Genomic DNA, 113,226 nt, shown 5'->3' on the forward strand with positions numbered 1-113,226 from the left:
GCCGCGATCTGGTCGGCGCCGACGGCCTTCTCCGCCATGGTGATGGCGCGCTGCGCGGCCTGCTCGCCCGTCATGCCCTCCGGGTCACGGAACGGGTATGACGTGGGCACCCGGTAGATGTCGGACGCGAACGGCCCGAAGCCCTTCTTGTAGGGCATCGCCTTCGCGGTCAGCGCCATCGTGAGGTTGGTGCGGCCGTGATAGGCGTGGTCGACGGCGACGACCGCCTGCCGGCCGGTGGCGTAGCGCGCGATCTTGACGGCGTTCTCGACCGCCTCGGCGCCGGAGTTGAACAACGCCGACTTCTTGGCGTGGTCGCCCGGGGTCAGCTCGGCGAGCTTCTCGGCGACCGCGACATACTCCTCGTAGGGGCTGATCATGAAGCAGGTGTGGGTGAAGTCGGCCACCTGGTCGGTCACCTGGTCCACCACCCGCGGTGCGGAGTTGCCGACCGTCGTGACCGCGATGCCCGAGCCGAGGTCGATCAGCGTGTTGCCGTCGACGTCCTCGACCACGCCGCCGCCGGCGCGCGCGACATAGACCGGCAGGGTGGAGGAGACGCCGCCGGCGACCACCGACGAACGGCGCGCGGCGAGCTCCTGCGACTTCGGGCCCGGCAGTGCCGTCTTCAGCTCACGGCGCTGGGGGATCTCGGTGGACGTGACCGTCATGGCTGGCTCCTTCGAAACATGCGGTGGGGCGCCGCGCTGGGGCGCTCCGGCCAGTGTGCCACGCCACTGTTTCGATATCGAAGTCGTCTCGGGAAAGGGATGGGGGCTGGCGCGGAGGGGGCGTGCACAAGTCGCGACGGTCGCGGGGTGTGCACGGGTTCGGGCGGGTGGGCGTGCAGAAGTCGCGACGGTCGCGGGGTGTGCACGGGTTCGGGCCGGTGGGCGTGCAGAAGTCGCGACGGTCGCGGGGTGTGCACGGGTTTGCGCTCGTTGGCGTGCAGAAGTCGCAACTGTCGCGACCTGTGCGCGCGCCAGCCGCGCCAGCCGCCCCACCCCGACCTCACCCGCCGATGCGGGCGAGCACCTCGTCGTGCAGGAGGCCGTTGCTCGAGAGCGCGTTGCCGCTCCACGGGCCGTCGCGGCCGTCGAGGCCGGTGAAGCGGCCGCCCGCCTCGGTGACGATCGGCGCGAGCGCCGCCATGTCGTAGAGCTCGAGCTCCGGCTCCGGCGCGAAGTCGACCGCTCCCTCGGCGACCAGCATGTGCCCCCAGAAGTCGCCGTAACCGCGCACCCGCCAGCACTCGTCGAGCAGGTCGATCAGCCCGTCGCGCCGGCCGAGCTGCGCCCACGTCGACCAACCGGCGATCGATGCCGACGCATCCGACAGCTTCGAAACCCCTGAGACCGCAACGCGTTTCGCGCCCGACAGCGACCGGCCGGTCCAGGCGCCGGTGCCGATGCCGGCCCACCAGCGCCGCCCGAGTGCCGGCGCCGCGACGAGCCCGACGACCGGCACTCCGTCGTCGACCAGCGCGATCAGGGTGGCCCACACCGGCACTCCGCGCACGAAGTTCTTGGTGCCGTCGATCGGGTCGACCACCCACTGCCGCGGGCCGCCGCCCTGCAGCCCCTGCTCCTCGCCGAGCATCGCGTCCCGCGGCCGGCTGCGGTGCAGCTGGGAGCGGATCGTCTCCTCGACCGTGACGTCGGCGTCGGTGACCGGCGTGAGGTCGGGCTTGGCGCTGACCTGCAGGTCCTCGGCCCGGAAGCGGGCCATCGTGATCGGCTCCACGGCGTCCGCCAGCACGTGGGCGAGGCGCAGGTCGTCGTCATACGTCGGCATAACCCAAGAACCTACGGCCCCGGGCGCCTAAACGAGCGGCCAACCCTTCTTGGCGAGTCGGGCGCGCACCCGGTCCAGGTCGTCCTCGCTCGGCACGACGCCGGCGACCTGCTGGATCAGCGCCTGCGCGTCGTCCTCGGAGATCGGGGTCTTCTCCGCGCCGTCGACACCCGCGCCGTTGGCCTTCTCCTCGGCGATGAGTTCGCGGGCGACCTGCTTGACCTCGTCCTTGGTCAGCCGCCGCTGCAACAGCGCGAGGATCGGCGGGAAGTCGGTCGGCGGCACCCCGTCGGGATAACCGGCGCGCAGCCAGCCGAGGATGCGCTGGAAGAGCGAGGGCCAGCCGGCGCCGCTCGGGTCGTCCTTCTCCTCGTCCGGGATCGACAGCGGCCAGCCGACCGCCGCCAGCCGAGAGGCGATCTCATTGATCTCCTCATCGCTCGGCGGCGCGTCCTTGACCTGCTGCACCGCGGCCGCGACCTGCTCGCGGGCGATCTGGCCGTCGGGGTTGTCGGAGATGATCTGCGCGCAGACCGCCTGCACCTCTTCGGGGCTGAGCGAGCGCTGCAGCAGCGCGAGCAGCGGCGGGAAGTCCTTGGGCGGGATGCCCTCGGGGTAGCCCTTGCGCAGCCAGTCGACGACCGACGTCAGTGGGTTGACGCTCATCAGAACAGCGTGATGCCGAGGTAGTGGTCGATGCTCTTCTGCGTGATGTAGAGCACCCCGATGACGATGGCCGCGGCGACGACCGCGAAGACCGCGTAGGCGGCGTAGAGCATGGCCGGTTTACCCGCGGTGACGGTGCCGTCGGCGTGCTCGCCGCCGGAGCCGATGTCCCACAGCCGGATGCCGAGCGAGAAGAGCAACGGCAGTCCCGCTCCGAAGAGCAAGCCGGCGACGACGACCTTGCTGGTGCCGTCGGCGATGCTCGACCAGTCGATGTTCATGCTTCCCCTTCGTTCGTGCCGGAGTGTATGGCGGGGCGCCCGCTCAGGCGACCGGCGTCTTGGCGCCCGGCTTCTGCCCGCTCGCCGCCGGGACCACGCTGTTGGAGCTCTCGTCCCAGTCGGCGTTGACGTTGTCGGCGTTGACCTTCTGCTGCTGGGCGCGGTGGTAGATGTAACCGGCGAGCGCGACGAGCAGCAGGAAGATCACGACCGCCCCGGCGGCGCCGCCGACCAGGTGGCCGATGAAGTAGGTGACCGCGCCGCCGACGGCCGCGCAGGGCAGGGTGATCAGCCAGCCGGCCGCCATGCGCCCGGCGACCGACCAGCGCACCTTCGCGCCGGGCTTGCCGACGCCGCTGCCCATGATCGAGCCGGTGGCCACGTGGGTGGTCGACAGCGCCATACCGAGGTTGCTGGAGGTGAGGATGATCGCCGCCGACGAGGCCTCGGCCGCCATGCCCTGCGGCGCCTCGATCTCGACCAGTCCCTTGCCGAGGGTGCGGATCACGCGCCAGCCGCCGATGTAGGTGCCGAGTGCGATGGCGCCGGCGCAGATCACGATGATCCAGACCGGCAGGCCGTTCTGCTCGATCTCGGCGTCGCTGAGCGTGCCGTGCGCGATGAGCGCGAGGGCGATTACGCCCATCGTCTTCTGCGCGTCACCGGTGCCGTGCGCGAGCGAGACCAGCGACGCGGTCGCCACCTGTCCCCAGCGAAAACCGTGGTCCTTCTTCTTCTTTCGCACGTTCTTGGTGACCGCGTAGACCAGGAACGTGCCGACCGCGGCGACGCCGCCGGCGATGATCGGGGAGAGCAGCGCGGGGATGATCACCTTGACGACAAGCCCGTCCCAGTTGATCCCGCTGGACCCGATCGCGGCGAGTCCGGCGCCGATCAGGCCGCCGAAGAGCGCGTGGGAGGAACTGCTCGGCAGGCCGAACAGCCAGGTGAGCAGGTTCCACAGGATGCCGCCGATCAGCCCGGCGAAGATGATGAACATCGCCTTCTCGGCGTCCAGTCCCGCGACGAGGCCGCCGGACTTGTTCTGGATCTTCAGCACCGACGTCGTGACGGTGACCGCGACCTCGACAGAGAGGAAGCCGCCGATCAGGTTGAGCACTGCCGAGAGCGCGACCGCGACCTTGGGCTTCAGCGCCCCGGTTGCGATCGACGTCGCCATCGCGTTGCCGGTGTCGTGGAAGCCGTTGGTGAAGTCGAACCCGACCGCCGTGACGATCAGCAGGATGAGGATGAAGAGTTCAGCACTCACAGCTCATCAGTATGACGGTGGCCGCTCGGCGTGTCGCAAGTCGGGAGCGACGGGCTGCGTGCTCGTTCACCTGCTGTTCACTCCGGCCGAGACGTGGGTCACGACGCGTCGGCCCGCCTCACCCGCTGGCGGCGACCTGGCGGATCCGGCGCAGCCCGAGCGCGATGTCGTGCGCGTCGACCGGGGTGGTGCCGATCGGCGGCAGGCCGGCGATCAGCCGGGCGAGCAGCCCGGCCATCCGGTCGGCGTCGATCGCGTGCCGCGGGTCCTTGGTCCAGCAGGCGGCCAGCACCACGTAGCTGAGCTCGTTGAGCGCGGTCTCCAGCTCGCCCCAGTCGACCAGCTGGTGGGGCAGGTCGGTCTGCGCGATCTGCAGGATCTGGGAGCTCTGCAACTGCTCGAAGGCCAGGTCGCGCCGCGCCTGGTAGCCCTTGGGGGAGGACGACTCGCCGTCCGCGATCGCGAGGAGCAGTCGCTCCAGGGAGCGCAGGGTGCGGCGAAACTGCCGTCGTACCAACGCAATCGGGGCGCGGTGGCCGGTGACCCAGACGACGAGCACCGACACCCCCGCGCCGACGAGCGTCTCGAGCACGCGCTCGCCGACGATCTCGCCGACCGGCTTGTAGGGGTTGGCGGCGGTGCTGATCATCAGCGCCATCGGCGTCACGAAGATCACCGCGAGCGCGTAGTTGCGCACCGCGAGCAGCTGGATGCAGAAGACCAGCACGAGGGCGATCAGCACGATCGCCGCGCCGCGCGGGTGCAGCGCGTGGATCACGAAGAACGCGCCGATGCCGATCACCGTGCCGACGAGGCGGTGCATGGCGCGGTGGGTGAGCGAGAGCCGGTCGGCGGTCACCGACATCACCAGAGCCGTCGTCATCACCGCCCAGTAGGGGTGCCCGATGTGCAGCCCGTAGGAGATCGCGCAGGTGATCAGCACGGCCGCGCCGATGCGGCGCGACGCCAGCCACGGCAGCGACGACCGGGACATGCCCCAGCGCATCAGGTAGCGCAGGTCGGGCCGGCCGAGGTAGCGGCGCTGCTCGACGCCGGTCACCACCACCTCGCTGCCCGGCAGGTGCACCGTGGCCACCTGCTGGATGATCGCCAGGTGCAACTGCCGCAGGTGGGTGTTCATCCGGCGCCACTTGGCGAGGCGCGGCTGCCGGCCAACCGCGTCCTCGAGGATCATCGAAGCGACGAAAACCGCTGCGAATGCTTGGTCTCGCAGCCGTGCGAGGTCGCGGCGCGGGGTGGTGCGGCGGTCCGCGTCGACGTATGCCGCAGCCGCCTCCTCGGCCGCGTCCAGCGCCTCCTGCTCGGCCTGCCGCGGCCGGGCGAGCTGCAGCAGCAGCGACGCGATCGACGCACTCACGCACCCGATGGCGGCGACGGCGATGATCTTGCCGGCGTTGAGTCCGACGGTCGGCAGGTAGGACGCGATCGCCGGCCCGATGATGAGGAACATCGCGCCGGGCGGCTCCGCCACGAGCGTGTTGTAGACCAGCACCGTCGACGTCGCGATCGCGGTCAGCACCAGGGTGAGCAGCAGCGGGTTACTGCCGACGGCCGCGCCGAGCGCGACGCATGCGACATACGTGATGTCCATGCACGCGAGGATCGAGAGGCGGGACCGGATCGGGCGGCCCGGCGCGACGATGCCGAGGAAGGCACCGGTGAGGCCGACCAGTCCGAGGCTCGGCCCCAGCAGGACGCTGATCAGGACGACCGCGACCGCGGTGATCGCGGTCGCGTGCAGCGCGAACTTCCAGCGACCGGGGGCCGGTTTGACCTCGGCGAAGGCCAGCAGCTGACGGCCGAAAGCATCGGTGGCACCGGAGGCCATGGGCGTCAGCCGTCCTCGTGCCGGTTTTCGTCGGGGGCGTCGGGGGTGCCGTTGTCGGTGGAGTCGGCGGTGCCGGTGTCGTCGGTCGCGCCGGATTTCGAGCGCAGCAGGCGGCGCAGCGACGCCAGTCGGGTCGCGCCGGAGGGCCCGGCGTGCCCGTCGGCCACCCATTGGTCGAGGGCGCAGTCGGCTTCGAGGTGGGTGCAGCCGCGCGGGCAGCCGTCCGTGCCCGCGGCGAGGTCGGGGAAGTTGGCGACGATCCGGCCGATGTCGACGTGGGCCAGCCCGAACGACCGCACGCCCGGGGTGTCGATCACCCACCCGCCGTCGGGCAGCGGCAGCGCGATCGCCGAGGTCGAGGTGTGCCGCCCGCGCCCGGTCACCGCGTTGACGTGGCCGGTCGCCCGGTCGACGCCCGGCACGAGCGCGTTGACGAGCGTGGACTTGCCGACGCCGGAGTGGCCGACGAGCACGGTCATCCGGTCGTCGAGGCGTTCGCGCAGCTCGGCGAGGCCGGCGAGGTCGTCAGGGTCGTCGACGGACGCGGAGGTGATGACGTGCGGCACGTCCAATCCCGAGTAATTGGAGAGGAATTCGTCCGCCGGCGCCAGGTCGGCCTTCGTCAGCACGAGCAGCGGCTCCACCCCTGCGTCGTATGCCGCGACCAGGCACCGGTCGACCATGCCGGTGCGTGGGGGAGGGTCGGCGAGCGCGGTGACGATCGCGAGCTGGTCGGCGTTGGCGACGATCACCCGCTCGTAGGGGTCGGTGTCGTCGGCGGTGCGGCGCAGCACGCTGCTGCGCGGTTCGACGCGCACGATGCGGGCGAGTGTGCCGGGGGCGCCGGTGGTGTCACCGACCAGGGCCACGCGGTCGCCGACGACCGTGCTGGTGCGACCGAGCTCCCGGGCCCGCATGGCGACGACCTCGTGGTCGTCGACGAGGCAGGTCCAGCGGCCGCGGTCGACCGTGGTCACCAGGCCGATGCGCGCGTCCTCGTGTTTGGGGCGCTCCTTGGTGCGGGGACGGCTGCCGCGCCTGCTGGGGCGCACCCGGACGTCGCTCTCGTCATACGACCGTCTGCCGCGGGGCACGCCTCAGGCCTCGACCAGCTGCGTCCAGCGGGTCTGGAAGTCGGGCATCGTCTTGGCGACGGTGCCCGCGTCGTGCACCACGAGGCCGGGCACCCGCAGCCCGAGCACGGCCGCGGCCATCACCATGCGGTGGTCGCCGTAGGTCTGAAAAGTGCTGCCGTGCAACGGTTTCGGGCGGATGACGAGGCCGTCCTCGAGCTCGCTGACGTCACCGCCGAGGCGGTTCAGCTCGGTCGACAAGGCGGCCAGCCGGTCGGTCTCGTGCCCGCGGATGTGCGCCACGCCGCGCAGGTATGACGGGGCATCCGCGAATGCCGCGATCGCCGCGACGACCGGGGTCAGCTCGCTCGCGTCATGCAGATCGAGATCGACCGCCTGCAGGCCGCCGGTGCCGCGCACGGTCAGGCCCTCGCGGCCGAGCTGCACGTCGGCGCCGAACTGCTGCAGGATCTCGCGGATGTGGTCGCCGGCCTGGGTGGTGGCGTGCGGCCAGCCGGGCACGGTGACGCTGCCGCCGGCGACGGCTGCTGCGGCGAGGAACGCCGCTGCATTGGACAGGTCGGGCTCGACGTCGAGGTCGAGGGCGTTGATCTCCGAGGGTTCGACCCGCCACCGGTTGGCCTCGGAGTCGTCGACGAGCACCCCGGCGTCGCGCAGCACCTCGACGGTCATCGCGATGTGCGGCAGTGACGGGACCGGCTTGCCCTCGTGGATGACGGTGATGCCGTCGTCGTAGCGGGCGCCGGCGAGCAGTAGCGCGCTGACGAACTGCGACGAGCCCGACGCGTCGATGCGCACGGTGCCGCCGCCGACCCGTCCGTCGCCGGTGAGCTGGAAGGGCAGGGAGTCGCCGGCGACGTCGATGCCGAGGCTGCGCAGGGCCTCGAGCACGGGGCCCATCGGCCGCCGCCGGGCCGCCTCGTCACCGTCGAACTCGACCGTGCCGTCGGCGAGCGCGGCGACCGGCGGCAGGAAGCGCATCACGGTGCCGGCCAGTCCGCAGTCGATCGCGGCGGGGCCGTGCAGCGGCGCGGGTTCGACGATCCATTCGGTGTCGTCGTCGGTGGTCTGGATCTTCGTGCCGAGCGCCTGCAGCGCCTCGCACATCAGCGTGCTGTCGCGCGAGCGCAGCGGCCGCACCAGCCGCGACGGCTCCTTGGCGAGCGCGGCGAGCACCAGGTAGCGGTTGGTGAGCGACTTGCTGCCGGGCACGGTCACGACCGCGTCGAGCGGCTGCCGGGCGAGCGGGGCGAGCCAGTCGCCGGCGGCGAGCGTGGCGGTGGAGGTCGGATGCGCGGGATCGGAGCTCATGTTGGGCTACAGGCTACCGATTCTCCGCGGGGGTGGTGGCCCGTAGTGGGGCGTGCAGAAGTCGCGACGGTTGCGGGGTGTGCACGGGTTCGGGCCGGTGGGCGTGCAGAAGTCGCGACGGTTGCGGGGTGTGCACGGGTCCGGGCCGGGAAACGTGCACAAGTCGCGACGGTTGCGGGGTATGCGCGGGTTCGCGCTGGTGGGCGTGCAGAAGTCGCGACGGTTGCGGGGTGTGCACGGGTGTCGTCGCTGCGGCATACGCTGACCGGCATGTGTGGCCGGTATGCCGCGAGCTTCGCACCCGACGACCTCGTCGACGACTTCGAGATCGACGTCGACCGCACCGACGAACGCAGCCGGTCGGTGCTGGTCAATCCGCAGGACCCGCCCGCGGGCACGCCGGACTGGAACATGGCGCCGACCAAGCAGGCGCCCGTCGTGCTCACCCGCACCCCGCGCGACCAGCCCGACGCCGACCCGCAGCGGCAACTGCGGCTGCTGACCTGGGGACTGGTGCCGAGCTGGGCGAAGGACACCAAGGTGGGGCTGCGCATGATCAACGCCCGCGCCGAGACGCTGCTCGACAAGAGCGCCTACGCCAAGGCCGCGCTCGCGAGGCGCTGCCTGGTGCCGGCCGACGGCTGGTACGAGTGGCAGGCCAGCCCGACGGCCACCGACAGCAAGGGCAAGCCGCGCAAGCAGCCGTTCTACATCCACCGCGCTGACGACGAACCCACTGCGTTTGCAGGCGTTTACGAGTTCTGGCGGGACAAGAGCCTGCCCGATGACGACCCCAACGCCTGGCTGGTCAGCTATGCGATCGTGACCACCGCGGCCGAGCCCGGGCTCGATCGCATCCACGACCGGCAGCCGCTCGTGCTCGACAAGGACCGCTGGTCCGACTGGCTCGATCTGGCCACCACCGACCCCGACGCGGTCCGCGCGCTGCTGGAGCCCGAGCCGGCCGGCCGGTTCGAGGCGTGGCCGGTCGGCAAGGCCGTCGGCTCCGGCCGCAACAACGGCGCCGAGCTGATCGCACCCGCTCCCGCCGACCAGCTCGACGGCGTCGTCGACCCGATGACCGGCGAGGTGCTGCAGCCATGAGCACCCCCAAGCCGCGCACGATCGACACCCCGCAGGGCCCTGCCCGGGCGTATGTCGAGCGCCCCGCACCGGCCACCCCGGTCCGCGGCAGCGTGGTCGTCAGTCACGGCGCCGGTGGCGGCATCGACGCCGCCGACCTCGTCGCCCTGCGTGCGCTGGTCGACGACGGCTGGACCTACGTGCGGGTCGAGCAGCCGTGGCGGGTCGCCGGCAGGAAGGTCGCGACACCGCCGAAAACCCTTGATGCTGCGTGGATTCCGATCATCACCGCGCTGCGCAAGGGCCGCTGGGCCATCCCCGGTCCGCTCGTGACCGGCGGCCGCTCGGCCGGGGCGCGGGTCGCCTGCCGCACCGCTGCAGAGGTCGGCGCCGACGCCGTGCTGGCGCTGTCCTTCCCGCTGCACGTGCCCGGCAACCCGGAGAAATCGCGGGCGTTCGAGGCGCAGGAAGTGCTGCAGGCGGGGCTGCCGTTGTGCGTCATACAAGGAAGGCGGGACCCGTTCGGCGATCCAGGCGAGGTGCGCGCCGCGCTCGGGACGGCGCCGACGATCGCGCCGGTCACTGGCGACCACTCCCTGGCTCGCGGCGCCGACGAGGTGGTCGCCGCCGCACGCGACTGGCTCGCCACCATCTCGTGAGCGGGAGTGCGCCCCGCGTCACGGTCGCTTACGGGACGCGCGGGTTTCCGGCGTACGTTTGACCACATGACGCTGACCATCGGATACAAAGCATCCGCAGAGCAGTTCGCCCCCAAGGAGCTCGTCGACCTGGCCGTCGAGGCCGAACGCGTCGGACTGGACAGCGCGTTCGCCTCCGACCACTTCCAGCCGTGGCGGCACGAGGGCGGCCACGCCCCGCACGCACTCACCTGGATGGCCGCGGCCGGCGCCCGCACCGAGCGGATCAAGCTCGGCACCTCGGTGATGACGCCGACCTTCCGCTACAACCCGGCGGTGCTCGCCCAGACCTTCGCCACCATGGGCTGCCTCTACCCGGGCCGCATCATCGCCGGCTTCGGTACCGGCGAGGCGCTCAACGAGATCGCGGTCGGGCAGGAGGAGTGGCCGGAGTTCAAGGAGCGTTTCGCCCGCCTGCGCGAGGCGGTGCGGCTCATGCGGCAGCTCTGGACCAAGGGCCGCGTCAGCTTCGACGGCGACTACTACCGCACGGTCGACGCGACCATCTACGACCGCCCCGAGCAGCCGATCCCGGTCTACATCGCGGCTGGCGGCCCGACCGTCGCCAAGTACGCCGGCCGGATGGGCGACGGGATGATCGTCACCTCCGGCAAGGGCATGGAGCTGTATGCCGACAAGCTCGTCCCCGCGATGCGCGAGGGGGAGGAGCTGGGCAAGCGGGCGCCGGGCTCGGTCGAGCAGCTGCTCGAGGTGAAGATCTCCTACGACCGCGACCCCGACCGTGCGCTGGAGAACACCCGATTCTGGGCGCCGCTCGCGCTCACTCCCGAGCAGAAGCACAGCATCGACGACCCGGTGGAAATGGAGCGGGCGGCCGACGCGCTGCCGATCGAGCAGATCGCCTCACGGTGGATCGTCGCGTCCGACGCACAGACCGTGGTCGACGGCGTCCGCCCGTATGTCGACCTCGGCTTCACTCACTTGGTGGTGCACGGACCGGGGCAGGACCAGCGGCGTTTCCTCGAGCAGTTCAGCCAGGACGTGGTGCCCGCGCTGCGCGAGGCGTTCTGACCTTCGGCGTTCTGACCTTCGACGTTCTGACCTTCGGCGTGCTGACCTGGGAGCTCTGACTCTCAGGCGACGCTGGTGCGGTGGCCGTCCTCGGCCAGCGGCTCGGCGGCCGGCTCGGTGGGCATCGTGACCGCGCCGCGTGCCGCGCGCCGCTCGCTCCACAGCGTGCCGCCGACGAGCACGGCCACGAAGACGATCGAGAGCGTGTAGATCGCGGCGACGGAGTAGATCGCGAAGGTCACGATCCGAGAAATTATCGGTGCCTCTCACAGGCGTCAAGCGGCTCCCGCGAGCCTGTGATCCAACTCACCGAAGGCACCCCGAAAAGCACATCGGTGTCGGATATTTCTGGCCGGGTTATTGCCTTATCAATCCGGGGTGTCGGTCGGGGCGCTTCGCCCGCAACTCGCGGGTGCCGGCCGGGCCCGGGAATGCCGGACGGGGCGGCCGGCGTTGAGGGGGATGTCACGACCCACGGACTTACCGCTTCGAGGAGTCAGTTTGCTGCACGCCCCCATGACGCTGTCCGAGCCGAGCGGCTCGGGCGCCGGCCCGTCGACCGCCACCGCCGACCCGCGCGCCGCGGTCGGACTAGGGTTGACCCCGATGACCACTCAATCCGGCGAGAGCCAGGACCGGCCCGCCGAGGACCCCAACCTCGACGTCGCGGCCGAGTCGGAGACCGCGCGCGCCGCTCGCTTCGAGCAGGACGCGATGCCCTACCTGGACCAGCTCTACAGCGCGGCGCTGCGCACCACCCGCAACCCGGCCGACGCCGAGGACCTGGTGCAGGAGACGTTCGCCAAGGCGTTCGCGGCCTTCCACCAGTACAAGCCGGGCACCAACCTCAAGGCCTGGCTCTACCGGATCCTGACCAACACCTACATCAACAACTACCGCAAGCGGCAGCGGCAGCCCCAGCAGTCGGACGCCGCCGAGATCGAGGACTACCAGCTGGCCCGCGCCGAGGCGCACACCTCCCGTGGCCTGCGGTCGGCCGAGACCGAGGCGCTCGACCACCTGCCCGACAGCGACGTCAAGCGCGCGCTGCAGGAAGTGCCCGAGGACTTCCGGTTGGCCGTGTACCTGGCCGACGTCGAAGGTTTCTCCTACAAGGAGATCGCCGAAATCATGGATACGCCGATCGGCACGGTGATGTCGCGACTGCACCGCGGTCGCCGGCAGTTGCGTGAGTTGCTCACCGATTACGCCGTCGAGCGCGGATTTATTAAGGAAGGGGCGTCTTCCTGATGGGCGCCGAATGCAGCGATTACGTTTCGCGGATTTTCCAATACCTCGACGGTGAGCTGGACGACGAGGGCCGTGCCCGGCTCAAGGAGCACCTCGACGGGTGCCCGCCGTGCCTGGACGAGTACGAGCTGGACGCTCTGCTCAAGGCGCTAGTCCGGCGCTCCTGCGCGTGTGAGCAGGCGCCCGACGCGTTGCGCGCGCAGATCCTCACCCGGATCACCAGCGTCCAGGTGACGACCGTCCGGGTCCGCGAGGCCTGACGCCATACGTCATACGAAAGGGGAGGCACACCGCGTGGTGTGCCTCCCCTTGTCGTCGTATGACGGTGCCGCTTCTCAGGCGTTGGGCTTCTTGCCGTGGTTGGCGGCCTTGCCCTTACGGGAGCGACGCTTGCGGGCGCGCTTGCTCATGGTGTCTCCTCGGTTGCGCTGCAGATCTGCAAAAGCGCCGCCCGAAGGCGGCGAACCCCACCATCATCGCACACCGGCGGCACCGTAAAGAATTGGTCAAATCGCGCGATCCTGCGGTTTGCGCCGTAGGAAGTGGCCCGCCGGCGTGAGACGATCGGAGTCGGCCGAGTTGGATCGGCCGGATCCCCGTGTGCACTGCGTCCCGATCCCCCACGGGTGCGCGGAAAGGATGATCGCCTGATGGACGCCGCGACTCTGCAGGCCCTGTTGCTCGCCGGTCTTGCCTCCGGCAGCAGTAACGTCTCCACCGGCTCCATCGACTGGGAACCCAAGTAGCCTCACGAGCAGCCCGCCGGCGACCGATCGCGCCTGATCGCGCCACGCGAGGCACACTGCCGGGGTGAAGGAGAACACGTCGGCCTGGCGGGTGGTCGCCGGGCTGTGCGCGGTCTTCGTGACCGCGCTGGGCAGTTACCTGCTGCTGTCCGGCGGGCAGCATTTCTACCCCGAGCCGGTGATTCTGCTCGCGGTGCTGGCGCTGGTCGCGCACTTCACCAATCTCACCGCCGTCGAGGCGAGCATCTCGCTGACCTCGATCCTCGTGGGCGCGGCAATCGCGCTCAGCGGCCCGCTCGGCGGCGCCGTCGTCGGGCTGGTGTCGCCGTGGTCGGCGGCCCGGCGCCGGTCGCTGGTCGCCACCGTCTTCAACTCGGTGATGAACGGACTGCTCGGCACGGTCGGCGGATTGGCCTACCTCGCCGTCGGCGGGCTGATCCAGCCCGAGCAGTCGCTCTCCCCACTCGGACTGCTGGGCCGAGAGCTGTTCCCGCTCGGCGTCGCGACGGTGGTCATGCTGCTGTGCAACATCGCCTGCGTCGGCCTGATGATCTCGGTCAACGGCGGCCCGCCGGCGCTGCTCACCGCCCGGCGCCTTGCCCGGCAGGTGGGCCGCACCTACCTCGGGTATGGCGTCGTGGCCTTCCTCGCCGTGGTGCTGTGGGACGCCGCGAACCTCGGACCGGCGGCGATGCTCGTCGTGCTGGTGCCGCTGGTGCTCGCCCAGTGGTCCTACAGCCAGCTGCGCACTGAAGCCGTCGCGCACGAGCGCACCGTGTCGAGTCTGGTCGCCGCGGTCGACGCCCGCGATCCGGTGCTGCGCGGCCGCAACCAGCAGGTGGCGGCGGTCAGCGAGATCGTCGGCAACGCGTTGCGGCTCACCCCCAAACAGTCCGAGGCGTTGCACTTCGCGGCGCTGCTGCACGACATCGGCATGGTCGCGCCCGCCGGCGACCGGCACGCGCCGCGCGCCGAACTCTCCGCCGACGACATCGACCGCATCCGAAGCCACCCCGAGCTCGGGGTCGAGATGCTGCGGTCGATCGTCTTCCTCGCCGACTCCACCACCGCGATCCGCTCCCATCACGAACGCTGGGACGGCACCGGTTATCCCGACGGCCTCGCGGGAGAGGAGATCCCGCTGCTGGCGCGGATCCTCGCGGTCGCCGATGCCACCTGCGCACTGGTCGCCGCAGACCCGGCCGGTGGAGTGCCGTCCGCGATCGATTGTCTGCGGGCCCGCGCCGGCAGCCAGTTCGACCCGGCGTGCGTCGAGGCGCTCTCGCTGGCGCAGGATCTGGTCGCCGACGCGCTCGGGCAGCTGCGTGCCGACCGGGAGCCGCAGCCGCCGGCTGGTCGCGGCTGGGACCACGACCTGCCCCGGGTCTCCGACCTGCTCGCCTCCCGCGCCAGGACGCAGACATGACCGGCTTGTCGACCGCACTTCGCCGCCCGGGCACCGGCACCGTGCTCGTCGTCGCGCTGCTCGTCACCGTCGCGGTGCTGTTGCAGGACCGTCTGCCCGGCGCGGGCGACGGGATCGTGCTCGGGTCGTTCGTCGTCGCGATCTCCTTGGCGTCGCTGCTCAACCTGGCGACCAGCCGCGGCGAGATCGCCTCACCGGTCGCGTCGTCGGTGCTGCTCGCACTGGCGCTCACCGGGCCGCAGCCGGACGGTGAGCTGGTGCCGGCCGACGGGGTCGGCGTGCTGCTGACCGGGGCGGCGGGGCTCGCCGGCGGCGCGGTCCTGCGCCGCCTCACCGGCAAGGGGCGGCCCAGCCTGCGGTCGCTCGTCGCCCAACTGGTCGCCCTGTTCGTGGCGCTGCTGCTCTATCGCGTGCTGCCCTTGTATGCCGGGCAGTCGGCACTGCACCGCTACGACGACTGGTCGGGGGAGCGGTGGCGGACCGCCGCGGCGATGGCCCTCGCCGGGGTGGTGGCCGGCGTCGTGCTGGTGCTCGCCTCGCTCCACGAACGCCGCGGCCGGCGGACGCTGCCGACCGCCGTGAGCCAGATCGGCCCGATCGAGGCGGCGCTCGCGGGTGCGACGGTCTCCACGTCGGTGGCGATCGCGCTCGGAATGGCGCCGCTGGGGGTGCTCGCCATACCGCTGATGTCGGCACCGCTCGTCATGCTGCGTCTGGCGCTGCGGCAGCGGGAGGCGGTGACCGAGACGCGACGGCAGACGATCGCGGCGCTGTCCCGGCTGACCGACGTCGCCGGTTACACCGCCGCCGGGCACGCCGAGCGAGTTGCCGCGCTGTGCCTGCGGATCGGGCGGTCGATGGACTTCAGCGAGCAGCAGCTCAACGACCTCGAGGACGCCGCCCGGCTGCACGACATCGGCCAGGTCTCGCTGCGGTCGCCGATCCCGGGCGGGGCGACGATCGACATCGCGCCCGCGGACCAGCGCGGCATCGCCGACGAGGGCGCGCGCATCGTGCGGCGGACCGAGGCGCTCGACTCGGTCGCCGACATCATCCAGGCGCAGGTCGTGCAGTTCCGGCAGGTGCAGGAGTATGGCGCGCCGGTCCCGGTCGGCAGCCGAATCATCAAGGTCTGCAATGCATTCGAAGACCTCACCGGCGGCGACCCCGCGCTGCGCGACGCCGCGATCGAGCGGATGACCCTCGGGATCGGCTACGAATACGACCCCAACGTGCTCGACCTGCTGATCCAGGTGACCGACCCCAGTCGCCGCTACGCGCGGCCGCACCCGGAGGGCGACTCGTCCGCGTAAGGGGGACTTGTCCGCGGTAACGGGACTTGTCCACGTGAGGGCGACTTGTCCATGTAAAGGTGACTTGTCCGCGAAAAGGGGACTTGTCCACGAAAAGGGGACTTGTCACGTGCTAGAGCACGTGACAAGTCCCGTTGTAGTGGTACGAGTTGCCCGGGGAGCCGTCCAGCAGCCGCACGAGCCGCCCAGAAGCCGCCCGGGCGCCGCGTCAGACCGGATCCGGGCGCGCGCCGTGCTTGCCCGTCGGACCCGTGCCGGGCTCGTCGTCGAACGGCTCCGGGTCGTATGCCGCAACCCGCGGATCGTCGGCATCCGCGAAGTAGTCGACGACCACCGTCTCGTCGCGCCCCTGCGGCACCTTCACCGCGCGGAGCACGAGGGTGAGCACGACCGCCACGATGACGTTGATGACCACCGCGGTGAACGCGATGTAGCCGAGCTCGCCGATCACCGGGATGTCGGCCGTCGATCCGCCGAAGTGCTTGGTGGCGGGGGAGGCGACGTCATACGCCTGCTTGGTGCCGTAGATCATCGCGACCGCCCAGCCGGCGAGCAGCGCCCAGCGGTCGAGCCACCGGGTGTAGAGGCCGATCACGATCGCCGGGAAGGTCTGCAGGATCCAGATGCCGCCGAGCAGCTGCAGGTTGATGGCGTTCTGCTTGTCCATCGTGAGCACGAAGACCAGCGCGAACACCTTCACCACCAGCGACGTCAGCTTGGAGACTTTCGCCTCCTCGGCGACGGTCGCGCCCGGGCGCAGCCACTCCTTGTAGATGTTGCGGGTGAAGGTGTTGGCCGCGGCGATCGACATGATCGCGGCCGGCACGAGCGCGCCGATCGCGATCGCGGCGAAGGCCACGCCGGCGAACCAGCTCGGGAACTGGTCCTCGAAGAGCTGCGGCACCACGAGCTGGGCGTTGGGTTTGCCGTTGAGGCCGATCGGCTTGGTGCCCGCGGCGATGGCGACCCAGCCGAGCAGCGCGAGGAGCGCCAGCACAAAGCTGTATGCCGGCAGGATCGACGCGTTCTTACGGATCGTGTCGCGACTGCGCGAGGACAGCACCGCGGTGATCGAGTGCGGATACATGAACAACGCCATCGCGGAGCCGAAAGCCAGTGTCACGTAAGCCCATTGGGCCTTCGGACCGACCGTGTCGGAGAACGGCGCGGCACCCGGCTTGGGCGGCTTCTGCGCCTTCTCGTGCGCCGCGTTGAAGATCGCGTCCCAGCCGCCGACCTTCTGCGGCAGGTAGATCACCGCGACGATGATCACCAGGTAGATCAGGATGTCCTTGACGAAGGCGATGATCGCCGGCGCGCGCAGACCGCTGGTGTAGGTGTATGCCGCGAGCACCACGAACGCGATGAAGAGCGGCGCGTCGTTGGCGAGCCAGTTGCCCGAGCCGCCGACACCCGCCACCTCGAGCACGGCCTGGATGCCGACGAGCTGCAGCGCGATGTAGGGCAGCGTCGCGACGAAGCCGGTGATCGAGATCGCGAGCGAGAGGCCGCGCGAGCCGTAGCGCCCGCGCACGAAGTCGCCGGCGGTGACGTAGCCGTGCCGGTGACTGACCGACCACAGCCGCGACATGAAGAAGAAGATCATCGGGTAGACGATGATCGTGTAGGGCACCGCGAAGAAGCCGCTGACCGCACCGGCGCCGAACATCGCGGCGGGCACCGCGACGAACGTGTATGCCGTGTAGAGGTCACCGCCGAGCAGGAACCAGGTGATCCACGTGCCGAACGACCGGCCGCCGAGGCCCCACTCGTCGAGCGAGTCCAGCGAGGCGGCGCGGCGCCACCGGGAGGCCATGAAGCCCAGCACGGTGACGACCAGGAAGATCGCGATCAGCACGATGAGCGCGGGCAGGTCCACCCCGGTGCCGGGGCGCGAGGGGTCGGCGGCGGTGGGCAGGAGCGCGAGCTGCGTCATACTCACTCACCGTCCTCGGCGGCCGCGTGCCGGCCGACCGGGCCGAAGGGCACGTGCGGGCGGGCCTTCTTGACCAGCACGTAGGCGAGCGAGGTGCACAGCGCGCAGAAGAAGACCAGGGCCATCTGATACCAGATGAAGAAGGGGAAGCTGCCGAGCTTGGGCTCGGTCTTGGCATACCAGCCGACCGGCACCAGGGCCAGCATCGGCAGCAACAGGACGACGCCGGCGACGACCTGCAGGCGCCGATCGGCGGGTGGCGCCTGGTTGGGGTTCGGGTGTTGCGACATCGTCGAACTACCTCCGGGTGACGGATGTGAAGCAGCCGTGAAACGTTACCGCTGTGACAGGTGTTACTGCCGGGTTTTGCCGAGGTCGGGGCCCCGGCGGGCAACTGGTCACCCGAAAAGTGCACGCCGCCACCGGAACTCGTTCCACGTGGAGGGCACGCCGCCACCGGAACTCGTCCACGAAAAGTGGACTTGTCACGTGCTAGAGCACGTGACAAGTCCTCCGTTGTTGGACAAGTCGCCCTTTCGTGGACAAGTTGTGGTGTGGCGGACAAGCAGGGGTCCACGCGACAAGTCAGGCCGGCTGCTGCGCCCACGAGCGCCGCTGCCGGATCGCCTCCCGGATGCGGCGACTGAGCCGGGCGGCGTCAGCCAGGTCCGACCACACGATGCGTATGACGAGCCACCCCTGCTCGCGCAGTGCGTCCTCGCGGATCTTCTCGTCCACGACCGAGGTGCTGCCGTCCTTGCGATATTTCACCGCCCCGTCGAATTCGAGCAGCACGCCGACCTCGGTCAGCGCGAAGTCGGGGAAGAACCGGCCGAGGCGGGTGTCGATGGCGGGCTGGCTGACGAAGCGCAGGCCCATCCCGAGCAGCACCAGACGCGTGCGGGTCTCACCGGGCGACTCGGCCGCGGGGTCGGCGAGTTGGAGCATGCGGCGGGCGTGGCTGATCCCTGGGCGTTGCGGCGCGGACTCGACGATGCGCCGGAGTTCGGCGAAGCCGACGAGTCGGTCGTGCAGTGCGGCGTCGCACGCGATCAGTCCGGACTCGGTGCCGTGCCAGACGGCCGTCGACACGATCGCGTAGGCCGGGGTGAGCGCGGGCACGCCGTCATACCTCGCCCAGGAGTCGGGGCCGAAGCTGCGGTGCACGCGCACGCCGGCCCAACCGTGCGATCGGCCGTCGGCGACCCGGGTCACGTGGGTGAGGGCGTCCGGCGGCCACACCGGCAGGCGATGTATGGCGAGGGCGGTCTGCTGCCCCGCGACCACCGTGACCGGGTCGGTCGTGAGCGATCGCATCGCCGCCCGCGCCATGAGCCAGCGGCGTTCGTCGAGCTCGATGTCCTGGAGGCGGCACGCCTCGACATACGCGCCGCGGCGCACCCGGCGGAGGACGCCCTCACGGACGAGCCGGCCGGCGTCGGCCGCGCTGATCCCGGTGGCGCGCAACTCGCGCGCGGTGATGATGCCGCGGGATGCGGTGAGCCGGGCCTCGAGTCCGGTGCGCGGCACAATGCCGAGCCAGTGCGCCTGAGCGGCGAGCGAGATCTTCTGCGATGGGGTGGCCATGCCGATCGAGTGTGCTCCGATCGGCGGCCGGACCACGGTCGTGAGCGGCCCGGGTGTGGATAAGCGGTCGGGCGGGCGGACTCGTCACACAAAAAGTGGACTTGTCACGTGCTAGAGCACGTGACAAGTCCACTTTTACGTGACAAGTCGGCCACCACGTGACAAGTCCACTTCGACGTGACAAGTGGGCTTCAGCGCGACAAGTCCGCTCTCAGCGTGACAAGTCGGCGGCCGCCGTGATGTCAGGCCTTCTTGGTCTCCCAGAAGATGGTGGAGATCTCCTCGATCTTGCCGAGCAGGTCGTCGGCGGTCTTGACGTCCCAGGACGCCTTGGTGCCGCCGGCGCCGGCGAGCTTGGTGGCCTCGTTGATCAGCGTGTGCAGCTGCGGGTAGCTCTCGAAGTGCGGCGGCTTGAAGTAGTCGGTCCACAGCACCCAGAGGTGCTCCTTGACCAGCTGCGAGCGCTGCTCCTTGATCACGGTGGCGCGCATCTTGAAGTCGAGGTCGTCCGGCTTCTCGTTGACCTTCTCGACGATGGCCTTGATCGACTCGGCCTCGATGCGGGCCTGGGCGGGGTCGTACACGCCGCACGGCAGGTCGCAGTGTGCGCTGACCTCGATGGTGCGGGCGAAGATTCGGCGAAGCATGTGCGGTCCTTCCGTCGGTTAGCTCGGACGTATGGCGGAGCCTGCCGCTTCAAGCGAGGTTGAAGTCAACCGATGCCCTCGAAAACGCAGGCATCCGCGCACAATTCGAACCTACTCGCGGGGAAGGGTGCGATTGAACCCGCCCGCGCTACTTGCGAACCCGTCGCATCTGCACCGTCCACGTCGACGGCACCGCCGACCTCACCGTCGACGCCGACGCAGCCGCGGGAGGCGGGCCAGCACCACCGCCAGCACATCCTCATCCGGTATGGCGCCAACCAGCCACGAGTCGATGCCTTCGCGGGGATTGTCACGCTCGGCCCACCAGCCGCTGCCTTCCCGCCGGGTCAGTCGCTTGACCGCGACCGGGCGCGGTCCGTCCGGACCGTCGGGCAGCCGGATCACGTGCGCGCGCCCCGGGCGGGGTGTGCCGTCGTAGCGGACGAGGAGGCGGTCGCCGTCGACGTAGGTCGGCTCCATCGACCGTCCGCGCACGACGGCGACGCCGATCCTCACTCGGCGGCGGTGCCCTGCGCGGCCCCGCCCTGCGCGGTGCCCGACGCGACCCCGCCCGGCGCAACCTCACCCTGCGGCACGGCGGACTCGTTCTGCTCGGCGAGAATCCGGCGCAGGAAGCTCTTGGTGCGCTCGTGCTGCGGATTCGCGATCACCTCGCGCGCGGGCCCGGACTCGACCTCGACGCCGCCGTCCATGAAGACCACCCGGTCGGCGACGTCGCGGGCGAAGGCGATCTCGTGGGTGACCACGATCATCGTCATGCCGTCGTCGGCGAGTTCGCGCATGACGTCGAGCACCTCGCCGACCAACTCGGGGTCGAGCGCGGAGGTCGGCTCGTCGAAGAGCATCAGCTTCGGCTTCATCGCCAACGCCCGTGCGATCGCGACCCGCTGCTGCTGACCGCCGGACAGCTGGCTCGGGTAGTGGTGGCTGCGTTCGCCGAGGCCGACGCGTTCGAGCAGCGCCATGGCCTCGGCGCGGGCGGTGGCCTTGTCGACGCCCCGCACCTGCACCGGCGCCTCCATCACGTTGGCGATGGCTGTCTTGTGCGGGAAGAGGTTGAACCGCTGGAAGACCATGCCGATCTCCCTGCGCTGCTTGGCGATGCGCTTGTCGTGCAGCCGGTGGAGGCGGCCGTTCTTCTCCTCCAGGCCGAGCAGGTCGTCGTCGACCCAGATGCGGCCGCCGTCGATCGTCTCGAGCTGGTTGATGCACCGCAGGAAGGTCGTCTTGCCGGAGCCGGATGGCCCGAGCAGGCAGACGACCTCACCCGGCGCGACGTCGAGGTCGATGCCCTTGAGCACCTCGACCCCGTGAAAGTGCTTGGAAACGTTGAGTGCTCGCACCAGCGGGCGAGGGTTGACGGTGTCGGTCACTTGCCACCACCTCCGAGTTGAGCCAGCTGCCGCAGTCGTCCGGCCGCACCCTGGCGTGAGTTGCTCGACTGGCTGCCGAAGCCGCGACCGAAGTAGCGCTCCAGGTAGGTCTGTCCGACCATCAGCACCGAGCAGACGATGAGATACCAGATCAGGGCCGCCATCAGCGCGGGCATGACCAGGTAGGTGGAGTTGGCGACCGCGTTGGCCTGGAAGAACAGCTCGGTCGAGACCGGCACTGCCGACAGCAGCGAGGTGTCCTTGACCATCGCGATGGTCTCGTTGCCGGTCGGCGGCACGATGACCCGCATCGCCTGGGGCAGGATGATCCGCCGCATCGCCTGCCCGCGGCTCATGCCGAGCGCCGACGCCGCCTCCTCCTGGCCGGTGTCCACCGACAGCAATCCGGCGCGGGCGATCTCGGCCATGTACGCCGCCTCGGACAGCCCCAAGCCGATGATGCCGACGATGATGCCGCTGCTGATCGTCTTCACGTCGAGCGAGTAGAACGTCATGCCGTCCTTCAGCCCGATGAAGTGACCGAGCTCCTTGCTGAAGGGCACGCCGAAGTCGAGCTTGGGATAGAGGTAGAGCACACCGACGCCGAGCACCACGAGCAGCACGTAGCGCGGCACTGCCCGGAAGAACCAGATGTAGACGAAGGACACGAAGCGCAGCACCGGGTTGGTCGACAGGCGCATGATCGCGAGCAGGATGCCGAGCACGATGCCGACCACCATCGAGGCGATCGTGCAGATGACCGTGCCCTTGACCAGACCCTCCAGGACCGGGCGATACTCCATCACCCGCCAGACGAAGCTCCAGTCCCACTTGGGGTTGGTGACGAAGGAGTTGATGAGCATCGCGGCGAGGATCGCGATGACGACGACCCCGACCCACTGCCACGGGTGGCGCACCGGCCGGGCGTCGATCTCGCCCGGGCGTTCGGCCGAATCTGCTTGTTTGCCAGTCGTTTCCGCCATCAGCCTGCCACCGCCGGGTTGACCGCGAACATGTCCACTGCTCCGCTCTGTTGCGCCCACTTGGCGAGGATCTTGTCGTAGCTGCCGTCGGCGACCATCGCCGCGAACGACTGCGCGATGGCGTTGCCGAGGTCGATGGCGTCCTTCGGCAGCACCATGCCGTATGGCGCAGCTCCCGTGATCTTGCCGACGGCCTGCAGCTTGTCGCCGGTCTGCTTCACGGCATACAGCGCGACGGGGGAGTCGGCCGCCATCGCGTCGACCTTCCCGGCGAGCAGGTCGGTGGTGACCTTCGACTGCAGGTCCTCGATCACTGGCTTGATCGGCTTGCTCTTGCACTGGTCCTTGTTGATCGCGGCGACCTCGTCGGCCTGCGTGGTGCCGGTCTGCACGCCGACGGTGAGGCCGCACGGGTTGGTCGGGTCGACCTTCTTCGGGTTGCCCTTCTGCGCGATCCACTGGGTGCCGGCGGAGAAGTAGCTGACCATCGTGACCTGCTTGAGCCGGTCGGGGGTGATCGTGAAAGAGGACGTCGCCAGGTCGTACTTCCCGCCGGCGACGCCGGGGATGATGCTGTCGAACTTGGCGTTCTGGAATTTCAGCTTCAGCCCGAGCTTCTGCGCGGCGGCGGTGAGCAGGTCGATGTCCATGCCCTGCACGGTCTGCCCGTCGCGGGCGAGGAACTCGTTGGGCTGGTAGGACGCGTCGGTGCCGACGGTGAGCGTGCCCTTGGCCTTGATGTTGGCGGGGACGAGCTTGGCCAGCTGGTCGGACACCGAGCCGGACGGACCGGTCTGCGCGGCGCCGCCGCCGAGACCGAGGGACGTGGTCCCGATGCCGCAGCCGCTGAGCGCGAGCGCGACACCCACCGCACCGGCAGCGGTCAGCTGCGAGCGCTTTGCAAACATGACGATGACGTGCACCTTCCTGACCGGATCACCCTCGGGGGCGACCCGAGTGTGCCGCACATCGTCCCACTCGTGGCGCAGGTCACGCGCCGGACCCGCGAAGTCGTGACCGGCCCGTCACCGGAGGGTCAGTCGACGGTCAGGCCGCCGCTCAGGAGGCGCCGCGCAACCTCGTCGTCAACTCGCTCGCGAACACGTGATGCGGGTCGAGCCGGTCGAGGGTCGCCCACGCGGCGTCCCACTGCGGGAAGGCCGCCGGGATCGGCCCGCGCATCGCGGCGTCGTCGGTCCACGCGCCGGCCGGCGTGGTCGCCCACCGCTTCGACCACTCGGGCCGGACGACGGCGTAGGAGGCGTAGTTGGTGCGGATGAACTGCTCGTTCTCGGCAAAGAAGTCGAACTCGTGCGCGGTGCCGGGCATGGTGAGGATGTCCAGCCAGACCACCGTGTCGAGCTCGGGCCGTCCGTCTACCGGGCGGGCCGGCGACAGCTCCGCGACGCGGGCGCCCGGCGTCGCGACGTCGGCGGGGTCGTCCACCCCGGTGACCCGGATCTCGACGCAGCTGTTGACCGGGAACTGCCCGCGCGACTGGTATGCCGAGAGCCGCGCACTGAAGGACTCGGCAAACTCGTGCACCACCCGCTGCACGTCGGCGCGGCGGCAGACGACGGCCTGGCTGCCGGCGCTCACCCGCAGCGTCGTGGGCTTGACGAAGTTGATGAAGTTCTTCGCCGGCCCCCAGAGGTCGCGGGCGAGCGCCATCGTGAGCGCGCTCGCGGTCGTGCCGAGCACCGCACCGCCGAATGCCGGTGCCACCCAATACATTCCGGCGATCAGCTGTCCCATGAGCTGCGGCACAGGTGAGGGCAGGTTGTCGGCGAAGCCGAAGTTGTAGGGCCCGGTCGTCGGGCGTGAGAGCAGCGGCCGATTGGGGGTCGGGGTCCACACCTGCACCCAGGGATATTGGGTGAACGTGTACCAGATGACGCCCACCCGGCCGGCCTTGTCGAGCAGCGACGTCAGTGAGCGCGACGTGACCTTCGACGGGTCGGCGAAGAGCTCGGTGCTGCGGATGTCGGTGTAGGACTGACAGCGCAGGTTGTAGTCGGGCACGGTCTGCAGGAGCACCTCGGTGACGAAGGCCCGGCCGAGGTGGGCGAGGAGCGCTCCCGCCTCGGGTGCGGAGCGGGAGAAGGTCTGCTCGTCATACCGCCCGGTCGCAGGGTTCCAGGCGATGGCCCGCAGCTCGAGCACCTGGTTGCTCATCGTGCCGAAGGACCTGCCCGGCGCGTGCGCCTCGCCCTTGGCGGGTATGCCGGTGCCGTGCGCCCCGACCGCGAGCACGCCGCCGACCGACACGTCGCCGGGGGCCGGCGCCGCGAGCAGCGACCGGCGCTGCTGGTGCAGGAAGGCGAACAAGGTGTCCATGCGGGTGCCGGCCTCGGTGCGCACGGCGTCGCCCTCCATCCGCGTCGCGGTGAGGCACTGGGTGGTGTCGACGAGCAGCACCTGCTGGTCGGTTGCGCCGTCAGCGACCGTGAGCGGCGCCCAGCTGTGCCGGAAGCCTCGCGGGCGCACCGTCCAGCCGGCGCCGTAGGCCCAGTTGACGACGGCGAGCAGCTCGGCGCGGGTGCGCGGCGCGCAGGTCCAGAGGGCTGAGCTGACGACGACGCCGTCCCAGTTGCGGAACACCTCGCGGTAGAGGGAGGCGTCCGTTGGGTAACCGGCCGGCCGCTCGGCGGCGGTGGCGGGTGTCACGCCGAGCAGCACGGGCAGCCCCGAGGCGGCGACGCCCGCGAGCAGCGAGCGTCGGGGGACTTCAGGGAGTCCGGGGCGTCCGGGGCGTCCGGCGTGGCGGGGGTGACGGGGGTCTCCGGGGGTTCCGGGGTCGGGCTTGGTCATCGGCATGCTCCGAAGTAGGTCGCGGTTTCGGCCAGATGACATTTTGACGCATGTCACGCGCTGAGGTGGGCGGATTTGGGTGAAGCACCCCGTGAACCTTCGGATAGTTGGACGACCGACTAAATCGATGAAGGTGAAATGGATTTCATTTCGCTTGTTTGTCACTTGACTAATACGCCATACGACCGTCAGGATCAGCCACGTCCGAAGGGGTTGGCCGCGTCGCTGCGTGCGCCCGCAATTCGTCATTGAGGGGAAGGGTTGACAGGATGGTCAACACCAAGAACGTGTCGCGGCGGACGGTCGCGAAGGGTGCGGCGTGGACCGTGCCGGTCGTGTCGCTCGGGGTCGCGGGCCCGGCGGCCGCCGCCAGCCCGCCGGCCACTGGCGACGTGCAGGTCAGCAGTGCCTGTGGCGGCATCAGTATCGGGCCGATCGGGGGCGTCTACACCTTCCCCGCCTACAAGATCACGGTGACTGGCTCGGATCTCATGCCCGGTAGCACGTTCGCAGTCAACCTGCACGCGTTTGGGGGCGTGGTCGGTGTGGTCAGCGGCACGCCGACGCTCAGCGGGTCGCTCGTCGCCGCGTCTACGGTGAACGGGCCCGCCGTGAGCGGGTTCAACAACGTCGTCGACTGGACCCTCACCACCAACCAGCCGCTCGCGGCGGGTGGCACGTACAACGTGGACATCAACATGCCGCTGTTCGTCGGCGACTTCGTGGCGTCGGTGACGTCGACGAACGCCGTGGGCAACCCGGACACCGCCAAGACCAACAATTCGGCATGTGTTCAGTTCGCCGGCGCCGGCATCGCCAACACCGGCAAGATCGTGTGCACCAACATCATCTGCCTGGGCTGAGAGGAGACCCTGAGATGAATACGTTTGCTCGCTCTGCTCTGGCCGCTACGACTGCCGCCGCGGTGCTCGTCCCGGCGGGCGTCGCGTCGGCCGCGCCTGCACCAGTCACCTCCGCGCCCATGGCGACGGTCAGCTACCTTCCCTCCGCGACATCCGGGACATCGGCGACCACAACGCCGCCGAAGCCGATGAGCATGGACAACCCGATGCCGCCGGAGGAGGAGCTGGACGAGTGGATCAAGATGATGCCGGGCATCCTCGAGCCGCAGGCGCCGATGGGCCCGATGCCGATCCCGATCTGCGGACAGACCCCGTCCTACATGGCGAAGTGGCTGTTCGTGGTCTTCGGTGGTCACTTCGACGACAGCGTCGAGTGGGTGGCCGCCCAAGGAAAGCTCTTCAGCGACATCGCGACCTTCAGGATTGACCCGTTGACGGCGATGGTGAAGCTCGGCGCGGCGCTGCTTCAGCTGCCGGTCTACGCGGCCAAGGTGGGCTGGGCGCACATTCCGCCGACGATCGGTTACGTGCTCAACGGGTGCAAGGTCTGACCCTGAGCTGACCCCTCAGACCCTGCTCCTTCCCCGCAGGACGCGTGGCGCCCGGCCGTTTGCGGCCGGGCGCCACGTCGCTTTTGCGTGCCGGCGTCAGCGGGTGCGCAGGCTGTCGTCATACGCCAGGCAGTCGGCGTATGACGGGAGCAGCCCGTCGGCCTCGGCCTGCGCGAGGGTGGGCGCCGCGGTGTCCTTGGGGGAGAGCACCGGCGCGATGCCGTCGGGGAAGCGCAGCGCAATCTGCCGGTCGAGCGGGTTGATGCCGTGCTCGCGCTGCGGGTTGTAGGCCTCGGAGCAGAGGTAGACGGCGGTCGAGTCGTCCTCGCGGGCGGCGAGGCAGTGGCCGAGTCCTTCGGACAGGTAGACCGCGCGGCGGGTGTCGGTGTCGAGTTCGACGCTGGCCCACTGCCCGAAGGTGGGGGACCCGACGCGGATGTCGACGATGTAGTCGATGAACGAACCGCCTACTGCGGTCACGTATTTCGCCTGGCTGGGCGGCACGTCGGCGTAGTGGATGCCGCGCACCGCGCCTTTGCTCGACACGGAGATGTTGGTCTGCACGACGTCGAGCCGGTGGCCGAGGTGCTCGGCGAGCTTGTCGCCGCGGAAGCCTTCCATGAAGACGCCGCGGTCGTCGGGAAACTGTCGTGGCGTGACGACATACGCCCCGGCGATGTCGAGGGGTGCGATGTCCATCAGCGGGGTTCCTCCAGCAGGCGGTGCAGGTAGACGCCGTAGCCGCTCTTGGCGAGGGGTGCGGCGAGGGCGGCGAGCTGGTCGTCGGTGAGCCAGCCGTTGCGCCAGGCGATCTCCTCGACGCAGCCGATCTTGTAGCCCTGGCGTTCCTCGATGACCTGCACAAACTGGGAGGCGCCCATCAGGCCTTCGAAGGTGCCGGTGTCGAACCACGCGGTGCCGCGTGGCAGCACGGTCACCGACAGGTCGCCGCGGCGCAGGTAGGCGTCGTTGACACCGGTGATCTCGAGCTCGCCGCGCGCGCTGGGGGTGAGGGAGCCGGCGATCTTGACCACGTCGTTGTCGTAGAAGTAGAGGCCGGGCACGGCATACGACGACTTGGGCTGGGCCGGCTTCTCCTCGATGGAGATGACGGTGCCGTCGCTGTCGAACTCCACCACGCCGTATGCCGTGGGGTTGGCCACGTGGTAGGCGAAGACGTGGCCGCCGGTGAGTGCCTCGTTGCCGCGCAGAGCGGTGCCGAGCCCGGTGCCGTAGAAGATGTTGTCGCCGAGCACCAGGGCGACGCTGTCGTCGCCGATGAAGTCGGCGCCGATGACGAAGGCCTGCGCGAGGCCGTCGGGGGAGGGCTGCACCGCAAACTGCAGGTTGATGCCCCAGTCGCTGCCGTCGCCGAGCAGCCGGCGGAACTGCTCGGCGTCGTGCGGGGTGGTGATGATCAGCACGTCCCGGATGCCCGCCATCAGCAGCGTCGACAGCGGGTAGTAGATCATCGGCTTGTCGTAGATCGGCATCAGCTGCTTGCTGATGCCGCGGGTGATGGGGTGCAGGCGTGTGCCTGTGCCGCCCGCGAGCACGATCCCTTTCACCTCGCCGACCCTACCTATCCGTGCGCCAGCCGATGATGTCCTGACTACTCTGTTGCCGTGCGAGTTCTGGTCACCGGTGGTGCCGGTTTCATCGGCAGCAATTTTGTTCATCTCACCAACACTTCGCGGTCCGAGGTGAAGATGACGGTTCTCGACGCATTTACCTATGCCGGTGATCGCGCCTCGCTCCACGGGGTAGGTGTGGATATTGTTGCGGGGGACATCTCGGACGCCGCGTTGGTCGATCGATTGGTCGCGGAGAGCGACCTCGTGGTGCATTTCGCCGCCGAATCCCACAATGACAATTCGCTGGCCGAGCCGTTGCCGTTCGTGCAGACCAATCTGGTCGGCACCTACACGCTGCTCGAGGCGGTGCGCAAGCACGACGTGCGCTACCACCACATCTCCACCGACGAGGTCTATGGCGACCTGGACCTCGACGATCCCGAGCGCTTCACCGAGGCGACGCCCTACAACCCGAGCAGCCCCTACTCGTCGACCAAGGCCGGCAGCGACCTGCTCGTGCGGGCCTGGGTGCGGTCGTTCGGCGTGCGCGCCACGATCAGCAACTGCTCCAACAACTACGGCCCGCGGCAGCACGTGGAGAAGTTCATCCCGCGCCAGATCACCAACATCCTCGACGGGGTGCGGCCCAAGCTCTACGGTGACGGCCTCAACGTGCGCGACTGGATCCATGTGGACGACCACAACCGGGCCGTCTGGACGATCATCGAGCGCGGCGAGATCGGTCAGACCTACCTCATCGGCGCGGACGGCGAAGAGAGCAACAAGCGCGTGGTCGAGCAGATCCTGGTCGCGATGGGCAAGGACGCGAGCGACTACGACCACGTCACCGACCGGGCCGGCCACGACCGTCGCTACGCGATCGACTCCACCAAGCTGCGCACCGAGTTGGGTTGGGAGCCGGGCTTTTCCGACTTCGCAGCGGGCCTGACCGACACGATCGACTGGTATCGCGCCAACGAGTCGTGGTGGCGTCCGCAAAAGGCTGCAGCCGAGGCGAAGTATGCCGATCAGGCCGTGATCGGCAGTGGTCGCTGATGCGCTGGCTGGTCACCGGTGGCCGCGGCATGTTCGGCACCGACCTGACGCTGCTCCTGAAGGAGCGCGGTGAGCAGGTGGTGCCGGTGGGCTCCGCCGAGTGCGATATCCGCTCGCTCGACGCGGTGCGGGACACGATGCGCGACTTCGACGTGGTGGTCAACGCCGCGGCCTGGACCGCGGTCGACGACGCGGAGGCGCACGAGGCCGAGGCCTTCGCCATCAACGCGACCGGCGCCCGCAACGTAGCGCTGGTCGCGCGCGAGACCGACACGCGGATGGTGCAGATCTCGACGGACTACGTCTTCGACGGCACCGCCAGGGAGCCCTACGAGCCGGAGCATCCGCAAAGTCCCCAGTCCGCCTACGGCCGCACCAAGACAGCAGGGGAGTGGGCCGTGCGCGCGACGAACCCAGATGCGCTGACCGTGCGGACCGCGTGGCTGTATGGCGAGCATGGACCCAACTTCGTCAAGACCATGCTGCGTCTGGCGGGCGAACGCGAGGAGCTGGCTGTCGTTGACGACCAGGTCGGGCAGCCCACGTGGACCCGAGACCTGGCTAAGCACGTCGCGGCTCTGATCGACTCCGGTGCGCCCGGTGGTTACTACCACGGCACCACGTCCGGTCAGACGTCGTGGTATGGATTCGCACTGGAGATATTCACCGTCGCCGGCCTCGACGCCTCACGCGTGCAACCGTGCAGCAGTGCCGATGTGCCGCGCGCGGCGCGGAGGCCCACTTACAGTGCGCTTGTAGGGCATAAGCATGGGGTCTCGGTCGCATCTCCGATGCCGAGCTGGTCGGACGGGGTAAGGCGCTTCCTTGCCTCGCGCGCTTAGGCACTGTCACATCACGTTTGCATCCCAGATCCCGACCCATACGTCCTGAGCGCTCCGCGTCAGGCCGTTGTCGACGTAACGCGGCGTGATGCTAAGAGCCTCGGGACGTGACTGGGTTGTCCAGTCATTTCCCTGGCGGTGGAGGAAGAACTCCTGGGTGGGCCCGAGGGTATTGGAGGCGATCGCGACATCCAGCCAGCTGTTGAAACCGCGAGGACAGGTTACAAAAAGTTGCCCACCGGGGGCCAAAAGTTCGCGGCTGTGTCGCACTGCATCCAGGATCTTAGACGGGTGCCGGGGCTCCTCGTCCCATCCGATGTGCTCAAACGTAGAGATTGCCACTATCGCGCCAAATTTCTCCGCAGATTCGAAGTCGACAATATCTTCGTTAAGCGCACGGCCACCTTTTTCGTATTTGTCAACAACGACGTCCGCGTCATAGCCGTAGTAGGTCAGAACGTTGCCGACTTCCAGCACCGGGCCGGGGCGTCCGTTGAGAAAGTCGAGGGCCAGTGGCACCTCCACCATACGCTCTCCACGCCAGGTAGCGTTGTAATGATGAATGAGAGGCGCGACGGTAGAATCGCCGACAGTTATCCGGTGATTTCGGTGCAGTGCGCGCCGGAGTGGGTATGCAGCGTAGACGCCCAATTTGTCAGCGGCGCGTCGGGCACTTCCGACGTACCCCCAGCGTTCGATGGCGAGCGGTGCGCGCCGTCGCAATCTAGCAAACTCTGCGGTGCCTTTTTTCAACAAGGTTCCTCCATGAAGGTTTGTGTGTGGGTACTGCCCTTAGATGATTCACTAGCCCCGATTCGAAGCTGGCGTTCGGTTGCTCGGCGTGTCCGGGGACGTGACTCCGGCTTGGTGTTTTCCGTTAGGACGTAGACCAGCAGGCACTACTGCTAGGAAGATTGGAGACCACAAGATTAGGCCGATCGGCACTGCCAGTTCGGCGAGGTCTTGGCTCGAACGCGTGGCTGCCATCACCCAGGTTCCACCAGCGATGGCGACCGCAGGGAGCACGAAGACGAGATCGTAAATGGGTCGCCCGATTCCCGTCGTCATTGAAAGTCCGACGGTACATATCGCATGTAGGTTAAATGCGGCCGCCATTACCCAAAATAGTCCCCATGGGAGTGAAGTTCCCCCGAGTATCAATGCGATGGTGGCCGCGCCGCCGGTTGCAGCGATCAGTATGGCCGAACAAAATACAATCGACCTCGAGTAGATATGCTTCAATTTTGAGTAGTCTGACCAGTTGCTGGACGCCTCTGCAACCAAAACGCCCACGATCCCTGCTATGACGAGGCGAGGGATACCCGCGAATCTACTCGTAACATCGTACGCGGCTAGGCGAGTGGGCGTTATAAGTGCGCCCACTACCCATCGGTCTGCCTGGGTGAGGACCAGACTAAGCAGCGCGAATGCAATTTTGATCTGCGCAAAGGAACGCAAGTCGTTGAGCGAGTCCGAGGGCGCAACCCCGACCTTATTCAATGACCTATGCCGAAGGAACCACGGCGCGGTCGCAATAGACGCGAGGATGCTGCTGGCCGGGAGAGCCCAGATGCTCCCAATCTGGAGCCCCGCGTACAGCAGCACGGACTGCAGGGTTGCCTGCCCAAGCAAAAGGGCTGCGCGAAGGGAGTCCCGGTCCTGGGCCATAAGGATGCCCATGCCAATTGTGGTCAACGATCGGAGGCACGCCGCGAGAGTGACGGACAAAAAGAAAAGCACACCGCTGATACCCGGCAACGCCAGGTGGTGGGCGGCCTGGTACGAAGGCCAGATCGCTGCTGACAGCAACCCGACGAAGGCACTCCCAGCGACAGACATGGAGGCGGCCTTTGTCAGGGCCGCCCTAGTCAGCGTGCCCGACGCCGACGCGGCCACCGAGTAGGCCGTTCCGCCAAAGTCGAGGATCAGACCCATCGACAGGACTGTCGCACCCAACGCCCACGTGCTGTACTCCGTCACTGACAGGTGGGAACGGCCAAGGATCGGCTGTAGGTAGATCAGGCCGGACGCAACAAGTGTTGGTAGTCCTGTTCGGAGGAGGCGCCCACCGAGTCCGGCGCGAGCGGACGCGAAGATGCGCCCTATCGGGCCGCTGCGCAGGCGATCCTGCATCAGGCGCGCTCCTCGGTTTGGCCTGGCGACGACGCTGCGTGCCGTTCGTCGATGTACTGGATTGGCGCGGGGTCTGCGACCGCGCTTAGGGTACACAGCCTCTCGCGGGAGGCCGCCTCCAGGATGCGTTACTGTACGTTGCCGTGCAGACGAATGCCGCCGCGGTGGCGAGCCGCCGCGACGCGGCCTCGGAAGACCCCGTCGAGCAGGCCAGCGTAGGGCGGATCAGTCTGAGCGATCGCCTCTTGGCGCTCTCTGTGGCTGCACTGCCGCTACAGAAGGCATTCACTGTCGACGTGGGATTTCCATTGAAGCCCACCGAGATACTGTTGATCTTTGCCGTTGCGACCGGAATATTGCGTGCTCCTGCGGGATACTGGCGTGGCCCCAGGATCCCGCGTGGCATTTATTTCGCTGTCGTCGGCTTGGGCGTGACGGTTGTCCTGGCTACTGCTTGGGCGTATACCGGTGATATACCCCCCGGGCCTTATTCGGGCTTCACTCGGTCTGTTACAGCAGATCTCGTCTCGTATCTTTTCTACGGGCTTTTGGTCATAGCCGCATGGATTCGCCTCGCAAAACTTCCGTGGAAGTTGTTTCAGCGCATGTTTGTCGTCTCCATATATGTGGCCGCGGCAGGGTGCCTTCTTCAGTATATACTGTTCAAGTCAAACAATTTGGCGGCAATGCGACAGTTTGGCTTCGAATTGGTGGTCGGGGGAGCGTACGGGGCGCCGGTGCCGCGAAACGGCACCTTTTTTGAAGGAAATTATCTAGGGTTCTATGCGGTTGTAGCACTCTTCGTGGCTGTTCGATCTGGTAGGAAGTTGCCAGTTGCTGCGGCTTTGGCGTGTCTTGCATACTCTCAATCGACCGGTGCCGTCGTCGGGTTGGCAGCTGGGATAGCTGCGTCGGCGATATTCATGGCTAATGCCAGATGGCGATTCCGAATTATGGTGACTGCGTTGGTTACCGTTGCCGGGCTTCTCATGGTTGCACCGGCGCGCGGCTTCATGCTGTACCAGATTCAGAAGCTTGGCGGGGGATCTGCACAAAATGCGGATGTCACCGCATCTGCGGATGTCCGGTCAACGAAGGCTGATATCGCCTTCCGAATGATCGAGCACCATCCAGTGGTCGGCGTTGGCCCCGGGCGGTTCGGGGTTTGGTTCCAGCAGTACATCGGTGACGCTCAACTCCCGGTGTCATATTTCACGGGAAAAAGCCGTTTCATCGTCGAGAATGCGTACTTGCAGGTGGGTGCAGAGCTGGGCCTTCTCGGACTCGCGTTCCTCGCGCTCGTCCTGTGGTTCTCGTTCCGCCAAGCCACCACAGTTGATCCGCTGACTGTTGCGATTGTTGCCGCTGTCGCGGTGATGTTGAACGCGACGCCATCATGGACTACCTTAACCATTTGGTATTCGCTGGCTTTCGTGGCCGCGCTTGCGTTTCAGAAGGCGGCACCTCGCGCCCCCTGGCACCAAGGCATCTTCGTAGCGCGCACGTCCGATTAGAAGCAAATCTCAATTTATATCAACGGTCTACGCTTTCGCGCAGTAACTTAACCAGGCTGTCCCGACGTTTTGCCAGGGCAGTCCTAGATGCGGTGATTTTGGCGTCATAGTCGGCCCGTACCGGGGCGTCCGAGAGCAACGCCACGACTTGGTCCTTAACTGCTTGAACGTCGAAAGAAGATACGTTGTGCACATACTCGGGAAGTCCGAGATCTTCAAACGCACCAAAGCCTTTTCGTTCATATGCAAGATGCACGACGTAGTGTCCAGCGTTTATCGCCATGAGCGCGGCGTGCAGCCTGACAGCCACTACGACGCGACGGGGCCCTGATCTGGCCATGATGAGGTCGCGAGGGATGATCTGTTCTGGCCCGAGTTCGGCGACAGCAGCGCTGTCGTCGTTGCCCGCTCCCGTGCTCTGGACATAGCCGTCGAAAGAGTTGAACCTCGTCGCAAGAGTGCGCAGTGCCGCGACAGACTTTCCATGGACTTTGCGCACAGACAGGACAGGCCGTGGATCAACGATCCGTCCGTCGCGCGGGGCGTAGGAGCGGGTCAGTAGTGCCATGTCCGGAAACCGCACCGCGTTGTCCAAGCCGCTCTCGGTAACGCTGCGGTCGTCGCGCAGGAAGACCGAACGAAGCCGCCGCATCGGCGGGATAAATAGAGCCCGCGACCCGCCGTTCAGTGGACCGACGCTCTGGGGCAGGTAGAAAGTCGGTCGCTTGCTACGGCTGGCAGCAATCAGTTGCGGACCGTGTGCAAATACGGTCTTTAGTCCCTCGAGACAGTCGCGTGACCGTAGATAGCCGCCTCCGACGCCCACGATCAGGTCATAGTCGCCGAGAGTGCATAGAAGCCTGGCGAGGTCGCGTCCCGGTCCTCGCTTTGAGAAGCCGGCGTCAATAATCTCGACGCCAGGCCGGGCGGGGAAGGTCTCGGGGTGCTGAGCGGCTACTGTCACCGAACTACCTGGTAAGGCCTCGTCGATGAGGTCGAGCGCTTCTTCGACAAGCAGTCCGTCGCCAGCATTCGTCGCGCTGTAGGCGTGGAGAAGAACTACTCGCATCGCAAGACCTGACGGTAGACGCGCATATGAGCCTCGACACTCCGGTCCCAGCTGAACTGGCTCGCCCAGGCTCTGCCCTCGTTTGGGGCTTCAGATCGCCATGACCTGTCGTTGAGCGCCGACACGATTTCCATTTCCAGAGACTCGGCGGTTAGCTCATCGAGTTGCCACGAGGGCCCCGCAACCTCCGCGAGCGAGCCTCGTCGGCTCGTCGCCACCGGCGCGCCGGCCGCCATTGCCTCGAGAACAGGAAACCCAAAACCCTCATATAGGCTCGGAAACGCAAATAGCGTGCATTCTTGCATGAGGGCGGCGCGGTCTTCGTCGGATACGAAGCCCAAATATATTACGTCTTGCGAACTTGTTATTGCGCGCATGGTTGAGTCGTAATTCCATGCAGGTTTCCCGGCGATAACGAGTGGAATCCCGAGCGACCTCAATAAACTTCCACTAAAGGCCTGAATGAGCGGACTTAGGTTCTTGCGCGGCTCGATGTTGCCTACGTAGAGGACGAATTCTGAGGGTATTTTGTCCGCAACCTCGGTGCTTAACTTGTGTCGGCCGTCGAAGGCCCGGACATCGATCCCGTGAGGAATTACGTGGATAGATTCCCGATCCACGTGAAAGACGCTACTGACATCGTCTGCGGCGGACTCAGAAACCGTGATCAGCGCAGTCGTGCTACGGATATTGCGCTGGACTCTGGTGCGCCATATCCACTCCTGACGCGGCGTGCGGGCGACATCGATCCACCGGCTCGCAACGCCATGGACCGTGGCTATAGACCGCCGCACAGGAAACAGGGCGCCAGTGTCTGCGGAGAAATGGATAATTGTGTCGGCTCGAGCGCGTATCCCGTACGTCGACTCTCTGGCCATGGTCAGGACGGGATGGCTCGCGGACGGGATGGTCGAGACTTCTACGCCTTCCCGTTCGATTCGGGACGCGATTTCGCGAGTGTACGTGGTGTTTCCGCCGACGTGACGCTTCAGTATTCGCTCAGGGAAGAGCACCTTCATCGCGGCTGGGCTCCTATGGAGAGATAGAGTTCTGATATCAACTTGCGCTGACGGTGAGGATTCATTTCCTCAAGGAGGCGTGCCCCTCTCGCGCATGCCGCCAGGCGCCTCTCTTTGTCGTCAACCAAACGCACCACGGCAGACGCTGCCTCGGCAGGCGTAGTTCCTGCTCGATCAAGCGGCACCCCGTCAAACGCGTCAATCGACCGGACCAGTAACGGCAGGCCGACCGAGGCGGCGTCGAGAACGCTGATTGGGAAGCCTTCATATTTCGCCGTGTGCAGGTAGATGGCGGGGTGGGAGGTAAGTTCTCGCTCCAGTTCCTCGGATGTGAGCCACCCGGACACCTCAACACCTGACGCCGTCAGCGCGTCGATGGCGCTGGTCGGACCTGCACCGAGCCACCTAAACCTAATGTCCGGGCGTGTACTTCGCACGAGTTGGGCGACGGAGGCGAAGAATTCGGGGTCCTTCTGTGGGACTGCCCTCCCGACCATGAGCACGTGTGTCGGAGTGCGGTCCTCCGGGCCAGGGGCGGGCTCGCCTCTGGCCACTGGGCCGAGACTTGGCGCGTTCGGCAGGCGGACCGTGGCAGCGCGTGGCGACAGCCTGCGGGTCAGTGCTTCCTCGTGAGGGGACAACACAACTGTCATCTCTGTATTGAGAAGAAGTAGGCGTTCGGCACAACGAAAGATGAACTGCATGAGCCCGCTAAGGGCGGAGTCGTCGAATTTGTAGCTGTGCGGCTCGTAGATTATGGGCGCCGATGCTGGCAGGATGCGGGTGTAGGCGCCGGCCCAGCTTGAGTGCGCGTGAATGATATCCGGCTGGATCTCACGTATTGCTCTCCGGGTCGCACGTATCCGCGAAAGCTGCCCCTGTGGCATACGGCGTTCGCTCGAGAACCATTTGGGGATGTCGATGATCTCCCCGTCCGGGTCATTCCAAAACAAGTGGTGGGTGTCGCCGCTTGTTGAGGCAATCATGTCAATCGCGCGTCGAACGCCCCCGGCGTAACACTCCGTCACATGTAGAATCGTTCGCTGCGTATTCGCAGGAGTCGATGAGGCAGAATTTTTCTCCATGCGTTTGAGCGTCTTCCAGCCATGGCGCAATCGGCTGATCCGGCTCGGATTGTTTCCTGGAGGGACTCCGATGTCCGGGTTGCGGACGATGTCAATAGCGAGGGCCATTAGAATTTTCAGCTTGCCCGTGAGGGATGCGCGCCGAAATGCTACCAGCCAATGAAACGCCGTTGAGTTAGCGGGCCCGCGGGTCAAGAGTGTCCAAGCCTCCGCCTCGGCGGGCGTGAGATCAGGTTCGGGTGATTCGATCTCCAAGCGACTCCAGAGTGGGGAAAGCGCCGAGACTGCTCTGAATTCGACCGCGGCTGACAACAGTTCATCGATTCGCTCTGGGCACGCCCGCGCGTAAGCCGCGACCTGTGAGAGCTCGGCGGCGCTTCGTGGGTCAGCCGAGTTGCGGCCGCTGTGTGCGGCGACGATGACCGCCATGTCGATTGCCCGAGGCGTGGGTACCTGAACCCCGCCGATGAGGTGGTTGTCACGCCTGCTCCAGAGCACGTCGAAGGTCTGCTCGATTGGTGCGAACAACCCCGGATACTCGTGATGGACGTCGATGTCACATGGCCACTGCGGATGAAACAGCGAGGTCGAGTGCAGGTTGAAAAATCGGGGTGCCTCGCGCGCTGGTCGCTCTCTCCACCCCTTGTCCATGAGCAGGCCGAGAAACTGCTTGTATGAATTGGGTTCGACAAGCACATCCGCGTCGCCTGATGCCAGGCGATCTCGAACTCCTTGACGTGCTGCGAGCGGACCCTTCACGAAGAGCACTCGGATTTCATTTTGATGTGCAAGGCGAGCGGCCATCGCGTGCGCAAGCAGTACGGCGTCAGTAACACCTAGACGGGTGGTCGCCTCCGATGCAGTCATCAGGAGGTGGCGCCGCTCTGGAATGGTCGGTCCACCACGAGTAAGCCATGCCCGATCAACTCGGCGAGGAAACCTGACACCTGCGCAATTGCCTCTGTTGCGTCGATGGTGTATAGCTCCGACACTTGAAGCGCGATGTCTCGCGGTGTTGTTGGGGTCTCCGTGAGACCCCAGATGGCCAAGGCACTATCGCGGAGCACGATCGGAACCTCCCCGGTCCCCAAAAGTAGTAAATGGTCCGCTTCGACCGACGGGAGTGCAATGGTGTCCGGCGCTCGGCGCACTGACACACTCGGCTCAACCGTGACGGACTCGGGCACGCTATGAGAATAGTCGGAGCCGTTCTGCCGGAGGCGATCAGGTTCAGCTGTCGAGGCGCAGCCAGCTCTGCCAGCCGGCGTGTAGCACGAGCCACGCGATGAGGCCGTAGCCGGCCTGGCCGGGGTGGATTCCGTCGCCGGAGGCAAGGTCCGCGTGCCACTGGTCGTGACCGAGCAGCGGGCGGAAACAGTCGACATACGTGACGCCGCGGCGTGAGCAGACATCGGCCTGGGCGTCGACCAGCACCTGGAGGCGGTCGTTGGTCTCCGGGTCGACGGTAGGTGCGGGACCCACGACATACGTCGAGATGGCGGCGCTGGAGGCGTCGTCCAGGATGTTGGCCAGGTTGAGGCGGGACCGCGCGGTCGTCATGCCCTGCGCGATGTCGTTGAGGCCAAAGCCGATGACCAGGCGGCGTTCGTTGACCGGGTGTGCCCAGCGCAGCTCGGCCTCCTGCTGCCAGCGACCGAGCACGTCGGTCGAGCTCTGGCCGCGCACCCCGAGGTTGTAGCTCGCCAGGTCGACACCGGCGTGCGGGGTGCGGGCGACGACGCGCGAGACCCAGCCGAGTGCCTTCGGGTCACCGAGGCCGGCGACAAACGAGTCTCCGACGAAGCACAGGCCGACGTGGCGGTTGCCCTCGGCGACCTGGAAGCTGGCGCTGGGGCTGAAGTCGGGTTCGCTGCCTTCGTGCGGGTAGGTCACGGACGACATTCTCACTCATCCTCGTCGTCGAGCCGGGCAAGCCAGGTCGCGAGTCGCTCCACAGGCACCTCGAAGTCGGGGTTGAGGTCGACGAAGGTGCGCAGCTGGTCGGCCAGCCAGCCGAGCGTGACGTCCTCGTCGCCGCGGCGAGCGGCGAGCTCCTCGATCCCGCGATCGGTGAAATACATGCGGGTGTCCTTCCGGGGTGATCGTCGTGAGGTGGGCTGGTTTCGATACGGCCTCCGCTAGCGCTCCGGCCTACTCAACCAGCCAGATGAAGCGCTCCGGCCTACTCAACCAGCCAGATCCGCCTACTCGACCAGCCCGAGCAAGCGGACCGCACCCGGTGCGCGGGTGCGGCCCGACTCGCGGCTGAGCGATCAGCGGTCGAAGGCCTGCTTCATCAGCTCGGCGTTCTGCGCCTGGTGCCGCTTCGATGAGCCGGTCGCCGGGGCGGCGGCCGCGGGGCGCGACACCACCCGCAGCGGACGGTGCTCGCCGAGCGCTGCCAGCTGCTCGGGCAGGTTGAGCGCCATGAAGGGCCACGCGCCCTGGTTCTTCGGCTCGTCCTGCACCCAGACAACCTCCGCGTGCGGATACTTCGCCAGCTCGTCGGCGATCTCCTGCGCGGGGATCGGCGCGAGCTGCTCGACCCGCACGATCGCGGTCTGGCCGTCGCCGCGCTTCTCCCGCTCGGCCTCCAGGTCGTAGACCACCCGCGACGAGGCGAGCAGCACACGGGTCACGTCCTCCGGCTTCGGCGACTGGTGGTCGGCCATCACCGGACGGAACTTGCCCTGCGTGAAGTCCTCCGGGTTGGAGGTCGCGGCCTTGAGGCGCAGCAGCTGCTTCGGGGTGAAGACGATCAGCGGCTTGCGCGGACGCGCCGCGGCCTGCCGGCGCAGCAGGTGGAAGTAGCTCGCCGGGGTCGACGGGTAGGCGATCGTCATGTTGTCCTCGGCGAAGAGCTGCAGGAAGCGCTCGATGCGCGCCGACGAGTGGTCGGCACCCTGCCCCTCGTAGCCGTGGGGGAGCAGCAGCACGACCGACGACCGCTGGGTCCACTTCTGCTCCGAGGAGCTGATGAACTCGTCGATGATCGTCTGCGCGCCGTCGGCGAAGTCACCGAACTGCGCCTCCCAGAGCACGAGGGCGTCCGGCCGCTCCACGGAGTAGCCGTACTCGAAGCCCATCGCGGCATACTCCGATAGCAGCGAGTCGTAGACCCAGAACCACGCCTGGTCCGGCGTGAGATAACGCAGCGGCGTCCACTCGTTGCCATTCTTGTGGTCGATCAGCACCGAGTGCCGCTGCACGAACGTGCCGCGGCGGCTGTCCTGACCGGCGAGGCGCACCGGGGTGCCCTCCATCAGCAGCGACCCGAACGCGAGCAGCTCGCCCATCGCCCAGTCGATGCCGCCCTGCTGCACCATCTCCGCGCGCCGCTCCATGAGCTTGGCGAGCTTCGGGTGCACGGTGAAGCCCTCGGGCGGGTTGACCCAGGTCTGTCCGATCCGGTGCAACGCGTCGGCGCTGATCGCGGTGTCGAGGCCGCTGCCGTCGGCGCGGGCGTCGTCCTGCTCCTGCGCGGACGGCCGCTCCAGGCCGCCGTGGCCCTCGGCGTCGGTGCCGGCCGAGGCTTCGCTCGGGGATGCTGTCGCGGCGTCCTGCTTGGCGGCCTTGGTCTCGGCGAAGACCCGCTCCAGCTGCGCCTGGTAGTCCTTCAGCGCGGCCTCGGCCTCCTCAGTCGTGATGTCGCCACGACCGATCAGCGCCTCGGTGTAGAGCTTGCGGACGCTGCGCTTGGCCTCGATGAGCTTGTACATCATCGGCTGCGTCATCGACGGGTCGTCGCCCTCGTTGTGACCGCGGCGGCGGTAGCAGATCAGGTCGATGACCACGTCCCGGTTGAACTTCTGCCGGTATTCGTAGGCCAGCTCCGCGACCCCGACACACGCCTCCGGGTCGTCCCCGTTGACGTGGAAGATCGGAGCCTGGATCATCCGGGCGACGTCGGTGCTGTATGTCGAACTGCGGCTCTGCGACGGTGCGGTCGTGAAGCCCACCTGGTTGTTCACCACGATGTGGATCGTGCCGCCGGTGCGGTAGCCGCGCAGCTGCGACAGGTTGAGCGTCTCGGCCACGATGCCCTGGCCGGCGAACGCCGCGTCACCGTGCATCAGGATCGGCAGCACGGTGAAGGCCGTGCCCGCGAGGTTGATGCGGTCCTGCTTGGCGCGGGCAATGCCCTCCAGCACCGGGTCGACCGCCTCCAGGTGGGAGGGGTTGGCCGCCAGGTAGACGCTGGTGGTGTTGCCCTCGTCGGAGGTGAACGTGCCCTCGGTGCCGAGGTGATACTTCACGTCGCCGGAGCCCTGCACCGACTTCGGGTCCTGCTTGCCCTCGAACTCGTTGAAGATCTGCCCGTAGGACTTGCCGGCGATGTTGGCGAGCACATTGAGGCGGCCGCGGTGCGGCATACCGATCGCGACTTCCTCCATGCCGTCGTTGGCGGCCTCGGAGATGATGCGGTCGAGCATCGCGATGACCGACTCGCCACCTTCGAGCGAGAAGCGCTTCTGCCCGACATACTTGGTCTGCAGGAAGGTCTCGAAGGCCTCCGCCGCGTTGAGCCGGCGCAGGATGCGCAGCTGCTCGGCGCTGCTCTGCTTCTCGTAGCCGCGCTCGACCTTGCCCTGGATCCAGGCCCGCTGCTCGGGGTCCTGGATGTGCATGTACTCGATGCCGATCGAGCGGCAGTAGGCGTCGCGCAGGATGCCGAGGATCTGCCGCAGCTTCAGGAACGGCTCGCCGCCGAACCCGCCGGTCGGGAAGGTGCGATCGAGGTCCCACAGGGTCAGCCCGTGGTTGGTGACGTCGAGGTCGGGGTGGCGCCGCTGCTTGTATTCGAGCGGGTCGGTGTCGGCCATCAGGTGACCGCGCACCCGGTAGGCGTGGATCAGCTCCTGCACGCGGGCGACCTTGTTGATGTCGTCGTCGTGGCTGACGTCGATGTCCTGCACCCAGCGGATCGGCTCGTAGGGGATCTTGAGCGACTGGAAGATCTCGTCGTAGAAGCCGTCCTCGCCGAGCAGCAGCCGGTGCACGACGCGCAGGAACTCACCGGACACCGCGCCCTGGATGATGCGGTGGTCGTAGGTGGAGGTCAGCGTGATGATCTTGCTAACGGCGTTCTTGTTGAGGGTGTCGGTGCTCGCGCCCTGCCACTCGGCCGGGTATTCGAGCGCGCCGACTCCGATGATCGCGCCCTGGCCGTTCATCAGGCGGGGGACCGAGTGCACGGTGCCGATGCCGCCCGGGTTGGTCAGGCTGATCGTCGTGCCGGCGTAGTCCTCGATCGCCAGCTTGTTGTTGCGCGCCTTGCGGACCATGTCCTCGTAGGCGGTCCAGAACTGCGCGAAGTCCATCTCCTCGGCGCCCTTGATGCTGGGCACGACCAGGGTGCGGCTGCCGTCCGGCTTGGCCAGGTCGATGGCCAGACCGAAACCGACGTGGCCCGGCTTGACCAGCGTCGGCTTGCCCTTCTCGTCCTCGCCGAGCGCGTAGTTCATCTCCGGGATCAGCGCCAGCGCCTTGAGGATCGCGTAGCCGATCAGGTGCGTGAAGCTGACCTTGCCGCCGCGGCTGCGGGACAGGTGGTTGTTGATGACGATCCGGTTGTCGATCAGCAGCTTGGCCGGCACCGCGCGCACGCTGGTCGCGGTCGGCACCTCCAGGCTCGCCTCCATGTTGGACACGATGCGGGCGGCGACGCCGCGCAGCGGCACCGTCTCGTCCTCGGCCGGCGCGACCTCGGGCACCGACGGCTTGCCGGCGTCCCGGGAGATCGGGCGGGTGTATGACGCCTCGGCCTCCTTCGGGTCCAGTGGCGCGGCATGACGCGGCTGGTGGTCGGTCGGGTCCTGGCCGACGTACTCGGCAGCCGGGGCCTGCGGCGTGCCGCCCTTGGGCTGGCTCACGTCCGCGGACGCGGCGGACGGCTGCTTCTGCTGCTGCTTCGACTGCGACTGCTCCGGGGCGCTCTGCTGGGTTGCCGGCGCGCTCTGCTGGGGTGTCGACGCGCTCGGCGCGGCCGCGCCGTTGCTGCCGTTGGCGGCCGCCTCGGCGTGTCCGTTGCCGGGGCCCTCCGGCGTCGACGGCTTGTAGTCCTCGAAGAAGCTCCACCACGCCTTGTCGACGGAGTTCTTGTCCTGGCGGTACTGCTCGTAGAGCTCGTCCACCAACCATTCATTGGGTCCGAATGTCGCGAGTGGGTCCGGCGACTGGGATGACACGCGAATGCGCCTCTTTCATAAGGTCAACAAGCCGAATATGAGCCGGTGGGCACGGGGCTTTCCGGTACTTCTCAGGGTAACGCGCGGGCGCCCGGCCGCACGCACCTGGTCAGAGGTTGTGCTATAAGCGCGATGTCCGGCCCGCGCCGTTGATCGTGTCGAGGAACGCTGCCACGTCGTGACGGAGCGTGGCGCGCGGGACATCCCACCATTGTTCGGCCACGTCGGTGACCGCGTCGATGTCCATGCCGACGTCCTCGATGATGGTCCAGAGCGCCGCCGCAGTGCCCTGGAGTGCGAGCGGCACCTGCACGCCGCCCGGCGCGAGCGGCAGCACGTAGACGTCCGTGGTCGCCGTGGTTTCCTGCTCGGTCGGGTCGGCCGGTGCCCGGTCCACGGCGAAGCGGGGATGGGTCCGCGGCTCGGCGCTCGCACCGGACGACGTGTCCCGTGCGTCCGTCGCGCCGGTCGCCTGCGCGATCGGCTCCTCCGCGCCGGTCGCAGCCGTGGGCTCCGGCGGCGTACCTGCCGGTTGCCCGGTCTCCCGGTGGCCGGCCCGGACGTCGCGATAGGAGCGCGCGACGTTCAGCAACGCGCGGGGAGCGAGCGCGGCGGCACGCCGCAGTCTGCGGGCGTAAGCGCGAAGCAACGCACCGCCGCCGTCCGTTGCCTCCGGGTGATCGGCCACCAGCTCCTCCCGTGCCGGGACCAGCGCCCGCGCCAGGATGTGCAGGCGGGACCAGCCGTGCGCCTCCATCAACAACAGCATCCAGCTCTCGGTGCGGCTCGGTGCGGCCTGCAGTCGCCAGAGCGCGAGGTCCGGCGAGGGAGTTGCCCGCGCCGGGCGCGGCACTCCGAGGCCACGGAAGAAATCCGCGGTGACCTCCGTCGCGCCCGTCTCGTCGACCAGGGCGAGCAGGGTGGAGCGCTCGCTGTCGGTCAGCTCGTCCCGGAAGCTGCGGTGGGCCGCGTCGACCTCGGCGGCGTTGCGCGGCAGGTCGGGGGAGCGCAGTCCGTGCAGCAACAGGACGAGCCACTGTGCCAGCCGCGACGGAGCGTCGAGGTCGACGGCGGCGACCTGGTGGCACTCCCGATCGCGCCAGAGCGCCTCGAAGACCGTGTCGGGGTCGGCGAAGAATCCGGGAAACCGCACGTGCACGTCGATGTCGCACGGCCACTCGTCGTGCAGCACCGTCACCGAATGCGTGACGAACTCACGGGCCGCCGTGGAGAGCGGACGAGCCCGCCAGCCGCGCGCGGCGAGAGCCGCGACGAAGGCGTCCTGATCGCGGGGGCGGCAGAGCACGTCGACGTCGCCGGAGACCCGGCCCTTCTCGCGCAGCCCCTGCAGCGATGCGATCGGGCCCTTGAGGAAGAGGACCCGCACCCCGAGGTCGTCGGCGACCGCCTGGCACAGGGCATGCGCGAGATTGACCGCGCTCGCCGTCGGCACCCTGACGTGATCGGTCACCGGTCAGTGCGCCCCGTCGCGCTTGAGCACGACGCCGACGGTGCGCAGCAGGATCGAGATGTCGCCGATCACCGACCAGTTCTCGACGTAATAGAGGTCCTTCTGCACGCTCTCGGCCCAGGTCAGGTTGGAGCGGCCGCCCACCTGCCAGGGGCCGGTGACGCCGGGCTTGACGTTGAGGCGCCGGTGCACGTGGGACTCGTAGCGTCGCACCTCGTCCGGCAGCGGCGGCCGCGGACCGACCAGCGACATGTGACCGAGCAGCACGTCGAACAGCTGCGGCAGCTCGTCGAGCGAGTAGCCGCGCAGGAAGCGGCCGACCTTGGTGATGCGCGGGTCGTCGCGCATCTTGAAGAGCACGCCGTCGGGGTCGTCGGCCACCAGGTCGGCGCGCAGCCGCTCCGCGTCCACCACCATCGAGCGGAACTTCGACATCTTGAAGAGCCGGCCGTTGACGCCGACGCGGGTCTGCCGGAAGAGGATCGGGCCGCGGTCGTTGAAATAGATGCACGCCGCGATGACGACGAAGACAGGGGAGAGCACGAGGATCGCGGCGCCGCTGAGCACGACGTCCATGCAGCGCTTCACCGCAAACTTCCAGCCGGTGTAACTGGGCGACTCGACGTTCATCAGCGGCGGGCCCTCGACCGGGCGCCGGTGGATGCGCGGGCCCGCGACGTCGGTCATCGAGCTGGCGAGGGCCAGCTTGGTCTGGGTGCCCTCCAACTGCCAGCCGATCGAGCGCAACTCCTTGGCGCCGATCGTCGCCTGGCCGGCGATGATCAGCACGTCGACGTTTTCGATGGCCGCCGGGATGTCGGCGATCGTGCCGAGGTTGGGCACCACGTCCTCGTCGTCCCGGGGGTCGAGAGAGTCGAGACGGAAGGTGTCGCCGACGTCGCTCGCGACCGCGACCGCGGTCGTGACGTAGCCGGCCGACGGGTTGCGCCGGATGGCGGCCGCGGCGTGACGCACCTCGGCCGGTGCGCCGACGATCAGCGCCCGCTCGGCGTAGTCGCCACCCGCGCGGCGCCGGACGATCCACTGGCGCACCAGCGCGCGCTCGACGAGCAGCAGCACCAGGCCCAGGGGGAAAGCGATCGCGAGGTAGCCGCGGGCCAGGTCGAGCTTGGCGAGCAGGGCGATGATCGCGAGTGCGCCGAAGACGCCGAAGGTCGCCTTGCCGATGCGCCGGTATTCCTCGGTGCCGATGCCGAAGAGCTCCGGCTTGTAGGCCTGGTTGAGATGCAGACTCGCCACCCAGGAGGCGCAGAGCACCGCCGACAGGACCGTGTAGTCGACCGAGCTGAAGCCCCTGACCGCCACGTCGACGACGTTGCCGAACCGCACGACCAGTGCGACCGCTATCGCGAGGACGATCATCGAGAAGTCGAGAAGGGCTGTCGCGCGCTGGAGTTCGCGCCGCCATACGGTTGCCGGTTTGACGCGATCGGCCGGGATCGAGTCGCGCGACGAGATCGTGAGGGCCACGCGTGGCCTCCCCTCCGCGATGCGTCGCATGACCCGACGCAGACTCCCCTTACCGGCGGGAAACGATAGCAGTTCGCGGGCCCTGCGCGGCGGCTCCGGTTGACAGCCGGGAAATTCACGATATAGCGTGTTTATACGCGATATGTCGCGAACTACGGAGCACGCGGAACACGGATGAATCGAGCGAGGGGTCGGCATGACCGAGAAGTGGCAGATCAGTGAGCCGAGGACGCTGGACGTCGGCGGCGAGGGCGAACGCGTCAGGGCGCTGACGATCGGCCTGGTCGGCGGGCACGTCGACGTGGTGACCCACGACGACTCGCCCACCGCGCGGGTCGAGATCCACGAGGTCGTCGGCCCGCCGCTCGAGGTCAGCTGGGACGGCAGCACGGTCAAGGTGGCGCACGTGAAGGCCGAGGGACAGAGCCTCTGGGAGACTCTGAAGAGCCTGGGCGGCGGCGTCACCCAGAAGGCGCGAGCGCGCGTCTCGGTGTCGATCCCGCAGGACGCGAGGGCCAGTGTCAGCACCGTGAGCGCCGATGCGGTCGTCTCCGGCATACACGCCGCGACGAAGCTCAACACCGTCTCCGGCGACATCACCGCCGACGACCTGGTCGGCGACATCGACGTCAACGGGGTGTCCGGGGTCTTCGAGGGGCACGACCTGCGCGGCACCCTCAAGGTCAACACCGTCTCCGGGAGTATGACGGTGCACCGCAGCGCGCTGGACCCCGTCAAGCTCAACGGCGTCTCGGGGGACATCACGCTGGACCTCACGCAGGCTCGCACCAACATCGACTCCAACTCGGTCTCCGGTGACGTCACGGTGCGTCTGCCCGCGGGCGGCGGCTACCGGGTGCGGGTGTCCACGATGAGCGGCGCCGCGATCGTCGACGGGGTGGCGCTCGGCGGCAAACCCGGCAAACGCGGGGGCGAGGCCTCCGAGGGAGACGAGTCGCTGCGGCTGAAGGCGTCGTCGGTGTCGGGGGACGTCGTCGTCCTTCGGTCCGCAGCGACCGCCGGCCCGGAGCTGGCCAAGGACGGCTCGGCATGAGCCCGGTCTTCGCGCACGGTCAGCTGCGGCTCTACCTGCTCGCGCTGCTCGCCGAAGGGCCGCGGCACGGCTACGAGATCATGCGTGACCTGGAGCAGCGCTTCAACGGTCTCTACACCCCGAGCGCCGGCACCGTCTATCCGCGGCTGGCGAAGCTGGAGGAAGACGGACTGGTCCGGCGCAGCGACGACGGACGCAAGGCGACCTACACGCTCACCGACGCCGGCAGGGCCGAAATCGACTCTCGTCAGGGCGATCTCGGCGATCTGGAGCAGGACCTCGACCGTTCGGTGGCGCAACTCGCCGACGAGGTGCGCTCGCGGGTCAAGGGTGAGGCGGCCGACCTGCGCGCCGAGCTTAAGGCGGCCGCGCAGGAGGCCCGGCGCACCGCCACCCCCATCTCTGGCTGGGGCGACTGGTCCGGGTCGGGCAAGGCCGACGACGCCGACTTCGAACGGGCGATCAACACCCTGCGGCAGCGCGCCCGCAAGGTCTATCGCGCCAAGCAGGCGACCGACGACCTCAAGGCCGACGTGCTCCAGGTGATCCGGGACGCGCAACGCCTGATCGACGAGCTCGGCCGCCGCTGAGCCCGCTGGTCGGGGGAGAGGCCGCTGGTCGAGTAGCGGCGAGGAACGAGCCGCGTATCGAGACCAGCGCCGGATTGGTGGGGGGTCTCGATACGGCTCGCCCCTGGGGGCTCGCCTACTCGACCAACTCATGCCGCCTACTCGACCAACTCAGGCTTGCTGGTCGAGTAGCGGCGAGGGACGAGCCGCGTATCGAGACCAGCGCCGATTGTTGGGGGTCTCGATACGGCTCGCCCCTGGGGGCTCGCCTACTCGACCAACTCATGCCGCCTACTCGGCCAGCTCATGCCGCCTACTCGACCAGCTCAGGGTTGCTGGTCGAGTAGCGGCGAGGGACGAGCCGCGTATCGAGACCAGCGATCCGCCGAGTTCGTGTCACCATGGGCGCCGATATGTGGGTGCAATGGATCCTCGTCCTGGCCGGTGTGGCGCTGACGGTCGGCACGGCGCTGTTCGTCGCCGCCGAGTTCAGCCTCGTCGCGCTCGACCGGCCCTCCGTCCAGCGCGCGTATGACGCAGGCGACTCCCGGGCCGGGGTCGTGCTCGGGTCGTTGCGACGCCTGTCGACCCAGCTGTCCGCGGCGCAGGTCGGCATCACCCTCACCACCCTGGTGCTGGGCTACCTCGTCGAACCGTCACTGGGCGCGATCCTCGAGTCGCCACTGCAGGCGGCCGGGCTCTCCGAGGACGGCGCGACCGCGGTCAGCACGCTGGCGGCCCTGGTCATCGCCACGCTCTTCTCGATGGTCTTCGGCGAGCTGATCCCGCAGTTCCTCGGCATCTCCGCGCCGCTGCCGGTCGCCAAGATCGTCGCCGGCCCGGTCCGCATCTTCTCCGTCGTGGTCAAGCCGCTGATCCTCGTGCTCAACGGCTCCGCCAACGCGATCGTGCGGCTCTTCGGCATCGAGCCGCAGGAGGAGCTGTCGGCCGCGCGCACCCCGCAGGAGCTGTCCTCGATGGTGCGACGCTCCGCCGAGGCCGGCACGCTCGAGGAGGGCACCGCCCGGCTGCTCACCCGGTCACTGCACTTCGGCGAACGCACCGCCGCCGACGTGATGAGCCCGCGCGTGCGCTCGGTCTACGTCGAGCGCGGCGCGTCCGCCGCCGACGTGGTCGAGCTGGCCCGCGAGACCGGGCACTCCCGCTTCCCGGTGATCGACGACGACTGGGACGACGTCGTCGGCGTCGTGCACGTCAAGAAGGCGATCGCGGTGCCGCAGGACCGCCGCGCCGAGGTGCCGGTCACCGCGCTGATGATCAAACCGGTCTTCGTGCCCGAGACCATCAAGCTCGACCCGCTGCTGATCTTGTTGCGCGCCAGCGGTTTTCAGCTTGCCATCGTCGTCGACGAGTATGGCGGCACCTCCGGCGTCGTCACCCTCGAGGACGTCATCGAGGAGATCGTCGGCGAGGTCAGCGACGAGCACGACCCGGTTGCCGACCCGAGCCGGCTGCTGCCCGACGGCTCCTGGACGGTGCCCGGCATGTGGCGCCCCGACGAGGTGCGCGACCGCATCGGCGCGACCGTGCCCGAGGGTAACTACTACGAGACGCTCGGCGGCTTCGTGATGGCCGCGGTCGGCCGCGTGCCGCGCGTCGGCGACGAGGTCGACCTCGACGGGTGGCGGTTGCGCGTGGTGTCGATGGACGGCCGGCGGGTCGACCGGGTGCGGATCCTGCCCGTCATACCTGCCGACGAGCGAGCGGAGGCGAGCCGATGAGTCTCTGGCTGGCCCTGCTCTTCCTGCTCGGCAACGCGTTCTTCGTCGGCGCCGAGTTTTCCGTCATGGCGGCGCGGCGCTCGCAGCTGGAGCCGCTGGCCGCTGCTGGCTCGCGGCGAGCGCGGCTGAGTCTTGAGGCGCTGGAGAACGTTTCGTCGTTGCTGGCCTGTGCGCAGCTCGGCATCACGGTCTGCTCGGTGCTGCTTGGTGCGGTCGCCGAGCAGGCGCTGGAGCACCTGCTGGAGCCGGCGCTCGAGGCGGTCGGCCTGCCGCATGGCGCGGTGGCCGCGATCGCCCTGCTGCTGGCCCTGCTGATCGTCGCCTATCTGCACGTGGTGGTCGGCGAGATGGTGCCCAAGAACCTCGCCATTGCCGGGCCCGACCGCGCCGCACTGCTGCTCGCGCCCGCCCTGCTGTGGGTCACCAAGGTGCTGCGGCCGCTCATCCGCGCCGTCGAGGCGATCGCGAAATTCGCCGTACGCCGACTCGGCGTGGAGCCGAAAGATGAAGCCACGTCGACGTTTTCGGCCGAAGAGGTCGAGCTGATCGTCGCCGAGTCACAGCGCGAGGGACTGCTCCAGGAGGAGCAGTCGGCGCGCGTGCAGGGCGCCCTGGAGTTTTCCGACCGGGTCGCGGCCGACGTCGCCGTACCCCTCGACGAGCTGGTCACCCTGCACGTCGGCGCGACCCCCGAGGACGTCGAGCGACTCGTCGCCAAGCGTGGCTTCTCCCGCTTCCCGGTGCTCGACCGCACCGGCGTGATCGCCGGTTACGTGCACCTCAAGGACGTGCTCTATGCGACCGACGAGGCCTACAGCGAGCCGGTGCCCCCGCGCCGCATCCGCCGACTCGCGACCGTCGCACCCGACGACGAGGTCGAGGACGTGCTGCTCACCATGCAGCGCAGCGGCGCCCACCTGGCGCGCGTCGTCGACGCCGACGACGCGGTGCTCGGGGTCGTCTTCCTGGAGGACGTGCTCGAGGAACTGGTCGGCGAGGTCAGCGACGCGACCCAGCGACGGCCCTGGGTGGAGAGCGGACCGTGACCGCCCGCACATGGCAGAAAGGGGAGGGCCGGGCAGCGGTGGCGTCCGCTCCCACGAGAGGACGAGGAACGGTATCGCCCACCGCTAGCCCGGCTGTCAGCGAGATGTGTCAGCTGGCATCGGTGGCTTGCTGGTGGTCGCCTCCTCTCTCCGGCGTCTGCGGTGTCGTGGTGGAGGTGACCACACGTTGGTCACCGGTTGATGAGTGCGCAACCTGGATGCGCCGGGGCTTGGCGCGCTCGTGCAACGGGATGGTCAGGTTGAGGACCCCGTTGTCATAGCTGGCCTCGATCCGCTCGGTGTCGATCTCGTCGCCGAGGCTGACTTGGCGACGGTAGACGCCGGCGAACCGTTCGCTGGCCAGCCACTGCACGTCGTGTTCGGGTGGGGGTGTGCGGTGAGCGGTGAGAGTCAGCACGCCGCGGTCGACGTTGACGTCGATGCTTCCGGGGTCCATGCCGGGCAGGTCGGCGTGGAGGACGTAATGGTCCTCCACCCGGTAGAGGTCGATGGGCATGAACTGGGGTGATCGGGCCGAGCCGTCTCGCATACCCAACAGGTTGCGGGCGAGAGCGTCGAGATCAGAAATCGAGTCAGAGCGCATAGCAACCTCCAACGATCATGGGCTGCCTACCAGGTCACCCGGAGGCAACCGACTACGAATTCCTACGCCACCAAAATTAGCACTCTTGCCCAGGGAGTGCCAAGAGCTCGTTGCCGGCCGATGTCGGGAAGGCTGCTCCGCTCTGCTGCCATTTCCCAGGTGCGGGAGTGGGGCCCCGCACCGCGGGGCCCCACCGGTGGATCAGTTGATCCGGTTGACGTAGACGCCGCGGCCGTGGGTGGCGGCATACAGCCGCTTGCCCGAGTCGTCGAGCGTCAGCCCGTAGACGGCCACCTGCGGCATCGCCGGCGTCGCCATCCACGACGTGCCGCCCGCCGGCCGGGTGAGCACGCCGAAGTCGGTGCCGATGTAGATCGCACCGGTCCGCCAGTCGCGCTGCACCCCGGTCACCGGCTGGTCGCCCAGGTCGGACGAGATGTCCTTGCTGGTGATCGTCTTGGTCGCCGGGTTGTAGGTGACGTCGTAGACGTGACCGCCCGCGGCATACGCCGAGTAGCCGCTGTAGCTGACGATCGCGTGATACGGGTTGGCGGGGTCGAGCGAGATGCCGGAGATGAAGCGCGTCGGCAGCGCGTCACCAATTGCGGTCTTGTCCAGCCGCGTGTAGCTGACCGCGTTCGCGTCGGCCGCATTGGCGTTCTCGCTGATGAACAGCCGGCCGCGGCGCGTCGCCGCCCACATGACGTTGGTCTTGCGCTGGGCGTGCACGACGCTCACCACGTAGTTGCCGGCGCCGGCGTTGTCCGCGCCGTATGCCGACCCGGACAGGTCGCCCTTCGCCCCGCCGAGCGGCACGAAGTCACCACAGGTGATGGTGAAGTCGCCGGTCTGCTCGTTGCAGTGCTTGTCCAGGTCGGCCTGGTTGCCGCCGTTGTCGGTCGTGCGGAAGACGTGCTGCAGACCGGCATACACGGTGCCCGGGGCGGTCTTGTCGGCCTCCACCGGGATGTAGAACGACGACGACTCGCCACTCGCCAGCAGCGGGTCGGCGATCCAGTCCCACCCGGTCGCGCTGGAGCCGTGGAAGTTCACGTCCATCTGCGGGTTGTAGTAGGTGTGGAAGCGGATGTTGGTGTTCGCCGGGTTGATGGCGGAGTTGCCGCCGTCGCCGCCGACCGTCTCGGCCCACCCGCCGGGGTAGTCCGACTCCCACGTGCCGTTGTCCTGCGTGCCGCCCTGGACGATGCCGCCCTGAGTCGAAATCGACTGGTACTGAAGGGTTTGCAGTCCCTGGTTGACCTGCCGGTTGCTGGTCGGGATCGCGCTCAGCCAGCGCTTGCAGTTGGCCAGGTCGGTGGCGCCGAGACCGCGCGTGTTGCAGTCGGCCGACTTGTCGACGAACGGGCCGCTCTCCACCGTGACACCGCCGTCGTCGGTCGCCACCCAGCTGTTCGGGTTGTTCGGGAAGAACGCAAACCCGTGCTGGTCGGGGTGCAGACCGTTGTTCGACACGTCGTTGGTCATGTCGGTGAAGGACACGCCGGCGTTGGTCGAGCGCACGATCGCCCGGCCGTTGCTCGGCTGGTGCGCGGTGAAGATCTCGTCGTAGTTCATCGAACCCGACAGCGCCACGGTGTTCGGCTGGCCCTTCGGCGTGGTGACCACCATGTCGTAGCTGCACTGGCCCTGACAGAAGTTGTAGCTGTCGTAACCGGTGCTGGTCTTGTCGGGCGAGCTCAGCTCGGTCCACGCCGGCGTCGCGGCCTGCGCGTCGTCGGTGCGCAACAGCCCGGCCACCGAGCTCTTGTAGCGCGTCGCGTCACCGAGGTAGATGCGCGTCTTGCCGCCGACGCTCGTCGCGTCGAACTCGATGCGGCTGCTCGGTGAGGTGGTGAGCGAGCCGGGCGTGCTGATCGTGTAGATCCTGCTGTATGCCGTGTCGCCCGCCGCGCGCCGGTAGAGGCCGTAGTCGCTCACGCTGGCGTAGGTGACCTTCGGGTCGTTCGGGTCGAACTCGACCTTGGTGACACCGCCCCGGAAGAAGTCGTTGCCGTTGGCCGACGCCGGGTTGACCGCGTCCTGCTGCTCCTTGATGACCTGCGTCCAGGTCGCGCCGCCGTCGGTGGACTCGAAGAGGCCGACCGGCGGTGCGCCCGGCGGGGTGTAACGGCCGCCGTTCACCGACGACGAGCCGTGCCGGCCGACCTGGGTGCCGACCAGCAGGTGCTCGCTGTTGGTCGGGTCGACCGCGACCGTCGCGACGCTGCGGTCCTGGCCGTACTGGTGGAAGCCCTTGACCTCCGACCACGTCGAGCCGCCGTCGGTGGACTTGAACAGGCCGACGCCCGCCTCGCTGTCGGAGGAGCCGTTGGGTTCGCCGGTGCCGGCATACAGCACCCCACCGGAGAGGGTGAGGGTGCCGATCGCCTGGCTCGGCAGGCTGTCGCTCACCGGGTGCCAGTTGGGCGTGGCCGCGGTGATGTCGTCGGTCTTCCACACGCCGCCGCCCGCCGAGCCGATGTAGGCGGTTTTGCCGTTCGGGTCGATGACCACCGACGTGGTGCGGCCGCTCACCTGGCTTGGCTTGCCGGTGTAGGTGACCTCGGCGGGCACGGTGCCGGTGGTGTTGGGCAGCAGCGTCCAGACGCCGAGCCCGGGAGGGGCACCGTTGCCGTTCCGCGCGATCGCCTGGAACTGCGCGCGGCTGGCGTTGCTCTGCGCTGCGGCGATGGTCGTGCGCGGGAACGCCTGGTTCTCGTAGGTCTCCTGGTTGGGGCCGCTCACGACCTCGCCGCTGCCGCCGTCCTTCTTCTCCATGATCACCGACAGCGCCTGCGAGTGCCGGTTGATCTTCTTGTGCTCCTTGGCAAACTCGTGCAGGCTCTCGCCGCCGCCGTCGTGCTCGCCACCCAGCGCTTCCTTCACCTTCTCCGGGCCGCCCACGGCGACGACGGTGACGCCGCCCGCGGCGACGAGCGCGAGCGCGGCTCCGCCGGCGATCAGCGCGGTCCGGGTGGTGCGGCGGGGGCGGCGCTTGGGCGGCGTGGCGTTCTCAGGCTTGGGGGACTCAGGATTGGACGCGGTCACAACAGACCTCCAGGGGACATCCGAAATTGCTGCTCGGGGGTAAGCAGCGACCGAAGCGTAGGACCGCGATGGGTCCGATGGGGCCGTTACGACCTTGCTGGGTGTTCAACTGCGACGAGGTCGCGCGGGGAGGGCGCTGACCTGGGAAAACGCTGCTTGTTGCTCGGGTGGTTGCTGTATGCCGGCTGGGTTGCGGTACCGCCACAAAGCTGGGGTTTCGTACCCCCGTCGGCGCCTCGTCCGACCTCGTTCCTCGGTCGTGCGAGCCGCCTGTTACTTCTGCCGGGGGTACAAAAAAACCAGCCGCAAGCTGCTGGATGCGCCCCCGTCGGCGCCTCGTCCGACCTCGTTCCTCGGTCGTGCGAGCCGCCTGTTACTTCTGCCCGGGGGTACGAAAAAATGATCCAGCAGCAAGCTGCTGGATCATTTTTTCGTACCCCCGGCAGGATTCGAACCTGCGCTCCCGCCTCCGGAGGGCGGTGCTCTATCCCCTGAGCTACGGGGGCGTGCGGCGAACCGCGCTGAGCCACGTTATCAGCCGCCGGGCCCCCGCTCCGAATCGGCGAGGCCCGGCCGCCCATCCGCCGGACGACCCGCCATGACGCAGGTCGCCCCGCCGTATCGTGTCGCCCGTGACTTCCAGCCCCGACCTGCAGCAGGCGACCGCGGCCGACGTGTGGCCCGCGGGCCTCACCCGCGACGCCGACGGCGCGCTCGCGCTGCGCGGCCGTCCGCTGACGGAGCTGGCCGCGGACTATGGGACACCGGCATACCTGATCGATGTCGAGGACCTGCTGACCCGCGCGCGCAGCTTCCGGGACGAGTTCGCTGCCGCGTTCGCCGCGATCGGCACCCGGTGCGACGTGTTCTACGCGGGCAAGGCGTTCCTCGCGACCCCGCTGGTCCGGCTGCTCGACGCCGAGCAGCTCAACCTCGACGTCTGCACCGGCGGCGAGCTCGCGGTCGCGGCGAAGGCCGGCTTCCCGGGCGACCGCATCGGGATGCACGGCAACAACAAGTCGGTCGCCGAGATCGACGCGGCGCTCGACTACGGCGTCGGCCGCATCATCGTCGACTCCTTCGACGAGATCGACCGGGTCGCGGCGTCCGCCGAGCAGCGGGGCATCCGGGCCAGGGTGATGCTGCGGGTCAAGACCGGCGTGGAGGCGCACACCCACGAGTTCATCGCGACCGCGCACGAGGACCAGAAGTTCGGCTTCTCGCTCGACGGTGGGGAGGTTGCCGAGGCGGCGGCGCGGGTGCTCGCCCGCCCGGATGCGTTGGAACTGCTCGGTTTTCACTCCCACATCGGCTCCCAGATCTTCGAGTCCGACGGCTTCGCGGTCGCCGCGCAGCGGCTGATCACCCTGCAGCTGCAGGTGGCCCGCGACCAGGGTGTCACGCTGCCGGAGCTCGACCTCGGCGGCGGTTTCGGCATCGCCTACCTCCCGAGCGACACCCCGCTCACCGAGGCGCAGATGGCCGGCCGGCTCGCCGCGATCGTCCGCGACGCCTGCGCCGAGGCCGGTATGCCGGTCCCGCGGGTCTCCATCGAGCCCGGTCGCGCCATCGTCGGCCCTGCCGGCATCACGCTCTACGAGGTGGGCACGGTCAAGCCGGTGCAGGCCACCGACACCCTGGTGCGCACCTACGTCTCCGTCGACGGCGGCATGAGCGACAACCCGCGGCCGGCGCTCTATCAGGCCGATTACGCTGCGGCGCTTGCCAATCGGGCCGGTGGCAACACTGATCTGCTGGCCCGCGTGGTCGGCAAACACTGCGAGTCGGGGGACATCGTGGTCCGGGAGGCGCAGCTGCCCGCGGACACCGCACCCGGCGACCTGCTCGCGGTCGCGGCGACCGGCGCCTACTGCCGGTCACTCGCCAGCCAGTACAACCACGTCCCCCGGCCGCCCGTGCTCGCGGTGGTCGACGGCGACGTGCGCACCTGGCTGCGACGCGAGACGATCGACGACCTGTTGGCCCTGGAGGGGGAGTAGTCAAAACATGGCGAAGGACATGGCAGAGCCGTTGAAGGTGGCCCTGCTCGGTTGCGGTGTGGTGGGCAGTGCGGTCGCCCGGCGGCTCGTCGACGACGCGTCGGACCTGGCCGCCCGGGTCGGCGCGCCGCTCGAACTCATCGGCGTCGCGGTGCGCGACCTCGACAAGCCGCGCCCCGCGTCGGGCGTGCCGCAGGACCTGTTGACCACCGACGCGGAGGCGCTGGTGGCCAAGGCCGACCTCGTGGTCGAGCTGATGGGCGGCATCGAGCCGGCCCGGTCGCTGCTGCTGCGAGCCATCGACCACGGCGCGAGCGTGGTGACCGCCAACAAGGCGCTGCTCGGCGCCGACGGCCCGCAGCTCTACGAGGCAGCCGACGCCCGCGGTGTGGACCTGTCGTTCGAGGCGTCGGTCGCCGGCGCGATCCCGCTGCTGCGGCCGCTGCGCGAGTCGCTCGCCGGCGACTCGGTGCAGCGGGTGATGGGCATCGTCAACGGCACCACCAACTTCATCCTCGACAAGATGGACCGCACCGGAGCCGCCCTGGCCGACGTGCTCGCCGAGGCGCAACAACTCGGGTATGCCGAGGCCGACCCGACAGCTGACGTCGAAGGCCACGATGCGCAGGCCAAGGCCGCGATCCTCGCCTCCCTCGCCTTCCACACCCGCGTCTCGACCGGTGACGTGCACTGCGAAGGCATCATGGGCATCACCGCCGACGACATCCGCGACGCCCGCAAGATCGGCTGCACGGTCAAGCTGCTCGCGATCTGCGAGCGCACCGCCGACGGCGTGAGCGCGCGCGTGCACCCGACGCTGGTGCCGCGGTCGCATCCGCTCGCGTCGGTGCGCGAGGCGTTCAACGCGGTCTTCCTCGAGACCGAGCTCGCGGGGGAGCTGATGTTCTACGGCCAGGGTGCCGGTGCGCAGCCGACGGCGTCGGCGGTGCTCGGCGACCTGGTCCAGGCGGCCCGGCACAAGGTCGACGGCGGTCGCGGGCCGGGGGAATCGGCATACGCCGCCCTGCCGATCCTGCCGATCGACCAGGCGCGCACCAGCTACTTCATCCGCCTGGACGTGCTGGACCAGCCGGGGGTCCTCGCGCGGGTCGCGAATGTGTTTGGCAATCAAGGGGTTTCGATCGAAAGCATGCGTCAGGGGGTCGTCCGGTCGGAGGACGGCCTGGCGATGCTGCAGATCGTGACCCATCAGGCGACCGATGCGGCGCTGGCCCGCACGGTCGAAGGACTGCAGGCTGCCGACGACGTGCACGAGGTCGCGTCGGTGCTGCGCGTGGAAGGTATGTGATGGCCCAACAGTGGCGCGGTGTGATCCGCGAGTATGCCGACCGTCTCCCGTTGTTGCGCGACGCTCCCGTCGTCACGCTCGGCGAGGGCGGCACGCCGCTGATCCACGCCGACTATCTCAGCGAGCTGGTCGGGGCAGAGGTCTACGTGAAGTACGAAGGCCTCAACCCGACGGGTTCGTTCAAGGACCGCGGCATGACCGCCGCGATGTCGATGGCCGCGAAATCCGGTGCGAAGGCAGTGATTTGCGCATCGACCGGCAACACGTCGGCGTCGGCCGCGGCATACGCCATCAAGGCCGGCATGACGTGTGGCGTCCTCGTGCCCGAGGGCAAGATCGCGATGGGCAAGCTCGCGCAGGCGATCGCGCACGGCGCCGAGCTGCTGCAGGTCGAGGGCAGTTTCGACGACTGCCTGACCGTGGCGCGCAAGGTGGCCGAGTCCTACCCGGTCGAGCTGGTCAACTCGGTCAACCCGGCCCGCATCGAGGGCCAGAAGACCGCCGCCTTCGAGATCATCGACGTGCTCGGGGACGCGCCCGACATCCACTGCCTGCCGGTCGGCAACGCCGGCAACATCACCGCCTACTGGAAGGGCTACCGCGAATCCGCAGCGCTCGCAGCGGATTCCGACGGGCACGCCACCAAGGCGCCGCAGATGTGGGGCTTCCAGGCCGAGGGGGCCGCACCGATCGTCAAGGGCCACCCGGTGGATGAGCCGGACACCGTCGCCACCGCGATCCGCATCGGCAACCCGGCATCCTGGCGGCAGGCGCTCGCGGCACGCGACGAGTCGTCCGGGCTGATCGACGCGGTCACCGACCGGCAGATCCTCGACGCGCACCGCGTCATCTCCAGCAGGGAGGGCATCTTCGTCGAGCCCGGGTCGGCCGCCAGCATCGCCGGCCTGCTGATGATGCACGCGCGCGGCGACATCCCGGCCGGCGCGACCATCGTCTGCACGGTGACCGGCCACGGGCTGAAGGACCCGCAGTGGGCGCTCCGCAACGCCGACGGCGAGGACGTGCAGCCGACCCGCATCCCGGTCGACGCCGTCACCGCCGCCCGCGCCCTCGGTCTCGAAGACTGAATCCCGTGGATCGGCAGTCGTTTTCGCCCGGCACCTCGGTCACCGTCGAGGTGCCGGCGAGCAGTGCGAACCTCGGGCCGGGCTTCGACTCGATCGGGCTGGCACTCGGCATCTACGACACCGTCGAGGCGACGATCGGTGGCGACGACCTCGTCATCAACGTCGACGGGCACGGCGCCGACGACGTGCCGACCGATGACGGTCACCTCATCTGGCAGTCCGCCGTGACGATGTGGCGGCACCTCGGCATCGAGCCGCCGCAGGGCGTAACTCTCAACTGCCGCAACGAGATTCCGCACGCGCGCGGGCTCGGGTCGTCCGCCGCGGCGATCGTCGCCGGCCTCGCCGTCGGCCTCGCGCTGGTGCGCGACCACATCGACGACGACGCGTCGCTCGCGCTGCTCAACAATCTGGCCAGTGACGCCGAAGGGCACCCGGATAACGCGTCGGCGAGCGTCTACGGCGGCTTCACGATCTCGTGGGCGGATGACCAGCGCGGCGGATGGCACACCGTGCGGCCGCCGCTGCACCCGCAGATCACCCCGACCCTGCTCGTGCCGCACGCCACCCTCTCCACCGACAAGGCGCGCGCTGCGCTCGGCGACACCGTCACACTCTCCGCTGCGGCCTCGACCGCGGGCCGTGCCGCGCTGCTCGTGGAAGGAATGACGCGCGACCCGTCGGTGTTGTATCCGGCGACGCGGGACTGGCTGCACCAGGAGGCGCGGCGCCCGTCATACGCCCAGAGCATGTCGTTGCTCGACGTGCTCCGATCGCGAGGCGAAGCCGCCGCGATCTCCGGTGCCGGCCCGGCCGTTCTTGTGCTCGGCACGCAGGCACCCGCACTGACCGCCGAGGACTTCGGCGACACCTGGCAGGTGCTGCGACCGGGGATCGCCACGACCGGTGTGCGGGTCGTTTCGCGTTCGGCACCTTCCACGGTGTAAGTTGGGTGCTGCATCGAAGGCAGTTCGTCGGCCGCGTGACATTTCCGTCCCGGCTTCACTCGATGCCTCATCACCTGGGCTCCGGGCCGAACCACTCGGCCCCTGCGTATGGCGATGAGGTCGCAGCACTCAGCGCGACTCATGTGACACCCCAACAAGATCGGCTCATCGACAAGCCGGCACAGACGAGGGGGAAGGAACCTTCGTGACAGAAACCACCGAACTCACTGCGACGACCAACGCGTCCGCGCCGAGTTCCCGGGGCAGCCTCAGCACCATGAAGCTCGACGAGCTCAAGCAGCTCGCCGTCACCATGGGCATCAGCGGCACCTCGAAAATGCGTAAGAGCGACCTGCTCGCGGCGATTCGCGAGCGTGGCGCCGAAGGGGGAGCTGCGTCCGGGGGGACCAGCAACGGCCAGACCGGCACCCGTCGGGCGCCGCGTCGAGCCGGCTCCGGCACCACGACGCCGCAGGAGCGGCCGGCCGAGCAGGCCGCCGCGGACGCCTCGCAGCCTGCGCAGCAGGCCGAGCCCGAGCAGCGTCAGGCTGAGTCGCGTCAGGGCGAGTCCGGTCAGAGCGAGTCGGGTCAGGCCGAGTCGCGGTCCGGCCGCGGCGGCCGCTCCGACAAGCCGGCCGACGGCGAGCAGGCCGACAAGCAGACCGAGCAGGTCGAGAAGACCGACCGGTCCGACAAGTCTGACAGCGGCCAGGGCGACCGAGGCCGCCGTGACCGGAACGACCCCGGCGACCGCAACGACCGCGGCAATGACCGCCAGGGTGGCAATGACCGTCAGGGTGGCGACCGTCAGGGTGGCAACGACCGCCAGGGCGGCCGGCATCAGGGCCAGAACCGCCAGGGCGGTAACGACCGCCAGCAGGGCGGCAACAACGACCGCCAGCAGGGCGGCGGCAACGACCGCAATAACGACCGCTGGAACGACGACGGCAGCGGCCGCGGCGGCCGACGCCGTCAGCGCGGACGGGACCGCAAGCGCGGTCGCGGTCGCGGCGACGACTTCGGCGACGTCGACCTGGCGGTGCGCGAGGACGACGTCCTGGTGCCGGTCGCCGGCATCGTCGACGTGCTCGACAACTACGCGTTCATTCGCACCAGCGGATACCTCGCCGGCCCCAACGACGTCTACGTCCCGCTGGGCATGGTGAAGAAGAACGGCATGCGCAAGGGCGACGCGGTGACTGGCGCCATACGGGCCCTGCGCGAGGGTGAGCAGCTGCCGAGCCGGCAGAAGTTCAACGCCCTGGTGCGTGTCGACACCGTCAACGGGATGACCCCGGAGAAGGCCAAGGAGCGCGTCGAGTTCTCCAAGCTGACCCCGCTCTACCCGCAGGAGCGGCTGCGGCTGGAGGACGACCCGAAGCACATCACCAACCGGGTCATCGACCTGGTCGCGCCGATCGGCAAGGGCCAACGTGGCCTGATCGTCGCGCCCGCCAAGGCCGGTAAGACCCTGGTGATGCAGGCGATCGCCAACGCGATCACCACCAACAACCCCGAGTGCCACCTGATGGTCGTGCTCGTCGACGAGCGGCCGGAGGAAGTCACCGACTTCGAGCGCTCGGTCAAGGGTGAGGTCATCTCCTCGACCTTCGACCGTCCCGCCTCCGACCACACCGAGGTCGCCGAGCTGGCGATCGAGCGGGCCAAGCGCCTGGTCGAGCTCGGTCAGGACGTCGTGGTGCTGCTCGACGGCATCACCCGCCTCGGCCGCGCCTACAACCTGGCCGCGCCGGCCAGCGGGCGCATCATGTCCGGTGGTGTCGACTCGGCCGCGCTCTACCCGCCGAAGAAGTTCTTCGGTGCGGCCCGCAACATCGAGAACGGTGGCTCGCTCACCATCCTCGCGACCGCGCTCATCGAGTCCGGTTCGAAGATGGACGAGGTCATCTTCGAGGAGTTCAAGGGCACCGGCAACTGGGAGCTGCGCCTGTCGCGTCAGCTCGCCGAGCGCCGCATCTTCCCGGCGGTCGACGTCAACCAGTCGTCCACCCGCCGCGAGGAGATCCTGCTCGGCCAGGACGAGCTGAAGATCATGTGGAAGCTGCGCCGGGTGCTCGCCGCGCTCGACTCCCAGCAGGGCATCGAGCTGCTGCTCGACCGGTTGAAGAAGACCGCGTCGAACACCGAGTTCCTGATGCAGGTGCAGCAGACCAGCTCGATCAAGCTCGACGACGAGGACTGAGCGGGCTCACTCCCGCACCTCACCGAGCGGCACAGAACGGTCCCGAGGGGACCACGAAATCCAACGGATCTCGTGGTCCCCTCGGTGCGTGTGTGGGCCTCTCGGTGAGGGGAGTGCGTCAGCGCACCTGCACGTCCTTCGCCTGCACGAACATCACCCGGTGGCCGAAGCTGACCATCAGGTATTCGGTCGTGCCGACGATGTCGATGTGGTCGTTCGGGGTGTTGATGTCGAAGGTCTTCGCCTTGTAGTAGTCGGTGGGCACGTGCTCGTCGACCACGACATACGCCTGGCCCGCTCCCCACACATAGCTGTATGGCGAAATCGCTTGCACATCAGTCGGATCCGCGTATGCCGAAGCCTCCGGGTAGGCCCGCCCGTAGAGCGGCACCGCACCGGTCCCGCCGGCCGCGGCGGTCGCGATGCGGGCCTTCTTGAGCACCCGGGCGGTCGGCGACGAGGCGGGGTTGCTGAACCACGCCTGCTGCCCGAGATACCAGATCGCGGTCCAGTCGCCCTCGACGGCGGCGACCACCCAGTCGGTGCCGGCCGACGCGCGGGCGCTGATGTCCGACGGATTGGTGGTCGAGGGCGACCCGTCCGGGTGCAGCCCGATGTCGTCCACCAGCGGCGCGTTGTCGTCGGGCTGCTTGCGCAGGGTGACGAAGTTGGTGCCGGGCTGCGGGCCGTTGGTCACGCAGATCGGCGGGTTGTTAGTGTCGCAGCCGGTGACCACCTGCTCGTTGCCGGCGAAGCCGGGCAGGATCCGCACCGCGTCGCCCACCTGCGGCCGCTTGTTGCGGAAGGTGCCCTTGTCGAGCGGCGCGCCGAGCAGCTCGAAGTAGTGCTCCCAGTCCCAGAAGGGGCCCGGGTCCCAGTGCATCCCGCGGATCCCGGCGGTCGTCGTCGCGGGCACCTGGTCGTGGCCGATGATGTGCGCCCGGTCGAGCGGGATGTCGTACTCACGCGCGAGGTGGGCGACCAGGCGTGCCGAGGTGCGGTACATCGCCTCGCTGAACCACTTCGGCCCGGCGACGGCGTATCCCTCGTGCTCGATGCCGATCGAGTGCATGTTGACGTACCAGTTGCCCGCCTGCCAGCCGACGTCCTTGGTCTCCAGGTGCTGGGCGATGCGGCCGTCGCTGGAGCGCACCGAGTAGTTCCAGGCGAGGTAGTTGGGGTCCTCGACCAGCGTGATGCTGCCCTCGTAGGTGCCCTCCATGTCGTGGATCACGATCTGGTTGATGATCGGCGCCTTCGGGCGGCGGGCCAGGTCGTGGTTGCCGTAGTCACCGGGCGTCGGTCCCGTCTGTTCGTATGGCGCAGGCACCCAGTCGACCGCGAGTCCCTTCGGGGCGTCGATGGGTGCGGTCTGGCGCGCCTTGGCGGCCTCCGCAGAGCGCTCGACGAAGCGCGCTCGCTGGCCGCTGACGTCGCCGACCCGAGCGGGGGCCAGTTGCAGCCTCGCACCGGACGCCTGCTTGCCGACGCCCGCGCGCAGATCGGCGATGACGTCGTCGGCGAAGCCGAGTTGCGTTGCGGCAGTGGTAAATCCGCAGGTCGTGGCGATCGCGGCATACCAGGTGGCGGGGTCGGTGCCGGTTCCCGTCGGGTGGCCGAGGGCGCGCTGGGCGGCCGACAGCACCGCCGCCGCACCCTCGATGTTGGCGCCGGGGTCGGTGCGCAGCTGCTGCTTGTCGATGCCGGTGAGGGTCGCCGCCTGGTCGAGGGTGTCGACCACCGCAGGCGCGGCATCGCCGTGCGCGTTGTCGCGCAGTGCCTGGGCCGCCGCGCCGTCGATCAGGTGCATAGGGCCGTAACCCATGCCGGTGCTCGGCCGCCCGGCGTGATCCTCCCAGCGGGTCTGCCCGTAGGAGAACGCGGCGAGCACCGCGGGCGGCACGCCGTACTTCGTCCCGGCGGTGGCGAAGAGAGGTTGCTCGTCCACCGCGAGGGCCGGCGCGGCGGCCGCGGTGAGCGGCACCGCGAGGGCGGCGGCCAGGAAGTTTCGGCGGGAGAGGGGAGGAGTCATGGGGATCTCCGAGGGCACGGGCGCAAGCCGGGGTGAACGATGACTGATTCACCATGCCACCGATCGGCCGGTAAATGGTTTCCAGCGGCCGACGAACTTCACCCGGCCGCCGGCTCAGCTCACCACCACGTCCGCCGCCTTCACATACATCAGCCGGTGCCCGAAGTTGACCAGGTAGTACTTCGTGGTGCCGACCACGTCCACGTGCGTGCCGGGCGCGGTGAGGTCGAAGCCGCCCGTCTTGTAGTAGTCGGTCGGCACACGCTCGTCGACCACGGCATACTCCTGGCCGACTCCCCACACATAGCTGTATGGCGAAATCGCTTGCACATCAGCAGAATTCGCGTATGCCGACGCCTCCGGATAGGCGCGGCCGTAGAGCCTGATCGGCCCGCTCCGCGGCCGGGCCTTGCGCCCCGCCGGGACGACGCGCGCGGTCGGCCGGGCCTTCGGGTTCTTGAACCACGCGAGCTGGTCGAGATACCAGATCGCGGTCCAGTCGCCGTCGACGGCGGCGACCACCCAGTCGGTGCCGGCCGCCGCCCGGGCGCTGATGTCGGACGGGTTGGTGGTCGACGCGGACCCGTCGGGGTGGGCGCCGATGTCGTCAACCAGCGGCGAACTGTCGCTCGCGAGCTTGTGCAGCGCGACGAAGTTGGTGCCGGCCTGCGGGCCGTTGGTCACGCAGATCGGCGGGTTGTTGGTGTCGCAGCCGGTCAGCACCTGACGGTTGCCGGCGAAGCCGGGCAGGATGCGCACCACGTCCCCGATGACCGGCGCGGCGGTCGAGGTGCCGGTCGTGAGCGGCCTGCCGAGCAGCTCGAAGTAGTGCTCCCAGTCCCAGAACGGGCCCGGGTCCCAGTGCATCCCGCGCAGCCCGGCGGTGGTCGTCGCGGGCACCTGGTCGTGACCGATGATGTGCGCCCGGTCGAGCGGCACACCATATTTGGCGGCGAGGAAGGCGACCAGCTTGGCCGACGTGCGGTACATCGCCTCGCTGAACCACTTCGGCCCGGCCACCGCGAAGCCCTCGTGCTCGATGCCGATCGAATGCATGTTGATATACCAGTTGCCGGCGTGCCAGCCGATGTCCTTGGCCTGCAGATGCTGGGCGATGCGGCCGTCGCTGGAGCGCACCGAGTAGTTCCACGCGACATACGTCGGGTCCTGCACCAGCTTCACGCTGCTGGCGTAGGAGCCCTCCATGTCGTGGATCACGATGTGGGTGATCGCGGGCGACGCCGGCCGGCGGGCGACGTCGTGGTTGCCATAACCACCCCCGCTCAACCGCTGGTATGGCGCAGGCACGTCGTCGACGACCAGCCCCGGCGGAGCGTCGACCGCCGCGGCCGCGAGCTGCGCGCGGGCCGCGTCGACCTGGGCGGTCCACTGCGCGCGCTGCGCGGTCACGTCCCCGACGCGGGCCGTCGGGAGCCGCAGCCGGGCACCCGACGCCTCCTTGCCGACGCCCTTGCGCAGGTCGGCGATCACGTCGTCGGCGAACGACCGCTGCGCGTCCGGGCTGGTGAAGCCGCAGGTGCTGGCGATCGCGGCATACCAGGTCGCCGGGTCGGTGTCCGTGCCGGTCGGGTGGCGAAGTGCGCGTTGCGCCGCGGCCAGCACGGCGGCCGCGCCCCGGATGTTGCTGGCCGGGTCGGTGCGCAACCGCTGCTTGTCGATGCCGGTGAGGGACGCGGCCTGACCGAGGGTGTCGAGCACGCCGGGTGCGGTCTCGCCGCGGGCGGTGTCGCGCTCGGCCTGTGCGGCCGCGCCGTCGATCAGGTGCATCGGTCCGTAGCCGAGGCTGGTGCTGGGGGCGCCGGCGTGGTCCTCCCAGCGGGTCTGGCCGTAGGACACCGCCGCGAGCACAGCGGACGGCACCGCGTGCTCCTGCGCGGCAGCGGTGAAGTGGTCGTGCTCGTCGACGGCAAGGGCAGGCGTGGCGGCCGCGGTGAGCGGCACAGCGAGGGCGGCGACCAGGAAGTTGCGGCGGGATACCGGGCTCATGGGGCATCACGATGGCAGCGCCGGTGGGCGCGAAAGGTATTGTCCCGGTAAGGATTTCGCCAATTTGCCCTATCGAACGGGTGTTCAGCCGGCGGTCAGCCGGTGCTCACTCGCGGGGCGGCCCGGCCGCGATCCGGCGGCGCAGCTCGGCGACGGCGTCCGGCCCTTCCGGCAGCGACCACCACGACTCGACCCACCAGGTCGCGCCGGCCTGCGCCCAGTCGGCCGGTCCGCCGGGCAGGTCGAGGAACTCGCCGTAGGAGTCGGCCTCGAGCACCACGTCGTAGCCCTCCCACGGCAGACCCGCGTCGGCGCGCAGGACGCGCAGCCGGTCGACGATGTCGGCGAAGAAGTCGGGGTTGATCCCGGACGAGCCCTCGGAGACCCCGGCCACCGCCGGAAAGATGCCCTGGAAACGCGCGGCCCGGGCCAGCGACGGCTGCCGCTCCTTGCCCGGCACGAGCGCGCCGACCACCCAGACCGGCGGGTGCGGCCGCTGCACCGGCGGAGGCGGCAGTAGTTCCTCGGTCGGGCGCACCTGGAAGTGGGTCCCGTCATACGAGAACGGCTGCCCGCGCAGCAGCCCGGTCACCACGTCGAGCCCCTCGTCGAGCTTCTGCGCGCGGACCTTGCGCCCCTCGTCGGGCTCGAAGGCCAGCCAGTTGGCATTGGGCGCGCCCAGCCCGGCGCCGAGGATCACCCGGCCGTCGCTCAGCCGGTCGACCGTGCCGATCCGCGCCGCGAGGTCCCACGGCCGGTGCCGGGGCACCGGGGTCAGCAGGGTGCCGAGCCGGATGCGCTTGGTCGACACCGCCGCAGCCGCGAGCGTCGCCCAGGCGTCGTGTCGGAAGACCGCCTCCCAGGTGAAGACGGCGTCCCAGCCGTGCTCCTCGCCGAGCTGCGCGAGCTCCACGAACTCGCGCTCGGTCGTCATCGGCACGACATACGCGAATCTCATGCTCCGACCGTATGACGCACCACCGACAGCCGCCCCGCGCCGGAACATGCGCCCGGAATATGTCGGGAACGGTTCTCGTTTGGACTGTTGGTCTGCCACCTGGCAGAATCTTCGGTTGGCCCACCGGTTCACGCGCCGCATCAGCGATGCGACCCGGAGGGGAAGAGATCGCAAGGAGACTTTCATGAAGAAGGACATTCACCCGGCTTACGGTGAAACCGTCGTGACCTGCACCTGTGGTGCGACCTTCACGACCCGCAGCACTGCCGAGTCCGGCCGCATCAGCGCCGACGTCTGCTCGCAGTGCCACCCGTTCTACACCGGCAAGCAGAAGATTCTGGACACCGGTGGTCGCGTGGCCCGCTTCCAGGAGCGCTACGGCAAGAAGGCCGCGAAGTAACTTCACCGCACCGCCGGTCCCACTCCTTCTCGAAGGAGTCGGGGCCGGCGTTTTGCATCCACGCACCCCTTAGCGAAGGCAGAGCATGAACGAGTCCGCAGCAGCCGTAGCCGACGAGTACGCCGACCTGGAGCGGCAGCTCGCCGACCCGGCGGTGCACGCCGACCCGACGGCGCTGCGCAAGCTCAACAAGAGGTATGCCGCGCTGGCCCCGACCGTCGCGGCCTACCGCACCTGGCAGCAGGCCCACGACGACCTCGACGCCGCGCGTGAGCTGGCCACCGAGGACGAGTCCTTCGCGGCGGAGATCCCCGGCCTCGAGCAGCAGGTCGGCGAGGCGGAGGACAAGCTGCGCAAGCTGCTGCTGCCGCGGGACGAGGACGACGACCGGGACGTCATCCTCGAGGTCAAGGCGGGCGCGGGCGGCGCCGAATCCGCTTTGTTCGCAGCTGATCTGGTGCGCATGTATCTCCGGTATGCCGAACGTTCCGGCTGGAAGGCCGAGGTCACCGACGGCACCGAGTCCGACCTCGGCGGCTACACCGACGTGCGCGTCGCGATCCGAGCCAAGGGCCAGCCGGAGCCGGGCCACGCCCCCTGGGCGCGCCTGAAGTACGAAGGCGGCGTGCACCGCGTGCAGCGCGTGCCGGTGACCGAGAGCCAGGGGCGCATCCACACCTCCGCGGTCGGCGTGCTCGTCATGCCCGACCTCGACGAGGGTGACGACGACGAGATCGACTTCGGGCCCAATGACCTGAAGATCGACGTCTACCGCTCGTCCGGCCCCGGCGGCCAGTCGGTCAACACGACCGACTCCGCGGTGCGTATCACCCACCTGCCGACCGGCACGGTGGTGTCCTGCCAGAACGAGAAGTCGCAGCTGCAGAACAAGGAGGCCGCTCTCCGCGTGCTCAAGGCGCGGCTGCGGCAGATGGCGCAGGAGGAGCGCGACGCCGAGGCGTCGGCGGCCCGGCGCTCGCAGGTGCGCACGGTCGACCGCAGCGAGCGCATCCGCACCTACAACTTCCCGGAAAACCGCATCGCCGACCACCGCACCGGCTTCAAGGCCTACAACCTCGACGGGGTGCTCGACGGCGACCTCGACCCGGTGGTGCAGTCGGCGATCGAGCTGGACGAGGCGGCCCGTATGGCGGCAGTCGCCGACGGCTCCGCGCCCGGCTGATGACCGGTCTGCGCGAGGCGGTCGACGGCGCCACCACGCAGCTGCGGGAGGCAGGCGTGCCGAGCGCCCGCGCCGACGCGGTGACGCTGCTCGCCCATGTGCTCCGGGTCCCGGCGGCCGAGCTGCAACGCCAGCTGGTGCTCGGCGGCGACCTCGATCCCGACACGCTCACCCGCTATGACGACCTGGTCGCCCACCGGCGCAGCCGGGTGCCGCTGCAGCACCTCACCGGCACGGCGCCCTTCCGCCACCTCGAACTCGCTGTAGGCCCAGGCGTTTTCGTGCCTCGCCCGGAAACCGAGCTGCTGGTCGACCTGGTGCTGCGGGCGGCGCACGGGCTGGCGTCTCCCACCGTCGTCGACCTGTGCACCGGCTCCGGCGCGATCGCGCTCGCGGTCAAGCAGGAGCTGCCGGCGGCCGCCGTGTCGGCGGTCGAGCTCGACCCGATGGCGCACGCCTGGGCGGCGCGCAACCGCGACAACCTCGGGCTTGACGTCGAGATCGCCTGTGGTGCGGCCCAATCCGCCTTCCCCGACCTCGATGAGGGAGTCGACGTGGTCGTGAGCAATCCGCCATACATCCCGGTGGGGATGGTGCCGATCGATCCCGAGGTGCGCGACCACGACCCCGAGGTCGCGCTCTACGGCGGCAGCGAGGACGGGCTGCGCATCCCGCTCGCCGTGGCGTCGCGGGCCGCCGAGCTGCTGCGCCCCGGCGGGGTGCTGATCATGGAACACGCTGACTCGCAAGGGGATTCACTGCCCGCAGCGCTGCGACAGCAAGGCATGTGGGTCGAGGTGGCCGATCATGTCGATCTCACCGAGCGACCGCGTGCGGTGACCGCGGTGCGGCGCTCCTAGCGCTGCGTCGGGCGCCAGCCTCGCGCCGAGGTAGTAGTCCCGGTCGTGATGACGGCCTCTTAACGACCTGGGGTGCTACCTCGACGAGGGGGAGCCGCGCCCATTCAGCCCTTCACGCCGCCCGCCGCGACGAATCCGTCGCGCAGGCGCCGGCCGAGCAGCAGGTAGAGCAGCGCGACCGGCAGGGAGTAGAGGATCGAGAAGGCGGCGAGCTGGCCGTATTGCACCTGCCCGTACTGCGAGGAGAAGGTGAACAGCGACACCGCGGCGGGCAGCTTGTCCGGCGACAGCAGCAGCATGAAGGGCACGAAGAAGTTGCCCCACATGCCGACGAACGTCAGCATCGTCACCACCGCCGTGCCGGGCCGCATGAGCGGCAGCACGATCGACCACAGCGTGCGCACCATGCCGGCGCCCTCGGTCCAGGCCGACTCCTCGAGCTCCTGCGGGACGCCGTCCATGAAGTTCTTCATCAGGAAGATCGCGTAGGGCAGCGAGGACGCGGCGAGGAAGACCGCGGCGGCGGGCATCGAGTCGATCAGGTTGACCTGCACGAACATCGCGTAGACCGGGATCATGATCGCGGTGAGCGGCAGCCCGCTCGCGAAGATGATCGTCATCAGGAACGGCCGGGTGGCCCGGGAGCGATAGCGGCTCAGCGGGTATGCCGCGAGTGCCGCACAGACCACGGTGAGGATCGTGCCGCCGCCGCACAACAACAGCGAGTTCCAGATCGGCCGGTAGGTGGTCTTCTCGTTGAGCACGCCGCGGTAGTTGTCGAAGGTGGGCGAGCCCGGCCACGCGACGGCCAGCGAGGCGTTCTTGTCGAACGACGCCAGGATCACCCACACGAGCGGGATGCAGAAGAGGAACGCGACGATCAGCAGGATGCCGCTGGAGCCGGTCTTCACCGCGGTGTCGCGCGGGCGCGAGCGCCTCGTCGTACGCCGCAGAGCGGGGGCGTCGGTCGTCATCGCGTCGTCCTCACGTCAGGTCCTCCTTCGGCAGCACCTTGAGGTAGGCGAGCGCGGCGACGCCGCCGACGAGCAGGAGCACGAGTGCGACCGCCGTGCCGTAGCCGAGCTGCCCGAAGCTGAACGCCTGTTGGTACATGTAGAGCGGCAGCGTCTGGCTCTTGGTGCCGGGGCCGCCGCCGGTCATCACGAAGATCAGCCCGAAGACCGACAGCGTCTGCAGGGTGGTGAGCAGCAGGTTGGTCATGATCGAGCGACGGATCAGCGGCACGGTGATGGACCAGAAGCGGCGCAGCGGGCCGGCGCCGTCGATCGCGGCGCTCTCCTCGACCTCCGGGTCGAGCTGGGAGAGCGCGGCGGAGTAGGTCAGCATCGAGAAGGCCGTACCGCGCCAGATGTTGGCGAACGACACCGCCACGATCGGCGCACTGATCAACCAGTCCTGCGGGCCGAGGCCAAACCAGTCGAACACCTTGTTGAGCGAGCCGTCGCCGGAAAGGAAGGTGTACCAGAGGTATCCGGCCACGACCTCCGGGATGATCCACGCGCCGATGACGACCGTGCCGGTGAGCCACGAAACCCATGCGGCGCACTTGCGCAGGAGCAGTGCCAGCGCCATGCCGAGGAGGTTCTGGCCGATGACGCCGGACACCACGGTGAATACCAGCGTCAGCCACATGGCGTTCCAGAAGTCGGCCTTGGCGAACGCGTCGGTGAAGTTGGTCAGCCCGACGAGCGAGGTGTGGTCGGCGCCCTCGCCGCGCAAGGCCTTGTTGGTGAAGGCGAGGTAGATCGAGTAGATCACCGGGCCGGCCATGAAGATCAGCAGCAGCGCGACCGCCGGGAGCAGCGGCATGCCGCGGCGTGCGGTGCGTGCCGGGTCACGGTCGTTCGTGCGGCCGGGACCGGTTGTCAGCGTTGAGGTTTCGGCGACAGCAGCCATCACGCACCTGCCTTCGTCGTCTGGTCCCGACCCACGATGTCGATCAGCATCGAGTCGTATGCCGCCGCTGCCGCGGCCGGACTCTTCGATCCGATCAGCATCGCCTCGCAGGCGATCTGGATCGCGTTGGAGATCTGCGGATAGGGCGCCAGCGCCGGCCGGTAGGTGGTGTCCTTGACGAGTGAGGTCATGAATTTCGTTGTCGGAGAGGACTTTTGGTAGCGCGGCTCCGCGGCGACGTCCGAACGCACCGCGATCTGGGAGTCCTTGATGCAGTAGTCGGTGTTGTTGGTGCGGTTGCACATGGTGCGCACGAACTCAAACGCACGGTCGGGGTTCTTGGCCCGCTTCGGGATCGCCCAGCAGAAGCCGCCGGACATCGTCACCACGCCGGGAGCCGCACCGTGCTGGGTCGGCATCTTGGCCACCGACATGCTCCCCGCCCAGTCCGGCCACGAGTCGGTCCAGCCGCCGGGGATCCAGCTGCCGTCGACCGCCATCGCGATCTTGTCGTGGGGCCACATTGTGTTGTAGAGCCGGTCGGCCATGTTGGGGTCGAGCGCGTCCGACAGTTGCAGCCCGAGCTTCTCCGCCGAGATGGTCCGCATGAAGCGCAGGGCGTCGGTGAAGCCCGGTGAGCCGGTCACCCACTTGCGCTGCTGCTCGTCATACAGCGTGGAGCCGGTGCCGTAGAGCAGCATCTCGAAGCCCTGCATCGCCGTCGCCTCGCCCATCGCCTTGCTCGACCAGATGTTGATCGGTACGACGCCGGGCAGCTTCTGCTTGATCGTGCGCGCGGCGGTGAGGATGTCGTCCCAGGTCCTCGGTTGCCACCGCTCGGGCAGCCCGGCCTTGGCCAGCAGCCTGCGGTTGAACCAGATCGCGCGGGTGTCGGTGCTGAGCGGCACGCCGTAGTGCTTGCCGTCGGTGTATTTCACCGCGTCCCGGGTGGTCGGGTAGTAGAGCTTCCAGTCCGGCCAGGTCGCCAGGTAGTCGTCGATCGGTCGCAGGTAGCCGGCCGCGATGTCGGAGTTGAGGATGAACGTGTCCTCGTAGATGAGGTCGGGTGCGGTGCGGCCGCTGCTCATCATCAGCTCGGTCTTGGTGTAGTAATCGTTCTCCGAGGCGACCAGCGGAATGAGGTCGACGTCGAACCCGGCTCCGGCCGCTGCGAACTGGCTGGAGACGCCGCGCAGGAAATCGCCCATGATCGTGCCCGAGCCGAACTGCTTGTAGGTCAGCTTCACCGCATCGCCCGAGTCGCTGCCGCAGCCGGACAGGCCGAGCGGCAGGGCGATCACCGAGCTCGCGGTGAACCACAGCGCGGTTCTCCTGCTGACTCCCGCTGTCGGGTCGGGCATCGGGCACCACATCCTGAAGGCCGATCGTCGCGGCAGGCGTTGACGCGACGTTGACCTACTGTGACAAGAATTGCCCGGTCGTGGGTGGAAACGGGCCCGATTGCTTGATCGGTTCAGTCGAGCACGACCGCGCCGGTGAGCTCCACGACGATCTCCCGGGCCTGCTCGGTGGTGATCATCGCGCCCTTGAGCACGCGCAGCCGGTCGAGGTCGCACGGCCCGAGCGAGGCGCCGCGCAGATCGGCGCCGTCGAGGTTGGCGTCGTAGAGGTCGGCCTGGGTCAGGTCGCACCCGTCGAGGGTGGAGGAGCGCAGGTCGGTGCCGCGCAGGATCGCCTCGGTGAAGCGGCACCCGGTGAGATCGGTGTGCGACAGCACGGCGCCGATCAGGTTGGCGGCGAAGAGGTTCGACCGCTGGATGGTGAAACCGAGCCCACGGGTCTGTGGCATCGAGACGCCCATCAGGCGGCACCCGACGAGCCGCGCACCGCCCATCGACGCGCCGTCCAGACGTGCCTCGTCGAGCACGCAGTCGGTGAACGCGACCTCGGTCAGGTCGGCGTCGCGCAGGTCCGCGCGGGTCAGGTCGCAGCGCACCAGCTCGACCGCTTCAGTGGCGTCCGCGAGCAGCCTGCGCAGTTCGGGCCCGGCATACGTCTGGTCGACGAGTTCCATGGGCACGAGTCTGGCAGCGGGCACCGACTGGTCCACCAATATGGGACTTGTCACGTGCTACAGCACGTGACAAGTCGGGTGTTCGTGGGACAAGTCCGGTAGTCGTGGCACAAGTCGGCAGGGCTGGACCCGGCTGCGCACCGCGGCCCTGACCGCCGACGGCAGGGGGTGCCGGCTACCGACCTGCCCGAGCGCCTGCGTGCCGGCCGTCGCTTCGTGCAGACGCACACCGAGCGGCACAACGCGCCGATGCAGCGCGCCAACGAGGCGTTCGGTTTTCGCCGCGTCGACGTGCTGCACGAACTCGAGGGTTGAGCTGCCCGAGCCCACCGGTGCCGACGCCCCGGCCGACCGGTAGCTCGGGCGCACCCTCGGCGTCCCGGCCGATCTGACAAACTTGCCCGCGTGAGCCCGGTCTTCGATTGCAGCACGCCCGAATCCCGTGACGAGGGCATCACCGCCGCAAGCGACGCGATCCTGCGCGGGGAGTGCGTGGTCATCCCGACCGACACCGTCTACGGCATCGCCGCCGACGCGTTCAACGCCGCCGCGGTCGGTCAGTTGCTGGAGGCCAAGGGCCGCGGCCGCGAGATGCCGCCGCCGGTGCTGATCCCCAACCGGCAGACGGTCGACGGCCTGGCGATGGCCGTCCCGTCATACGTATGGCGGCTGATCGACGCGTTCTGGCCCGGCGGACTCACGCTCGTGCTGCGCGCGCAGCAGTCTCTCGCCTGGGACCTCGGCGACACCAACGGCACCGTGGGGCTGCGGATGCCCGACGACGAGATTGCCCTGGCGGTGCTGGAGCGCACCGGCCCGCTCGCGGTGAGCTCGGCCAACCGCACCGGCAAGCCATCGGCCACCACCGTCACCGAGGCCGGTTTCATGCTCGGCCACTACGTCGACGTCTACCTCGACGGCGGCGAGCGCGGCGCCGACACCTCCTCGACGATCCTCGACTGCACCAAGCCCGACCCGGTGGTGCTGCGCGAGGGCACGATCTCCGACGACGCACTGCGCAAGGTTCTCGGCGACGTCGAGCTGATCAGCGGGCGCGCGGTCAACTCGGCGGTGCCCGAGCACCCGGTCGACCTCGACAAGCCGGCCGGCGACGACGGCTCGGCCGGTGCCGCGATCGACCTCGACAAGCCGGCCGACCAGTCAATTCAGGACCAGCCCGACGACCAGCCCGTCGACCAGCCCGACGCCGACCAGCCCGTCATCCACGACTCCGCCGACGCGCCCGCACACCCGCCGACCCTCGGTCAGCAGTGGGAGCAGGACGCGCCGCACGATCCCGCTGGTCCGTCCTCCGGCCGGCACGACCAGCCCGACCACGAGAAATAAGGTGTCCGACATGAGCACGCCCTACTACGGCCCCGACTACGCCGCGCTGCAGGACTTCGACCCGGAGATCGCCGGGGTGCTGGTCGACGAGCTCGACCGCATCCGCGGCGGTCTGCAGCTGATCGCCAGCGAGAACATGTCCAGCCCCGCGGTCATCACCGCGCTCGGCTCGACCCTGACCAACAAGTACGCCGAGGGCTACCCCGGCCGCCGCTACTACGGCGGCTGCGAGGTCGTCGACGTCGCCGAGAACCTCGCGATCGACCGGTGCAAGGAGCTCTTCGGCGCCGACCACGCCAACGTGCAGCCGCACTCGGGCGCGAGCGCCAACCAGGCCGTCTACGGCGCGTTCATGCAGCCCGGCGATACCATCCTCGCGATGTCGCTGCCGATGGGCGGCCACCTCACCCACGGCACCAAGGTCAGCTTCTCCGGCAAGTGGTTCAACGCGATCGGCTACGGCGTCGACAAGGAGACCGAGAACATCGACTACGACGAGGTCGAGCGCCTCGCCAAGGAGCACAAGCCGAAGGTGATCCTCGCCGGCGGCTCGGCCATCCCGCGGCTGATCGACTTCGAGTTCTTCCGCAAGCTCGCCGACGAGGTCGGCGCGATCTTCTGGGTCGACGCCGCCCACTTCATCGGTCTTGTCGCCGGGCAGGCGATCCCCAGCCCGGTGCCGTATGCCGATGTCGTCTCCTTCACCACCCACAAGGTGCTGCGCGGCCCGCGCGCCGGCGCGATCGTCTGCAAGGAGGAGCACGCCAAGGCGATCGACAAGGCGGTCTTCCCGATGATGCAGGGCGGCCCGCAGATGCACTCGATCGCGGCCAAGGCGGTCAACTTCAAGGAGTGCAACACCCCGGAATACCGCGACTACGCGCGGCAGGTCATCGCCAACGCCCAGCAGCTGGCAACCTCGTTGGGGGAGTTCGGGATTCGCCCGACGACCGGCGGCACGGACACCCACCTCTCCCTGCACGACCTGCAGGGCATCGGCGTCACCGGGGCCGACGCGGAGAAGCGCGCCGACGCCGCGGGCATCGTGCTCAACAAGAACGCCATCCCCTTCGACCCGGCCAAGCCCAACATCGCCTCCGGCATCCGCGTCGGCTCGCCGAGCGTGACCACCCAGGGCATGGGCACCGACGAGATGAAGCTCATCGCCGAGCTGATCAACACCGCGATCACCAAGGGCGACGGCGACCCGGAGCACCAGGTCGCCAAGGACGTGCGCGCCCAGGTGACCGAGCTGGTCGGACGCTTCCCGGCATACCCCGCCCCCGGCGCCTGATCGCGGCGCCGGCCGCGACACCGAGATCAGCACGTGCGTGAATACCTGCTCGTCGCCATCGTGGCGGCCGCGATCACCTTCGTGGCGACGCCCGGCATCCGCTGGGCGGCCATCCGGTGGAACGCGGTCACCCCGGTGCGCGTGCGGGACGTGCACACCGTGCCGATCCCGCGGCTCGGTGGCCTGGCGATGCTGCTCGGCTTCGCCGCGTCGATCCTGATCGCGTCGCAGCTGCCCTATCTCGGCAACCGGATCGACTACTCCAACCTCTTCTGGGTGCTGGTGGCCGCCGGCATCATCACCGTGCTCGGCGCGGTCGACGACTTCCGCGACCTCGACCCCCTCACCAAGGTGGCCGGCACCGTGCTGGCCGCCCTGGTGATGGCGGCGCTCGGCGGGGTGCAGCTGCTCTTCCTGCCGGTCTTCGGGACCCAGACGATCCTGCCGCAGCAGGTGCTGCAGGGGCTGACCGTGCTGGTCGTGATCGCGACGACGCAGGCGGTCAACTTCGCCGACGGCCTGGACGGGCTGGCGGCCGGGACGGTCGCGATCGCGGCCACGGCGTTCTTCATCTGGAGCTACACGACCCGGCCCAACGACGACCAGAGCGTCTTCACGATGGCGACCTTCATCTCGGCCGCCATCGTCGGCTGCTGCCTCGGCTTCCTGCCGCACAACTTCCATCCGGCGAAGCTCTTCATGGGCGACGCCGGCGCGCTGCTGCTCGGGTTGCTGCTCGCGACCGCCACGATCTCCTTCACCGGCAACTTCGATCCGTCCTCGGACACCAAGCAGTCGAGCGTGGCGATCCTGCTGCCGATCGCGCTGCCGGTGGTGATCCTCGCGCTGCCGGTGCTCGACGTGGTGCTGGCGTTCATCCGGCGCGGCGGGAAGTTCTGGCATCCCGACAAGAAGCACCTGCACCACCGGCTGATGCGGATGGGCCACCCGCACCGCCGGGCGGTCCTCCTGCTCTACCTGTGGTCGGCCTCCGCGGCCGGGGGAGTGCTGGCCTACAACTACCTGTCGAGCCCCTGGGCGACGGCCCTGCTCTTCGGCCTGCTCGCGCTTTCGCTCGGCCTGACGTTGGGTCTGCCGAGGATCGGGTAAGCCTTGTGGCAGAGCCGATTTCGTGTCTCACAGGAGCTTGTGATAGTTTTCACAAGCACGAAGACAGGGTGTTCTGGAGCAGTCTCGGACAGCCTGTATGCCGCTTCGCGAGACGCCCCTCCGACGCCCACGACCCAGGCAGATTGAGCAGATTGAGTAGAGCCCAATGATCACCCCACGAAGTCCTCGCTTCGCTCGGTACTTCGCGGGGGCCCCATCATGACGGACTCCGACCCCGCGGCCACGCCGGTGAAGCGTGGCGTCGCGCTCAGCAACCGCCCGTTCGCGGTCATGCTCCGGGCGGGTCTGCGGGCGTCGGTCTGGATGCTCCCCCTCGCGGCCGCGGGCTGCTGGATCTTCCGCGGGGCCGAAGGCGGCTGGTCCGCGGCGCTCGGCGCAGCGATCGCCCTGGTCTTCTTCTCCGGCGGACTGCTGCTGATGGACAAGATGGTCGGCGACAACGCCCACGCGATGATGGCCGGCGCGCTCGCGATCTACCTGGCCCAGGTCATTTTCCTCGGCATCGTGATCTTCGGACTCTCCGAGGCCTCCTGGCTGGACGGTCCGGCATTCGCGATCGGGGTCATCGCGGTCACCCTGGTCTGGCAGGCGGCGCAGGTCGTGGCGTTCATCCGGCTGCGGCAGCCGGTGTACGACGTGCCGGCCGGGTCTTCCGAGTCCTCGGAGCGGCAGCCATGACCTGGTTCAGCCTGCACTCAGGTCGATATGACAACGGCCGCGTCCCCAGCACCGGACACCGTCCGGTAGCGTACGCAGTGGCCAGCCACGTGTGCGGCGATTTCGCGGTGCCCGCAGTGCCTGCCCGACAACTTTTCCGGCGCGAACTCGCGCCGACCCCAGCCCGACCGACCGACGTATCACTGGCCGAGGAGATCTTGTGAGTACAACCCTGGTGGCTGCGGCAGGCAGCCTCCGCGGCGCGGTGCCGACCGACAGCTTCGAGACGCCGGGCACCAAGGACTTCTGGTGGCCGCTCATCGGCAGCGACACCAACTCGTTCACCTTCACCCGTCCGGCCCTCGTCTGGATCCTCTCCTGCATCCTGATCTGCTGGTTCTTCCTCTCCGCGACCAAGAACCTCCAGCTGGTGCCGAGCAAGCGTCAGTGGCTGACCGAGCAGGCCTACGGCTTCGTGCGCAACACCATGGGCCAGGACATCATCGGCAGCAAGAACTTCAAGCCGTTCATCCCGCTGCTGCTGAGCCTCTTCACGGTCATCCTGCTCAACAACATCGCCGGTGTGATCCCGTTCGTGCAGTACCCGACGACCGGCCGCATCGCCTTCCCGATCGTGCTCACCGCGATCGTCTACGTCGTCTATCACGTGACCGCGGTCCGGCATAAGGGCGGCTTCGGCAAGTACCTCGGGTCGCTCACCCCTCCCGGGCTGCCGGGCTGGCTCAAGCCGATCATGTTCGTGCTGGAGTTCCTGACCTACTTCGTCATCCGGCCGCTCACGCTGGCCCTGCGACTCTTCGGCAACATGATGGCCGGCCACCTGATGCTGCTGGTCTTCATCCTCGGCGGCGAATACCTGCTGCTGCACGGTGACAACCCGTTCATCAACGTCTCGGGCGCGTTCTCCTTCCTCTTCGCGATCCTGATGATGTTCTTCGAGTTGCTCATCGAGTTCCTGCAGGCGTTCATCTTCACGCTGCTGACCGCGATCTACCTAGCCGACGCCGTCTCCGACAGTCACTGACCGTCACTGAGATCACTGACGGTGACAGAGACGGCCGGTCCAGGCCCTACAACTTCACACTGACCCGCAAGAAACCCCAAGCGGCCCGGGAAAACCGTCTCGGGCCACTCGAAAGGAAACAAACACAATGGGTGGAAACATTGCCTTCCTCGGCTACGGTCTCGCCGCCATCGGCCCGGGTATCGGCATCGGCCTGATCTTCGCCGCCTACATCAACGGCGTCGCCCGTCAGCCCGAGGCCCGCGGCATGCTGCAGACCATCGCCTTCACCGGTATGGCCCTGACCGAGGCGCTGGCGATCCTGGGTCTGGTCTTCGCGTTCGTCTTCCGCTCAGCCTGAGCCTTCGAACGTTCCCCGAGTCCCTAGGTTCAGCGCTCCAGGAGTGACCCATGTTGAGCATCGTTAAGGCGAGCGGTGGCGAGGTCGGTTGGCCCGACAAGCTCCCGCTGCTGCCGCAGCCGGGAGAGATGATCGCCGGTCTGATCTTCTTCGCGATCGTCTATTGGTTGATGAAGACCAAGGTCGTGCCGCGGATGGAGCAGATGTACGCCGAGCGCACCGCCGCCATCGAGGGCGGTATGGAGCAGGCGGAGCAGGCGCAGAAGGAAGCCGAGCAGGCCAAGTCGCAGTACGAGGCCCAGCTGGCCGACGCCCGCGCCGAAGCTGCTCGCATCCGTGAGGACGCCCGCTCGCAGGGCGCGCAGATCATCGCCGAGATGCGCGACCAGGCGGGCGCCGAGTCCGACCGCATCATCGACAGCGCGCACAAGCAGACCGAGGCCGAGCGTCAGCAGGCCCAGGTCGAGCTGCGCGGTCACGTCGGCCGGCTGTCCACCGACCTCGCCGGCAAGATCGTCGGGGAGTCGCTCGAGGACGAGACCCGCCAGCGCGGCATCGTCGAGCGCTTCCTCGCCGACCTCGAGACCGGCGCCGTGAAGCCGCAGAAGGTCGGCGGCGCCGACGAGGGCGTCTGATGCAGGGGCCGTCCCGCGCCGCACTGCTGACCTCGCGGCAGGACCTCACGCAGCTGCTCGCCTCCGGCGTCGATCCGGCGGCGGTGGGCGACGAGCTGTTCGCGGTCTCCCGCGTGCTCGGCAGCAGCGCCCCGCTGCGCCGTGCGCTGACCGACCCGACCAGCGACGCGGCGGCCCGGCGTGGCCTCGCCGACAAGCTGTTCGGCGGCAAGGTCAGCGACGGGGTGCTGGAGGTCGTCCGCGTCGCGGTCGGGCAGCGGTGGGCCGACGAGCGTGACCTCGGCGACGCGCTGGACCAGCTCGGCGTCGAAGCCGTGCTGACCGCCGCGGAGCGGGCCGGCCGGCTCGACCAGGTCGAGGACGAGCTGTTCCGCTTCGAGCGCACGGTGGCCCGGGACTCCGGCCTGCGCGACGCGCTCGGCGACCGTCGCCGCTCGGGCGCCGACAAGGCCGACCTGGTCGGCACGCTGCTCGAGGGCAAGGCCGCTCCGGAGACGGTGCGCCTGGCTCGCCAGGCCGCGGCCAACCCGGGTGGGCGCCGCGTCGAGCGGGTGCTCGAGTCGTATGTCGACGTGGCCGCGCAACTGCGCGACCAACTGGTCGCCACGGTGACCGCCGCCGTCGAACCGACCGCCGAGCAGCGGGCCCGTCTCGGCCGGGCACTGGCCGGTCTCTACGGCCGCCCGGTGCAGATCAACGTCCTGGTCGACCCCGCCGTGGTCGGCGGCCTGCGGGTGCAGGTCGGCGACGAGGTCATCGACGGCACCATCGCAACCCGTCTGGAGGACGTCCGCCGCAGCATGGCGGGCTGACCTTCGCCCCAGCGTCATTCGCACCGACGTGATTTGCACCAACGACAACGGCATACACGCTGAAGCAGGACCTACGGGCCACCAGCCCCGAAGAGGAGAAGGAACAATGACGGAGCTTTCGATCCGTCCGGACGAGATCCGGGAAGCACTGGACGGCTATGTCCGGTCCTACGAGCCGGGTGCCGCGAGCCGCGAAGAGGTCGGCACGGTCGCCGACGCCGCTGACGGCATCGCGCACGTCGAGGGCCTGCCGTCGGCGATGACCAACGAGCTGCTGAAGTTCGAGGACGGCACGCTCGGCATCGCGCTCAACCTCGACGTGCACGACATCGGTGTCGTCGTGCTCGGCGACTTCGGTGGCATCGAGGAGGGCCAGGAGGTCAAGCGCACCGGCGAGGTGCTCTCGGTCCCCGTCGGCGACGCGTTCCTCGGCCGGGTCGTCAACCCGCTCGGCCAGCCGCTCGACGGCCTCGGCGAGATCAAGGCCGAGACCCGCCGTGAGCTGGAGCTGCAGGCCCCCAACGTCGTGTCCCGTAAGTCGGTCTTCGAGCCGATGATGACCGGCATCAAGGCGATCGACGCGATGACCCCGATCGGCCGTGGCCAGCGCCAGCTGATCATCGGTGACCGCAAGACCGGCAAGACCACGATCGCCACCGACACGATCATCAACCAGAAGGCCAACTGGGCGACCGGTGACCCCAACAAACAGGTGCGCTGCATCTACGTCGCGGTCGGCCAGAAGAACTCCACCGTCGCCGAGGTGCGCCGCACCCTCGAAGAGGCCGGTGCGATGGAGTACACCACCATCGTCAACGCGCCGGCCGGCGACGCCGCGGGCTTCAAGTACCTCGCGCCGTTCACCGGCTCCGCGCTCGGCCAGCACTGGATGTACCAGGGCAAGCACGTCCTGATCGTCTTCGACGACCTGACCAAGCAGGCCGAGGCCTACCGCGCCATGTCGCTGCTGCTGCGCCGTCCGCCGGGCCGCGAGGCCTACCCGGGCGACGTGTTCTACCTGCACAGCCGGCTGCTCGAGCGTTGCGCGAAGCTGTCCGACGAGCTCGGCGGCGGCTCGATGACCGGTCTGCCGATCATCGAGACCAAGGCGGGCGACGTCTCGGCATACATCCCGACCAACGTCATCTCGATCACCGACGGCCAGATCTACCTGCAGGCCGACCTGTTCAACGCCAACCAGCGCCCGGCGGTCGACGTCGGTGTGTCGGTGTCGCGTGTCGGTGGTGCCGCCATGACCAAGGCGATGAAGGCCGTCACCGGTTCGATCAAGGTCGACCTGGCGCAGTACCGCGAGATGCAGGCGTTCGCGATGTTCGCCTCCGACCTCGACGCCGCCTCCCGCCACCAGTTGGCGCGTGGTGACCGTCTGATGGCGCTGTTCAAGCAGCCGCAGAACGACCCCTACTCGCTGTCCAGCCAGGTCGCCTCGATCTGGGCGGGTACGACGGGGCAGCTCGACGACGTGGCCGTCGACGACGTGCCGCGCTTCGAGGCGGAGTTCCTCGACGCGCTGAAGCGCGAGCAGAAGGGCACTCTCGACGCGATCGAGGAGACCACCAAGCTCGACGACGACGCCAAGCGGGTCTTCGAGGAGACGATTAGACAAGTCAAGTCGCAGTTCCAGGCCGGCCCGGAGCACGGCGGCGAGGGTGCTGTGTCGCACGACGAGATCGCCCAGGACCAGATCGACCAGGCGCAGATCGTCAAGCAGCGGTCCAACTGATCGCCGTTAGCTGACCACCACGAGACGAGGAAGGGGACGACATGGCAGCGCAGACGCGGATCTACCGCCAGCGCATCCGGTCCGTCCAGGCCACCAAGAAGATCACCCGCGCGATGGAGCTCATCGCCGCGTCGCGGGTGGTCAAGGCCCGCAAGCGGGTCGAGGAGTCGACGCCGTACGCGTTGGCCCTCACCCGGGCGTGCTCCGCGGTGGCCACGAACAGCAACACCGACCACCCCCTCACCACCGAGCGGGACAATCCCAAGCGCGCGGCGGTGCTGATCTGCACCAGCGACCGCGGGCTGGCGGGTGCCTACTCGGTCAACGCCATCAAGAAGTCGGCCGAGCTCATCGAGCGGCTGACCAACGAGGGCATGGAGGTCGTCGCCTACCTGGTCGGGCGCAAGGCGGTCAGCTACTACCGCTTCCGGCGGCGTGACTTCGCCAAGGAGTGGACCGGCTTCACCGACGGCCCCGACTTCGAGATCGCCAAGGAGATCGGGGACGAGCTGACGAGCCAGTTCATCGCCGGCAGCGAGGAGGGCGGCGTCGACGAGGTGCACCTGGTCTACACGCGCTTCGTCAGCATGGTCACCCAGGAGCCGCAGGTCGTGCGCCTGCTGCCGCTGGAGGTCGTCGAGGGTGAGATCGACACCGATGGTGACGGCAAGCCCGACTCGGGTCCGCTGCCGCTCTACGAGTTCGAGCCGAGCGCCGACGAGGTGCTCGACGCGCTGCTGCCGAAGTACGTCACGGCACGCATCTACAACGCGTTGCTGCAGTCGGCGGCCTCCGAGCTCGCGGCCCGTCAGCGTGCGATGAAGTCCGCGACCGACAACGCCGAGGACCTCATCAAGACCTACACCCGCCTCGCCAACCAGGCGCGGCAGGCCGAGATCACCCAAGAGATCAGCGAGATCGTCGGCGGTGCCAGCGCTCTGGCAGACGCGTCCTGACGTCATACGGAATTAAGGAAAGACATGACTGAGATTGCCCACGAGGTCGACGTCCTCGACAAGAAGGCCGAGGAAACCAAGCCTGGTGCCGTCGGACGCGTCGCCCGAGTCATCGGTCCGGTCATCGACGTGGAGTTCCCCACCGATGGCATGCCGGACATCTTCAACATGCTGACCCTCGAGGTCGACCTGTCCAACGAGGGCGGCGAGAACGAGGGCAAGAAGCAGATCAAGCTCGAGGTCGAGCAGCACATCGGCGACAACATGGTGCGCGCGATCTCGCTGCAGCCGACCGACGGTGTGGTCCGCGGCCAGCCGGTGCAGGACACCGGCGGCCCGATCATGGTGCCCGTCGGCGACGGCACCCTCGGCAAGGTCTTCAACGCCACCGGCGAGGCGCTCAACCTCGAAGAGGGCGAGAAGCTCGACATCAAGGAGCGGTGGGGCATCCACCGCAAGTCCCCGGCGTTCGACCAGCTGGAGTCCAAGACCCAGATGTTCGAGACTGGCATCAAGGTCATCGACCTGCTGACCCCCTACGTGCAGGGTGGAAAGATCGGCCTGTTCGGCGGTGCCGGTGTCGGCAAGACCGTGCTCATCCAGGAGATGATCGCGCGTGTGGCCCGCGACCACGGTGGTGTGTCGGTGTTCGCCGGCGTCGGCGAGCGCACCCGTGAGGGCAACGACCTCATGGTCGAGATGGACGAGGCCGGCGTGCTCGGTCAGACCGCGCTCGTCTTCGGCCAGATGGACGAGCCGCCGGGCACCCGTCTGCGCGTGGCGCTCTCGGCGCTGACGATGGCGGAGTACTTCCGCGACGTGCAGAACCAGGACGTGCTGCTCTTCATCGACAACATCTTCCGTTTCACCCAGGCGGGTTCGGAGGTGTCGACCCTGCTCGGCCGTATGCCGAGCGCGGTGGGCTACCAGCCGACCCTGGCCGACGAGATGGGCGAGCTGCAGGAGCGCATCACCTCCACGCGTGGTCACTCGATCACCTCGATGCAGGCGATCTACGTGCCGGCCGACGACTACACCGACCCGGCACCGGCGACCACCTTCGCCCACCTCGACGCGACCACCGAGCTCTCGCGTGACATCGCCTCGAAGGGTATCTACCCGGCGGTGGACCCGCTCACCTCGACGTCGCGCATTCTCGACCCGCGGTACGTGAGCAAGGAGCACTACGACACCGCGGTGCGCGTGAAGCAGATCCTGCAGCGCAACAAGGAGCTGCAGGACATCATCGCGATCCTCGGCATCGACGAGCTGTCGGAGGAGGACAAGATCCTCGTCAACCGCGCGCGTCGCATCGAGCGCTTCCTGTCCCAGAACACCTACGTCGCCAAGCAGTTCACCGGCATCGAGGGTTCGACCGTGCCGCTGTCGGAGACCATCGAGGCGTTCAACAAGATCGCCGACGGTGACCTCGACGACATCCCGGAGCAGGCGTTCTTCATGTGCGGTGGCCTGGACGACGTCTACAAGAAGGCCAAGGAGCTGGAGAAGCAGGACAGCGAGGGCTGACCTTCTCTCCTTCTCGGGCAGCGCCCCGGACCCGCCCTGGTCCGGGGCGCTGCCGCGTCCCGGCGCCCCATATGCTCGCTGTTCGTGAAGTTGCTGCCCTCGTGGACCCTGCATGGTGACGGCCGGACGATCGCGGCGGGCGAGGTGGTGGCTCCCGACGAGCGCCTGAGCTGGCCGCGCACCATCGGCATCGGCGTGCAGCACGTCGTGGCGATGTTCGGCGCGACCTTCCTGGTGCCGCTGCTGACCGGTTTCCCGCCGGCGACGACGCTGTTCTTCTCCGGCATCGGCACGATGCTCTTCCTGATCGTGACCGCGGGCCGGGTGCCGAGCTACCTCGGCTCGTCCTTCGCCTTCATCGCCCCGATCACCGCGGCCAAGGCCGACCACGGTATGGCGGGGGCCCTCGGCGGCGTCGTGCTCGCCGGGGTCGCCCTCGCGGTCGTGGGCATCGTCGTACAGGCGGTGGGTGCGGGCTGGATCCGCGCGCTGATGCCGCCCCTGGTCACCGGTGCGATCGTCGCGCTGATCGGGCTCAACCTGGCCGGCGCCGCCAAGGCCAACTACGTGAAGGCGCCCGTGACGGCGACCGTCACGGTGGTGGTGATCTGCCTGGTCACCGTGCTCGGCCGGGGCCTGGTCGGGCGGCTGGCGATCCTCGCCGGGATCGCCGCCGGTTACGTCACTGCCGTCATACGGGACGAGGTGAGCTTCACCGCGGTCGGCAAGGCCGACTGGGTGGGGCTGCCGCCGTTCCACTCGCCGAGTTTCGACTTCAGCGTGGTGGCGTTGTTCGTGCCGGTCGTGCTGGTGCTCGTCGCGGAGAACATCGGCCACGTGAAATCGGTCGCGCAGATGACCGGCCGGGACCTCGACGACGTCTCCGGGCGGGCGCTCTTCGCCGACGGTGCGGCGACCGCGCTGGCCGGTCTCGGCGGCGGGTCGGGCACCACCACCTACGCCGAGAACATCGGCGTGATGGCCGCGACCAAGGTCTACTCCACGGCCGCCTACTGGGTGGCCGCGGTCGCCGCGCTGCTGCTCAGCTTCTGCCCGAAGTTCGGCGAGGCGATCGCGACGATCCCGGTCGGGGTGCTCGGCGGGGCCGGTGTCGTGCTCTACGGCATGATCGGGCTGCTCGGCGCGCGCATCTGGGTCGAGTCGCGCATCGACTTCGGCAACCCGGTCAACCTCATCCCGGCCGCGATCGGGCTGATCGTCGGCATCGCCGACTTCACCTGGAAGATCGGCAGCGTGCAACTGGCCGGCATCGCACTCGGCACGATGGCGGTGCTGCTTGCGTACCATGTGATGGCCGCGCTCGACCGCTGGCGCGGGAGCGACCCGGCCGCCGGCACCCGCGACTGACCGGCCACGACCCGCGACTGACCGGCCACGACCCCTCGACCGAGAGGCACACGTCCGCATCCAGCGGGCTAGGAAAATCGGGCCATTTCGTGGTCCGCTCGGTCCGGTTGTGGACCTCTCGGTCTGGGGCGGCGGAGCGTCACTCCACCTCGGCGCGGCCGGCGAGCGCGAGACAGCCGGCGAGCGTGACGGCGAAACCGATCGGCGCGACGACGACGAACCCGTGCCGCACCTGGTCGCCGAGGAAGGCCAGGCCGATCGCAGCCGGGACGATCGTCTCGACCGCGAAGGTGATTGCGGCGACGCTGGTCGTGCGTCCCCGATCCAGCGCGAAGCCGTAGGCGACGATCGCGACTGCTCCGGCGATGACCAGCGCCCACAGCTGCGGCTGGCGGGCGGTGTGCCACCACGGATCCGACGCTTCGAGCACCCGCGCGACGATGCCGGTCACTCCGAAGCCGAGCCCGCTCGCGACGGCGAGCACGACCGACGAGCGCGCGGGGGAGCGGTCGAGGTAACCGGCCGCGAAGACCAGCGCGACCAGCACCCCGAGCGCGAACAGCCACCAGCCGCCGCGCGTGCCGACGTGCCGGCCGGGTCCTTCCTCCGCGCTGATCGCAAGCAATACCAGCCCGATCGCGACGACGAGCAGCGCAGCGACCTCGCGTCCGCTGAGCCGGACGTGGAGCACCACGACGGCCAGCACCGCGGTCACCGCGACCGACGAGGCGAGCATCGACTCGACCAGGAAGAGCGGCAAGCTGCGCAGCGCCGCGAAGGACAACAGGAAGCCGAGGCCGTCGAGGGCGAGGCCCACGGCATACAGCCTCCCCGCGCGGGCGCGGGCGGCCCAGCCCGACCCGGTGGGTACCGCCGCGAGCCGGCGCACCCCGATCGCCTGGAGGATCGTGGCCGTGCCGTAGGCGATCGCCGCGGCCACGGCCCCCAGGATCCCGATCACCGGGTCATGCTGTCACGCCCGGGCTGCGCCGGCCGGCAATGACGCCGACGGCGAACTACGACGCCTTGCTCTGATCGGTCGTCTCGGTGACGTTGAGGCCGTTCTGCTTGGCAGTGCTGAGGATCGAGCCCAGGATGCCGTTGGTGGCGACCGCCGAGGTCAGGTTGCCCGAGGTGATCTCGCCCTTGAGGTTGCCGAGCTTGTCGACGGCGTTGCTGATCGGCTGGTAGAGGTGCTTGCAGAGGGTCGGGTTGGCCTGGGCGTTCTTCTTGGCGTTGTCGAGCAGTTTGATGTCGAGCGCGGTGATCGCGGCCGCCTTGATGCCGGCCTTGATCCGGCCGTTGGCACCTTTCTTGAACTGCCCGGCCTGGTAGGGCTTGTAGAGCCAGCGGTGGAAGGTGCCCGCGGCCAGTCCGAGGTCGGTCACGAAGCGGGTCTTGGCGAACGAGCGCGTATTGGAGGTCGGGCACTGGTCGGCGGAGGCCGCCGATGCCGACGCGCCTGCCGACCCGCCTGTCGATGCCCCTGCCGACCCGCCTGCCGCGCCGGATGCCGGAGCCGACGACGCCATCGCGGTCGACGAACCGCCGGCGGCCGGCTGCGAACTCGCGGCGGACGATCCGGAGCCACTGTTGCACCCGGTGATCAGCACGAGGGTCAGTGCGGAGGGAATTGCTGCATAGCGAGCGGTTTTCATGGACATGGGCGCCGACGCTAGGAGCGGACTCTGGGAGAAGTCTGGTCGCCGGCCGGTGATCAGCCGCGCCGTTTAGGTATGGCGGACTCCACGAAATAAGCTGGCCCGCATGTGTGGAATCGTCGGATACCTCGGCCCGGGCGGCAACGCAGCGATGCTGCAGCGGATGAACGACAGCCAGGCGCACCGTGGCCCCGACGGTCAGGGCACCTTCACCGACGGCGAGCTCGGCCTCGGCCACCGCCGCCTGTCGATCATCGACGTCGCGCACGGCCAGCAGCCGATGACCACCAAGGACGGCCGCTTCACCATCGTCTACAACGGCGAGGTCTACAACTACCTGCAGCTGCGCGCCGAGCTGGAGCAGCTGGGTCACGAGTTCACCACCGACTCCGACACCGAGGTCGTGCTGGAGGCGTTCGCGCAGTGGGGCGTCGAGGCGTTCGACCGCTTCAACGGCATGTGGGGCCTGGCGGTCTGGGACGGCAAGGAGCAGCGCCTCACCCTGAGCCGCGACCATTTCGGCATCAAGCCGTTGTATGTCGCGCAGGTCGGCGACACCTTCCTGTTCGCCTCCGAGATCAAGTCGATCCTCGCGTCCGGCCTCTACGAGAAGAAGCCGAACGACCGCACCATCTACCGCTACCTGCGCTTCCGCATCCACGAGGACGGCCGCGAGACGTTCTTCGACGGCATCGAGCGACTCGAGCCGGGGGAGGCGCTCACCGTCGACGCGAGCGGGGTGCAGCGGGCGCCATACACCCGCCTGCGCGAGGAGCTCGCCGAGCTCGCCACCGAGCAGCGCCCGTATGACGATGCCGCGGCCGCGGACTACAAGGCGCGCCTGATCGAGGCAGTCCGCCTCCGGCTGCAGTCCGAGGTGCCGGTCGGCACCTCGCTGTCGGGTGGGCTCGACTCCAGCGCGGTCGCGGTGATTATCAACCAGCTGCTCAACCAGGGCGACGAGACCACCAAGGAGTCGGTCGGCGCCCAGCAGAACACCTTCTCCGCCGTCTTCCCCGGCTCGCTCAACGACGAGGAGAAGTACGTCGACGCGGTGCTCGACATCTGCCGCGGGCACGTCGACGCGCACAAGATCCTGCCGACCGCCGACGAGTTCAAGGCCGACCTGCGCGACTTCATCCGCACCCAGGAGGAGCCGCTGATCTCCTCCGGTCCCTACGCGCAGTATCAGGTGATGCGCGAGGCGACCCAGCACGTGACCGTGCTGCTCGACGGCCAGGGCGCCGACGAGATGATGGCCGGCTACATCCCCTACTACTTCGTCTACCTGCGCCAGCTGCGCGCCCAGGGCGCGACCAAGGCGGCCGCCGAGCTGGCCCGGAGCCTCGACGTCATCTACCGGCTCGGCCGCTTCAAGCTGAAGGCGAAACTCAAGCGGCAGAAGGGGATTCCGGCCACCCAGCTGATGGGCAGCGACTTCGCCCAGCGTTACGCGGGGGAGCGTTACGCCGTCGAGGGCAGCAACCTCAAGAAGCGCCTGATCGAGGATCTCTTCGTCGGGTCGCTCCCGTCGCTGCTGCGCTACGAGGACAAGAACACCATGCGCTTCTCGCTCGAGGGGCGCGTGCCGTTCCTCGACAAAGAGGTGGTGAAGTTCATCTTCAGCCTCTCCGACGAGGCGATCATCAAGAACGGCTGGAACAAGCGGGTGCTGCGCGACGCCACCCGTGGGCTGCTGCCGGAGTCGATCAACCGGCGCCGCAACAAGATCGGCTTCACCACCCCGCAGGGCGAGTGGTTCATGCGGCTGAAGAACCACTTCTACGGGATCTTTCTGTCGGAGTCGTTCGCCGGCCGTCCCTACTTCGACCAGCCCGAGGTGCTGCACGCCTTCGAGGGCTGGATCAAGGGCACCAACGACGTCGACTCGATGATGTTCTGGCGACTGCTCAACATCGAGCTGTGGCTGCGCGAGTTCTTCGATGAGCACGACGCCGACCAGGACGCGCCGGTGCGGATCAAGACCGACCTGGAGGCCAACGAGGGCAAGGAGCTCGACCTGGTCACCGCGTCCGGCCAGACCGTACGCCGCTACCCGCTGCGCACCGAGCTGTTCAGCCGGGAGGACGACCTCGACGCGCGCGTCGCCGACGAGATCGACGGCTTCTTCAAGGAGCTCGACGCCGACCCCGAGCACGCCGCGCAACTGGCCGGAAAGCGTTGGTACTTCTTCATTTCGGAGAAGATCGTCGCGATCACCCAGGGCCGTTCCTATTTCATCTGGGACATCAACGTCGGACGCCCGGCCCGGGTGCTGTCCAAGTACGTCACCCGCACGCCGGCTGGCATCGGGCTCGGGTCGCCGTTCACCATGCAGCTGGCGATCCAGGAGGCCGGCCTGCCGCGGGTGCTCTACGCCAGCGCCGGCGGCGCGGTCGGCAAGCTGATCGGCAAGCGCGGCATGTTCTACGAGCTGGTCGGCGGCGACATCCGCGCGATCGACGGACCGACCGAGTACTCCGCCTACCCGTCCAACGTGTCGGCGAAGCTCGCGCCGAAGGACCCCGACGAGGTGTCGGCCCGGCTGTCGGCGCTGATCCGGTCGCGGGTGCCTGCGGCATACGCCCAGACGTTCGGAGGCACCGTGGTGATGGACGCCAACGACATCGGCCGCAACGTGCTCGGCAGCGATGTCGCCGGCGACCGCACCCGGTTTGAGGAGATGTTCGCCGACAACCCGCTGGGGCAGGGCGGCGAGCAGACCCCGATGGCGATCGTGGTCGAGCGGTAGGACCGGCTCAGGCCTCGTACTTGCTGTGCAGGTGCACCGGGTCGCTCGCCGGCTGGTGCCGGCGGGCGGCCTGTCGCTTGCGGTAGGTCAGGTTGAGCGCCTCGACCGCGATCGCGAAGGCGATCGGGCCGTAGATCACGGCCTTGTCGAGGTGTACGTCGAAACCCTCGGCCAGCAGCGTCGAGCCGATCAGCACCAGGAAGCTCAGCGCGAGCATCTTCACCGTCGGGTGCTCGTTGACGAAGGCGCTGATCCGGCCGGCGAGGACCATCATCAGGCCGATCGACAGGACCACGGCCGCCACCATGATGTAGAGCTGGTCGACCATGCCGACCGCGGTGATCACCGAGTCGAGCGAGAAGACCATGTCGATCAGCAGGATCTGCACGATCACCCGGGCGAAGGTGCTCGACTTGCTGGCCGTTCCCGGTGTGCCGTCGGAGCCGTGCTCCTCCACGCCCTCGAGCTTCTCGTGGATCTCGGTGACTGCCTTGTAGACCAGGAACGCGCCACCGACGATCAGGATCAGGTCGCGGCCGGACAGTTGCAGGGCCGACGCGTCGCCGATCGAGATCAGTGTCGACTTCAGACCGATGATCCACGAGGCGACCATCAGCAGCAGGATGCGCAGCACCAGGGCCAGGCTCAGTCCGACGAAGCGGGCCTTGGGCCGCTGGTGCTCCGGCAGCCGGCCGGTGAGGATCGAGATGAAGACGACGTTGTCGATGCCGAGCACCAGCTCGAGAGCGAAAAGGGTCAGGAACGCGACCCACAGGTCTGGGCTTGAGAAGAAGTCCATAGTTATCGCCCCTAACGTCGGAGGTATGGCGGCAGTTCCGCGCGACGGCGCGGTCAGCGCCACCTGCGCGGCCGGGTAGACTAGCCCAAAGTCCACCGGCGTCGACGGTGGAGCGCCCCGCCATACTCCAAGGAGCTGTTGCCCCGTGAGCCTCAACGTCGAGATCGTCGCCCCCGACCGCAAGGTCTGGAGCGGTGAGGCCAAGCAGCTGTCCGCGCGCACCGTCGAGGGCGAGATCGGCATCCTGCCGGGTCACTCGCCGATGCTCGCCGTGCTCGGCAACGGTGAGGTGCACATCGACCCGATCGACGGCAAGCGCAGCACGATCACCATCGACGGCGGCTTCATCTCGGTCGACAAGGACCAGGTGCGTCTCGTCGCCGAGCGCGTCGACGCCACGGCTCTGACCGCCTGAGCACCGGATGGCCGCGACGATCGACTGGATTGGGGTCGGTCTCGCGTGCCTGGTGTTGCTCGTCGTGCTGGTGCTCGCCGGCATGGTGCTGCGCCGGCGTCTGATCGCCCGGGGCGAACCCATGGCGCTCGTCGCGCTCGCTCGCGGCGAGGACGGCTGGAAGCTCGGCATGACCCGGCTCACCACCCACGACGTCCAGTGGTTCGCGCTCGTCGGCCTCGGGCTGCGGCCGCGATGGGTGTGGGTCCGCGGCGACCTCGACCTCGGCTCACCGGAGCCGGTCGCCGGCAACCGCCCGATCGCGATCGTCGACCCGGTGCAGGTGGACTGTCAGGCGGGCGGGCGGAGCTTCCGCATCGCCGTCGCGCGCGGTGACTACACGGCCCTGCGCTCCTGGTCGGAGTCGGCGCCGCCCGGCCGGGGCGTCAACGTCGCCTGATCCCGGCGACTGCTGCTCCCACTCTCACCCCACCTTCACTCCCACTCCCGCCTCCACTCACAGTCCCGCCTCCGCTCCGGCAGCCGCTCCCACTCCCGCGACTGACGGCTCCCTCGCCGAGTGACGGCCCGATCGCGCCGTCACTCGACCGGTGACGCGTCAGTCGCCGGTGGGGTGCCATCGCGTGCATAGCCCGCGACGGTTGCGACTTGTGCACGGCCCACACACTCCGAGCTGGTTTCGCGTGCGCAGCTCGCGACGGTTGCGACTTGTGCACGGCCCGGGCGGGTTTGGCGTGCGCAGCTCGCGATCGTTGCGACTTGTGCACGGCCCGGGCGGGTTTGGCGTGCGCAGCTCGCGATCGTTGCGACTTCTGCACGCGCCGCGACTGACGGCTCCCTCGCCGAGCGACGGCCCGATCGCGCCGTCACTCGACCGCTGACGCGTCAGTCGCCGGTGGGAGACTCGTGGGCGTCCGGCCCGGACTCGCGGCCGCCGCCCGGCTGCCACAGCACGTCGCCGCCGCGCGGGAGGTTCGCGACCCGGGCGGCGAGGAAGAGCAGATCCGAGAGCCGGTTCAGATAGGTCGCGGTGAGCGGGTTGACGCCGCCCTGGCCACGCTCGCTGCCGGCGGGAGCGGGTGCGTCGCCATACGTCTCGACCGCGGCCCAGGCGGCTCGCTCGGCGCGGCGGGCGACCGTGCGCGCCACGTGCAGCTGCGCGGCTCCGATCGTGCCGCCGGGCAGGATGAACGACCGGAGGGTCTCCACCTCGTCGCCGAGCCGGTCGCAGTCGGCCTCCAGATCATCGATCCACGGCTGTTTGACCCGCAGCGGCGGGTGTTCCGGATCCTCCACGAGAGGCGTGCACAGGTCGGCGCCGACGTCGAACAGTTCGTTCTGCACGCGGGTGAGCGTGGCCGCCAGGTCGTCGCGCAGGTCGCCGCTCGCGATCGCGACGCCGATCGTGCTGTTCGCCTCGTCGGTGTCGGCGTAGGCGACCAGCCGCGGGTCGTTCTTGCTGGTCCGGCTGAAGTCGCCGAGCGCGGTCGTGCCGGCGTCTCCGGTGCGGGTGTAGATGCGGCTCAGGATCACCATGCGGGCCATCCTCGCAGCCGCCGCACTACCGCCGGGCGACTGCCCTCCGTGCCGCATTCGTGCGCCGGTTTACCGAACTGTGACCTCAGCGTGCCCAACGAGGCGGCATCCTCGTGCGTCAATACATGCGAACGAGGAGACCGCTCACAACAGGAAAGGTGGCAAGACGATGGCTCGGTCGGGGGATCGCGAACCAAACTCGACCACCATTGAAGTGCTCCGGCCCGGCAACGAACTCGCGGTGCACGGCGCGCTCGACGTGCATTCCGTGGCGGACGTGCGCAATGCGCTCAGCCGGGCCATCGACGACGGCGCCGGGGATCTGGTGCTGCATCTCGGCGGTGCCGAGATCGGCGACGCCACCGGCCTCGGCGTGATCGTCGGTGCGCACCACCGCGCGATGCGGGCCGGCCGCAAGCTGGTGCTGGCCGACGGCTCGGCGCGTCTGGAGCGACTGATGCGGGCGACGAAGCTGAGCCGGGTCATCCCGCTCGGCCGCACGTCGCTCTCGACGCCGGCGACGCTTCCCGCCTGACGGACGTGGCCGACCTGACCGCCTGCCTGATCACCGCCGGTCAGGACACCGCGGTCGCCGCCGCGCGACGCGGGTCACCGGCGGCCGCGAGGTCGCCCTGCGCGGTGCGGTATGCCGCGCCGACCCCGCCGAAGTACATGGCGAGCGGCGGATGCTCGACGTCGCGGTAGCCCAGCTCCCGGATCGCCGCGGTGATCGCGGCGTCCGGCTCGTGGTCGACCTGCACGTCGTCGCCCTTGCGCTGCACGTGCAGGCGGGGTGCGTCGATCGCCGCCTGCAGGTCGGCCCCGGTGAGGCAGTAGCGCGCGATCACCTGGGAGAGCGCGGTCGTGATGCGGTCGGCGCCCGGGCTGCCGATCGCCAGCGTCACTCCTGCGCTGCTCCGCGCCGTGGTCGGTGCCATGTTGGAGGCGAGGCGGGTGCCCGGCGGGAGCGCGTGCAACCCGAGGCGGTTGAGCTCGGGCTCGCCGAGGCAGTTGTTGAGCACCAGGCCCGTGCCGGGCACGGTCACTCCCGAGGAGTAGCCCGCCGAGGTCGTGATCGCGCAGGCCGTGCCGTCGCCGTCGACGACCGACACGTGTGCGGTGTCGGTGCTGGTCGGCAGCGACTCCAGGCCGGTCGTCTCCAGCGCGAGCAGCAGCTCGTTGCCAGCGATCCGCAGGTCGTGTGCGAGGTCGAGGTGGGCGGCCCGATAACTGAGCACCTGTCGCTGGATCTCGATCAGCGTCTTGGGGTCGTGGCCGCGCTCGCTGATCAGGCGCAGCATCGCGGTGAGCACCGGACCGCCGATCGACGGCGGCGGGTTGAGCGCGACGTCCCAGTCGCCGACCGTCGCGCGGCTCGCGGGTCGGCACACCGCTTCGTATGCCGAGAGGTCCGCACGGCCGATCAGCCCGCCCTCGGCGCTCACGTGATCGGCGATCGTCCGCCCGAGGTCACCGGTGTAGAGCGCCGAAACACCCTCCGCGGCAACGATTTCCATTGACCTCGCGAGGTCGTCGTTCGTCAGCAGCGTGCCCGGCCCCACCGGCCGGCCACCGTCGAAGTGCTGAGCGCGGGTGACCGGGTCGAAGCCGTAGAGCTCGGCGCCGACCAGCTGCAGATAGCTGCCGGCTGCCTGGCCGACCCGGAAGCCGCGGCGCGCGGCGTCGATCGCCGGGGCGAGGATGTCCGCCCAGCTCGCTTTGCCGAAGCGTGTGCGGGCGAGCTCGTAGGCGGCGAAAGACCCTGGTGTTGCTGCGGATCCGGCGCCGGCGAAGACCGTGATGCCGCCGCCGTAGTCCAGGTCGATCTGCCGCAGCCCTTGACCGAAGCGGTCCGGGGTCGCGTCTCGACCGGGCATCTCGCAGTTGCCGTCCACGACCTCCGGGGCTCCGCCCGCCGGCCAGACGTTGACGAAGGCACCGCCCAGGGCGCTCACGATCCCGGGCTCGGTGACATAGGTGACCGCCTGGGCCGCGATCGCGGCGTCGACCGCGGTGCCGCCGAGCGCGACGACGTCGAGGCCGGCCTGCGCGGCGAGGGCGTTGGGTGCGGCGATCGCGGCTCTCGTCATACGGGGTCCTAGAAGAGGCGCGCTTCGGCGTCGTCCATGCCCTTGAGAGCCTCGTAATCCAGTGTGACGCAACGGATCCCGCGATCCTCGGCGAGCACGCGTGCCTGCGGTTTGATCAGCTGCGCGGCGAAGACGCCGGTCACCGGGGCCAGGTGCGGGTCGCGGTTGAGCAGCTCGAGGTAGCGGGTCAGCTGCTCCACGCCGTCGATGTCGCCGCGCCGCTTGATCTCGACGGCGACCGTGGCGCCGGAGGAGTCACGGCACATGATGTCGACCGGCCCGATCGCGGTCATGTATTCACGACGGATCATGCTGTAGCCGTCGCCGAGGGTGTGGATGTGCTCGGCGAGCAGCGCCTGCAACTGCGCCTCGACGCCGTCCTTGACCAGACCGGGATCGACCCCGAGGTCGTGACTGGAGTCGTGCTGGATCTCGTGGATGCGCACGTGCAGCCGGTCCTCGGACTTCGCGTGCTGCACCGACCAGACCGCGACCACGCCCTCCTCGCGCTCGTCGTCCGTCGGGTCGAGCTGCGCCATCGAGCACGGCGGCGACATCCAGTTGAGCGGCTTGTAGGACCCGCCGTCACTGTGGATCAGCACCGAACCGTCGGCCTTGACCATCAGCAGCCGGGTGGCGAGCGGCAGGTGGGCGGTCAGACGGCCGACGTAGTCGACGCTGCACCGGGCAATCACAACGCGCACGGAGAGCCACCCTAATGCCCGCGCGCCGGCTACGGCGCCGCGGCGACCACCGTGGCGCAGCCGTCGATGCCCCGGCTGTCAGACTGGCCGCATGGTTTCTGACATCTCCACCGTCGGTGTGATCGGGCTGGGCACCATGGGTGCCGGCATCGTCGAGGTCTTCGCCAAGGCCGGCAAGCGCGTCTACGCGGTTGACAACACCCCCGAACTCGCCGAGCGCGGAAAGGGATTCGTCACAAAGTCGCTCGACCGTGCGGTTGCCAAGGGCAAGCTGGAGCAGTCGGCTCGGGACGAGACGCTCGGCCGGATCACCTTCACCTCCGACCTGCAGGACCTCGCCGACGCCGACCTGGTGATCGAGGCCGTGCCGGAGCGGATGGAGATCAAGAACGCCATCTTCGGCACGCTCGACGGCATCGTGCGGCCGGATGCGATCCTCGCCTCCAACACCTCCAGCCTGTCGCTGACCGCGATCGCGGCGGCGACCGAGCACCCGGAGCGCGTCGTCGGCATGCACTTCTTCAACCCGGCCCCGGTGCTCGCGCTGGTCGAGGTGATCCGCACGGTGCTGGTCGACCCGGCCGTGGTCGACCAGGTGCGCGAGCTCGCCATACAGCTCGGCAAGAAGCCGGTCGTGGTCGGTGACCGAGCGGGCTTCGTGGCCAACGCGCTGCTCATCCCCTACCTCGCCCGCGCGATCCGTCTCTATGAGACCGGCAAGGTCAGCCGGGAGGACCTCGACAACGCCGCCCGCGTCGGCATCGGCCTGCCGATGGGCCCGTTGACGCTGAGCGACCTCGTCGGGCTCGACGTGGTCAAGGAGGTCTGCGACGTCATGTATGACGCGACGAAGCGCCCGAGTGACGCGCCTCCTGCGCTGTTGCAGCAGCTCGTCCTCGCCGGCCGGCTCGGTCGCAAGACCGGCCAGGGTTTCTACGACTACGGCGAGCAGGCCGCCGAGGAGCAGGCGCCGCAGGCATCGCCCTTCACCAAGGCGGCGGTCGTCGGAACCGGTGAGGTGGCAACGGCTTTCGCGGACGCGCTCCGCAAGGCGGGGGCCGAGGTCACCGTCGTCGACGACCCCGAGGCCGATGTCGAAGGACTGAAGGGGATGCCGCTGGTGTTGCTCACCGGTGGCGACGAAGCCGACTGCGACGAGTGCAACGCCGGCGCCTGCCTGGTGGCCGACGACGACGCCGACGCGAGCGACTGCGCCTGCTGCGGGGGAGCGGCGCCGGGCAACTGGTTCCCGGAGGTCGCCGAGGTGCTCGACGCGAGCACCGTCGTGCTCGCCGTCGACGAAGCCAGCGAGCTCGCCCTCGAGGGCGGCCTCGAGGAGGGCGTGACCGTGCTGCCGGTGCGGCTGCACCAGGAGACCAAGGGTGGCCAGGTGGCCGAGATCGGCGTGCCGCTCGACGCCACCGCCGACCAGGTGACGCAGGTGCGGGCGACCTTCGAGGCGGCCGGTCTGGTGCCCGTCGTCGGCCCGGCCAGGCCCGGCCTGGTCGTCGACGCGTTGCTCTTCCAGCACCTCAACGACGCCGTGGCGATGGTCGATGCCGGCTACGCCACCCCGCAGGACGTCGACACCGCAATGACCGCCGGATGCGGTTATCCGACAGGGCTTTTCGCCATCCTCGACCAACTCGGTGCGGTGCCGGTCGCGGAAGGCCTTGCCGAGCAGAGTGCGATCGAGCCGGTCGCCGCGCCGGACCCGCTGCTGCTGGAGCACGCGGCCGCCGGGCGTCCCTTCCTGGCCTGAGAGCGCCGCACCGTGCCGCGCCGAAACCGCCCTGACCGCGCGCGAGGCGGCCGCGGTCGTCCGTCGCCCGCGAAGGGGCCGGACGTGTCGCGGCTGCTCGACGCCGGGGTGCGCACCGAGAGCTATCTCGGGCGGTCGTGGCGGGTGCGTGAGGTGCGCGGCAACAGCAGTGGACGCCACTACGTGTGCCCCGGATGTCAGCAGTCGCTGTCCTCCGCGGTGGCACACGTCGTGGTGTGGCCGGATGACGGGTTGGGCGACGTCTCCGACCGACGACATTGGCACACCGCCTGCTGGGCGGCACGGGACCGACGCCCGCCCCGTGGCTCCTGGAGATGAGTGAAGGACCGACCGATGGATGAGCTCGTCGAAATCCGAGCGAACACACTGCTTTCCGCCGACCGTCGTGAGATCGACCTGGAGACCGCGGACGGGCTCGGCCTCGTCGGCGAGCTCGCCGTGCCGGCCGACCGGCCGCCCCGCGCGACGCTGGTGACCCTGCACCCGCTGCCGACCCACGGCGGCTTCATGGACAGTCACGTCTTCAAGAAGGCGTCCTACCGGCTGCCGGCACTGGCCGATCTCGCCGTGCTGCGCTTCAACCTGCGTGGGGTGAGCTCGCCGCGCGGGACGTCCGAGGGCAGCTTCGACGGCGGCGACGCCGAGCGCTATGACGTGGCGGCCGCCATCGAGTATGCCGAGTTCGCCGACGCACCGGCGCTGCCGCGCAAATGGCTGGTCGGCTGGTCGTTCGGCACCGACCTGGCGCTGATGTACGGCAACGACCCGTCGATCGAGGGGCTGATCCTGCTGTCGCCGCCGCTGCGCTTCTCGCAGCCGGAGCACCTGGCCACCTGGGCGGAGGCGGGCAAACCGGTGGTCTGCCTGGTGCCGGAGTTCGACGACTACCTCCGGCCGGCCGAGGCGGCCGCGCGCTTCGCCGCGATCCCGCAGGCCCGGGTCGTCGGTGTCGACGGTGCCAAGCACCTCTGGGTGGGGGAGCACTACGTGCGCCGCGTGCTGGACGAGATCGTGCGCACGGTCGCTCCCGAGGTCGCCACGCCGCTGCCGACCGAGGTGCCGGCCGGGCTGGTGGTGAGTGCGAGCAGTTGACCAAGAGAAGCCCCGACAACGTTCGACAAAAGACAGTCGTCTCAGCCAAATGACCAGTTTGGACTAGACGACCGACCATGACATCCGTATGGTCACTGGTTGCCGATTCAACCGAATCGGCAATCGTTTCGACTACGGGTGGGGAAAACACATGGTCAATCAGTCCAGTCAGTCGCGTCGGTCCGGGCGGGACGCGGTCACGCGACGCACCGTCGCCAAGGGTGCGGCGTGGTCCGTGCCGGTCGTCGCCCTCGCCGCGGGAGCGCCCGCGGCCAGCGCGTCGCCCGCGACGTGCGACGTCACGCTGAGCGTGCCGGGCGGTGCGAAGGTGCCGCCGGAGATGACGGTCGGCATGGACGTGACGGTGGTGAACAACAGCGGCACCGAACAGACCGTGACGATCCTGTCGATCACCGGGCCGAACAGCGGTGTCTGGGGCCCGACGGACCCCTCGACCTTCCCGGCCTCGCCGGGGACGTCGACGGTGACCCTGAACGTCTCGCGGTCCAACAACGCCAACGGCGACGCGACGATCACCTACGAGGTGTGCGGTCAGACCAAGACCGCCACGTTCTACGTCTCGATCTGATCGCCTGCGGCCCCAGGCGAGTTGGTCGGGCCCGCTCAGCGGGCGGGCTCGACCAACTCCACCAGCACCCCGCCGGCGTCCTTCGGGTGCACGAAGTTGATCCTGCTCCCGGCGGTGCCGCGCCGCGGCTCGTCATACAGCAGCCGCAGGCCGCGCTCGCGCAGCGCGGCACTGACCTCCTCGACCGACCGCACCCGGTAGGCCAGCTGCTGCAGCCCGGGGCCCGAACGGTCGAGGAACTTGGCGATCGTCGACTCCGGCGAGAGCGGGGCGAGGATCTGCAGTGCCGCGCCCGGCTCCGCGCCCGGCGCGACCATCGCCTCCCGCACGCCCTGATCCTCGTTGGTCTCCTCGTGGGTCACCGTCATACCGAGCACGCCGGTGTAGAAGGCGATGGCTGCGTCGTAGTCGGGCACCGCGATGCCGACGTGGTCGATGCTCTCGAACAGGTGCGAGGGAAGGGCGCTCATGGGGACAGCCTAAAATGAGACGCATGACACAGCCTGACGCCTCTGCCGACCGCACCCCCGTCCTCGTCGCCGGAGCCCGCACGCCCATGGGCAAGCTGCAGGGCTCGCTCGCCGGCTTCAGCGGTGCCGACCTCGGCGGCTTCGCGATCAAGGGCGCGCTCGACAAGGCCGGCGTCCCGGCCGACCAGGTGCAGTACGTCATCATGGGCCAGGTCCTCACCGCGGGCGCCGGGCAGATGCCGGCCCGCCAGGCCGCCGAGAAGGCCGGCATCCCGATGACCGTCCCGTCCCTCACGATCAACAAGGTCTGCTTGTCCGGTGTCGACGCAATTGCGTTGGCAGCACAGCTGATTCGCGCAGGCGAGTTCGACGTCGTGGTCGCCGGCGGCCAGGAGTCGATGAGCGCGGCGCCGCACTACCTGCCGGGCAGCCGCGGCGGATACAAGTACGGCGACGTCACGATGAAGGACCACATGGCGCACGACGGCCTGTGGGACGCCTTCACCGACCAGCCGATGGGCGCGCTCACCGAGCAGGCCAACGTCGGCGACCGCGCGGTGACCCGCGAGGAGCAGGACGCCTTCGGCGCCCGCAGCCACCAGCTCGCCGCCCGCGCGTGGAAGGACGGCATTTTCGATGACGAGGTCGTCACGGTCGAGATCCCGCAGCGCAAGGGTGACCCGATCGAGTTCCGCGCCGACGAGGGCATCCGTCCCGAGACCACTGCCGAGGGCCTGGCCGCGCTCCGGCCTGCCTTCGCCAAGGACGGCACGATCACCGCCGGCTCCAGCTCGCCGATCTCGGACGGCGCCGCCGCCGTCGTGGTGATGAGCAAGGCCAAGGCCGACGAGCTGGGTCTGCCGTGGCTGGCCGAGATCGGCGCGCACGGCGTCGTCGCCGGTCCCGACTCGAGCCTGCAGTCGCAGCCGGCCAACGCCATCGTCGCCGCGTGCGACAAGGAGGGCATCAAGCCCGCCGACCTCAACCTGATCGAGATCAACGAGGCGTTCGCGGCGGTCGGCATCGTGTCGACCCGCGAGCTCGGCGTCGACCCCGAGATCGTCAACGTCAACGGCGGCGCGATCGCCATGGGCCACCCGATCGGTATGTCGGGGGCCCGCATCACCCTGCACCTCGCGCTCGAGCTGGCCCGCCGCGGCGGCGGTGTCGGCGCTGCCGCACTGTGCGGTGGCGGCGGCCAGGGCGACGCGCTCATCGTGCGGGTGCCGCAGCGGGTCGAGCTGGACAGCGAGACCTCGCTGTCCGGTCAGTCCTGAGGGTCGCCCTGAGCAGGATGTCGCGGCGCCAGCCCGACGTGCCGGCGCTCGTCGAAGCCGCCCGAGCCGGTCAGCCGCGCGCCGTCGCGCGACTGATCACGCTGGTCGAGAACGCCGATCCGGCGTTGCGCGAGGTGATGGAGCGGCTTGCGCCATACACCGGGAATGCGCACATCATCGGCCTCACCGGCAGTCCCGGTGTCGGCAAGTCGACCACCACCAGCGCCCTCGTCGGCGCGATGCGGGCCCGCGGCCTGCGGGTGGGGGTGCTCGCGGTCGACCCGAGCTCGCCGTTCTCCGGCGGGGCGCTGCTCGGCGACCGCATCCGGCTGATCGACCACGCGCTCGACGACGGCGTCTACATGCGGTCGATGGCCAGTCGCGGTCACCTCGGCGGCCTGTCGTGGGCGACGCCGCAGGCGCTGCGCGTGCTCGATGCGGCCGGCTGCGACGTGATCTTCCTCGAGACCGTCGGGGTCGGGCAGAGCGAGGTCGAGGTGGCGGCGCTCGCCGACACCACGATGGTGCTGCTCGCGCCCGGCATGGGCGACGGCATCCAGGCGGCGAAGGCCGGCATCCTCGAGATCGGCGACGTCTTCGTGGTCAACAAGGCCGATCGCGACGGCGTCGACGTCACGATGCGCGACATCCGGGGCATGATCAGCCTCGGCGAGCGCAAGGAGGCAGGGCAGTGGCGGCCGCCGGTGGAGAAGCTCGTCGCCGAGAAGGGTGACGGTCTCGCCGACGTGGTCGCGGCGCTCGACAAGCACTGGGAGTGGCTGCAGGAGACCGGCACGCTCCAGCAGCGCCGGGAGCGCCGCGCGGCCGAGGAGATCGAGGCGATCGCGGTGCGCACCCTGCGGATGCGCATGGGCACGCTGGACGGCGCGGGCGACCTCGCCGCTCTCGCCGAGGCGGTCGTGGCCGGTGAGCAGGACCCCTACACCGCGGCGGACCGCATCGTCGAACATCTGTGAGTGCGCGCGGCCGCTGCTCCCGGCATACAGTTGACCGGTGAAGCCTCCGAAGCCCGCCATCGTGCTCGTCGGCGACCAGAGCGCCGAGCAGATGCAGCACGAGTTCAACCGCTATGCCGACGACTACCGGGTCGAGTTCGCCCGTGGACTCGGTCCGGCCATGGCGCTGGTGCAGTCACTGCTCGCTCAGCACGTCGAAATCGCTTTGTTCGCAGTCGAGTTCAGCCAGCCGGACGCGCCCGGCCTGATCACCATGGACTGCCTGCACGCGGTCAGCTCGACCTCGCGGCGGGTCATGCTCTACGGCTGGGGTGAGTTCAAGGTCAACCGTGAGACCTTCCGCGAGGCGCAGAGCGAGGGCCGCATCGAGGCGGCGCTCGCGGTGCCGCGGGGCGAGCGTGACGAGGAGTTTCACACCGCGATCACCGAGCTGCTCTCCGACTGGGCGTGGAGCTCGAGCAAACCGGTCATCGAAGCGGTGCAGATCGTCTCCCCGCCCGGCAACGCCGCGGCCGGGCGGATCCGCGACTTCCTCGACCGGCTCGGCATCCCGGCCCGCAGTTACGAGCCGGAGACACCGGTGGCGGAGCAGATCCTCGAGGACGTGGAGTGGCCCGACCGTGTGCCGACATACCCGGTGGTCAGCACGCAGCTGACCGGGCCGATGGTGCAGCCGGAGATCGCCGAACTCGGCCGGCGGCTGTATGCGATGGACGACTTCGACGAGGGCGAGATCTTCGACCTGGCGGTCGTCGGCGCGGGGCCCGCGGGGCTGGCGGCGGCGGTGTACGGCGCGTCCGAGGGCCTGGCGACAGTCGTCTTCGACTCCGAGGCGATCGGCGGCCAGGCCGGCACGAGCTCGATGATCCGCAACTACCTGGGTTTCCCGCGCGGGATCTCCGGGATGCGGCTGGCGCAGCGGGCCCGCACCCAGGCCTCGCGGTTCGGCGCCAAGCTCTACTCGGCGCGACCGGTCGAAGGGGTCGAATTCGCGACGGACGGCGGCCTGCACACGCTGCGCCTCGCCGACCGTGACGTGCAGGCTCGCGCGCTGATCATCGCGACCGGTGTCGCCTACCGCCGGCTCGGGGTCGAGCGCATCGAGGACTTCGTCGGGCTCGGCGTGCACTACGGCGCGGCCACCAGCGCCGCTCGCGAATGCCAGGGCAAGGACGTCATCGTCGTCGGCGGCGGCAACTCCGCGGGCCAGGCCGCCGTGCACCTGTCACGCTTCGCCCGGTCGGTGAAGATCGTGGTGCGCCGGCCGGACCTGTCCGAGACGATGTCGGACTACCTGATCCGCGAGATCGAGGCCAACCCGCGCATCGGCGTGAAGGGCTGCGCCGAGATCGTCGACGCCGGCGGCAGCAACAAGCTGGAGTGGGTCACGTTGCGGGACAACGAAACCGGCGCGGAGTTCCAGAAGTCGTGCGCGGGCTTGTTCCTGCTGCTCGGGGCGTTGCCGTCGTGCGACTGGCTGACCGACGACGTCGCGCTCGACGACAAGGGCTTCGTGCTCACCGGCCGCGACGTGCCGATGGAGTCGTGGGTGGACGGCTGCCCGCCGGAGCCGCTCGGCACCACGGTGCCCGGGGTGTTCGCGGCCGGCGACATCCGGTCGGGGTCGATGAAGCGGGTGGCGTCGGCGAGCGGCGAGGGCGCGGCCGCCATCCCGTCGGTGCACGCATATCTCGCCTCGATCGCGCCCCGGGTCGAGCCGATGGACGTGGCGCCCGCCTGACCCCGCAGCGACCGCCCGGCGCGCGGGCATAGCCTTGACGACATGCTCTTCGCCTTCTCCATCGCACCCGGCACCAGCGACGACCCCGACGGCTCGGTGAGCGCAGCCGTCGCCGATGCGATCCGGGTGGTGCGCGACTCCGGCCTGCCCCACGAGACGACCTCGATGTTCACCACGATCGAGGGCGACTGGGACGAGTGCATGGCGGTCATCAAGGCCGCGTGCGAGGCGGTCGCGGCCCGCAGCCCGCGGGTCAGCCTGGTGCTCAAGGCGGACATGCGCGAAGGCTTCACCGGTCAGCTCACCGAGAAGGTCGAACGCATCGAGGAGCAACTGCGCCGCCCCGGTGCCTGACCGCAGCATGAGAAGCGACTTCCGGATCGAGCCGTTCGCCGAGGCCGACGCGCCCGAGCTTGCCGCCATGCACATGCAGGTATGGCGAGACACGTATGCCGGCATGCTCTCCCAGGATTACCTCGACTCCATGGAGCTCGGGCCCCGAATCGCACACTGGCGCAAGCGAATCGGCGTGGCCAACGCACGGGAGCACGAAGGGAGCAGCGATGTCGACGGCGTGCGGCAGCTGTCGCGGCTGGCACGCCACCTGCCGAGCGGACGCATCGCCGGCTTCTGCCAGGTCGGTGCCGCCCGCGACGAGGGCGCTCCCGTCGCCCAGGAGCTCGGCGCGCTCAACGTGTTGCGCGAGTTCCACGGCTGCGGGGTGGCCGGTCAGCTGGTGGACGCGACGCTGGGAGGTCTGCCGGCATACCTCTGGGTGGTGGAGCAGAACCTGCGCGCGCAGGCGTTCTACGCCAAGCTCGGCTTCGCGCCCGACGGCGGCCGGCAACGCGACGACGAGCTCGGGTGCGACGAGCTGCGAATGGTGCGTGGCGCTCAGCGGTAGAGCAGCGGCTTGATCTTCGGCGAGTCGATGTTGGTCTTGTCGTACCAGAAGTAGCCGGTGTCGATCTTCTTCGGAAGCGGCTGGCAGCGCAGCGCTTTCATCGCCGACGCGACCACCTGCTCGCCGATGCCGATCGGGTTCTGGGTGATCGCGCCATACTCCAGGCCGGAGCGGATGGCGTCCAGCTGCGCGCCGCCGGAGTCGAAGCCGACCACGACCACCTTGCTGTTGCCGCTTTCCTTGACGCCCTGGACGACGCCGGCGGCGGCGCCCTCGTTGGTGCCGTAGATGCCGGCCAGGTCGGGGTGTGCGGCGAGCAGCGACTTGGCGAGGTTGGCCGACTTCGACACGTCGCCGCCGCCGTACTGCGGGGTCAGCAGCTTGACCTTGGGCGCGTTCTTGGTCATCCAGTCCACGAAGCCGTCCCGCCGGTCGATGCCGGAGCTGCTGGTCTGGTCGTGCACGACGAGGCCGACCGTGCCCTGGTAGCCGATCTTCTCGGCGAGGTGCTTGGCCGCGGCCGCCGCCGCGGTGCGGCTGTCGGTGGCGGCCGTGGTGAGCGGCACCGGAGAGTCGACTCCGGAGTCGAAGGCGATCACCGGTGTCTTCGACTGCTGCAGCTGGGTCATGATCGGCGCGGCCGCCTTGGAGTCGAGCGCCGCGAAGCCGACCGCGTCGGGGCTCTTGGTGATCGCGGTCTTCAGCATGTCGATCTGGGCCTGCACCTCGGCCTCGGTCGCCGGGCCGTTGAAGGTGATCGTGGCACCCTCCTTCGCGGCCTGCTTCTTCGCGCCGGCGTTGACGGCCTGCCAGAACTGATGCTGAAAACCCTTGGAAATGATCGCAATATAGGGCTTCTTGCCCTTGGCGATCGGCGTGCAGCCCGCCTCGACGCCGCCGGTGTTGTTCGCGCTGCCGGCGACCTGCGCCTTGTAGTCGCTGGCTCGCATGCACCCGGCGGTGCCGGTGGCGAGCAGGGCGGCCGCGAGCACCGCGGCCGGCCTCGTCATACGGCGGGACATCTCAGACCACCTCCGAGTTCTTGCTGCGGAGCATGTCGACGTAGACGGCCGCCAGGATGACCACGCCGAGGATGACGTACTGCCACTCCTGCGGCACCCCCATGATCTGCAGGCCGTTGTTGAGCACGCCGATGATGAGCGCACCGATCACCGAGCCGACGATCGTGCCCTTGCCGCCGGCGAGCGACGTGCCGCCGATGACGACCGCCGCGATCGCCTGCAACTCCAGACCGCCACCGGCGGTCGGGCTCGCGCCGATGCGAGCGGACGAGAGGATGCCGGCGCACGCGGTGAAGATGCCGGCGACGGAGTAGATGATCAGCTTCCACTTGCGCACGTTGATGCCCGAGAGGGCCGTGGCCTCCTCGTTGCTGCCGATCGAGACCGCGTAACGCCCGAAGACCGTGCGGTTGAGCAGCACCCAGGCGATCACCGCGAGCACGAGGAAGATGAGCACCGCGTTGGGGAACTTCGGGATCAGCGTGCCGCCGGAAAGGTCTGCGTAGGGCGGGAATTGGGTGTTGAGGTAGATCGTCGCGCCGTTGTCGCTGATGACCAGGGGGAGCCCCTGGCAGACGAGCATCATCGCCAGGGTCGCGATGAAGGGCGGCATGCCGAGGATCGAGACGTTGAAGCCGTTGACGAAGCCGAGCAGCAGCCCGACCAGCAACGTCATCAGCAGGCCGAGGCCGAGCGGCAGGTCCCAGGTGATCAGGAACGTGCCTGCCGCCATACCTGTCAGAGCAATGCCCCACCCGATCGAGAGGTCGATGCCGCCGGTGACGATCACGAACGTCGTGCCGATCGCCAGCACCCCGATCAGCACCGACGACAACAGCACGTTGTTGACCAGGTTGTCGTAGGTGAGGAAGTTGTCGGCGGCGATGCTGAAGAAGATCGTGATGATCACCAGGCCGGCGAACGCGGCGAGTTGCTGCAACCGCATGCGCAGTTGCGGGTTCATGCCGCGGGCAGCGGGCGGTGGCTCCTCCGGCTTCTGCTGCTCCAGGCTCACGCCTGCGGTCTCGGTCATCGAAAGGCTCCTCGATCAGCGGTATGACGGTGCTCGCGCCTCACGCAGACGCGGTGTCGTGATGGGTCATGGTGGCCAGGTGCATGACGGACTCCGGTGTGGCGTCGGAGGATTCGAGGGTGCCGGTGATGCGGCCCTCGGCCATGACGACCACGCGGTGACTCAGCCGGAGCACTTCGGGCAGCTCGGAGGAGATCACCACGATCGCCTTCCCGTCGGCGGCGAGTCGCCCGATGAGTGCGTAGATCTCCTCCTTGGCGCCGACGTCGATGCCGCGGGTCGGCTCGTCGAAGATCAGCACGTCGCAGTCCTTGAGCAGCCATTTGGCGATGACCACCTTCTGCTGGTTGCCGCCGGACAGGTTGCCGACCATCGACCGCACGGACGGGGTCTTGATGCGCAGCTCGTCGACGTAGCGCTCGGCATCCTTGGCGGCCGGCCCGTCGTTGACGAATCCGCCACGGGAGAAACGTGATCCGAGCGAGGGGAGCGCGATGTTCTGCGCGACGGTCTGCTGCAGCAACAGCCCGAGCCCCTTGCGGTCCTCGGACAGGTAGCCGATGCCCGCGGCACCGGCCTGTGCCGGGTTCTGCAGGCGCTGCGGTCTGCCGTGCACGCTGATGGTGCCCGCGGTCCGGCGGTCGGCGCCGACGACCGCGCGGGCGACCTCGGTGCGGCCGGCACCCATCAGTCCGGCGAAGCCGAGGATCTCGCCGGCCCGCACCGAGAAGGTGATGTCGCGCAGGAGTTTCGGGGTCGCCAGGCCGTCGACCTCCAGCACCACGGGAGCGTCCTGCGGAGGCGTGTCCGCGCGGGCGTGCTCGACGGCTGGGCGCTCGCGGCCGACCATGAGCGAGACGATCCGGTCCATCGAGGCGCTCGCGGTGTCCAGGGTCGCGATGAACCGTCCGTCCCGGATGACCGTGGTGCGCTGCGAGATGTCCTTGAGCTCGTCCATCTTGTGCGAGATGTAGATGACGCCGGTGTCCTCGGTGACAAAACGTCGGATCAATTGATGAAGGGTCGCGACTTCCGCGTCGTTCAGGGCAGCCGTGGGTTCGTCCATGATCAGGATCCGGGCGTCAAGCGAGAGGGCCTTGGCGATCTCCACCATCTGCTGCCCGGCGACCGACAGGCGGCCGACCAGGGTGTTGGGCCGCAGGGGCAGCTCGAGCCGGTCGAGGAGCTCGGTCGCGCGCCGCTCGAGGTCGCGCGGGCCGAGCAGGAACCCGCCGCGCGGCCGCTCGCGGCCGATGAAGATGTTCTGGGCGACGGTGAGATCCGGCATCAGGTTGAATTCCTGGAAAATAATGCCGACTCCGGCCTCCTGGGCCTCGCGTGGGGTGGCGAACCGGCGCGGCTCGCCGTCGATGCGGAGCTCGCCGGCGTCCGGCTGGTAGACGCCGGACAGCACCTTCATCAGCGTCGACTTGCCGGCGCCGTTCTCACCGACCAGGGCGAGCACCTCGCCGCGGCGTAGGTCCAGGTGCATGTCGTCGAGCGCCCGGACCCCGGGGAAGGACTTCCCGATCCCCGACATGGCGAGCAGTTCGGCGGTGTGCGGCTCCGCGCTCATCACCTCAGGCTAGCGCGAAACATCGGATGGATGAAGGGTTTGTGTGACCTGAATCTCATCCGTGCCGTCAGCGCGGGCGGTGCGGCTCAGAGCAGGTCGCGCAGCGTGTCGTCGGCGAGCCGCAGGGCTGCCTCCCGCGCAAGGAGTGCCGAGTCCGCGGCGCGCGCCGCGGACGCCATCTCCCGGCAGGTCGCGAGGGTGTGGGTGCCGAGCGCGAAACGCACCAGCCCGACCCGGCCGGCCGTCATCGAGAGACTGCTGACGCCCAGGCCGGTGAGGACGCACGCCATCAGCGGGTCGCCGGCGGATTCGCCGCACACCCCGAGCGGACGATCGGCGGCGCGGGCTCCGTCGGCGGCACGGGCCAGCAGGTCCAGGGTCGCGGGCTGCCAGGGGTCGAGCAGCTCGGCGAGCGGGCCGAGGGTGCGGTCGGCCGCCATGGTGTACTGCGCGAGGTCGTTGGTGCCCACCGAGCCGAAATCGACTGCGCCCAAAATGTTTTCGGCGCGCAGGGCGGCGGCGGGCACCTCGATCATCACGCCGACGCTCGCCAATCCCTGCTCGTGTGCCTGCTCGGCGAACCAGGTCGCCTCGGCCGTCGTGGAGACCATCGGCGCCATCACCCGCACCGGCGTGCCGGTGAGCTCGGCCGCGCGGGCGAGCGCCCGCAGCTGGTCGGTGAGCAGATCGGGGTTGCGCAGGCTGAGCCGTAGCCCGCGCACCCCGAGCGCCGGGTTGCTCTCCTCCGGCGCGGTCTCACCGGTGGTCGCGAAGTCGAGCGGCTTGTCGGCGCCGGCGTCCAGCGTGCGCACCACCACGGGCCGGTCGCCGAACGGCGCGAGCGCCTCGCGGTAGATCTCCGTCTGCTCCTCGACGGTCGGCGCGGCGTGGTGGCCGAGGAAGAGCACCTCGGTGCGGAAGAGGCCGACGCCCTCGACGTCGGTCGCCGCCGCGATCTGCGCGTCCTGCGGGGTGCCGATGTTGGCGAGCAGCGCGACCGGGTGGCCGTCCTTCGTCCGCCCGGGTCCGGTATGGCGGGAAGCAGCCGTCATACGCGCGGCAGCCTTGTGTTGCAACGCTTCTCGCAGCTCGTCGTCGGGGTCGACCGTGACCGTGCCGGTGTCGCCGTCCACCGCGACGACGGTGCCCCGTGCGAGCGCGGTCGCGCCGGCGACCTGCACGGCGGCCGGGATGCCGAGCTGCGCCGCGATGATCGCGGTGTGCCCGCCCCGGCCGCCGGCAGCGAGGACGACGGCCTGGACCAGGTCGCTGTTCAGGGTGGCGGTGTCGGCCGGCGCCAGGTCGTGTGCGACCAGCACGCAGGGTTCGGTGAGCGGCGGCACGCCGGTGTCCGGTGCGCCGAGCAGCCGGGCGACGACCCGGTTGCCGACGTCGCGCACGTCGATCGCCCGGTCGGCGAAGTAGCCGCCGAGCGCGATGAAGGACGAGGAGATCTGCTCGACCCCGCCGGCGACCGCGGTGAGCGGGCCGGATCCGGTGGAGATGCGTTCGTCGACCGCGCCGCGCAGAGTCTTGTCGCGGGCGATCATCGCGGTCGCCTGCAGCACGTCGCGGGCCGCGGCGGTCGCCGATTGCGCGCGCCGGTCGAGCGAGGTGGCGACGGCCTCGAAGGCATCGGCCACGCGTGCCTTGGTCGCGTCGACGGCGGTCGTGGGTTCCTCGTGCGCGGGCAGCGGGGGAGGCGCGGTGACCTGCACGACCTTCCCGACCGCCCAGCCCGGGCTGACCGGCACGCCGTGGAGTTCGCGGCTCACCCGGGTGCGTCCAGGTCGGTCGCGAGCAGCTCGACGAGTCGTTCGAGCGCGTCGTCGGCGCCGTCGCCCTGCACCGACACCTCGACGGTTTCGCCGTGTTTGGCGCCGAGTCCCATCACCGCGAGGATGCTGGTGCCGTCCACCGCCTCGTCGCCCGGGCGGCCGATCGTGACGTCCCCGCCGGTGGCGGTCGCCGCCTGCACGAAGAGCGCCGCGGGGCGGGCGTGCAGGCCGACGGCTGAGGCGATCTCGACGGAGCGGGTGGGCATCGGACTCTCTCCTTTGAGCTGGTGCCGGAGCGTGCGGTGATTGGAGTTGGCCGGGGTTGGTCGGAGTTGGTCGGGGTTGGTCGGGGTTACCGAGTCTGGCAGGCCGTCTCGCGCCCCGTGTGCGTCCGCGGCGATCGAGTTCATCCGGTTACATTTTGGCGGCATGAGCGCCGACCCGAGCGAGGACACGAACGCAGTGAGGCCCGCAGGGAGGGGCAGAGGCGCGACAGAAAGCATGAGCGCCGACCCGAGCGAGGACACGAACGCAGTGAGGCCCGCAGGGAGGGGTAGAGGCGCGACCAAGGGCACTTCCTCCAGCACCCTCGGCTTCGACCCGATCCAGCGCGCGACGGAGCTGTGGCAGCAGCGGTGGGGTGCGGACTCGCCGCACGAGGCGATGGCGAGCGCGACCTCGATCATGCGGGTGCAGCAGTTGCTGATCGCCCAGCTGGACGCGGCCGTTGCGCCATACGACCTGACGTTTGCGCGCTATGAGGCGCTGGTGCTGCTCACCTTCTCCAGTCGCGGGGAGCTGCCGATGAGCAAGATCGGCGAGCGGCTGATGATCCACCCGACGAGCGCGACCAACATCGTGCAGCGGCTCTCGGCGGACGGGTATGTCGAGCGTCGTCCCAACCCGCGCGACGGCCGGGGGACGCTGGCCGCGATTACGGCGCGCGGGCGTGAGGTGGTCGAGCGGGCGACGGCGGCGTTGCACGAGATCGAGTTCGGGCTCGCGGCACTGGGCGACGCCGAGCACGCGGGCCTGCAGGACGCGCTGCGGAAGGTGCGCCGGGCATCGGGGGACCTGCCCGATTAGCAGATACTAGGAAGTCCTAGTAAATTTGGGGTATGGGATCTGACGAGCAGCTGACCGGCAAGCAGCGGTGGCAGGCGGCCTATGACGAGGCCGAGTCGAAGGGCAAGGTGCGCGACGCAGACTTCACGACCCTGTCCGGCATGGAGGTCGACCCGGCATACGGCCCCGACGAGGTGCCCGCGTCGATCGGCTGGCCGGGCGAATTTCCTTACACCCGAGGCCTTTACCCGACCGGCTACCGCGGTCGTCCGTGGACGATCCGGCAGTTTGCCGGCTTCGGCAACGCCGTCCAGACCAATGAGCGCTACAAGCTGATCCTGAAGCGCGGCGGCGGCGGTCTCTCGGTCGCGTTCGACATGCCGACGCTGATGGGACGCGACTCCGACGACCCGCTGAGCCTTGGCGAGGTCGGCCACTGTGGCGTCGCGATCGACTCCGCGGCCGACATGGAGGTGCTCTTCAAAGACATCCCGCTCGGCGACATCACCACGTCGATGACAATCAGCGGGCCGGCCGTCCCGGCGTTCTGCATGTATCTCGTCGCCGCCGAACGGCAGGGCGTCGACCCGGCGCAGCTCAACGGCACGCTGCAGACCGACATCTTCAAGGAGTACATCGCGCAGAAGGAGTGGCTCTTCGGGCCCGAGCCGCACCTGCGGCTGATCGGTGACCTGATGGAGTACACATCGTCGAAAATCCCTGCGTACAAACCGCTTTCGGTTTCCGGCTACCACATTCGCGAGGCCGGGTCGACCGCCGCGCAGGAGCTGGCCTACACCCTCGCCGACGGCTTCGGCTACGTCGAGCTCGGGCTGTCACGCGGTCTCGACGTCGACGTCTTCGGGCCCGGCCTGTCGTTCTTCTTCGACAGCCACATCGACTTCTTCGAGGAGGTCGCCAAGTTCCGCGCTGCCCGCCGCATCTGGGCGCGGTGGATGCGCGACGTCTACGGCGCCACAACCGAGAAGGCGCAGTGGCTGCGCTTCCACACCCAGACCGCCGGGGTGTCGCTCACCGCTCAGCAGCCGGTCAACAACGTCGTCCGCACCGCGGTCGAGGCGCTCGCGGCGGTCATGGGCGGCACCAACTCGCTGCACACCAACGCGCTCGACGAGACGCTGGCCCTGCCGACCGACCAGTCGGCCGAGGTGGCGCTGCGCACCCAGCAGGTGCTGATGGACGAGACCGGCGTGACCAATGTCGCCGACCCGCTCGGTGGCTCCTGGTATGTCGAGGCGCTCACCGACAAGATCGAGGCCGAGGCCGAGGCCATCTTCGACAAGATCCTGCAGATGGGCGGCAGCGACCTGCGCTCGGCCGATACCGCCGGCCTGCGGGCCAAGGTGGAGGAGTCGAAGGGCACCAGCGGCAAGGACGCCTGGCCGATCACGGCCGGTCTCCTGCGCGGCATCGAGGACGGCTGGTTCATGTCCGAGATCGCCGAGGCGGCGTTCCAATATCAGGTCGCGCTCGAGAAGGGCGACAAGAAGGTCGTCGGCGTCAACGTCCACACCGAGTCGCTCGCGAGCGAGCTGGAGATCCTGCGCGTCTCGCACGAGGTCGAACGTGAGCAGGTGCGAGTCCTCGGTGCGCGCAAGGCAGCTCGCGACGACGCTGCCGTGACGCGGTCGCTGGAAGCGATGGTGCAGGCCGCCCGCTCCGACCAGAACATGATCGAGCCGATGCTCGACGCCGTACGCGCCGAGGCGACCATGGGCGAGATCTGCGACGCGCTGCGCGAGGAGTGGGGCGTCTACCGCGAGCCCGCCCGCTTCTGACACGTCATCCTCGGGGGCCGCGCCCACACGGGTGATCGGTCGGTAAGAATGAGGGCATGACTGACCAGCCCATCACCCCCGCCTCGCTGCGCGGCGCCGTCGACCTGTCCGGCCTGGCCCGTCCGGCGGCTTCCCCAACGTCCGCACCGGGCGCCGGGGGCGCCGACGGCATCGTGGTCGCCGTCGACGACACGACCTTCCCCGAGGTCATGCAGACCTCGACCCGGGTGCCGGTGATCCTGGCGCTGTGGTCGGGGGCCCGACCGAAGTCCAAGGA

106 protein-coding genes and 1 tRNA gene (2 of these 107 running past the window's edge) are annotated in these 113,226 nt (G+C 68.9%); 53 read left to right on the forward strand and 54 right to left on the reverse strand.

Annotated elements, in window-relative coordinates:
* The 8 genes from gabT to aroA form a co-directional block, all read right to left on the reverse strand.
* Positions 1–671, reverse strand: partial view of a 4-aminobutyrate--2-oxoglutarate transaminase gene (gene gabT, locus HJ588_RS08090; RefSeq protein ID WP_171153813.1) — the 5' portion only. 670 nt of this gene lie to the left of the window's left edge; only the first 671 of its 1,341 coding nucleotides appear in the window; the start codon lies at positions 669–671; its stop codon lies beyond the left edge, outside the window.
* 340 nt (positions 672–1,011) lie between these two features.
* Positions 1,012–1,794 (reverse strand): inositol monophosphatase family protein, encoded by a 783-nt coding sequence (locus HJ588_RS08095; RefSeq protein WP_171153815.1) that lies wholly within the window; start codon positions 1,792–1,794, stop codon positions 1,012–1,014.
* Positions 1,795–1,821: 27 nt separating this feature from the next.
* Positions 1,822–2,460, reverse strand: coding sequence for a DUF3349 domain-containing protein (locus HJ588_RS18970; protein ID WP_212755341.1), 639 nt, complete (start codon positions 2,458–2,460; stop codon positions 1,822–1,824).
* Positions 2,460–2,741, reverse strand: coding sequence for a hypothetical protein (locus HJ588_RS08110; protein ID WP_171153816.1), 282 nt, complete (start codon positions 2,739–2,741; stop codon positions 2,460–2,462). The genes HJ588_RS18970 and HJ588_RS08110 overlap by 1 nt, the downstream gene beginning before the upstream one ends.
* A gap of 43 nt (positions 2,742–2,784) precedes the next feature.
* Complete coding sequence (locus tag HJ588_RS08115; protein ID WP_171153818.1) at positions 2,785–4,011, reverse strand: inorganic phosphate transporter; 1,227 nt, start codon at positions 4,009–4,011, stop codon at positions 2,785–2,787.
* 118 nt (positions 4,012–4,129) lie between these two features.
* Entirely contained in the window at positions 4,130–5,860 is a 1,731-nt protein-coding gene (locus tag HJ588_RS08120) for an FUSC family protein (protein ID WP_171153820.1), read from the reverse strand.
* A 5-nt stretch (positions 5,861–5,865) separates the two neighbouring features.
* Positions 5,866–6,954: a ribosome small subunit-dependent GTPase A gene (gene rsgA / locus HJ588_RS08125; protein ID WP_171153823.1), complete on the reverse strand. Its 1,089-nt coding sequence runs from the start codon at positions 6,952–6,954 to the stop codon at positions 5,866–5,868.
* A gap of 3 nt (positions 6,955–6,957) precedes the next feature.
* The gene (gene aroA / locus HJ588_RS08130; protein ID WP_171153825.1) at positions 6,958–8,265 is read right to left on the reverse strand and encodes a 3-phosphoshikimate 1-carboxyvinyltransferase; all 1,308 of its coding nucleotides are present in this window, start codon (positions 8,263–8,265) and stop codon (positions 6,958–6,960) included.
* A 270-nt stretch (positions 8,266–8,535) separates the two neighbouring features.
* Between aroA and HJ588_RS08135 the strand changes: the two genes are divergently transcribed.
* From HJ588_RS08135 to fgd, 3 genes are all read left to right on the forward strand, one after another.
* A complete protein-coding gene (locus tag HJ588_RS08135) occupies positions 8,536–9,369 on the forward strand; it encodes an SOS response-associated peptidase (protein WP_171153828.1) in 834 nt (277 codons plus the stop codon).
* The gene (locus tag HJ588_RS08140) at positions 9,366–10,007 is read left to right on the forward strand and encodes an alpha/beta hydrolase family protein (protein ID WP_171153831.1); all 642 of its coding nucleotides are present in this window, start codon (positions 9,366–9,368) and stop codon (positions 10,005–10,007) included. Before HJ588_RS08135 ends, HJ588_RS08140 begins: the two co-directional genes overlap by 4 nt.
* 66 nt (positions 10,008–10,073) lie before the next feature.
* Positions 10,074–11,078, forward strand: a complete 1,005-nt coding sequence (gene fgd, locus HJ588_RS08145; protein WP_171153833.1) for a glucose-6-phosphate dehydrogenase (coenzyme-F420) — start codon at positions 10,074–10,076, stop codon at positions 11,076–11,078.
* A 62-nt stretch (positions 11,079–11,140) separates the two neighbouring features.
* Here the strand turns inward: fgd and HJ588_RS08150 are convergent, their stop codons facing one another.
* Positions 11,141–11,320, reverse strand: a complete 180-nt coding sequence (locus tag HJ588_RS08150; protein WP_171153836.1) for a hypothetical protein — start codon at positions 11,318–11,320, stop codon at positions 11,141–11,143.
* A gap of 364 nt (positions 11,321–11,684) precedes the next feature.
* Here HJ588_RS08150 and HJ588_RS08155 point away from each other — a divergent pair, with 364 nt between their 5' ends.
* Both HJ588_RS08155 and rsrA read left to right on the forward strand, forming a co-directional pair.
* Positions 11,685–12,329 (forward strand): sigma-70 family RNA polymerase sigma factor, encoded by a 645-nt coding sequence (locus tag HJ588_RS08155; protein WP_171155530.1) that lies wholly within the window; start codon positions 11,685–11,687, stop codon positions 12,327–12,329.
* On the forward strand, positions 12,329–12,589 hold the full coding sequence (rsrA, locus tag HJ588_RS08160; RefSeq protein ID WP_171153838.1) for a mycothiol system anti-sigma-R factor: 261 nt from the start codon (positions 12,329–12,331) through the stop codon (positions 12,587–12,589). Before HJ588_RS08155 ends, rsrA begins: the two co-directional genes overlap by 1 nt.
* A 75-nt stretch (positions 12,590–12,664) precedes the next feature.
* Here rsrA and HJ588_RS20170 read toward each other — a convergent pair whose 3' ends face one another.
* Positions 12,665–12,739: a 50S ribosomal protein bL37 gene (locus HJ588_RS20170; protein ID WP_370670776.1), complete on the reverse strand. Its 75-nt coding sequence runs from the start codon at positions 12,737–12,739 to the stop codon at positions 12,665–12,667.
* Positions 12,740–13,139: 400 nt separating this feature from the next.
* Here HJ588_RS20170 and HJ588_RS19960 point away from each other — a divergent pair, with 400 nt between their 5' ends.
* Positions 13,140–14,501: an HD domain-containing phosphohydrolase gene (locus tag HJ588_RS19960; RefSeq protein WP_171153841.1), complete on the forward strand. Its 1,362-nt coding sequence runs from the start codon at positions 13,140–13,142 to the stop codon at positions 14,499–14,501.
* The gene (locus HJ588_RS08170) at positions 14,498–15,814 is read left to right on the forward strand and encodes an HD-GYP domain-containing protein (RefSeq protein WP_171153843.1); all 1,317 of its coding nucleotides are present in this window, start codon (positions 14,498–14,500) and stop codon (positions 15,812–15,814) included. Before HJ588_RS19960 ends, HJ588_RS08170 begins: the two co-directional genes overlap by 4 nt.
* Positions 15,815–16,022: 208 nt before the next feature.
* Here the strand turns inward: HJ588_RS08170 and mctP are convergent, their stop codons facing one another.
* The 9 genes from mctP to HJ588_RS08215 form a co-directional block, all read right to left on the reverse strand.
* Positions 16,023–17,750 (reverse strand): monocarboxylate uptake permease MctP, encoded by a 1,728-nt coding sequence (gene mctP, locus HJ588_RS08175; protein WP_171153845.1) that lies wholly within the window; start codon positions 17,748–17,750, stop codon positions 16,023–16,025.
* 2 nt (positions 17,751–17,752) lie between these two features.
* Positions 17,753–18,040 (reverse strand): DUF3311 domain-containing protein, encoded by a 288-nt coding sequence (locus HJ588_RS08180; RefSeq protein ID WP_171153848.1) that lies wholly within the window; start codon positions 18,038–18,040, stop codon positions 17,753–17,755.
* A gap of 295 nt (positions 18,041–18,335) precedes the next feature.
* Positions 18,336–19,337: a type IV toxin-antitoxin system AbiEi family antitoxin domain-containing protein gene (locus HJ588_RS08185; RefSeq protein ID WP_171153850.1), complete on the reverse strand. Its 1,002-nt coding sequence runs from the start codon at positions 19,335–19,337 to the stop codon at positions 18,336–18,338.
* 242 nt (positions 19,338–19,579) lie between these two features.
* Complete coding sequence (sodN, locus tag HJ588_RS08190) at positions 19,580–19,984, reverse strand: superoxide dismutase, Ni (RefSeq protein ID WP_171153853.1); 405 nt, start codon at positions 19,982–19,984, stop codon at positions 19,580–19,582.
* A gap of 201 nt (positions 19,985–20,185) precedes the next feature.
* Positions 20,186–20,500 carry a S24 family peptidase gene (locus tag HJ588_RS08195; protein ID WP_343036638.1) on the reverse strand — a complete coding sequence of 105 codons (315 nt, stop codon included), beginning with the start codon at positions 20,498–20,500 and terminating at the stop codon, positions 20,186–20,188.
* Positions 20,497–21,378, reverse strand: a complete 882-nt coding sequence (locus HJ588_RS08200) for an amino acid ABC transporter ATP-binding protein (protein WP_343036639.1) — start codon at positions 21,376–21,378, stop codon at positions 20,497–20,499. Before HJ588_RS08200 ends, HJ588_RS08195 begins: the two co-directional genes overlap by 4 nt.
* Positions 21,375–22,361, reverse strand: coding sequence for an amino acid ABC transporter permease (locus HJ588_RS08205; protein ID WP_171153855.1), 987 nt, complete (start codon positions 22,359–22,361; stop codon positions 21,375–21,377). The genes HJ588_RS08200 and HJ588_RS08205 overlap by 4 nt, the downstream gene beginning before the upstream one ends.
* Positions 22,361–23,269 (reverse strand): ABC transporter substrate-binding protein, encoded by a 909-nt coding sequence (locus HJ588_RS08210; RefSeq protein ID WP_171153857.1) that lies wholly within the window; start codon positions 23,267–23,269, stop codon positions 22,361–22,363. The genes HJ588_RS08205 and HJ588_RS08210 overlap by 1 nt, the downstream gene beginning before the upstream one ends.
* A 151-nt stretch (positions 23,270–23,420) precedes the next feature.
* A complete protein-coding gene (locus tag HJ588_RS08215; protein WP_171153860.1) occupies positions 23,421–25,172 on the reverse strand; it encodes a cholesterol oxidase substrate-binding domain-containing protein in 1,752 nt (583 codons plus the stop codon).
* Positions 25,173–25,441: 269 nt separating this feature from the next.
* Here HJ588_RS08215 and HJ588_RS08220 point away from each other — a divergent pair, with 269 nt between their 5' ends.
* Together HJ588_RS08220 and HJ588_RS08225 are read left to right on the forward strand one after the other, a co-directional pair.
* On the forward strand, positions 25,442–26,035 hold the full coding sequence (locus HJ588_RS08220; protein ID WP_171153863.1) for a hypothetical protein: 594 nt from the start codon (positions 25,442–25,444) through the stop codon (positions 26,033–26,035).
* Positions 26,036–26,049: 14 nt separating this feature from the next.
* Complete coding sequence (locus HJ588_RS08225; RefSeq protein WP_171153865.1) at positions 26,050–26,586, forward strand: hypothetical protein; 537 nt, start codon at positions 26,050–26,052, stop codon at positions 26,584–26,586.
* Positions 26,587–26,682: 96 nt separating this feature from the next.
* On the opposite strand, the gene HJ588_RS08230 is transcribed toward HJ588_RS08225, so the two are convergent.
* The gene (locus HJ588_RS08230; RefSeq protein ID WP_171153867.1) at positions 26,683–27,285 is read right to left on the reverse strand and encodes a dTDP-4-dehydrorhamnose 3,5-epimerase family protein; all 603 of its coding nucleotides are present in this window, start codon (positions 27,283–27,285) and stop codon (positions 26,683–26,685) included.
* Entirely contained in the window at positions 27,285–28,154 is an 870-nt protein-coding gene (rfbA, locus tag HJ588_RS08235; protein ID WP_171153870.1) for a glucose-1-phosphate thymidylyltransferase RfbA, read from the reverse strand. The genes HJ588_RS08230 and rfbA overlap by 1 nt, the downstream gene beginning before the upstream one ends.
* 57 nt (positions 28,155–28,211) lie before the next feature.
* On the opposite strand from rfbA, the gene rfbB reads away from it, so the two are divergent.
* Together rfbB and rfbD are read left to right on the forward strand one after the other, a co-directional pair.
* Complete coding sequence (gene rfbB, locus HJ588_RS08240; RefSeq protein ID WP_171153872.1) at positions 28,212–29,216, forward strand: dTDP-glucose 4,6-dehydratase; 1,005 nt, start codon at positions 28,212–28,214, stop codon at positions 29,214–29,216.
* Positions 29,216–30,058, forward strand: a complete 843-nt coding sequence (gene rfbD, locus HJ588_RS08245; RefSeq protein ID WP_171155537.1) for a dTDP-4-dehydrorhamnose reductase — start codon at positions 29,216–29,218, stop codon at positions 30,056–30,058. The genes rfbB and rfbD overlap by 1 nt, the downstream gene beginning before the upstream one ends.
* 6 nt (positions 30,059–30,064) lie before the next feature.
* Here rfbD and HJ588_RS08250 read toward each other — a convergent pair whose 3' ends face one another.
* Positions 30,065–30,586, reverse strand: a complete 522-nt coding sequence (locus HJ588_RS08250) for a class I SAM-dependent methyltransferase (RefSeq protein ID WP_171153874.1) — start codon at positions 30,584–30,586, stop codon at positions 30,065–30,067.
* Positions 30,587–30,862: 276 nt separating this feature from the next.
* Entirely contained in the window at positions 30,863–32,191 is a 1,329-nt protein-coding gene (locus HJ588_RS20175; RefSeq protein WP_171153877.1) for an oligosaccharide flippase family protein, read from the reverse strand.
* A 143-nt stretch (positions 32,192–32,334) separates the two neighbouring features.
* Between HJ588_RS20175 and HJ588_RS19965 the strand changes: the two genes are divergently transcribed.
* Entirely contained in the window at positions 32,335–33,705 is a 1,371-nt protein-coding gene (locus HJ588_RS19965) for an O-antigen ligase family protein (RefSeq protein WP_171153879.1), read from the forward strand.
* Positions 33,706–33,724: 19 nt separating this feature from the next.
* On the opposite strand, the gene HJ588_RS08265 is transcribed toward HJ588_RS19965, so the two are convergent.
* The 9 genes from HJ588_RS08265 to HJ588_RS08305 form a co-directional block, all read right to left on the reverse strand.
* Entirely contained in the window at positions 33,725–34,774 is a 1,050-nt protein-coding gene (locus HJ588_RS08265) for a polysaccharide pyruvyl transferase family protein (RefSeq protein ID WP_171153881.1), read from the reverse strand.
* Positions 34,765–35,793 carry a glycosyltransferase family 4 protein gene (locus HJ588_RS08270; RefSeq protein WP_171153883.1) on the reverse strand — a complete coding sequence of 343 codons (1,029 nt, stop codon included), beginning with the start codon at positions 35,791–35,793 and terminating at the stop codon, positions 34,765–34,767. The genes HJ588_RS08265 and HJ588_RS08270 overlap by 10 nt, the downstream gene beginning before the upstream one ends.
* Positions 35,790–37,745, reverse strand: coding sequence for a glycosyltransferase (locus HJ588_RS08275; protein ID WP_171153885.1), 1,956 nt, complete (start codon positions 37,743–37,745; stop codon positions 35,790–35,792). Before HJ588_RS08275 ends, HJ588_RS08270 begins: the two co-directional genes overlap by 4 nt.
* Positions 37,745–38,065: a PqqD family protein gene (locus HJ588_RS20180; protein ID WP_171153887.1), complete on the reverse strand. Its 321-nt coding sequence runs from the start codon at positions 38,063–38,065 to the stop codon at positions 37,745–37,747. Before HJ588_RS20180 ends, HJ588_RS08275 begins: the two co-directional genes overlap by 1 nt.
* 43 nt (positions 38,066–38,108) lie before the next feature.
* Positions 38,109–38,771 (reverse strand): GDSL-type esterase/lipase family protein, encoded by a 663-nt coding sequence (locus tag HJ588_RS08285; RefSeq protein WP_343036640.1) that lies wholly within the window; start codon positions 38,769–38,771, stop codon positions 38,109–38,111.
* Positions 38,772–38,782: 11 nt separating this feature from the next.
* A complete protein-coding gene (locus tag HJ588_RS08290; RefSeq protein ID WP_171153891.1) occupies positions 38,783–38,959 on the reverse strand; it encodes a DUF6104 family protein in 177 nt (58 codons plus the stop codon).
* A 192-nt stretch (positions 38,960–39,151) separates the two neighbouring features.
* Positions 39,152–43,012 carry a multifunctional oxoglutarate decarboxylase/oxoglutarate dehydrogenase thiamine pyrophosphate-binding subunit/dihydrolipoyllysine-residue succinyltransferase subunit gene (locus HJ588_RS08295; protein WP_425483536.1) on the reverse strand — a complete coding sequence of 1,287 codons (3,861 nt, stop codon included), beginning with the start codon at positions 43,010–43,012 and terminating at the stop codon, positions 39,152–39,154.
* Between the two features lie 175 nt (positions 43,013–43,187).
* Positions 43,188–44,537 (reverse strand): PqqD family peptide modification chaperone, encoded by a 1,350-nt coding sequence (locus HJ588_RS08300; RefSeq protein ID WP_171153893.1) that lies wholly within the window; start codon positions 44,535–44,537, stop codon positions 43,188–43,190.
* A gap of 3 nt (positions 44,538–44,540) precedes the next feature.
* Entirely contained in the window at positions 44,541–46,028 is a 1,488-nt protein-coding gene (locus tag HJ588_RS08305; protein WP_171153895.1) for an exopolysaccharide biosynthesis polyprenyl glycosylphosphotransferase, read from the reverse strand.
* Positions 46,029–46,224: 196 nt separating this feature from the next.
* Between HJ588_RS08305 and HJ588_RS08310 the strand changes: the two genes are divergently transcribed.
* From HJ588_RS08310 to HJ588_RS08325, 4 genes are all read left to right on the forward strand, one after another.
* A complete protein-coding gene (locus HJ588_RS08310; protein ID WP_171153897.1) occupies positions 46,225–47,082 on the forward strand; it encodes a DUF4097 family beta strand repeat-containing protein in 858 nt (285 codons plus the stop codon).
* Positions 47,079–47,672 carry a PadR family transcriptional regulator gene (locus tag HJ588_RS08315; protein ID WP_171153899.1) on the forward strand — a complete coding sequence of 198 codons (594 nt, stop codon included), beginning with the start codon at positions 47,079–47,081 and terminating at the stop codon, positions 47,670–47,672. The genes HJ588_RS08310 and HJ588_RS08315 overlap by 4 nt, the downstream gene beginning before the upstream one ends.
* Before the next feature lie 380 nt (positions 47,673–48,052).
* Positions 48,053–49,393 carry a hemolysin family protein gene (locus HJ588_RS08320; RefSeq protein WP_246241783.1) on the forward strand — a complete coding sequence of 447 codons (1,341 nt, stop codon included), beginning with the start codon at positions 48,053–48,055 and terminating at the stop codon, positions 49,391–49,393.
* Positions 49,390–50,439 (forward strand): hemolysin family protein, encoded by a 1,050-nt coding sequence (locus HJ588_RS08325; RefSeq protein ID WP_171153901.1) that lies wholly within the window; start codon positions 49,390–49,392, stop codon positions 50,437–50,439. Before HJ588_RS08320 ends, HJ588_RS08325 begins: the two co-directional genes overlap by 4 nt.
* A 109-nt stretch (positions 50,440–50,548) precedes the next feature.
* Here the strand turns inward: HJ588_RS08325 and HJ588_RS08330 are convergent, their stop codons facing one another.
* The 3 genes from HJ588_RS08330 to HJ588_RS08340 all read right to left on the reverse strand — a co-directional run bounded on the left by HJ588_RS08330 (position 50,549) and on the right by HJ588_RS08340 (position 54,597).
* Complete coding sequence (locus HJ588_RS08330; RefSeq protein WP_246241784.1) at positions 50,549–50,989, reverse strand: Hsp20/alpha crystallin family protein; 441 nt, start codon at positions 50,987–50,989, stop codon at positions 50,549–50,551.
* A gap of 255 nt (positions 50,990–51,244) precedes the next feature.
* Positions 51,245–54,091 (reverse strand): WD40/YVTN/BNR-like repeat-containing protein, encoded by a 2,847-nt coding sequence (locus tag HJ588_RS08335; protein ID WP_171153906.1) that lies wholly within the window; start codon positions 54,089–54,091, stop codon positions 51,245–51,247.
* A gap of 434 nt (positions 54,092–54,525) precedes the next feature.
* Positions 54,526–54,597: transfer RNA gene (locus HJ588_RS08340), tRNA-Arg, on the reverse strand.
* 126 nt (positions 54,598–54,723) lie between these two features.
* Here HJ588_RS08340 and lysA point away from each other — a divergent pair.
* The 5 genes from lysA (at position 54,724) to rho (ending at position 61,638) form a co-directional block, all read left to right on the forward strand.
* Entirely contained in the window at positions 54,724–56,091 is a 1,368-nt protein-coding gene (lysA, locus tag HJ588_RS08345; RefSeq protein ID WP_171153908.1) for a diaminopimelate decarboxylase, read from the forward strand.
* Between the two features lie 7 nt (positions 56,092–56,098).
* Positions 56,099–57,400, forward strand: coding sequence for a homoserine dehydrogenase (locus HJ588_RS08350; protein WP_171153910.1), 1,302 nt, complete (start codon positions 56,099–56,101; stop codon positions 57,398–57,400).
* Entirely contained in the window at positions 57,400–58,488 is a 1,089-nt protein-coding gene (thrC, locus tag HJ588_RS08355; protein ID WP_171153912.1) for a threonine synthase, read from the forward strand. The genes HJ588_RS08350 and thrC overlap by 1 nt, the downstream gene beginning before the upstream one ends.
* 5 nt (positions 58,489–58,493) lie before the next feature.
* Complete coding sequence (gene thrB / locus HJ588_RS08360) at positions 58,494–59,435, forward strand: homoserine kinase (protein ID WP_171153914.1); 942 nt, start codon at positions 58,494–58,496, stop codon at positions 59,433–59,435.
* 205 nt (positions 59,436–59,640) lie between these two features.
* Entirely contained in the window at positions 59,641–61,638 is a 1,998-nt protein-coding gene (rho, locus tag HJ588_RS08365; protein ID WP_171153916.1) for a transcription termination factor Rho, read from the forward strand.
* Between the two features lie 118 nt (positions 61,639–61,756).
* Here rho and HJ588_RS08370 read toward each other — a convergent pair whose 3' ends face one another.
* The 3 genes from HJ588_RS08370 to HJ588_RS08380 all read right to left on the reverse strand — a co-directional run bounded on the left by HJ588_RS08370 (position 61,757) and on the right by HJ588_RS08380 (position 66,635).
* The gene (locus tag HJ588_RS08370; protein WP_171153918.1) at positions 61,757–63,670 is read right to left on the reverse strand and encodes an N-acetylmuramoyl-L-alanine amidase; all 1,914 of its coding nucleotides are present in this window, start codon (positions 63,668–63,670) and stop codon (positions 61,757–61,759) included.
* 114 nt (positions 63,671–63,784) lie between these two features.
* Positions 63,785–65,677, reverse strand: a complete 1,893-nt coding sequence (locus HJ588_RS08375; protein WP_171153920.1) for an N-acetylmuramoyl-L-alanine amidase — start codon at positions 65,675–65,677, stop codon at positions 63,785–63,787.
* 106 nt (positions 65,678–65,783) lie between these two features.
* Complete coding sequence (locus HJ588_RS08380; protein ID WP_171153923.1) at positions 65,784–66,635, reverse strand: LLM class flavin-dependent oxidoreductase; 852 nt, start codon at positions 66,633–66,635, stop codon at positions 65,784–65,786.
* A gap of 184 nt (positions 66,636–66,819) precedes the next feature.
* Between HJ588_RS08380 and rpmE the strand changes: the two genes are divergently transcribed.
* The 3 genes from rpmE (at position 66,820) to prmC (ending at position 69,078) form a co-directional block, all read left to right on the forward strand.
* The gene (gene rpmE / locus HJ588_RS08385; protein WP_171153925.1) at positions 66,820–67,035 is read left to right on the forward strand and encodes a 50S ribosomal protein L31; all 216 of its coding nucleotides are present in this window, start codon (positions 66,820–66,822) and stop codon (positions 67,033–67,035) included.
* Positions 67,036–67,120: 85 nt separating this feature from the next.
* Positions 67,121–68,218: a peptide chain release factor 1 gene (gene prfA / locus HJ588_RS08390; protein ID WP_171153927.1), complete on the forward strand. Its 1,098-nt coding sequence runs from the start codon at positions 67,121–67,123 to the stop codon at positions 68,216–68,218.
* Entirely contained in the window at positions 68,218–69,078 is an 861-nt protein-coding gene (prmC, locus tag HJ588_RS08395) for a peptide chain release factor N(5)-glutamine methyltransferase (protein WP_171153929.1), read from the forward strand. Before prfA ends, prmC begins: the two co-directional genes overlap by 1 nt.
* A gap of 104 nt (positions 69,079–69,182) precedes the next feature.
* Here prmC and HJ588_RS08400 read toward each other — a convergent pair whose 3' ends face one another.
* The 4 genes from HJ588_RS08400 to HJ588_RS08415 all read right to left on the reverse strand — a co-directional run bounded on the left by HJ588_RS08400 (position 69,183) and on the right by HJ588_RS08415 (position 73,030).
* Complete coding sequence (locus HJ588_RS08400) at positions 69,183–70,052, reverse strand: carbohydrate ABC transporter permease (RefSeq protein WP_171153931.1); 870 nt, start codon at positions 70,050–70,052, stop codon at positions 69,183–69,185.
* Between the two features lie 10 nt (positions 70,053–70,062).
* Positions 70,063–70,995, reverse strand: coding sequence for a carbohydrate ABC transporter permease (locus HJ588_RS08405; protein ID WP_171153933.1), 933 nt, complete (start codon positions 70,993–70,995; stop codon positions 70,063–70,065).
* A complete protein-coding gene (locus tag HJ588_RS08410) occupies positions 70,995–72,356 on the reverse strand; it encodes an extracellular solute-binding protein (RefSeq protein ID WP_171153936.1) in 1,362 nt (453 codons plus the stop codon). The genes HJ588_RS08405 and HJ588_RS08410 overlap by 1 nt, the downstream gene beginning before the upstream one ends.
* Positions 72,357–72,469: 113 nt before the next feature.
* Positions 72,470–73,030, reverse strand: coding sequence for a pentapeptide repeat-containing protein (locus HJ588_RS08415; RefSeq protein WP_171153938.1), 561 nt, complete (start codon positions 73,028–73,030; stop codon positions 72,470–72,472).
* A gap of 168 nt (positions 73,031–73,198) precedes the next feature.
* On the opposite strand from HJ588_RS08415, the gene HJ588_RS08420 reads away from it, so the two are divergent.
* The 13 genes from HJ588_RS08420 to HJ588_RS08480 all read left to right on the forward strand — a co-directional run bounded on the left by HJ588_RS08420 (position 73,199) and on the right by HJ588_RS08480 (position 85,886).
* Positions 73,199–73,345, forward strand: coding sequence for a hypothetical protein (locus HJ588_RS08420; RefSeq protein ID WP_171153941.1), 147 nt, complete (start codon positions 73,199–73,201; stop codon positions 73,343–73,345).
* 90 nt (positions 73,346–73,435) lie between these two features.
* A complete protein-coding gene (locus HJ588_RS08425) occupies positions 73,436–74,377 on the forward strand; it encodes an L-threonylcarbamoyladenylate synthase (RefSeq protein ID WP_171153943.1) in 942 nt (313 codons plus the stop codon).
* 10 nt (positions 74,378–74,387) lie between these two features.
* Positions 74,388–75,671 carry a serine hydroxymethyltransferase gene (locus tag HJ588_RS08430; RefSeq protein ID WP_171153944.1) on the forward strand — a complete coding sequence of 428 codons (1,284 nt, stop codon included), beginning with the start codon at positions 74,388–74,390 and terminating at the stop codon, positions 75,669–75,671.
* Between the two features lie 33 nt (positions 75,672–75,704).
* Positions 75,705–76,781 (forward strand): MraY family glycosyltransferase, encoded by a 1,077-nt coding sequence (locus HJ588_RS08435; protein WP_171153945.1) that lies wholly within the window; start codon positions 75,705–75,707, stop codon positions 76,779–76,781.
* A gap of 219 nt (positions 76,782–77,000) precedes the next feature.
* Positions 77,001–77,480 (forward strand): Cg1360 family ATP-synthase-associated protein, encoded by a 480-nt coding sequence (locus HJ588_RS08440; RefSeq protein WP_171153946.1) that lies wholly within the window; start codon positions 77,001–77,003, stop codon positions 77,478–77,480.
* A 199-nt stretch (positions 77,481–77,679) separates the two neighbouring features.
* A complete protein-coding gene (gene atpB / locus HJ588_RS08445) occupies positions 77,680–78,504 on the forward strand; it encodes a F0F1 ATP synthase subunit A (RefSeq protein ID WP_171153947.1) in 825 nt (274 codons plus the stop codon).
* A 127-nt stretch (positions 78,505–78,631) separates the two neighbouring features.
* Positions 78,632–78,844, forward strand: a complete 213-nt coding sequence (gene atpE, locus HJ588_RS08450; protein WP_171153948.1) for an ATP synthase F0 subunit C — start codon at positions 78,632–78,634, stop codon at positions 78,842–78,844.
* 50 nt (positions 78,845–78,894) lie between these two features.
* Complete coding sequence (locus HJ588_RS08455; protein WP_171153949.1) at positions 78,895–79,479, forward strand: F0F1 ATP synthase subunit B; 585 nt, start codon at positions 78,895–78,897, stop codon at positions 79,477–79,479.
* Positions 79,479–80,291 carry a F0F1 ATP synthase subunit delta gene (locus HJ588_RS08460; RefSeq protein ID WP_171153950.1) on the forward strand — a complete coding sequence of 271 codons (813 nt, stop codon included), beginning with the start codon at positions 79,479–79,481 and terminating at the stop codon, positions 80,289–80,291. Before HJ588_RS08455 ends, HJ588_RS08460 begins: the two co-directional genes overlap by 1 nt.
* A 106-nt stretch (positions 80,292–80,397) precedes the next feature.
* The gene (gene atpA, locus HJ588_RS08465) at positions 80,398–82,035 is read left to right on the forward strand and encodes a F0F1 ATP synthase subunit alpha (protein ID WP_171153951.1); all 1,638 of its coding nucleotides are present in this window, start codon (positions 80,398–80,400) and stop codon (positions 82,033–82,035) included.
* Positions 82,036–82,076: 41 nt separating this feature from the next.
* Positions 82,077–82,991: a F0F1 ATP synthase subunit gamma gene (locus HJ588_RS08470; RefSeq protein ID WP_171153952.1), complete on the forward strand. Its 915-nt coding sequence runs from the start codon at positions 82,077–82,079 to the stop codon at positions 82,989–82,991.
* Positions 82,992–83,015: 24 nt separating this feature from the next.
* Positions 83,016–84,518, forward strand: a complete 1,503-nt coding sequence (gene atpD, locus HJ588_RS08475; RefSeq protein ID WP_171153953.1) for a F0F1 ATP synthase subunit beta — start codon at positions 83,016–83,018, stop codon at positions 84,516–84,518.
* 84 nt (positions 84,519–84,602) lie between these two features.
* Positions 84,603–85,886, forward strand: coding sequence for a solute carrier family 23 protein (locus HJ588_RS08480; protein ID WP_171153954.1), 1,284 nt, complete (start codon positions 84,603–84,605; stop codon positions 85,884–85,886).
* Positions 85,887–86,025: 139 nt separating this feature from the next.
* Here HJ588_RS08480 and HJ588_RS08485 read toward each other — a convergent pair whose 3' ends face one another.
* Together HJ588_RS08485 and HJ588_RS08490 are read right to left on the reverse strand one after the other, a co-directional pair.
* Positions 86,026–86,847 (reverse strand): hypothetical protein, encoded by an 822-nt coding sequence (locus tag HJ588_RS08485; RefSeq protein WP_171153955.1) that lies wholly within the window; start codon positions 86,845–86,847, stop codon positions 86,026–86,028.
* Positions 86,848–86,902: 55 nt separating this feature from the next.
* Positions 86,903–87,550: a hypothetical protein gene (locus HJ588_RS08490; protein ID WP_171153956.1), complete on the reverse strand. Its 648-nt coding sequence runs from the start codon at positions 87,548–87,550 to the stop codon at positions 86,903–86,905.
* Between the two features lie 103 nt (positions 87,551–87,653).
* On the opposite strand from HJ588_RS08490, the gene asnB reads away from it, so the two are divergent.
* Entirely contained in the window at positions 87,654–90,299 is a 2,646-nt protein-coding gene (asnB, locus tag HJ588_RS08495; protein WP_171153957.1) for an asparagine synthase (glutamine-hydrolyzing), read from the forward strand.
* Between the two features lie 7 nt (positions 90,300–90,306).
* Here the strand turns inward: asnB and HJ588_RS08500 are convergent, their stop codons facing one another.
* The gene (locus HJ588_RS08500) at positions 90,307–91,098 is read right to left on the reverse strand and encodes a TerC family protein (RefSeq protein WP_171153958.1); all 792 of its coding nucleotides are present in this window, start codon (positions 91,096–91,098) and stop codon (positions 90,307–90,309) included.
* A gap of 145 nt (positions 91,099–91,243) precedes the next feature.
* Between HJ588_RS08500 and HJ588_RS08505 the strand changes: the two genes are divergently transcribed.
* Entirely contained in the window at positions 91,244–91,513 is a 270-nt protein-coding gene (locus tag HJ588_RS08505) for a F0F1 ATP synthase subunit epsilon (RefSeq protein ID WP_343036641.1), read from the forward strand.
* 7 nt (positions 91,514–91,520) lie between these two features.
* Positions 91,521–91,952 carry a DUF2550 family protein gene (locus HJ588_RS08510; protein ID WP_171153959.1) on the forward strand — a complete coding sequence of 144 codons (432 nt, stop codon included), beginning with the start codon at positions 91,521–91,523 and terminating at the stop codon, positions 91,950–91,952.
* 446 nt (positions 91,953–92,398) lie between these two features.
* Here HJ588_RS08510 and HJ588_RS08515 read toward each other — a convergent pair whose 3' ends face one another.
* Positions 92,399–93,049, reverse strand: coding sequence for a cob(I)yrinic acid a,c-diamide adenosyltransferase (locus HJ588_RS08515; RefSeq protein WP_171153961.1), 651 nt, complete (start codon positions 93,047–93,049; stop codon positions 92,399–92,401).
* A gap of 169 nt (positions 93,050–93,218) precedes the next feature.
* On the opposite strand from HJ588_RS08515, the gene HJ588_RS08520 reads away from it, so the two are divergent.
* Entirely contained in the window at positions 93,219–93,584 is a 366-nt protein-coding gene (locus tag HJ588_RS08520; RefSeq protein WP_171153963.1) for an STAS domain-containing protein, read from the forward strand.
* A 40-nt stretch (positions 93,585–93,624) separates the two neighbouring features.
* Here HJ588_RS08520 and HJ588_RS08525 read toward each other — a convergent pair whose 3' ends face one another.
* Positions 93,625–95,139 carry a gamma-glutamyltransferase gene (locus tag HJ588_RS08525; protein ID WP_171153965.1) on the reverse strand — a complete coding sequence of 505 codons (1,515 nt, stop codon included), beginning with the start codon at positions 95,137–95,139 and terminating at the stop codon, positions 93,625–93,627.
* An 8-nt stretch (positions 95,140–95,147) separates the two neighbouring features.
* The gene (gene nucS / locus HJ588_RS08530; protein ID WP_171153967.1) at positions 95,148–95,843 is read right to left on the reverse strand and encodes an endonuclease NucS; all 696 of its coding nucleotides are present in this window, start codon (positions 95,841–95,843) and stop codon (positions 95,148–95,150) included.
* Between the two features lie 91 nt (positions 95,844–95,934).
* On the opposite strand from nucS, the gene HJ588_RS08535 reads away from it, so the two are divergent.
* The 4 genes from HJ588_RS08535 to HJ588_RS08550 all read left to right on the forward strand — a co-directional run bounded on the left by HJ588_RS08535 (position 95,935) and on the right by HJ588_RS08550 (position 99,307).
* The gene (locus tag HJ588_RS08535) at positions 95,935–97,605 is read left to right on the forward strand and encodes a 3-hydroxybutyryl-CoA dehydrogenase (protein ID WP_171153969.1); all 1,671 of its coding nucleotides are present in this window, start codon (positions 95,935–95,937) and stop codon (positions 97,603–97,605) included.
* 84 nt (positions 97,606–97,689) lie between these two features.
* Complete coding sequence (locus HJ588_RS08540; protein WP_171153971.1) at positions 97,690–97,944, forward strand: hypothetical protein; 255 nt, start codon at positions 97,690–97,692, stop codon at positions 97,942–97,944.
* A gap of 15 nt (positions 97,945–97,959) precedes the next feature.
* Positions 97,960–98,718 carry an alpha/beta hydrolase gene (locus HJ588_RS08545; RefSeq protein ID WP_171153973.1) on the forward strand — a complete coding sequence of 253 codons (759 nt, stop codon included), beginning with the start codon at positions 97,960–97,962 and terminating at the stop codon, positions 98,716–98,718.
* A 151-nt stretch (positions 98,719–98,869) separates the two neighbouring features.
* Positions 98,870–99,307, forward strand: a complete 438-nt coding sequence (locus tag HJ588_RS08550; protein WP_171153975.1) for a hypothetical protein — start codon at positions 98,870–98,872, stop codon at positions 99,305–99,307.
* Between the two features lie 35 nt (positions 99,308–99,342).
* Here HJ588_RS08550 and mce read toward each other — a convergent pair whose 3' ends face one another.
* A complete protein-coding gene (gene mce, locus HJ588_RS08555) occupies positions 99,343–99,777 on the reverse strand; it encodes a methylmalonyl-CoA epimerase (RefSeq protein WP_171153977.1) in 435 nt (144 codons plus the stop codon).
* Positions 99,778–99,800: 23 nt separating this feature from the next.
* On the opposite strand from mce, the gene HJ588_RS08560 reads away from it, so the two are divergent.
* From HJ588_RS08560 to HJ588_RS08580, 5 genes are read left to right on the forward strand one after another with little or no spacing between them, the layout of a single operon-like run.
* Positions 99,801–101,054: an acetyl-CoA C-acetyltransferase gene (locus tag HJ588_RS08560; RefSeq protein ID WP_171153981.1), complete on the forward strand. Its 1,254-nt coding sequence runs from the start codon at positions 99,801–99,803 to the stop codon at positions 101,052–101,054.
* 17 nt (positions 101,055–101,071) lie between these two features.
* On the forward strand, positions 101,072–102,031 hold the full coding sequence (gene meaB, locus HJ588_RS08565; protein ID WP_171153982.1) for a methylmalonyl Co-A mutase-associated GTPase MeaB: 960 nt from the start codon (positions 101,072–101,074) through the stop codon (positions 102,029–102,031).
* Between the two features lie 37 nt (positions 102,032–102,068).
* The gene (locus HJ588_RS08570; protein WP_343036642.1) at positions 102,069–103,772 is read left to right on the forward strand and encodes an NAD(P)/FAD-dependent oxidoreductase; all 1,704 of its coding nucleotides are present in this window, start codon (positions 102,069–102,071) and stop codon (positions 103,770–103,772) included.
* A gap of 42 nt (positions 103,773–103,814) precedes the next feature.
* Positions 103,815–104,126, forward strand: a complete 312-nt coding sequence (locus HJ588_RS08575) for an MTH1187 family thiamine-binding protein (protein WP_171153986.1) — start codon at positions 103,815–103,817, stop codon at positions 104,124–104,126.
* A gap of 7 nt (positions 104,127–104,133) precedes the next feature.
* Entirely contained in the window at positions 104,134–104,676 is a 543-nt protein-coding gene (locus HJ588_RS08580) for a GNAT family N-acetyltransferase (RefSeq protein WP_171153988.1), read from the forward strand.
* Here the strand turns inward: HJ588_RS08580 and HJ588_RS08585 are convergent.
* The 5 genes from HJ588_RS08585 to HJ588_RS08605 all read right to left on the reverse strand — a co-directional run bounded on the left by HJ588_RS08585 (position 104,667) and on the right by HJ588_RS08605 (position 110,351).
* A complete protein-coding gene (locus HJ588_RS08585) occupies positions 104,667–105,698 on the reverse strand; it encodes an ABC transporter substrate-binding protein (protein ID WP_212755345.1) in 1,032 nt (343 codons plus the stop codon). The genes HJ588_RS08580 and HJ588_RS08585 overlap by 10 nt on opposite strands.
* Position 105,699: 1 nt before the next feature.
* Complete coding sequence (locus tag HJ588_RS08590; protein ID WP_212755347.1) at positions 105,700–106,731, reverse strand: ABC transporter permease; 1,032 nt, start codon at positions 106,729–106,731, stop codon at positions 105,700–105,702.
* 40 nt (positions 106,732–106,771) lie between these two features.
* Positions 106,772–108,307: a sugar ABC transporter ATP-binding protein gene (locus HJ588_RS08595; protein ID WP_171153990.1), complete on the reverse strand. Its 1,536-nt coding sequence runs from the start codon at positions 108,305–108,307 to the stop codon at positions 106,772–106,774.
* Positions 108,308–108,393: 86 nt separating this feature from the next.
* On the reverse strand, positions 108,394–110,082 hold the full coding sequence (ptsP, locus tag HJ588_RS08600) for a phosphoenolpyruvate--protein phosphotransferase (RefSeq protein ID WP_171153993.1): 1,689 nt from the start codon (positions 110,080–110,082) through the stop codon (positions 108,394–108,396).
* On the reverse strand, positions 110,079–110,351 hold the full coding sequence (locus HJ588_RS08605) for an HPr family phosphocarrier protein (protein ID WP_171153995.1): 273 nt from the start codon (positions 110,349–110,351) through the stop codon (positions 110,079–110,081). The genes ptsP and HJ588_RS08605 overlap by 4 nt, the downstream gene beginning before the upstream one ends.
* A gap of 235 nt (positions 110,352–110,586) precedes the next feature.
* Here HJ588_RS08605 and HJ588_RS08610 point away from each other — a divergent pair, with 235 nt between their 5' ends.
* The 3 genes in view from HJ588_RS08610 to HJ588_RS08620 are tightly spaced (at most 56 nt apart) and all read left to right on the forward strand, a layout consistent with a single transcriptional unit that may run on beyond the window.
* A complete protein-coding gene (locus HJ588_RS08610) occupies positions 110,587–111,171 on the forward strand; it encodes a MarR family winged helix-turn-helix transcriptional regulator (RefSeq protein ID WP_171153997.1) in 585 nt (194 codons plus the stop codon).
* Between the two features lie 32 nt (positions 111,172–111,203).
* Positions 111,204–112,949 carry a coenzyme B12-dependent isobutyryl-CoA mutase large subunit gene (gene icmA / locus HJ588_RS08615; RefSeq protein ID WP_171153999.1) on the forward strand — a complete coding sequence of 582 codons (1,746 nt, stop codon included), beginning with the start codon at positions 111,204–111,206 and terminating at the stop codon, positions 112,947–112,949.
* A 56-nt stretch (positions 112,950–113,005) separates the two neighbouring features.
* Positions 113,006–113,226 carry the start of a tetratricopeptide repeat protein gene (locus HJ588_RS08620; RefSeq protein WP_171154001.1) on the forward strand. It continues 721 nt past the right edge of the window, so the window shows 221 of its 942 coding nt (coding positions 1–221); its start codon is at positions 113,006–113,008; the stop codon falls past the right edge of the window.

It is taken from the genome of Flexivirga aerilata, from assembly GCF_013002715.1.
GTDB classification, from domain to species: domain Bacteria; phylum Actinomycetota; class Actinomycetes; order Actinomycetales; family Dermatophilaceae; genus Flexivirga; species Flexivirga aerilata.

What these genes read in the sequence shown, in the direction of transcription:
- HJ588_RS08210 (WP_171153857.1), bottom strand. Translation starts at nt 23,269, where the DNA reads ATGTTTGCAAAGCGCTCGCAGCTGACCGCTGCCGGTGCGGTGGGTGTC.
- meaB (WP_171153982.1), top strand. Translation starts at nt 101,072, where the DNA reads ATGTCGCGGCGCCAGCCCGACGTGCCGGCGCTCGTCGAAGCCGCCCGA.
- HJ588_RS08135 (WP_171153828.1), top strand. Translation starts at nt 8,536, where the DNA reads ATGTGTGGCCGGTATGCCGCGAGCTTCGCACCCGACGACCTCGTCGAC.
- HJ588_RS08120 (WP_171153820.1), bottom strand. Translation starts at nt 5,860, where the DNA reads ATGGCCTCCGGTGCCACCGATGCTTTCGGCCGTCAGCTGCTGGCCTTC.
- rsrA (WP_171153838.1), top strand. Translation starts at nt 12,329, where the DNA reads ATGGGCGCCGAATGCAGCGATTACGTTTCGCGGATTTTCCAATACCTC.
- mce (WP_171153977.1), bottom strand. Translation starts at nt 99,777, where the DNA reads ATGAGCGCCCTTCCCTCGCACCTGTTCGAGAGCATCGACCACGTCGGC.
- HJ588_RS08515 (WP_171153961.1), bottom strand. Translation starts at nt 93,049, where the DNA reads ATGGTGATCCTGAGCCGCATCTACACCCGCACCGGAGACGCCGGCACG.
- HJ588_RS08320 (WP_246241783.1), top strand. Translation starts at nt 48,053, where the DNA reads ATGGGCGCCGATATGTGGGTGCAATGGATCCTCGTCCTGGCCGGTGTG.
- HJ588_RS08270 (WP_171153883.1), bottom strand. Translation starts at nt 35,793, where the DNA reads ATGAAGGTGCTCTTCCCTGAGCGAATACTGAAGCGTCACGTCGGCGGA.
- HJ588_RS08170 (WP_171153843.1), top strand. Translation starts at nt 14,498, where the DNA reads ATGACCGGCTTGTCGACCGCACTTCGCCGCCCGGGCACCGGCACCGTG.
- HJ588_RS08490 (WP_171153956.1), bottom strand. Translation starts at nt 87,550, where the DNA reads ATGTCCATGAAAACCGCTCGCTATGCAGCAATTCCCTCCGCACTGACC.
- HJ588_RS08380 (WP_171153923.1), bottom strand. Translation starts at nt 66,635, where the DNA reads ATGAGATTCGCGTATGTCGTGCCGATGACGACCGAGCGCGAGTTCGTG.
- HJ588_RS08250 (WP_171153874.1), bottom strand. Translation starts at nt 30,586, where the DNA reads ATGGTGGAGGTGCCACTGGCCCTCGACTTTCTCAACGGACGCCCCGGC.
- HJ588_RS08535 (WP_171153969.1), top strand. Translation starts at nt 95,935, where the DNA reads ATGGTTTCTGACATCTCCACCGTCGGTGTGATCGGGCTGGGCACCATG.
- HJ588_RS08325 (WP_171153901.1), top strand. Translation starts at nt 49,390, where the DNA reads ATGAGTCTCTGGCTGGCCCTGCTCTTCCTGCTCGGCAACGCGTTCTTC.
- HJ588_RS08110 (WP_171153816.1), bottom strand. Translation starts at nt 2,741, where the DNA reads ATGAACATCGACTGGTCGAGCATCGCCGACGGCACCAGCAAGGTCGTC.
- atpD (WP_171153953.1), top strand. Translation starts at nt 83,016, where the DNA reads ATGACTGAGATTGCCCACGAGGTCGACGTCCTCGACAAGAAGGCCGAG.
- HJ588_RS08430 (WP_171153944.1), top strand. Translation starts at nt 74,388, where the DNA reads ATGAGCACGCCCTACTACGGCCCCGACTACGCCGCGCTGCAGGACTTC.
- thrC (WP_171153912.1), top strand. Translation starts at nt 57,400, where the DNA reads ATGGCCCAACAGTGGCGCGGTGTGATCCGCGAGTATGCCGACCGTCTC.
- HJ588_RS08290 (WP_171153891.1), bottom strand. Translation starts at nt 38,959, where the DNA reads ATGTATTTCACCGATCGCGGGATCGAGGAGCTCGCCGCTCGCCGCGGC.
- HJ588_RS08400 (WP_171153931.1), bottom strand. Translation starts at nt 70,052, where the DNA reads ATGACGACCGACGCCCCCGCTCTGCGGCGTACGACGAGGCGCTCGCGC.
- HJ588_RS08370 (WP_171153918.1), bottom strand. Translation starts at nt 63,670, where the DNA reads ATGACTCCTCCCCTCTCCCGCCGAAACTTCCTGGCCGCCGCCCTCGCG.
- atpE (WP_171153948.1), top strand. Translation starts at nt 78,632, where the DNA reads ATGGGTGGAAACATTGCCTTCCTCGGCTACGGTCTCGCCGCCATCGGC.
- rpmE (WP_171153925.1), top strand. Translation starts at nt 66,820, where the DNA reads ATGAAGAAGGACATTCACCCGGCTTACGGTGAAACCGTCGTGACCTGC.
- HJ588_RS08610 (WP_171153997.1), top strand. Translation starts at nt 110,587, where the DNA reads ATGAGCGCCGACCCGAGCGAGGACACGAACGCAGTGAGGCCCGCAGGG.
- HJ588_RS08500 (WP_171153958.1), bottom strand. Translation starts at nt 91,098, where the DNA reads ATGGACTTCTTCTCAAGCCCAGACCTGTGGGTCGCGTTCCTGACCCTT.
- HJ588_RS20175 (WP_171153877.1), bottom strand. Translation starts at nt 32,191, where the DNA reads ATGCAGGATCGCCTGCGCAGCGGCCCGATAGGGCGCATCTTCGCGTCC.
- HJ588_RS08460 (WP_171153950.1), top strand. Translation starts at nt 79,479, where the DNA reads ATGCAGGGGCCGTCCCGCGCCGCACTGCTGACCTCGCGGCAGGACCTC.
- icmA (WP_171153999.1), top strand. Translation starts at nt 111,204, where the DNA reads ATGGGATCTGACGAGCAGCTGACCGGCAAGCAGCGGTGGCAGGCGGCC.
- HJ588_RS08510 (WP_171153959.1), top strand. Translation starts at nt 91,521, where the DNA reads ATGGCCGCGACGATCGACTGGATTGGGGTCGGTCTCGCGTGCCTGGTG.
- atpA (WP_171153951.1), top strand. Translation starts at nt 80,398, where the DNA reads ATGACGGAGCTTTCGATCCGTCCGGACGAGATCCGGGAAGCACTGGAC.
- HJ588_RS08265 (WP_171153881.1), bottom strand. Translation starts at nt 34,774, where the DNA reads ATGCGAGTAGTTCTTCTCCACGCCTACAGCGCGACGAATGCTGGCGAC.
- HJ588_RS08470 (WP_171153952.1), top strand. Translation starts at nt 82,077, where the DNA reads ATGGCAGCGCAGACGCGGATCTACCGCCAGCGCATCCGGTCCGTCCAG.
- HJ588_RS08605 (WP_171153995.1), bottom strand. Translation starts at nt 110,351, where the DNA reads ATGCCCACCCGCTCCGTCGAGATCGCCTCAGCCGTCGGCCTGCACGCC.
- HJ588_RS08185 (WP_171153850.1), bottom strand. Translation starts at nt 19,337, where the DNA reads ATGGCCACCCCATCGCAGAAGATCTCGCTCGCCGCTCAGGCGCACTGG.
- HJ588_RS08205 (WP_171153855.1), bottom strand. Translation starts at nt 22,361, where the DNA reads ATGGCGGAAACGACTGGCAAACAAGCAGATTCGGCCGAACGCCCGGGC.
- HJ588_RS08180 (WP_171153848.1), bottom strand. Translation starts at nt 18,040, where the DNA reads ATGTCGCAACACCCGAACCCCAACCAGGCGCCACCCGCCGATCGGCGC.
- HJ588_RS08275 (WP_171153885.1), bottom strand. Translation starts at nt 37,745, where the DNA reads ATGACTGCATCGGAGGCGACCACCCGTCTAGGTGTTACTGACGCCGTA.
- HJ588_RS18970 (WP_212755341.1), bottom strand. Translation starts at nt 2,460, where the DNA reads ATGAGCGTCAACCCACTGACGTCGGTCGTCGACTGGCTGCGCAAGGGC.
- HJ588_RS08315 (WP_171153899.1), top strand. Translation starts at nt 47,079, where the DNA reads ATGAGCCCGGTCTTCGCGCACGGTCAGCTGCGGCTCTACCTGCTCGCG.
- sodN (WP_171153853.1), bottom strand. Translation starts at nt 19,984, where the DNA reads ATGCTTCGCCGAATCTTCGCCCGCACCATCGAGGTCAGCGCACACTGC.
- HJ588_RS08220 (WP_171153863.1), top strand. Translation starts at nt 25,442, where the DNA reads ATGGTCAACACCAAGAACGTGTCGCGGCGGACGGTCGCGAAGGGTGCG.
- HJ588_RS08560 (WP_171153981.1), top strand. Translation starts at nt 99,801, where the DNA reads ATGACACAGCCTGACGCCTCTGCCGACCGCACCCCCGTCCTCGTCGCC.
- HJ588_RS08230 (WP_171153867.1), bottom strand. Translation starts at nt 27,285, where the DNA reads ATGGACATCGCACCCCTCGACATCGCCGGGGCGTATGTCGTCACGCCA.
- HJ588_RS08405 (WP_171153933.1), bottom strand. Translation starts at nt 70,995, where the DNA reads ATGGCTGCTGTCGCCGAAACCTCAACGCTGACAACCGGTCCCGGCCGC.
- HJ588_RS08455 (WP_171153949.1), top strand. Translation starts at nt 78,895, where the DNA reads ATGTTGAGCATCGTTAAGGCGAGCGGTGGCGAGGTCGGTTGGCCCGAC.
- asnB (WP_171153957.1), top strand. Translation starts at nt 87,654, where the DNA reads ATGTGTGGAATCGTCGGATACCTCGGCCCGGGCGGCAACGCAGCGATG.
- HJ588_RS08550 (WP_171153975.1), top strand. Translation starts at nt 98,870, where the DNA reads ATGGTCAATCAGTCCAGTCAGTCGCGTCGGTCCGGGCGGGACGCGGTC.
- HJ588_RS08350 (WP_171153910.1), top strand. Translation starts at nt 56,099, where the DNA reads ATGGCGAAGGACATGGCAGAGCCGTTGAAGGTGGCCCTGCTCGGTTGC.
- HJ588_RS08225 (WP_171153865.1), top strand. Translation starts at nt 26,050, where the DNA reads ATGAATACGTTTGCTCGCTCTGCTCTGGCCGCTACGACTGCCGCCGCG.
- HJ588_RS08585 (WP_212755345.1), bottom strand. Translation starts at nt 105,698, where the DNA reads ATGTCCCGCCGTATGACGAGGCCGGCCGCGGTGCTCGCGGCCGCCCTG.
- HJ588_RS08155 (WP_171155530.1), top strand. Translation starts at nt 11,685, where the DNA reads ATGACCACTCAATCCGGCGAGAGCCAGGACCGGCCCGCCGAGGACCCC.
- HJ588_RS08580 (WP_171153988.1), top strand. Translation starts at nt 104,134, where the DNA reads ATGAGAAGCGACTTCCGGATCGAGCCGTTCGCCGAGGCCGACGCGCCC.
- aroA (WP_171153825.1), bottom strand. Translation starts at nt 8,265, where the DNA reads ATGAGCTCCGATCCCGCGCATCCGACCTCCACCGCCACGCTCGCCGCC.
- HJ588_RS08525 (WP_171153965.1), bottom strand. Translation starts at nt 95,139, where the DNA reads ATGACGAGAGCCGCGATCGCCGCACCCAACGCCCTCGCCGCGCAGGCC.
- HJ588_RS08440 (WP_171153946.1), top strand. Translation starts at nt 77,001, where the DNA reads ATGACGGACTCCGACCCCGCGGCCACGCCGGTGAAGCGTGGCGTCGCG.
- HJ588_RS08545 (WP_171153973.1), top strand. Translation starts at nt 97,960, where the DNA reads ATGGATGAGCTCGTCGAAATCCGAGCGAACACACTGCTTTCCGCCGAC.
- HJ588_RS08310 (WP_171153897.1), top strand. Translation starts at nt 46,225, where the DNA reads ATGACCGAGAAGTGGCAGATCAGTGAGCCGAGGACGCTGGACGTCGGC.
- prfA (WP_171153927.1), top strand. Translation starts at nt 67,121, where the DNA reads ATGAACGAGTCCGCAGCAGCCGTAGCCGACGAGTACGCCGACCTGGAG.
- HJ588_RS08410 (WP_171153936.1), bottom strand. Translation starts at nt 72,356, where the DNA reads ATGCCCGACCCGACAGCGGGAGTCAGCAGGAGAACCGCGCTGTGGTTC.
- HJ588_RS08215 (WP_171153860.1), bottom strand. Translation starts at nt 25,172, where the DNA reads ATGACCAAGCCCGACCCCGGAACCCCCGGAGACCCCCGTCACCCCCGC.
- HJ588_RS08520 (WP_171153963.1), top strand. Translation starts at nt 93,219, where the DNA reads ATGGCTCGGTCGGGGGATCGCGAACCAAACTCGACCACCATTGAAGTG.
- HJ588_RS08590 (WP_212755347.1), bottom strand. Translation starts at nt 106,731, where the DNA reads ATGACCGAGACCGCAGGCGTGAGCCTGGAGCAGCAGAAGCCGGAGGAG.
- HJ588_RS08595 (WP_171153990.1), bottom strand. Translation starts at nt 108,307, where the DNA reads ATGAGCGCGGAGCCGCACACCGCCGAACTGCTCGCCATGTCGGGGATC.
- mctP (WP_171153845.1), bottom strand. Translation starts at nt 17,750, where the DNA reads ATGACGCAGCTCGCGCTCCTGCCCACCGCCGCCGACCCCTCGCGCCCC.
- HJ588_RS08575 (WP_171153986.1), top strand. Translation starts at nt 103,815, where the DNA reads ATGCTCTTCGCCTTCTCCATCGCACCCGGCACCAGCGACGACCCCGAC.
- rfbD (WP_171155537.1), top strand. Translation starts at nt 29,216, where the DNA reads ATGCGCTGGCTGGTCACCGGTGGCCGCGGCATGTTCGGCACCGACCTG.
- HJ588_RS08330 (WP_246241784.1), bottom strand. Translation starts at nt 50,989, where the DNA reads ATGCGAGACGGCTCGGCCCGATCACCCCAGTTCATGCCCATCGACCTC.
- HJ588_RS08095 (WP_171153815.1), bottom strand. Translation starts at nt 1,794, where the DNA reads ATGCCGACGTATGACGACGACCTGCGCCTCGCCCACGTGCTGGCGGAC.
- prmC (WP_171153929.1), top strand. Translation starts at nt 68,218, where the DNA reads ATGACCGGTCTGCGCGAGGCGGTCGACGGCGCCACCACGCAGCTGCGG.
- fgd (WP_171153833.1), top strand. Translation starts at nt 10,074, where the DNA reads ATGACGCTGACCATCGGATACAAAGCATCCGCAGAGCAGTTCGCCCCC.
- HJ588_RS08140 (WP_171153831.1), top strand. Translation starts at nt 9,366, where the DNA reads ATGAGCACCCCCAAGCCGCGCACGATCGACACCCCGCAGGGCCCTGCC.
- HJ588_RS08375 (WP_171153920.1), bottom strand. Translation starts at nt 65,677, where the DNA reads ATGAGCCCGGTATCCCGCCGCAACTTCCTGGTCGCCGCCCTCGCTGTG.
- HJ588_RS08415 (WP_171153938.1), bottom strand. Translation starts at nt 73,030, where the DNA reads ATGGAACTCGTCGACCAGACGTATGCCGGGCCCGAACTGCGCAGGCTG.